Here is a 115,343-nt window from a genome sequence, read left to right on the forward strand (position 1 = left end):
CGGGCGAATCTCCACGGCTTTCTTGAGCAGCCGTTCGGCCTTTTCGGCATCGCCGAAGCTGACCGGCCAGCCCGGCACCCTGGCGTAGAGCGTACCCAGGGTGACATAGGCCGAGCCGTCATCGCCCCGGGGATCGAGCTCGATCGCCCTCTCCAGCGCCGCGCGCGCCTGCTTGGCCAGCCCCAGGGCACCCAGCCCGCCCTTGGCACGCGCCTGGGAGGCCAGGATGATGCCTTGCCAGGTCAGCACCCGGGCATCGTCGGCCTGACTCGTCGCCAGTCGATCGGCATCGCCGGCCAATTGCGCGAAGGCCTTTTCCTGCGCGTCTCCTTGCATCTGGTAGTTGATCTGCGCCCAGCGCTTGATCAGCGGATAGACCGGATCGGGCTGCGCCATGGCGAACCCCGCGACTCCCAGGCTCCCCAACAACATGGCGGCCAGCATGGCCGCTCCCAGCAGACGTTTACACAGCATCGTTCGACTCCTCGGCAGATCCGCCAGCGGCGGAGATACGAGCCGACCGGCTCGTGGTGCATCCTACTGCCAGCACCATAACGAACGTTTGTATGATTCTCCATGCAGTCTTCGTCGAATCCGTTACAGCTTGGCCTTCATCGCCGGGTTGCGTAGGCTGACCGGATTACCGCAACCGCCATGACGACCGATGCCATGAAAGGCCGCAACATGACGCGCTGGCGCGATCCCGCCAAGGACCCGCGCCAGGAAGCCAAGAGCAATCTGATCACCCCGGAGGGTCACGCCCGTCTCAGCGGCATCCTCGACCATCTGTCGCGGATGCGCCGCCCCGAGATCTCGGCCAAGGTCGGCGAAGCCGCCGCGCTGGGCGATCGCAGCGAGAGCGCCGACTACACCTACAACAAGAAGGAGCTCAACCGGGTCATCGCGCGCATCCGCTACCTGGGTAAACGACTCGACGAGCTGCAGGTGGTCGACCGCCTGCCGGCGGATACCGGACGCGTGTATTTCGGGGCGTTCGTGACCCTGGAAGACGAGGACGGCGACGAGCTGGCGATCCGCATCGTCGGCCACGACGAGACCGATACCGCCAAGCGCTGGATCAGCGTCGACGCGCCGCTGGCCCGCGCCCTGCTCGGCAAGGCACTCGACGACGAGGCCACCGTCGCCGCGCCGGGCGGCGAGACGCGCTACATCATCACCGCCATCGACTATCGCGATCCCGGCGCCAGCCGCTAGCCATCATCGGCGAATTGCCCGATACACGCGAAAGCGCCGGTCGTCAGCGAGAATCGAGAAGCGCCCGAAAGCCGCCTCGAGGCGATCGGGATAGGGCAGAAAGGCATTGGCCACCAGCAGCAGGCTGCCGCCGCGCTCGAGCCGCTCGGGGGCCTCGGCGATCAGCCGGGCCGCCGGGCCGTAGTCGATCGCCCGCTCCTGATGAAACGGCGGATTGCTGACGATCGCGGAAAAACGCCCATCATCGGCCAGCCCGTCGTAGACATCACTCTGAACCACCGTGCCCTGAAGCGCATTGGCGGCCAGCGTGCGTCGGGTCGCCTCCACGGCGAAGGCACTGACGTCGAGCGCGGTGACCGCGGCGCCGCGTTGCGCCAGGCTCGCGGCGATGACGCCGTCGCCGCAGCCGACATCGAGCACTCGCTCGCCGTGGCGGCCGAGTTCATGAGGCAGATGCTCGAGCAGCAGCCGGGTGCCGTCGTCGAGCTTGCCATGGCCGAACACGCCGGGGTGGCTGGCCAGCGTGAGCCCGGCCGCTTCGAAGCGTTGCCACAGCGCATCGGGATCCAGCGCGAGCGGCCCGACGCGCGTCTCGAACAGCGTGCAACGGCGCGCACTGTCGAGCTTGCGACAGCCCAGGCCCAGCGCTGCCAGCACCTTGAGCACCCGCTTGATGCCGCCCTGATTCTCGCCCACGATCTGCAGCGGGGTCCCCGCGGGCAACCCGCGACACAGCGCCAGCAGCCACCATTCGCCCAGCGCGTGGGCCTTGGGCCAGAACAGCACGGCACCCGGCGGGGTAGCGATTTCGGGCTCGAGCGAGTCATACGCGGTCAGGCCAACCGCCCGCCACTGCCGAACCAGTGTGAGATCGGCGCTCCACAACGGCCCCGGCGCCTGCGCCGTCAACCAGGGATCTGACGGCGGCGCGACCCACAGCCAGCCGCGGTAGTCGTTGAATTGACGACAGGCGTCGGCTTGGCGCTCGATCAATTGGCAGACCGGGGTCGTCGCGCTCATTTCCCATCTCCAGGGGGGGCGGGTTTGCGCAGGTGATAGAGCAGGTAGCGCCCCAGCCGCCAGTGCGGCTCGACGTCGCAATAGCGGCGTTCGAGTTCGAACAGCCGGGCCAGCGTCGCGGCGTCCGGCTCACGCTCGCGCAGGTAATCGTGAAAGACCCGGATGCCGGCGACGTGCTCGACGACCAGGCCCGCTTCGGCGAGCCAGCCGCTGATCTCGGCATGCGTCAACGGCGAGATCGGCGTCAAGCGCTGGCGCTGACCGGTGCCGGCGAGCCGATCGTCCAGCGCCTTCTGCAGGTTGCCCTTGACGACGTTGGAAAAGCGCAGCGCATCGCGATTGAAGACCATCAGCGAGAGCTGCCCGCCCGGCGCCAGCAGCCGGGAGAGCGTCGCCAGCGCCTGGCGCGGCTCGGCGAGCCATTCCAGCACCGCGTGACAGACGATCAACGGCCAGGGACCGGGCACGGCTTCGTCCAGCGCCTGCAGCGGCAACTGTCGGAATTCGATCGGCAGCCCGCCATGCGCGTCACGCGCCCGTTCGAGCATTTCGCCGGAGGGTTCGGCCAGCGTCACCGGATGGCCGCGCCGCGCCAGCCAGGCGCTCATCTGGCCCAGCCCGCCGCCGACATCCAGTGCCGGCTGGCCGCACAGCGTCAGGGTGCGCGGCAACAGCTCGTCGAGCAGCGCCAGGCGCAGCTCGCCGCGCGGCTTGCCATACAGGCTATCGGCGAACTTGTCGGTCAGGCCATCGAATATGCGGTCGCGCGCGCTCACCGTTTGCCTCTCGTCGGGGAAAGCCGCCAGTCTAGCCTCGCCATTCGCGCGGCTCTACCCGGCGTTTGAAATCATCCTCAAGTATTCGCAGCCACGGCCGATAACCCATCGATTGCCAGAGGATCGCCGGCTGCACAGGAGTACCCACCTTGGGCCCATTGCCTCCCCTGCTGGAACCCGTTGTCAAAGTGCTGGAACTGCCCGGCATCGCCATTTCGATCATCGATGGCGAGGCTGCCGGCTTCCCGGTGCTGTACGTCAATGCCGGCTTCGAGCAGCTCACCGGCCATTCCCGCCAGGAGGTACCCGTTCCGGCGTGCCGCGTTTTCGTGGCCTGCGACAACGAGACTGACATCGAGGCCTGGCTGAGCGAGGTGTTGACCAGCCGCACACCGACCCCCCATACGCTGGCGCTGTGTCGCCGCGACGGCAGCCAGTTCTGGAACGAACTGACCCTGTCGGTGACCGAGACTGCCGCCCGGCATCGCTACGTGATCGCCACCCACCGCGACGTCACCGATCAGCGCCGCCAGGGGCTCGCCAAGGCGGTCTTCGACAGCACCCATGACGGCATCATCATCACCGACGCCGAGCGGACGATCGTCGACACCAATCCGGCCTTCACCGTACTGACCGGCTACGAGCGCGCCGAGGTGATCGGCGAGAAGCCGCACATGCTGTCGTCCGGCAAGCACGACGCCACCTTCTATCAATCGCTGTTCGCCGCGGTGGACAAGCACGGCTTCTGGTCGGGCGATATCTGGAACACCCGCAAGGATGGCAGCCAGTTGATCGAGAATTCGACCATCTCGGCGGTGCGCAACGACGCCGGCGAGCTGATCAACTACGTCGGCGTGTTCCGCGACATCACCCAGCAGCGGCTCAACCAGGCGCGCCTCGAGCGCATGGCGATCTACGATCCGCTGACCGGGCTCTACAATCGCGAGCATTTCACCGTGATGCTCGAAAACCACCTGGCCGGCCTGCAATACGTCGAAAGCGGCCTGGCGGTGCTGTTCATGGATCTCGACGACTTCAAGCCGATCAACGACAGCTACGGCCATGCCGCCGGCGACGAGCTGCTGGTCGAGGTCAGCCGGCGGCTCAAGCGGCTGATGCGCAGCACCGACATCGTCGCGCGGTTCGGCGGCGACGAGTTCGTCATCGCGCTGGGCGGCATGGGCAACAGCGACAAGGCGTCCAAGGTCGGGCAAAAGATCATCGACGATCTGACCCAGCCATTACTGCTCGCCAACGGCAAGCAGGTCAACGTCTCGGTCTCGATCGGCCTGGCCTTCACCAGCGACTACCGGCAAAGCCCGCCGACCCTGATCGACAGTGCCGACCATGCCATGTACGAAGCCAAGCTCGGCGGCAAGAATCGCATCGCCAAGGCCCAGCGCTTCATCGAGTCGCGCAGCCAGGACGCCTTCCAGCGGATCCGCGAGGCCTTCGAGAACGGCGAGCTCGAACTCTACTACCAGCCGATCATCGACCTGGCGAGCAACCAGACGCACAGTTTCGAGGCGCTGGCACGCTGGCGCCACCCGCAGAAGGGGCTGCTCGGGCCGCAGCATTTCATCACCGTGATCATGCACTCCTCGCTGAGCCTGCCGTTCGGCCAGTGGCTGGTGCGCGAGGCCGGCCACATGGCCAAACGATTTCAGGATGCCGGTCACGCCACCCCGGTCAGCATCAACCTGTCGCAGGATCAGATCGAGACCGGCAGCTTTCTGCGTGCCATCGTCGAGACTCGCGATGCGCTCAAGCTGACGGTGCCTTACCTGACCATCGAGGTGCTGGAGTCGAGCCACTTCCACGACCTGGACCTGGCCTGCAGCCAGCTGCTCGAGGCGCGCTTGCTGGGAACCTCGATCGCCCTCGACGACTTCGGCGCCGGCATTTCCTCGATCACCTACGCCAATCACCTGCCGATCGATACGCTCAAGATCGATCGCAGCGCGATCAAGAATATCGACTCCCGCGAGGATCAGCGTCAGTTCGTCGGCGGCATCATCGACATGGCCCACGCCATGCAGCGCCAGGTACTGGCCGAGGGCGTGGAACGCGACCAGCAGCTGGAAAAGCTGCGCGAGCTGGGCTGCGATTTGGCACAGGGCTTCCTGTTCGGCGAGCCGATGCCGGTGACAGCATTGATCGAACGTTACCTCAGCGCGGACGCACGCCCCGCCTATCCGCTGAAAGCGGCTGCCGCCTCCGAGCGGCCCGCCTGAACGCGGCAACTCGCTCCATGCACAGAGGTTTATCTCGTGCGGTCAGGCGCTTATAATGCGCCACGTTCGGCGCACCTGACTACCGCCCAGCCAGGCCCCGCAAGCAACGCCCCTATAGCTCAGCTGGATAGAGCATCCCCCTCCTAAGGGGAAGGTCTCAGGTTCGAATCCTGATGGGGGCGCCAAGCCGCGCCGTTTCCCGCCTCCTCTCTCAAGCGCCGCGTGGCAGATCCAATTCAATCAGGGCTCGATTACCGTGACTGCGAATTCGTCTTTGCTGCAGTCGCCGCTGATGGCCAGCGTCATGTGCCCGTTGATTAAAAGGTTCATCGCATTTTGCCGGCAAATGCGGCACAGGTCATCGCGAACCAGTTCCCTCCCACCGGCGTCCCCATGCTCCAGTGGTCCATCCAGGCTGGTTTGCGTGGGAGAGAGTTTATTCCCAATAGCGGGGCCTTAACGTTTCACGCTGATCCGCGAAGAACCTAAAAAAGGAGATCGCGCTCATCAAGTTTGATGCCGGTCAATGCCTGTCGGCGCGCTACAGCCATACTCATGGTGGCAACCGGCCACGTTTCGGGCCGCCAACGGGAGTACCAGACCAATGAAAGCGCTTGTCTACGAAGGAGTGGGGCAACGAAGCTGGAAGGACAAGTCCCGTCCCGACATCGAAAAACCTACGGATGCCATCGTACGGCTGACCCATACCACCATCTGCGGAACCGACCTGCATATATTGAAAGGCGATGTCCCGGCGGTTGAAGCCGGCCGTACCCTGGGTCACGAGGGAATAGGCGTCATCGAGGAGGTGGGCGATAGCGTCAGCAGTCTCAAGCCGGGCGATCAGGTGCTTATCTCCTGCATCACCTCCTGTGGCCACTGCGACTATTGCAAGCAGGGCATGTACGCCCACTGCCGCGACGGCGGCTGGATCCTCGGCCACAAGATAGACGGCACCCAGGCCGAGTTCGTGCGCATCCCGCATGCCGACAACAGCCTTTACCGCTTGCCACCGGGGCTCGACCCGGCCGCCGCGCTGATGCTGAGCGATATCCTGCCCACCGGTCACGAGATCGGCGCGCTCAACGGCGAGGTCAAGCTCGGCGATACCATCGCCATCGTCGGTGCCGGCCCCATCGGCCTGGCCGCGCTGCTGACGTCGCGCTTCTATTCGCCGGCGCGCATCATCATGGTCGACCCCGACGAGAACCGGCTGGCCGTGGCCCGCCAGTTAGGGGCCACCGATACGGTCAGCGCCGACCCTGTAGATACGATCATGACGCTCACCGAGGGCGAAGGCGTCGATGTGGCCATGGAAGCGGTGGGCATTCCCGAGTCGTTCGATACCTGCCAGCGCATCCTGCGCCCTGGCGGAAAGCTCGCCAACATCGGCGTGCATGGCCGCAGCGTCGAGCTCCGCCTCGAGGAGCTGTGGATCAAGAACGTCACGGTCAGAACGGGACTGGTCAACACCAATACCATTGCTGTGCTGATGCGTTTTCTCGAAGCCGGCGGCATCGACGCGCAGAGCCTGATCACGCACCGCTTTGCCTTGAACGAGATCGAGCAGGCCTATGACGTGTTCTCGCGTGCCGCTTCGGAGAAGGCGATCAAGGTGTTATTGACCGCCTGATAGCGATTCGGCCTAACCCGGGCTGTTAGGCCGTTTGCATTTCCTTCGCCAATCCGCAAGGGCCTGAAGGGACCGCTACCCGCCCTGTTCTGGCGGCGAGATGAACGCATCGCGGTGAAAGGCAATGGCGTTATCGACTTCCTTGAGCCCGATCACCCCCGGCACCGGTGGCTCGAAACCCGCCAGGACCTTGAGCACGCTTCTGGCCCCTTGCGCCAGGGAAGTCAGGTTGTACCCGCCCTCCAGCACGAAGACCAGGTGGCCCTCGCAGTGACGCCGGGCCAGTTCCTGAAGGATGCCGGTCATGGCACCAAATCCTTCGTAGGAAACGCTGAGCGACAGATCGTTCCAGTGCGGATCGAATCCCGCCGAGACGAGAATCAGGTCGGGCTGGAACCAATCGGCGGCAGGCAAGAGGATGTCGTTGAAGGCCTTGATGTAAGCGGTGTCACCGGCGCCGGCTGGCATCGGCACGTTAACCGTCGCGCCCTCCCCCAGCCCGCCACCGATGTCTTCCAGATTGCCCGATCCCGGGAAGAAGGGAGCGGCCCGGTGAATGTCGAAAAACAGCACACTGGGATCGGCCCAGAATATCTCCTGGGTTCCATTGCCATGATGGGCATCCCAGTCGACGATCAATACCCGCGAGCAGCCGAGCGCGGCCCTGGCATGTGCAGCGGCTACCGCGACGTTGTTGAACAGACAGAAGCCCCGGGCGCGAACCGACTCGGCATGATGCCCGGGTGGGCGAATCAGGGCAAAAGCCGACTCCGCGCGTCCCGCCATGACCGCTTCCACGGCCGCCACGGCGGTACCGGCGGCCACTTCCGCCGCTTCGATACTGCCGGGCGAGACCGCGGTCGTATCGACATCGAGCCAGGCCTTCTTGCCACGCAGCTGATAAATGGATTCCAGATAGCCGGTCGTATGCACCCGGCTGAGCTGCTCGTGGGTGGCCTGGGCGCCCGACTCATAGCGCACGCCGGCGACCGGGTCATGCTCGAGCAGTTCAAGGATTGCGGTCAGCCGACCGGGATGTTCGGGATACTTCCAGGCCACTCCCAGCCCTTCCAGAATCTCCCGCAGGCGCTTGTCCATGCGCTGGGAAAGAAAGGCCCCATGGCCGTCAGGCTGGTGCGCCAGTACCCGGTCGTCATAAAAAGCCAGAACACTATTCCTATCAGCCACGTTGCCCCCTCGGTCTGCAGCTTGCCGGGTAACTTCGCGTTCCACCGAAGCCACCGTTTGTACGCCTCAGGCGGCACGGCTCACAGTTGCAGTCATGATAGCCATTATCCAGCGCCCTTCGACATTTAGCCTGCAGTCGACAAATATCGCCAGCGACTATCCTGAGCAGACTTCCAGGCCGTTCTCGATAAGCGCAGAATTATTAATTATGGTCAAAGTCATGCCTGGCAACGCGCGTTAAAAAAACAGCGGTGGCTTGTTTACCTGAAGGGAGCGGCAGCTGGCCGGGCCGTGAACCATCGCCCTTTGGGCCGGGCCGTCCCGGCCCCTCTAGCATGGAGCGATTTCGTGGAATTCAAGGATTATTACCAGACGCTGGGTGTCGACAAGACCGCGACCATCCCCGACATCAAGAAGGCCTACCGCAAGCTGGCGCGCAAGTATCACCCCGACATCAGCAAGGAGCCCGACGCCGCGCTGCGCATGCAGGAAATCAACGAAGCCAAGGCGGTGCTGACGGATCCCGAAAAGAGAGCGGCCTACGACCAGCTTGGCGAACGCTACAGTACGGGGCAGGAGTTCCGCCCGCCCCCCGACTGGGACGCCGGTTTCGAATTCTCGGGCAGCGGCTTCGATGAAGCCGACCTGGGCGAGTTCAGCGATTTCTTCGCCAACCTGTTCGGCCACGCCGGGCGGGGCCGTGGAACCCGCAGCCAACGGGGTTACCAGATGCGTGGCGAGGATCGGCACGCCAGAATTTTCGTCGACCTGAACGATAGCTACCACGGCGCGACGCGAACCGTGACACTGCATGTACCACAGACCGATCCGCAGGGGCATGTCTCGCTGCAGCAGCACACTCTCAATGTGCGTATTCCCAAAGGCATCAAGGAAGGCCAGCATATCCGCCTCGCCGGTCAGGGACATCCCGGCGTCGGCGGCGGAGCACCGGGCGACCTTTACCTGGAAATCCACTTTACGCCGAACCCCGATTACCGGGTGGAAGGCAAGGATGTCTTCGCGACGCTTCGGGTTGCACCCTGGGAGGCGGCCCTCGGCATCGCCATCGATGTCCCCACACCGGCCGGCCAGGTCCACCTGAAGGTCCCCAAGGGCTCGCAGGGAGGGCGCAAGCTACGCCTGAAGGGGCGTGGCATTCCGGATTCAGAGCCCGGCGATCTGTATTTCGTCCTCGAAGTGGTACTCCCGCCGGCCAATACCGACAAGGCACGCCAGCTCTACGAGAACATGGCGCGTGACATGCCGTTCAATCCGCGTCAGACGAGGTGACCCATGGCCGAACACAACGCAATCAAAGGTGTGGTTCTCGACGAGGCCAGCCTGACACTGGAAGAGTTCGCGCACGCCTGCGCCGTCGAACGTCAATGGGTGGTGGAACGGGTCGAGAGCGGCATGCTCGGTGACGGCACGCGCTATGTCGCCCAGTGGCGCTTCAGCAGTCGCGACCTGACCCGGGCCCGGCGCCTGCGCCAGATGGAGGCCGACTTCGATGCCGTGCCGGAGCTGGCCGCCCTGGTGGCCGACCTGTTTGAAGAGGTGGATCGCCTGAGAGGTCGCCTCCGGGCCGCCGGATTGAAACCCGAGTGAGAGCCGGAACGGGCTGGCTAACGGAACATCCGCTGATCACAATGCAGACAGACGGGATTGCCAGTCACTCGCTAGCGGAAAACACATGAACAGCCGAACGAGCCTTACTCCCGGCGCGACTCTCTCATGAGCGTTGAAACATCGCCGTCATCACCTGCGCTTACCTGCTGGCGGCCTTCGTCAAAGGGGCGACCGGGCTGGGGTTCTCGACATCCGCGTTGCCGATCCTGACTCTCGGGCTGGGCCTCAAGTCCGCCATGCCGCTGGTCATCATCCCCTCGCTGATCAGCAACGCCCTCGTCATGGTTCAGGCCGGGCACTTTCGGGAAACCGCCCGGCGCTTCTGGCCGATGTTCGTCGCCACCGTCCCCGGCGTACTGCTCGGCCTGGCCGTGCTCGACCTCATCGACAGCCTAGTCGCCGGAGCCATTCTGGGGGTGGTGCTGATCGGCTATGGCACTTTTACGCTGTTTCGTCCGTCGCGACCCCTGTGTATCAACCTGAATCCATACACCGGCTCAGTGAGTTAAGCTCACTATCAGAGCCCGAGGTTCAGGAGCCCGTATCATGCCTAAACCGCCAACCGAGCTGCCCGACCATCAGGTCACGCCGAATCCCAAGCTCGAGAAGCGCACACGTCGTCAGTTCTCGACCGAGTACAAGCTGCGCATCCTGGCGGAAGCCGATGCCTGCCGGCATGGCGAACTCGGCGAGCTGTTGCGCCGCGAAAAGCTGTACAGCAGCCAGCTGACCACCTGGCGCCAAGAGCTTGCCGAGAACGGCGTGGAGAAGCTCCACAAGACCGCCCCGGGGCCGACCCCGAGCAAGACCCCGGAGCAGAAGCGCATCGAGGCACTGGAGCGTGAGAACGCCCGTCTTCAGCAGAGGCTCTCGACCGCCGAAGATTGCCTGTCGCTCCAAAAAAAGCGTTATCGATGCTCGATCGCATGAACACTGGGAGCGAACCATGATCACGGTGCTCGACGAGCGCCCGGCGCAGCTCCCGCTGGCCATGGCCTGTCGAGCCTTGGGCATCAACCGCAGCACAGTGTACGCCTGGCGAAAACGCCGCCATGCGCCGTCTACCGGGGCCTCTACGTCGCGCCGGCACTGTCCGCAACCCAGAGCGCTATCGGCCGAGGAGCGCGCGCAGCTGCTTGAGATCGCGCACAGCGAGCCCTACCGGGATCAGCCGGTCATGGCCGTCAGGCTGGTGCGCCAGTACCCGGTCGTCATAAAAAGCCAGAACACTATTCCTATCAGCCACGTTGCCCCCTCGGTCTGCAGCTTGCCGGGTAACTTCGCGTTCCACCGAAGCCACCGTTTGTACGCCTCAGGCGGCACGGCTCACAGTTGCAGTCATGATAGCCATTATCCAGCGCCCTTCGACATTTAGCCTGCAGTCGACAAATATCGCCAGCGACTATCCTGAGCAGACTTCCAGGCCGTTCTCGATAAGCGCAGAATTATTAATTATGGTCAAAGTCATGCCTGGCAACGCGCCGGGTGAGTAATGACAACCCGTTCAGCGAAAGCCAGTTCAAGACCAGCAAGTACCAGCCCGACTATCCCGGGCGCTTCGAGAGCATCGTCCATGCCCGGCAGTGGTACCGCGCCTATGTCGACTGGTACAACCTGCAGCACCCTCACAGCGGGCGGGCTGGCTTCACCCCGGAGCAGGTCTTCACCGGCCGATATCGCGAGATTGCGGAGGTCCGTCAGCGAGCGCTCGATGACAGCTTCGAGGCGCACCCCGAGCGATTCCTACGCGGACGCCCCAAGGTGGCGATGCCACCGGCCAGTGTCTCGATCAATCCGGTACAGCCCGATGACGACGACCCGGCCCCCTACAGCGTGGTGAACTTCCCGACACTGGCGGCGGCAAGCGGCAGCGCGACGAAATCGACACTAATTTTTAACGATCTGTCCGAATCAGGTTGACAGGTTCCACGACCGATCCCGCCCAGCCTCGCTCGCACGCTTGCGCCGCTTGCCGGCTTTGTCACCGGCGTGATCAATGGCATGACCGGCTCGCAGGTGATGCCGGTGCTGCCCTTCTTGCTCGCGCTGCGACTCGACCCCCGGCGCTTCATCCAGACGATCAACATCTCCTTCAGCCTGTCGAGCATCGTGATGGCGCTGGGCCTGTCGACGCTCGGGCTGATGACCCTGGAGACGCTCTGGATATCCCTGGCCGGGTTGATACCGGTTTACCTGGGGACCCGGATCGGCGGCTTGGTGCGTCAGCGCATGAACGCGGAGACCTTTCGCACGGTGATTCTGCTGATGCTGATCGTCTTCGGCGTGGTGCTGGTTGGAAAGTCCACCCTGCTATAGCGCCCATTGCCCGGCAAGAGGCAAGGGCGACGCGCGGAAATTGCTTACTTCGTTTATCTCACCAGATCCATCAGCTTGTCATAGGAATTCACCACATCGTACTTCACTGTCGCCGTGGCAATCGTGTCGAAGAATTCCGTGGCGCACTTGATCTTGGCCTGCTCGATTTCGCGCAGCTCCAGCGATGACATGCTGCCCTTGGTCTCGGCCACGAAGTAGACATGCTTGACGTCATTTTCGCTGAAGGCGATGGCCCAGTCAGGGTTGTAGTTGCCCACTGGCGTCGGGATGAAGAAGCTTTTCGGCAGCTTGGCGTAGACCACCACCTCCTTGCCAGTGTCGAGCTCTTCGACGAAGTCCCGCTCGATCCTGGAATCGGTCACCACGTAGTCGAAGACGTGGCGGTTGGCCTTGTAGGCTCGATCCAGCTGGTTCTCCGACTTCTCGAGAGTGAAGATTTCCCGACTGTGCTGCTCGTTGAGCGGGTCATAGCTGATGTGCTCGACCACCATGCTGGCCTTCTGCTCGTTGATCAGCCTGGCGGCCTGGGCCATGAAGTCCTCGGGGTTCATCTGGTACTGCTTGAAGGTCTTCGGCTGAACCTTGGAGAGAATCGTCGCCACGGTGCGCCGCGTCAGCTGCGTGGCCTCGGCCAAGCGGCCGATCAGGTCGTACTGGACTGCCGAATGCAGCGTTCCGTTATACTTGACACGCTCGCTCTCGTTGACGGTGAAGGCCTGCCCGCTGGTCAGGTCCTGGTAGCTGGCTTCCGCCTTCTGGCTGCCGCGCTCTACATGATACTCCAGACGTTTTACTTTGAGCTTCAGGTCCAGATAGCCCACGCACTTCTCAATCAGCTCGTCAGAGTCGAAGCTGACGGAGTAGGCCGCCTTGCGGTTGATGCGCTCCCAGAGCTGCTGAAATTCTTTCTTGTGGAAGTTGTCATTGAGCGGGTTCAACTTTGCCTTGCGGCCATCCTCGATGTGCGGCAACTGGGCGTTGCTGAAGACGCTGTCGATCAGCTGGAAGATCTGCTTTGCATGAGGCTGCAGCGGCTCCGGCAGCTCGGCCAAGGTGGCGTTCTCCTTAGCCTGGTGGTAGGCCTCGGTGATGTGGTCTGCGCTATCCGTATAGTCGTGCTTGAGTAAGTAACGATAGATCTCCTTGGCCATGGCCGGCGTGACCTCGATCTCGCCGTCATTCGACACGAGCAGCTTGCCGGTAAAGTAGGCCTCATCGGCGACCCGTGGGCGTTCAGAGAGCTCGTTGCTGATGTCGCGCTGCAAGGCGCTGACGAAGTCCTTGTAGCTCTCGCTGGCGACCACCGTCAGCTCATTGATGTCGTGCGCCGTCAGCGGATCGTCCATGCGCTCCCCCAACTGGTTGACCGCCAGACGCAGGCCACGTCCGACCTCCTGACGCCGGGAGATGGAGTTATCGCTGTGCTTCAGCGTGCAGATGACGAACACGTTGGGATTGTCCCAGCCCTCCCGCAGTGCGGAGTGGGAGAAGATGAAGCGCGTGGGCTCCTCGAAGGAGAGCAGGCGTTCCTTGTCCTTCAGGATCAAATCGTAGGCATCGACATCGTCCGTCTCGGTGGAACGCGCCTTGGTTCTGGGGTCGACGAGGCGCTTGGACTTCTTGTCGATGGAGAAGTAGCCGTTGTGGGTGCTTGATGCGCTGATGCCCTTCAGGTAGCGATTGTACGCGCTATCCTCCAGAGTCAGCACCTGATTGAGCTGGCGGTTGTACTCCTCCTCGAAGATCCGGGCGTACTCACCCAGCACTTCACCGCCCTCATCGTACTGGCGATACTTGGCCACCTCATCGATGAAGAACAGCGTGAGCACCTTGACGCCTTGGGAGAACAGCCGTTGCTCCTTCTTGAAGTGCGCCTTGACCGCCTCGCGGATCTGGATCTGGCGCAGCGCCTTCTCGGTGACGTCGACGGTCACCTCTCCGGCGGTGAGCTCGACGCCGTTGGTGAAGCTGAGCTGGTCTACGCGAGCGTCAATATCCGAGACGACGAACCCCTTGTACTGATCCAGCCCACCCGATAGCTCATGTAAGTTGTCGCCCTTGCCCAGCTTGCGGCGTTTGCGCTTCACGCCGCTGGCCGACTTTTCCTCGTACTCGACCCATGCGACAGGGGGCTTGTTCTTGGCCGTCTCGATGTTCTCCAGATAGAGGTAGGCATCGGTGCCAGTGAGGCCCTTGGTGGTGACGCCATGCACCGAGATCTTCTTCACCAGCTTCTGGTTGTAGGCGTCCAGGGCGTCCAGGCGGTGGATCTTGTTGTAGGTCGTTTTATGGGTGGCCGAGTAGCGCACGATGAACAGGGGGCTGAACTCGCTCAGTGAGCCGAGCGTCTTGCCCCCTTCCATCTTCTGCGGCTCATCGAGGAACAGGATCGGCCGGTTGGCCTTGATGACATCAATGGGGCGCCGCGACTGAAAATCGTCCAGTTCATCGTAGATGCGGCGGTTATCGGCGCCACGGGAGTTGAAGGCCTGCACGTTGATGACCATCACGCTGATGCCGGCATCCGAGGAGAAGCTCTCCAGGTTGTGCAGCTGCTTCGAGTTGTATATGAAGAAGCGCGCCTTCTCCCCGTAGCTTTCCAGGAAGTGGTCGGCGGTGATCTGCAGCGATTTGTACACCCCCTCGCGAATGGCGATGCTCGGCACCACCACGATGAACTTGCTCCAGCCGTAGCGCTGCTTCAGCTCGAACATGCTCTTCAGGTAGACGTAGGTCTTGCCGGTGCCGGTCTCCATCTCCACGTCCAGGTTGTAGGGGCAGCCGGTCTTGTCGTCCTTCTTCAGGCCGTCGGAGAGCGGCAGGTTCTGGCGGCGCTGCACGGTCCGGATGTTGTTCAGCAGCTCAAGCTCCGTCAGCTCCAGCGCGGCGTTCTTGAAACCGGCATCGTCGGGGTCTGGCAAGGCGTACATGTCACGCTGCATCGGCTGCGCCAGGGGGGCGGTCTCGCCCGGATCGATGCGATAGTGGATACCGCTGCTGAAGGGCTGGCCAGTAAAGCAATCCGCCAGCGCCTCGACGGCCCTTGTCTGGTATTGCTGAGTCTTGAACTTGAGCTTCATGACGTTTCACCCTCCCCGCCTTGCTCCGTATCACCATCCTTGAGAATGCGGTCAAAATCGCTCTCGAATAGACGATCCTGCAAGATGCGAAACTTTTCGAATTCGCTTTCCGCAAACGCCTTGGCGAGCTTGGCGGTTACCTTCCCGCTATCCTGCAACACCTCACGATCATCGAATTCCAGGAACATATCCAAACGCTTCGCCCAATCCTCCATCGTCATGGGGATGTTGCGGCGAGCGCGCTCCTCGGCAAGATCCAGGTAGGCATTGACGATTCGCCCCAGCGACTCCAACTCCTGCTGCGTCAGGTAGTTCTTGGCAATCGCCACATCCGTCTTGACCACCTTGCCAGCCGGCGCGTTACCCCATGAGGTAAGGCCCATGTGCGGCTTGTCGCTATCTGCCCTGGCCTGGATTAGCTCGGCAGCGGTATGGCCGTGGATGGCAAAATGGAGCTTGTTCTGAACCTTGGCAAAAAAGGCCTTGGTCGTAGGCGCTGCGGGGTTGTAATCCACACTGGTGGTGTAGATATCGGTGATCTTCTGATAAAAGCGCCGTTCACTGAGCCGAATCTCTCGAATCTCGGCCAGCAGATGCTCGAAGTAGTCTTCCCCCAGGAAGCTGCCGTTTTCCATCCGCTGCTTGTCAATGACATAGCCCCTGACAGCAAACTGCTTGAGCACCTGGGTTGCCCACTGCCGGAACTGTGTGGCGCGGATCGAGTTGACCCGGTAACCGACCGAAATAATGGCATCCAGATTGTAGTGCTCCAGCGTGCGAGTGACCTCACGCGGCCCTTCCTGCTGAACCGTTCGGAATTTCCTAACGGTTGCCTCCTGGGTGAGCTCCTCCTCACGATAAATATTCTTGAGGTGCTCATTGATCGTCGGCTTGGTGACCCCGAAAAGCTCGGCGATGAGTTTCTGCGAGAGCCAGATAGTGCCATTCTCGTAGCGGGCCTCTATGCTTTGCTCCCCACTCTGCCCGGTGAAGATGAGGAACTCCGCTGTGCTGTTGCGAATCAACCGGCCACCTTGTGGATGCTTATCCTGGGTCATAGCACCTTCACCTCAGTATTGGGCGACTTCTGGGCGAAGATCTGCTCGACGTTGATCTTGACGCTGTCGCTGGTAAAGCCGGCATCGCGGAACACCACGCGCAGCGGCTCGTACTCGGCGAGCTGCTTGACGAATGCCTCGTCGATATCCAGATCGAAGCAGGCGGCCAGCGCCATATGCTTCTCGGCCCCGTCGACGAAGAAGACAGTTTTTCCGTCAATGTCCTGGCGGGAGATGGGAAGCGACAAGTCTACCCCCCAGTCCAGCAAGATCTGGAAGAGCAGGTCTTCTGAACTCCGGCCCTCGCGGATATTATCAACATTTTCAGACAACAGGTCTTGAGAGAGCACGTCAGGTCTGTAATAGACATCTTCAAGATTAGAGCTGTCGACTTTTAATACACGAAAGCCGACATCAAGGGGACTTCCATGCAGACCAGTTTCATTCTGGATTTCATTTCCAGCACGGCGGATACGCTCTTTACCAATGTCTGCTATCGTAGCCATTCCTAGATTTTGAGCAGCTTTTCCATGTGGCTTTGTATTATCAATGGGCTCAGGCATTTGAATCATGATAAATGGACCAGGGCTCATTGAAGCTAGACGAGCGTGCGCTGTTGAGCAAGAGCCAGCGAAAAAATCGAGACATAAGTCGTCAGGTTGCAGGCCTGCAACCTGAAACATTCTGTCTATTAGCTTCAGTGGCTTTGCTGTGTCAAAGGGAGCGACTCCATTGAACAACCCTTTTAGCTCACTTGCCGCAGAGCGGGTATTCCCAACATCTTCGCTAAACCAAATTGTCTCTGGTGCTCGGCCAGATTGATCTTCCAAGTAAATCTTTCTAATTATCCGCGACTCATCAGTTGAGAAAACGATCTCACCATCTTGAATCTTTTTCTTGATTGTTGCTTTTTTCCACCGCCAGCCATTTTCTGGCGGATCTATAGTCTTTTCTGATGGAGTGACAATAGGGAAAATTAAGTTTGGTCGATAAAGGGCATTCCTTACATCCCCGGCGCGCCATGGGCCCCTTGGATCGTCATCAGGGTTGGAGTAATTCTTATTATCTTTTTCGGTGCGCTCTAAAGGTTGCACAACATACTCATCTGACCTGCTATAACATAAAATATGATTGTGGTGGACTGAGAACAGTTGCGTATATCCTTTTGGTTGCACGCTATGCTGCCAAACAATGTTTGCTACTAAATTGTTTTCACCAAACACCTCATCGCAAATATGCCGCAAGCTCGACGACTCACAATCATCGATACTGATAAAAATCACGCCATCTGGTCTAAGGAGGTTTCGAGCCAACCTGATGCGAGAATGCATCATTGTTAGCCAATCAGAATGAAAACGGCCATTGGTCTCTGTGTTCGCAGTTAACCGGCATCCAAAATCGTCATTCTGACTAGAGCGACTCAAATATTCAGCAGCACCTTCTGAGAAATCATCATCATATATAAAATCGTTGCCGGTGTTGTATGGAGGATCAATATATATCATCTTGACCTTCCCAAGATAGGTCTCCTGAAGAAGCTTTAGGGCCTCAAGATTATCCCCTTCGATGAAAAGGTTCTTAGTGGTGTCGAAATCCACACTCTCTTCCCGACTGGGGCGAAGCGTCTTGGCAATCGGCGAATTGGCCGCCAGCAGGGCTTCCCGCTTGCCGGGCCAGTTGAGGTGATAGCGTTCCTGTGGCCCTTCGACGATATGATCGGAGAGCTCCTGGCGCAGCTGGTCGAAGTCGATGGCTTGCTTCACCCGCCCCTGCTCATCCCGCGCTTCGGTGACGCAGCTAGGGAACAGCTCGGCCAGCTTGGCGATGTTGGCCTCGGTGAGGTTGGGGGAGTGCATCTTCAGCTTGTCCATCATGTCGCGTGTCTCCAGACTCCTGCGGTCGTATTCAGATGTCATAGGCAGCAATTTTCTCGCGTATCGAGCGCAGTTCGGCGTTGATCTCGACCTTACGGTTGAACTGTTTCTCGCGGTACAGGCGCTTCTCAAGGGTGGCGGCATCCTTCTTGAGGGCTTCCAGGGCCCTCAGGCGTTCCAGCTGATCCGGCAAGGCTTCGCCTTGACGTGCCGGTTCAGGAAGCAGGCTGCGCAGCAGCTGCTGGTAGAGCTGCTTCAGGTCGATGGCCGTGGGCAGCGGCTGCCGGGGCGTCTCGACTGGCAGCCAGTCGCTGCTGGCGTAGTGGTCATCATGCACCCATTTGCTGGGGTCGGCCTGGCTGGGCCGCTTGTAGGCGGCGGTGACACGGATGCCGTGGGTGCCGTATAGCTCGAACAGGATCGGAAAGGGAATGGCGCGGTCGATGGCCCGCAGCACGTCTCGGTGCAGGTCATCGCCCTTGAGGGTGATCACGAAGACCTGCAGTTCCGGCACCTCTTGGGTACCTGGCAGGTTGAGCGTGCTATGAGCCAGCTTGGCATGCCAGGTGATCTGGGCGACGTCGTCCCGCAGGTGCTCCCTGAGCTTGGCGGTGGCTCGCACATGCGCCAGGATGCGCTGCTTGGCGACCACACGGCCGAGCAACGTCTTGGCAGGGTACTGGTAGAGCGGTGCCGTCATGCTTCTTTCTCGCTTTCCCCGCTGGCCGCATGGCGCTCCGTGCTCGTGTCTATGTTTATGGCCGAGCCCGCCTCACGAATGACGATGAAGGTGATCAGCTCGAAGTCGTCGAGACCTGCGATGGTATCGACCAGCGCCGTGGTTTCGCCGCCGCTGAACAGGCTGTCGATGTCCTTGTCTTCCTTCACCTCGATCATCGAGCGGATGGCTTCATCCAGTAGCGCCGAATAGGCGTGCATCTCCCTGCCGTCCTGGGTTTCCTCGTTGAAGGGGCGATAGACGGCTTCGACGGGATCGCTCACCCCCTTGCATGCAGTGCGTGCCAGGTCGAGCAGGCGCTTGACCTCGGTGTAGTCGCTGATCACCTCGCCGGTGTGGCTGATGTAGACCAGGTAGAAGGGGTGCAGGCGGTTCTGCTGCTGTAGGCCGCTTCCTTGGTGACCTACCCGCTGATTGAGATTGCGCAGGGTGAAGATGGCCCCAGGCTGCAGGCCTTTCTCTGGGCGAGCCGGCACGACGGTATGCAGCCCGTTGGGAATATGGCTCAGGTCGCCGTTCTCCTTCATGTAGCCCAGCAGGTCCATGCGAAACTCGTTCAGGCCCAGGTCAGTGATCGACACGCCGGACTTGAGGTCCTCCATCTCCACCACTTCATCCTGCAGGCGACGCAGCTGCTCGCGACGGTAGGCGACGTCGTTGGATTGGGCGTTGAGCACGTTGTCGTCCCCGGTGGCGGTGACGTCGGCGATCACCATGCGGTTCTCGACGCGCTCCTTGAGGTTGATGTACTCGTCCAGGCTGATGTCCGGCCAGTAGTTGACCAGCTGGATGCTGGCGTTGGGCGAGCCGATGCGGTCGATGCGCCCGAAGCGCTGGATGATGCGCACCGGGTTCCAGTGGATGTCGTAGTTGATCAGAGTGTCGCAGTCCTGCAGGTTCTGGCCTTCCGAGATGCAGTCGGTCCCGATCAGGATGTCCAGCTCGCGGGGTTCATTGGGGTACACCACGGCCTTGCTCTTGGCCTGCGGGGCGAACAGCGTCAGCAGGCCCTGGAAGTCGTAGTGCTGGCGACTATTGGGCATGGCCCCAATCGTCGATTTCGGGGCGTCGCTGCCGGTAACCAGGCCGGTGTGCACACCCTGGCTCTCCAGCAATACAGGCGCCAGATTGTCGTAGAGGTACTTGGCGGTATCCGCGAAGGCGGTGAAGATCAGCACCTTGCGGTTGCCCGGATTAATCGGCGAGGCCAGCTTGCTGGCGATCTGGGTCTTGAGGTGCTGCAGCTTGGCATCGTCGGCCGGGGTGACCTTGGCCATTTCCTCCAGCAGCAGCTCGACCCACACCAGGTCGGTGCTCAGGTCATGCTCCCAGGACGGCAGATCCATGTCCTCCAGGCTGATCTGGATCTTCTTGCCCACCGTGGTATCGCCCGGCATGGGGATGCTGTCGTCATCGGGGTCGGCGTCTTCGAAGGACGCGGTGATGTCCGCGAAGCTCTCCGAACGGCCGGTCTGTTTGAAGGCCGCAATCTTATCCAGAATGATCTGGTAGCTATTCTGCAACCCCTCCAGGGTCAGGCGAAACGCCGCCACCGAGCTCTCCAGGCGCTTGAGCAGGTTGGTCGTCATCAGGGCCTGCAGGCTCTTCTCTCGGTCCACCTGCTTGAAGCTACCGCCTCCACTGGACACTTCGGTGTCGTACATCTCCTCGTACTTCTTGAGGCGGCTGGGCAAGATGTAGCTGATCGGGGCGTAGACGGAGAGCTTGAGCTGGGAGAGCTGCTGGAAGATCTCGTTGAAGCCGATCACGCCGGGTCGGTGAGTGAGCGGGCAGTGAAACGAGAGCGGCCTGCGGCGCTCCGGGAAGCTGCCGATATCGCTGGTGTCGTAGAAGGTTTCGATATGCCGGCGTGAGCGGGCGATGGTGACGCTGTCCAACAGCTCGAAGAAGTCGAAATCCAGCGCCTGCAGGATGGCGCCCGTGGTGCGCTTCCCCGGCGGGAGCGCCGACCACTCGTTGAAGGTGGCCTGAGCGCGGCGGAAGATGCCCTCGATATCCTTGGCACCGCTCAGGTGGCGAGTCAGGTTCTCGGCCTCGCCTTCATAGGCCAAGGCCAGCTGGTTCTTCAGATCAGTGAAGCGGTTGTTGACCGGAGTGGCCGAGAGCATAAGCACCTTGGTCTTCACCCCGGCACGGATGACCTGATTCATCAGTTTCTGGTAGCGCGTCTCGCGATCCTTGTAGACGTCGTTGTTGCGAAAGTTGTGCGACTCGTCGATCACCACCAGATCGTAGTTGCCCCAGTTGACGCGATCCAGCGGCATGCCGAAGGATTCCCCGCGGGTGCGCTGCAGGTCGGTATGACAGAGCACATCGTAATTCAGGCGGTCCTGGGCCAGCACGTTGGTGGTCAGGTTGCGGTTGTAGGTCAGCCAGTTGTCGGCGAGCTTCTTGGGGCACAGCACCAACACGGAGCGGTTGCGCAGCTCGTAGTACTTGATGACCGCCAAGGCGGTGAAGGTCTTCCCGAGCCCCACGCTGTCGGCCAGGATGCAGCCGTTGTAGGTCTCCAGCTTGTTGATAACACCAGTGGCCGCGTCGCGCTGGAAGTTGAACAGCTTCTGCCAGATGACGCTGTCCTGGTAGCCGGTGCGGTCGTTGGGCAGCACGTCCTCGCTTAAGTCTTCCAGGAACTCATGGAAGATGTGGTAGAGCATCAGGAAGTAGATCCGCTCCGGTGGGTTTTCCCGGTAGACCGAAGCGATATGCTCGCGCAGCCGTTCGGTGACGTCCCCGAGCTTCTCCTCGTCCTGCCACAGCTGATCGAAGAGAGCCATGAACTGAGACGTGTGGGCTGGCTCGCTGAAGCGAGTGACGAAGTTGGAGACCGCGTTGCCCTGCTGGTAACCCAGATCCATCGCCGTGAAGCCCTGCAGCGGCATATAGACCGTATCGCCGCCTGGGGCCGCGACGCCGGCAAAGGGCTGCATGGCGGCCTGGCCCCGGTTGGAGCGGAAGCGGGCCTTGCGACGCATCCAATCGGCGCATTCGCGGGCGATGGCCCGCTGGGTCAGCTTGTTCTTGAGCTGAATCTCGAATTCGCTGCCGTGGACACTGCGCTCACGCTCCGCCTTGGGGATGTGGAACTCGCGGTGCTCCTTGCGAAACTTGTCGCTCGCCTGGTCCGGCACGAAGGTGGGTGAGGTGAAGATGAACTCGATCGACTCCAGCGCCTCCAATTCATCCTTGAGCGCCTCGTAGGCGTAGATCGAAAAGCAGGAGGCAGCAACCTTGAGTCGCGCACCGGGCCGCAGGGTGTCCTTCAAGTCGTCGCCGAGCAGCTGACTGACGTTGTCGATGATCTCCATGGCACGGCTCCCCTGCGGTTCCCTGGCCGCCTGTGGGCGGTCTCGTCATTGTGGTTGAGCACAAGACTCAAGCTTATATCAAGGGCTTAGCATCATGAAACGCAGCGGTTCATTTCTTCTCGCCCGATGCGGATATCCTGAAACCAGCTTAAATGGCTCGAGCATATAACTGCACATAACTTATAAAAAGTTAAGTTTATATTCTTTCATACTTTGCTTCTGGCACGATGAGCCAGAATACTCGACGATGGGAGCTATTTCAGGCCACGCTGGCCCGGGCGATGAGCAAGGATTGGAGCGCGCATGAACGAAGATCAGCAGCCTACCAGCGAGAGTGAAGCGGACGGTCGCAATCCCACTACGGTCGTGGGGATCGGCGCCTCGGCCGGCGGTCTCGCGGCGCTCAAGCGGTTCTTCTCGAACGTCACCGAGCAATCGGGACTGGCCTATGTCGTCGTCATGCATCTGTCTCCCGAGCACAAGAGCCATCTGGCCGATCTGCTGCAACCGCACTCGAAGCTGCCCGTTCAGCAGGTCACGGAGACCGTGCCCCTGCTGGCGGATCACGTCTACGTGATCCCGCCGGGGCGCAACCTCAATACCGTCGACACCCACCTGCGGCTCTCGCAACTCGAGGACAAGCGCCGCGAGCGAGCGCCCATCGATCACTTCTTCCGCACGCTCGCCAATACCTTCGATGGCGATTCCGTGGGGGTGATTCTCACCGGCACGGGCTCGGACGGCACGCTGGGCATCAAGGAGATCAAGGCGCACGGCGGCCTGACAGTGGTTCAGGACCCCCGCGAGGCGGAGTTCGACGGCATGCCGCAGAGCGCGCTCTCCACCCGGCTCGTCGATCGGGTCCTGCCCTTGGACCAGATCGCCGGGGAGATCATCCGTTATGCCAGGACGCAGCCGCGAATCGTGCTACCCAAGGGGGGCGAAGACCCGGACGAAGCCCAGCGCGCCATCCAGCAGAAGATTTTCGCCCAGGTCCGCGCACGCTGCGGGCGTGACTTCACTCGCTACAAGCGCTCCACGGTGATGCGCCGTATCCAGCGGCGCATGCAGCTTCACCACATCGAGGATCTCGGCCAATACCTCGACATGCTGCGCGAACAGCCCGAGGAAACCCGCGCACTGGCCGACGAATTCCTGATCACCGTGACCAACTTCTTTCGCGATCGAGAGGTCTTCGAAGCGCTGGAGAAGGATGTCATTCCGCAGCTGTTCGCCGACAAGGGCCACGAGGATCAGATCCGCATCTGGTCGGTGGGGTGCGCGACCGGCGAGGAGGCCTATTCACTGGCCATGCTGTTGCTGGAGGCGGCATCGCGCCACGCAAGCCCGCCACAGCTGCAGGTCTTTGCCTCCGACCTGCACGATCATTCTTTGAAGACCGCGCGCGATGGGTTGTATTCGGGAGATATCGAGATCGATGTCTCCGCCGAACGCATTCGCCGCTTTTTCGTCAAGGAGAACGGTGGATTCCGGATTCGTCGGGAGGTGCGCGAGCTGGTGGTCTTCGCCCCGCACAACCTGCTCGGCGACCCGCCGTTTTCCAGACTCGACCTGATCGCCTGCCGCAATGTGCTGATCTACCTGCAGCGTGACGTTCAGCAGGATGTGATCGAGGTCTTTCACTATGCGTTGAACCCCGACAGCTACCTCGTGCTGGGCACCTCGGAGACCGCCGATCGCTCCGACCTGTTTCACGTCGAGAACAAGCAGTTGTGCTTGTACCGCAAGCGCAACGTACCCACCCATGGCCTTCACCTGCCGGTGTTTCCGCTGGCCCAGAGCCGAAGACGGCCCCAGGACGAGGAACCAGCGGAAGCGAATCCACGCGCGCTGCAAACCTACGGTGCGCTGCACCAGAGGATGGTCGAGCGCTATGCGCCGCCGAGCATCCTGATCAATGCCGATCACAAGGTGGTGCATTTCTCCGAGCATGCCGGGCGCTTTCTGGTGCACCCCGGCGGGGAACCGACCTCGAACGTCTTCAAACTGCTGCGCGATGAGCTGCGCCTAGACCTGCGCGCCGCCCTGGTAGCCGCCGACAAGGAGAGCCAGGCGGTTCGCTCGAAGCCGATTGCGGTGCGTCTGGAGGGCGAGCAACGCAACGTCATCATGCACGTGCGCCCCGCCGAGTCACGCGAAGACCAGGGCCTGATTTTGGTGATCTTCGAGGAACGCACGGACAACCATGCGACGCCCGCGCGTACCTTCGACGCCCAGAGCGAAGCCTCCTCGCGGGAACTCGAGGCGGAGCTGGATCTCAACGAGCAGCGTCTGCAAGCGGTGATCGAGGAATACGAGACCGGGCAGGAGGAGATGAAGGCGGCCAACGAAGAGCTGCAGTCGGCCAACGAGGAACTGCGCTCGACGATGGAAGAGCTCGAGACTTCCAAGGAGGAGCTTCAGTCGATGAACGAGGAGCTCGCCACGGTCAATCAGGAAAACCGCCACAAGGTCGAGGAACTCAGCCAGCTTTCCAGCGATCTGCAGAACCTGCTGACGGCCACCGACATCGCCACGATCTTCCTCGACCGCGAGCTGCGCATCCTGCGCTTCACGCCCCAGGTCGGCGCGCTGTTCAACATTCGCATGGCCGATCGCGGCCGGCCGCTGTCGGACCTGACCCATCGCCTGGGCTACGACGGCCTGACCGCCGACGCCCAATCGGTACTCGACCAGCTCACCCCGGTCGAGTAGGAGGTAAGGGACCACGAGGATCATTGGTACCTGACCCGGGTGCGGCCCTACCGCAACGTCGACGACCGCATCGATGGGGTGGTGATCACCTTCATCGACATCACCGATCGCAAGCGCTTCGAGGAAAATCTGCGCGCCAGCGAAGAGCGCTTTCGCGTGCTCGTCGATACCTCGGCACAGATCATCTGGACCACCGATGCCGAGGGCGCCGCGGTCGAGGACTCGCCCTCCTGGCGAAGCTACACGGGCCAGACCTACGAGCAGTTGAAAGGCTGGGGCTGGGCCCAGGCCATCGAACCCGGCGACCGCGATCAGGCACAGGCGACATGGCGGCAAGCCGTCGAGACCGTCGCACCGCTGCATAACGAGTTCCGCCTTTATCATGCCCCCAGCCGGGAGTATCGCTGGACCGAGGTCAGGGCAGGCGCCCTGTGCGCAGCCGACGGGACGATTCGCGGCTGGGTCGGCATGATGAGCGATACCAACGAGCAGAAGCTCGCCGAGCAGGCGCTCAAGGATATCAACGAGACCCTCGAGGCGCGTGTCCAGGAACGCACGCAGCAGGTTCGCGACCTGGCATCGAGACTGACCATGGCCGAGCAGGAGGAGCGTCGGCGGGTTTCCCAGGTGCTTCATGACGACCTGCAGCAGCTGCTCTATGGCCTGCAGATGAGACTGCGCATGGCTCAGGACAAGCTCAAGACGCAGGACAATGGGGACTTGCAAGAACTCCTCGCCGGCACGCAGGCGTGGGTGGTCCAGGCCATTGAAACGACCCGCCAGGTGACCGTGGATCTCAGCCCGCCCATTCTCAAGAGGGAAGGCCTCGTCGACGCCCTGGGGTGGCTGAAACGGCAGATGAAGCAACTGCACGGCCTCGATGTGGAGGTGTCTGCTCTTCAGCCACCGGACATCCTCGACGAAGACATGCGCGTGCTGCTTTTCCAGGTCGTCAGGGAACTGCTCTTCAATGTGAAGAAGCACGCCAACGTGGACCAGGCGCGGGTCGAACTCGACCAGACGAACGCGCAGGTAGTCATTCGCGTCAGCGACTCGGGAGACGGTTTCGATCTCGCGGTCATGGAGGCGCAGCAGGACGAGCATCCCGGGTTCGGGCTGTTCAGCATCCGCGAGCGGCTACGCCTGCTCGGCGGTCACATGGAGATCGATGCGGCACCCGGCACGGGTACTTCTATACTGGTGACAGTACCGCTGAAGCGTGAAGCGGAAAAGGAGACTTCGCAGGCGGCCTCTCAATAGCCTTGCGAGAAATAGCCTTGCGAGATATTTCGGTAATGTCGCCATGGATTTCAAGGGATTGAACGATGGGTAAAGAGAACGCGGCACGCATCTTCGTCGTCGAAGATCATGTGCTCATGCAGAAAATGCTCAATGAGTTCATTTCGCAGGAAGCGGACCTGGAGGTCTGCGCCACTGCCGACTCCGGCGAGGCGGCCCTGGAGAATCTCGCCCAGGCCTCGCCGGATCTCATGCTGATCGACCTGTCGTTGCCCGGGGTCAGCGGGCTCGACCTCATCAGTTCGGTGAAGGCTCTCTATCCCCAACTGCCCTGCGCCATCCTGTCCGGCCATGGCGAGCGGCACTATGCCGAGCAGGCCATGGCCGCCGGCGCCCAAGGCTATGTCTTGAAGGGCGACCCCGGCGAGCTGCCTAGCGCCATTCGCCAGATGATGCAGGGCGAGCGCTATATCAGCAAAGCCCTGCAGTATTGAGCCGTTGAGTCGTCTCGGCGGTGACTCGAGAGAGGGTCTCGAGAGGGTCTCGAGAGAGTCCCGAGAGAGTCCCGAGAAAAAACTGCCGACAGCAGGCTGCCGGCAGTGCACGGACTTGCTTCGAGCTTCACCAAGCCTGTTGGCAAGATCAAGAGTCGCGAATTTGTTGCGACTTAAGAGTTGCGACCGCCACCATTGCTGTTCTTGCCGCCCTTGTGGCCAGCTTCAGAGGCTTTTTCCGGATCGTTGGCAACATTGCCATCGGCGGGAGGGATTTAGCACTCCGCTTTAACCTTGAACATCAGCAATCAGCTTCACCGAGCTGAAATGAGCGGTTGATCCGGGTCAGGCTCGCCGCTTTCAGGTATCGGTTACCACGATACAGTTCCGGCCCTGCTCCTTGGCGAGATAACTCGCCTGGTCGGCGCGGCGCATGGGGTGATCGCTGTCGCTATCATCGTCCTGCAGGTCGGTCACGCCCAGGCTGAGCGTCACGCTGTAGCGCTTGCCCGCATGCTCGACGCTCAGGGCCTCCACCGCCCGGCGCAGCGCTTCGGCCGTCTGGCGCGCCTGTTCCAGGCCGCAACCCGGCATCAACACCGCGAACTCATCGCCGCCATAGCGGGCCAGGAAATCGCTCTTGCGCACCTTGGTGCCGATGGCGTCGGCGATCATCTTGAGCATCTCGTCGCCCAGCGCATGACCGCCCTCGTCGTTGATCGGCTTGAAATGGTCCAGATCGAACAGGATCAGCGCCGCGACGACGCGCCCCTTGAGCCAATCGGCCAGCGCCTCGTCGAGTCGGCGTTCGAAGCCGCGCCGGTTGAGCAGCCCGGTGAGCGGGTCGTGCTCGGCTTCCCAGCGTTGCAGCGCGGCGACCTGCTGGTGCTCGGTGATGTCCTTGAGGGTGCCGACGAAGCCCAGCGGCGCCCCGGACTCCATGCGCACCAGCGTGGCGTGGGATTCGACCCAGATCACCTCGCCGTTGGCCTTGAGGTAGCGATACTGGCGCTGGAAGTCGCGCCCCGAACTCAAGCTCGAGCGCCACAGATCGGCGACATCGTCGCGGTCGTCGGGGTGGGCGCGCTCGGCATGCCCACGCGAGCGGAACTGCTCCAGACTGTACCCGGTCATTTCCACCATTGCCGGATTGACGTAGCGAATCTCGCCATCGAGGCCGTAGACGAACATGCCCACCGGCGACGACGCCAGCACGGCGTCGAGGAAGGCCTGGCGATCGTGCAGCCGACTCTCAGCGTCGCGGCGACTTTGCGCCACGCGATTGAAGGTATCGGCGACCCGCTGAATCTCGAGTGCGCGGGTATCGACGGCGACGAAGTCCCGATGCCCCTCGCCGACGGCCTCGATCTGGCGCTCCAGGCTTTGCAGCGGCCTCAAGGCCTGATTGAGCAGCCACCACAGCAACGCCAGCATGACCAGTACCGTGACGCCCCCGACCAGCCACAGGTGCCGCACGAACCACTCGAGTGGCGCATAAGCCTGGTCACGCGGCAAAAAGACGCCGACCACCCAGTTGGCCAGCCACACTTGTTCATAGGCCTGCAAGGCGATGTCGCCGTTGGCGGTAGGCCCCAGCGCGGTGCCCTCCCAGCCGGACAGCGCCAGGTCGAGCCACGGATTCTGCTCGGCCGAGGGGGCCGACTTGAAAATCCAGCTGCTGTTCGGATGGACCAATATCCGGCCAGAAGCCGTAGCAATGATAGCGTAGCCTTCATCTCCAATCCGGATACGCCTTAATCTATCGAACAGACTGCCGTTAAGGATATTTACTACGCCGCCTACCATGCCGATAAACTCGCCTCCACCATCGCGCAGGGGTACGGCAAGCATGACCACCGGTGACTGAGTCACCCGGTTGATGAAAGGTTCACTGACGTAGGGCCTGCCCACTTGGCGTTGAAACTGAAAATACGTACGATCGGAGACATCAACGCCGTACATTTTCGGTTGATAGGGCGACCCGCTGACGATTCGCCCCTGGGCATTGATAACGACCAACGTATCAACCATGCCCAACAAAACGTTCTGTTCCAGCTTGGCGTTCAGATAGGCGGGGTTGTCGACCATCGACGGATCGAGCGTTCTGCCAAGGCGCTGCAAGGCATCCAGGCGCAAGGACAGATCGTTTTCGACCCGCTCGGCGATAAGCGTCGCTTCGTACTTCAGGTGATTGTCGTTGACTTCACGAATCTGGCGCTGGCCGGTGAACCAGGTCGACACCAGCAAGGCAAACACGATCGCGATCCAGCCCAGCGCCAATCCGAGCAGCAATCGCTTGTGCATCGACTTGATCCCGGCACCGAACAGTTGCAGCACGCGCTTCACCGGTTCACGTTTCCAGCTTTTCAAGCTCGGCCCTCGTCCAGGAATCAACTCATGTACTGCAGAGTGCCAGACTTGGCTATCGCAGGCATAGCTAACGCGATTTATCGGCTTACCTCATGCGTGCCGCGATCAAGGCGTCGAACCGGCTTGAGCCCGGCGGCTTTGGCTCGCCACGGCCCGGCAACGCGACAGCACTGAGCGGCGACTCCTCGCGGTCGCCGTCTTTGCATCGAGCCTGTATCAGCCGAGCGGCGTTCGAGCGCGGGCCTCACGCCTGCGCTTGATCTCGTAGATCACCGCCAGCGCCACGGTAATCACGATCAGGATCAAGCCCAGCGCGTTGACCGCCGGGGTCAGACCGGTACGCACCTTGGAGGCAATATACACGGTCAGGGTGGTGTCGTAACCGACCACGAACAGCGAGGTGTTGTAGTTCTCGAAGGATTGCAGGAAGGCGATCACCGCCGCCGACAGGATTGCCGGCCGGAGAAACGGCAGCAATACCCGACGAAACGCCTGCCAGGGCGAAGCGCCCAGGTCCAGGGCGGCACGTTCCAGGGTTCGGTCGAAGCGCTGCAGGCGGGCCATGACCATCAGCATCACATAGGCCGAGATGAAGGTGGTCTGACCCAGCACCGTGAGCAGCGTACCGCCGGCAACGTCGAACTGGCGCCAGAAGATCAGCGTCGAGATGCCGATGATCACCCCGGGCGTGAGCAGCGGCGACAGGATCAGGCCATAGACGAACGGCTTGCCACGGCTTTCCACGGTGGTCAGGAACAACGCGCAGGCCACCCCGATCGGTACCGCCAGGCACAGCACGCCGGCGGCCACCAGCAGGCTGTTGCCCAGTGCCGCCCACATGCCGTCATCGGCGGCCAGTTCGGCGAACCACTTGAGCGTCGCCCCTCGCCAGGGCGTGATGGTCGGAAAGCGGCTGTCGTTGAAGGTCGCCGTGCCCATGATCACCAGCGGCAGGAACAGGTAGATGAAGAACGCGCCGATATACAGGCGCAGCCCCCAGTTCAAAAAACGTTGCGCACTCATCCCACGACTCTCTTATTTCGCAATGTCCGCCAGCCCCACCTTGAACAGACGCATCACCAGCGACATGAAGCCGATGCACAGCACCAGCAGCAGGAAGGCATAGGCCGCGCCCTGGTTCCAGTCGCCGCCTTCGAAGAACCAGTTGTAGATGATCTGCGTGAACCAGCGGCTGCCCGGCGAGCCCAACAGCGCCGGCACCGCGTAGCTGCCCGCGGCCAGCATGAAGGTCATGATGCAGCCGGTGGCGATGCCCGGCTTGGCATGCGGGATGACGATCCGCCAATGAGTTCGAACGGTACCGGCGCCCAGGTCGTGCGCGGCACGCACCTGGTTGCCGTCGAGGCTCTCGATGGCGTTGTACAGCGGGAAGATCATGAACAGGATATAGGCGTAGACCATGCCCACCAGCACGCCGGCATCGCCGTTGAGAAAGCGCACCGGCCGCTCGATCAGCCCCAGCGTCAACAGCACCTCGTTGAGCGGGCCGCGAAACGCCAGGATGATGAACCACGAGAACGTGCGCAGGATCTCGTTGATCCAGAACGGGATGATCAGCAGCAACAGACACAGCGCCGCCTGTCCCGGGGTGGCGATCTTGGCCAGATAATAGGCGATCGGGTAGCTGACCAGCAGCGTCAGCACGGTCACCAGTACGCTCGACCACAGCGTCTTGAAGAAGATCGCCAGGTGGATCCGGTTGTCGAACAGCGTGGCGTAGTTGGTCAGGCTCCAGTGATCCCGGGGCCCGCCCACCTCGTCCGGCAGCAGGTTGGGACGCAGCGAATAGTCGATCATCTGCAGTTGCGGCAGCACCACCATGGCGATCAGCCAGATGCACAGCAGGCCGACGATAGCCATGGCCACCGGGCCGCCGAAGCGCGCCTTAAGCTGACGCAGCATGGGCGCTCTCCCGTGGCTGTCCGGACACCACCTCGCCGGTCTCGGCGTCGAGTCGCGGCGAATCGTCGTCGGCCAGCACGATCGCCTGCTGCGGGTCGTAGCCGAAGCGTCCGCGCGCGCCGGGGGCCAGCGATTGCCGGGAGCCATCGCCCTGGCCCAGCAGGATGCGCAGCCGTTCGCCGGTCGCGCTGAGTCGCGCCTCGAGCATGCGCCAGGCGCCTTCGAAGTTGACCGACTCCACCTCGGCCTCCAGCGTGGCCGGTGCGTCTGCCGCCGCCATCTCGTCGAGCAGCACGAGCTGCTCGGGGCGCACGTACAGCGCCGCGCGCTGGCCGACGGCCAACCCGGCCTGCCCGCCGGCGCGCCCGGCCAGCCGCCCGAGGCCCGCCACCTCCAGGGTGATCAGCGTCTCGCCGACGTCGACGACCGTTCCCGCCAGGCGGTTGTTCTCGCCCACGAAAGCCGCCACGAAGCCGGTCTCCGGGCGGTGGTAGAGCGTCTCGGGGTCGGCTACCTGCTGGATGCGCCCGGCCGACATCACCGCCACCCGGTCCGACATGGCCAACGCCTCGCCCTGGTCGTGGGTGATATAGATGAAAGTGATGCCGGTCTTGCGCTGGATCGCCTTGAGCTCGTTGCGCATGTGCTGGCGCAGTTTCAGGTCGAGCGCCGAGAGCGGTTCGTCGAGCAACAGCACGCGCGGTTCCACCGCCAACGCCCGGGCGATCGCCACGCGCTGCTTCTGGCCGCCCGACAGCGCCGCGATCGGCTTGTCGCCGCTGCCGGTGAGCGCCACGAGTTCGAGCAGTTCGTCCGAGCGCTGACGCCGCGCCGTACGCCCGACACCGCGCACCTCGAGCCCGAACTCGATGTTCTGATAGACGCTCATCAGCGGGAACAGCGCCAGGTTCTGGAAGATCATCGCCGTCGGCCGCTGATTGACCGGCACGCCGACCATCGGCTCGCCGCCGATATACACCTGCCCTTCGCTTGGCGACAAGAAGCCGCTGACGATATTCAGCAGGGTCGTCTTGCCGCACCCCGAAGGGCCGAGAAAGCTGAAGAATTCGCCGGACTCGATGGTCAGACGCGTCGGCTCGATGGCCGTGAAATCGCCGAAGCGCATGACTATCCGCTCCAGCGTGACGCTACCGTCCATAGACGCTCTTCTTGTCGATTATTGTCGATACCCGAGGCCGCCGAAGGGCCGCCTGCACGAGCGAACCGGCCGAGGCTTGACCGACCGGTTCGTTGGATTGCCTGCCGGCGCGAATCAGGCCGAGAGGTAGCGGTCCTGATACTCGTTGCGCAGCGCGACGTACCACGGCTCCTGAATCGGCCACCACCACAGGTTGGCAAGATCCTGCTTGGAGTAGGAAGCCTCGAAGAACTGGCGCGAGGCCTCGGGGAGCAGCTTCTCGGCGCCCTTCGCCGTGGAATTGTAGCCCGTCGATTCGACGAACATCGCTCCGGCTTCGGGGGTGTAGTACCAGTTGATCAATTCGTACACCGCGTCGACGTTCTGGGCGTTGCTGGGAATCACGAAGCCTTCCATCCACGCCAGGGCGCCCTCCTTCGGCGCTCGGTAGGCGATATCCATGCCCTCGTTCTGCAACCGGAAGGCGGTGCTGTCCCAGGTCTGGCCGATCACCGCGCCATTGGTGCGAAACGCCGCCTGGGCCTCGTTCTCGGTCGACCAGAACTGGGCGATCATGCCCTTGTGCTTGACCGCCTCGGCGAGAATCACCTCGAAATTGGCGCGCATCGCCTCTTCGCTTTGATACGACTCGAGCAGCGGGCGCGGCAACTTGCCCTGGCTCTGCAGCCACAGGCCGATGCCCACCAGCGCGGAGTGGCTACGCACCGTGACGCCCTGGCCGTTGTCGGGATTCCACAGGTCGCCGTAGCTCAGGTTGTCCGGATCGACGGCCGCATAGCGACGGTCGAAGGCGATCGCTTCGGTGCCCCAGTCGCTGGGTGCGAAGTAGCGCTTGCCATCGACCACGCCGCCGACCTCCGAGCCCTCCAGCGCGCTGTCCAGGCAGCCCTGCCACTGAATGCGCGACTCATCGAGCGGCTGGACGAGATTGTAGTCGAGATAACCCGGCACGCGATCGACGGTGGGCATGATCACGTCGAAGCCGCTGCCGTCGGTGGCGCGCAGCGAGTTCATCAACTCATCGTTGGTGCCATAGGGCGTGAAGGTGGCATTAATGCCGCTCTTCTCGCGGAAGTCGGCGAGCATTTCATCGCTGAAATAGCCGGCCCAGGCATAGATCCGCAGGGTCTGCTCCTGCGCCAGCGCCTTGTTGATGTAGAAACCGGGGAACGAAGCGGCGGCCCCCGCGGCCAGTGAGCCCTGCAGGAAGCGACGACGACTGATCGACATGAACCTTCATCTCCTGATGTGTTTTTGCTTCTTGTGTTCTGGCTAGGTTTCGTCTGAAAAGTCGACGAGCGATGGCCAGGCAAGGCAAAAATTGGCGAAAAGACGGAGTTTACGGGTTGTAAATGAGTACTTTGAGCCAATTTTAACGCCGCATGGTCGAGCGCAGGCACTTTTCGGACAAAGCCTAGGCGAGATGATGCCGCTGCCGGGTGACGCCCACATGACACATGAGTGACAGCCCGAACACATAGATAATAGCAGCCGTCGCCGAAGCGGGAGGAGCGTCATTCAACGCTGGCGATCACTGTGTGATGAATCGCCCGGCGGCGCTCGGCAACGCCCCGCATCGGCGGGGCGTTGGGGAAGCGTCAAACGGCAAAAGCCGGACTCGCACGATAACCGCGGCCCATGGCGGCCGGTTCAGCCGCCGACACCGGCGACCACCACGCAATCCATACCTTGCTGTTGCAGATCGCGGCAGCTCTGCCGGGCCTGGCTTTCCTTGAGATCGATGACCCGGGCTCGAAACAGCGGCTGGCCATTCTCGGTCGGGGTCACCGAGACGCTCGGCGTGGCCCCGGCGGCATCCACGTAACCGGCCGCGCGGCTGGCCAGCGCCCGCGCCTGGCGGGAATCGCTGAAGGCGCCGACCTGCACGGCCCAGCCGACGACTCCCGCATCCTGCTTGTCGAGCCCGGCGATCAACTGACCGATCGGATCCTCCCCAACCGGCTGAGCCGGATGGCGAATCACCGCGGGCTCGTTGTCGAAGATCGCCGTCTTGGCGACCCAGTCGCCACGGTCCATCAGCGCGGCCCGGGCGAAGCCGCGATCGAGCAGGTCGATGACGTGATCGTCGCGGGAGCGGGCCGTGAAGCCGCCCATCACCACCGAGACGATACGCCGCCCGTCGCGCACCGCCGAGGTGGCGATATTGAAGCCCGACGCGCTGATGAAGCCCGTCTTGAGGCCATCCGCCCCCGGATAACGGGTCAGTACGCGATTGTGGCCGCGGTAGAGCTTGCCCCGATAGGAAAAGCGGGTGCTGGCGAAATAATCGTAGTAGCCGGGAAAGTCCTGCATCAGATGCAGCGCCAGCCGGGCCATGTCACGGGCGGTGGTGACCTGAACGTCGTCCGGCAGTCCCGATGCGTTGCGAAAGGTCGTATCGCGCATGCCCAGCGCACGCGCCTTGTCGGTCATCTGGCGGGCGAAGGCCGGCTCGCTGCCGGCGAGCCCCTCGGCGACGACGGCGGCGACGTCGTTGGCCGAGCGTACAATCAAGGCAAGGATCGCCGTTTCCACCGGGATCCGCTCGCCGGGCTCGAGCCAAAGCTTGGTCGGCGGCTGAGCGGCGGCATGTGCCGACACCGGCAGGCTATCAGCGAGACTCAGGCCGCCACGTTCGATCGCTTCGAACAGCAGGTAGAGCGTCATCATCTTGGTCAACGACGCCGGGTAACGCGGTTTGTCGGCCCGATCGGCGTAGAGTATTTCGCCACTGGCAACGTCGACGACGATACCGGCATAGCGCGGGTTGCTTCCGGCCGCCGACGGCGAACTCCAGCCGGCAACGACAATACACGCGGCAACCAATACGGTTAGCGTGCCACGCCGCCAGGCGGCGCCAGGAAAGATGGATGGCATGGTCTCTCGTTCCCTGCTGCTATTATTGTGTCTGGTGTCGTGGCGTGTCACTCGAAACCGCTTGCGTCTAGGAGTCTGTCGGGCTTGGCCGATCGTCACGAGAAGCACGGGTTTCGAGTCAAATTTATCGATCAATTGAGGCGAATAGCGCGCTATTTAACGAAATGGATCGATGAAATTGGCCGAAAGGCCGGGATTCGCAGTAGGTCAGTGTCAAGTCCGACGGGCTCCTAGACCGATTATCGGCCAGCACCTCCTTCTTTGCAGCCCCTTCGAGAAATTTTTCCGGATGGGGCGGCTAAAGTCATTCGCGGCTCGGCCGATATTTTCCTTGCCAAGCGCTGTCCCGGCATTGCGGTGTTATAGCAGATATGAAGCCGCTCGCCGGCATGGATACCGGCGAGCGCGCTTTGCCTGATGCGGCCACCTCCACCAGACGCCTCTGCTATAACTGTAAATAGATCAATACGGCATGAGGCAAGACCATGCAGGAGCTCGAGGCGTCCGAGCGATCCGTCGAACATCTGTGCGCGATCTCGGTCGACCACCTACAGATAGGCATGTACGTCAGCGATCTCGACCGTCCCTGGATCGAGACGCCGTTTCTCATCGAGGGTCTGCGTCTGACCGAAGCCGACGAGCTGGAGCGCCTGCGTCAGTTGTGCCAGCGCGTCTACGTCGATCCCCAGCGCTCGACCCCGGAAGTCCAGGCGCTGCTGCGCGAGCGGGCGATGCCCCTGGAACGTCCCGGGGCTGCTGTCGATCCGAGATATCGGGTGTATCGCGTGCACCCCATCGAACGCCCCGCCGAAGAGGAGCTGCGCCGCGTCAGCCCGGCCTTCACCGAGGCACGCGAGATGTTCCGGCGAATGATGCACGACGAGCAGACTTGGCATCGCAACATCCCCCAGGTCAAGGACACCGTGGGACGCTTCGCCGAATCGGTGCTGGCCAATCCCAGCGCGCTCAGCTGGCTTTCGCGGATCAAGAACGAGAACGAATATACCGCCGAGCACTGCCTCAACGTCGGGGTGATGGCGATGATCTTCGGCCGCCATCTCGGTTATGACCGCAAGCAGATCGAGGAACTCGGCCTGGCCGGCATGCTGCACGATGTCGGCAAGATGAAGCTCAACCGCGCGATCCTCGACAAGCCGGGCAAGCTGACCGCCGCCGAATTCGCGCATATTCGCACCCATGCCCTGCAGGGCTATCAGATGCTGGTCGACGACCCGGGAATACCGCTCGCCGTCAAGAACACCAGTCGCGACCATCATGAGCGCCTCGACGGTACCGGCTACCCCTACGGCAAGCGCAGCGAGGAAATCGGCCTGATCGCGCGAATCATCGCGATCGTCGACACCTATGACGCGATCACCAGCGATCGCCCCTACAGCAAGGCCCGGCCGCCTTCAGAGGCGCTGCGCATACTCTACAAGGCACGCGGCGACCATTATGACGACGCCCTGGTGATTCGCTTCATCGAATGCATCGGTATCTACCCGCCCGGCTCGATCGTCGAGCTGAGCAACGGCATGGTCGGCATGGTGCTCTCGGTCAATCCCGACAACCGCCTGCATCCACGAGTGCTGGTAACCCTCGACGAGAACAAGCAGAGCATCACCGAAACGGTCATCGATCTTGCCAGCGACAACAACCAGGGCGACGAGGCCCTGGAGATCCAGGCGGTGTTGCCGCCGGGGTCATACAATCTGAGCATGGAGAAGATGCTCCTGCACATCGTCTGAGCACCGAAAGGGGTTGCACTAGCCAACCAAAAACGGAGCGCGACTGAGTCGCGCCCCGCTCCATTTCAAGCGCCTTCGATTGCCGTTCAGCCAAGGGATCAGTCGAGAATCACCAGACGATTGGGCAACTCATTGCGCGTATGGGTCGCCGGCACGTGCTGCTTGAGATGCTCGCCGCAAGCGTCGATACAACCCAGGAAGCCTTTCAGCGTCTGCCCGGCCTTCACGTCACGGGTGAACGTCGTCACGATCGACTCCCAGGTGTCGTCGCTCAGGCGACTGGAGATGCCCCGATCGACCAGGATCTCCACGTAGCGTTCGGCCTCCGACACGAAGATCAGCATGCCCGTTCCGCCGTGGGTGTGGTGCAGTTTCTGCTCGAGGAATTGCCGCCGGGCCAGGTTGGCGGCCCGCCAGTGGCGCACCGAACGTGGAATCAGCCGAGTGGTGATGCGTGGCAGGCGAAAGATCAGCCCCAGCGCGACGAAACTTGCCCATTGCACCAACAGCAGCTGATAGGCGTTCAGCCAACCGGGGAAGTAATTGATCGCGCCGGGAATCACGAGGGCGAGAATGCCGGCCCACAACAAGGGGATATAGGCGTAGTCGTCCGCCCGGGAAGCGAGCACGGTGACCAGTTCGGCGTCGGTCTCGCGCTCGACCCGATTGATTGCCTCGGCCACCTGCTGCTGCTCGCTTTCGCTCAATAATGCCATGGACTGCCTGCTCCGAATCCTGAGGTGACGCATCGCGCGCCGATAAACACGGCCGGTCTTACCAGCCACCGGAGGCGCCGCCGCCGCCGAAGCCGCCACCGCCGCCGCCGAAGCCGCCGCCGCCGCCGCCCGAGCCGCCATGGCCCAGAGCGCCACCCAGCAATGCCCCGGCCAGCAGCCCCGAGCGCCCGCGCCGGCGGCCGCCACGACCGCCGCCCCCACCACTGCGCACCAGCGCCATGACGATCACCAGCATGATGAAGAAGAAGATCGAAGCGGGCCCACGGGGATCGTCGCTACGCGCGCCATCGGCCGAGCTGGAGGCCAACGGGTCGCCGCCCAGCACCTGAATCATCGCCTCGACGCCCTGGGTGATGCCGCCGGCGTAATCACCTTCACGAAAGGCCGGGGTGATGACCCGATTGATGATCGCCGAGGATTGCGCATCGGTCAGCCGGCCTTCCAGCCCATAACCGACCTCGATGCGCACTTTCCGCGCGTTGGGCGCGACGATCAGCAGCGCGCCGTTGTCCTCGTCGACCTGGCCGATTCCCCATTGGCGTCCCAGTTGGTAGCCGTACTCCTCGATCGAGCGTCCCTGCAGGTCGCTGATCGTGGCCACCACCAGCTGTTCGGTGGTCGCTTCCTCATGGGCCTTGAGCTTTTCACTCAGCTGCGTTTCGAGCGAGTCGTCCAGCAGTTCGGCCTGGTCCACCACCCTGCCGGTCAGCTCGGGGAATTCGAGCTGCTGCTGGGCCTGGGCGCCCAGCGCCGGGGTCAGCAGCAACGCAAACAGCGCTACGCGTAGGCAGTTGATCATCAAAACTCCACTTGTGGGGCCTGGTCGGCATTGTCGCTGGTCGCTTCGAAGTTCTCGCGCAGCGGCATGTCGCTGTAGAGCAGGCTTCGCCACAGGCGCCCCGGGAAGGTGCGAATCTCGGTGTTGTAGCGCTCGACCGCCTGAATGAAATCGCGACGCGCCACGGCGATGCGATTCTCGGTGCCTTCCAGCTGAGACTGCAGGGCCAGGAAATTCTGGTTGGACTTGAGTTCGGGATAGCGCTCGGAAACCGCCATCAGCCGGCTCAGGGCGCCGCTCAGCTGCTTCTGGGCCTGCTGGAACTGCTGCAATTTCTGCGGATCATCCAGCGACGAGGCATCGATCTGGATGGAGGTCGCCTTGGAGCGCGCCTCGACCACCGCGGTCAGCGTCTCCTGCTCCTGGGCGGCGAAGCCCTTGACCGTCTCGACCAGGTTGGGCACCAGATCGGCGCGGCGCTGGTACTGGTTCTCGACCTGCGACCAGGCTGACTTGACCTGCTCGTCGTAGGTGGGAATGTTGTTGATGCCGCAGCCCGACAGCAGCGTCGCCACGACCATCAGCAGGGCCAACTGCCAGACGTGCCGGCCGGGAAGTAAGGTCTGTCTCGTTAGCATGGGGGCCTTCGTTCCTGTATTGCGACTTGACTGAATCGTTGCGGCGTCGAATCGCCCAAGGTACAGGGCGACTAGCCGCGAGGGAAGCCGGCGGCGCCCTCATAGGCCCATAAAAGAGAAGGAGGCAACCCTGGGTCGCCTCCTTACTGCGGTCACGCTGCCGGCTTATCGCTCAAAAAAAGCCCAGCGGATTGGTGTCGTAGCTGACCAGCAGGTTCTTGGTCTGCTGATAGTGCTCGAGCGCCATCTTGTGGGTCTCGCGACCGACGCCGGACTTCTTGTAGCCGCCGAAGGCGGCATGCGCCGGGTACTGGTGATAGCAGTTGGTCCACACGCGCCCGGCCTGGATGCCGCGGCCCATGCGGAAGGCGACGTTCATGTCGCGGGTCCAGACCCCGGCGCCGAGGCCGAACTCGGTATCGTTGGCGATCGCCAGCGCTTCCGCCTCGTCCTTGAAGGTGGTCACCGCCACCACCGGGCCGAAGATCTCCTCCTGGAACACGCGCATGCTGTTGTTGCCCTTGAGCAGCGTCGGCTGGATGTAATAGCCCTTGTCGTAGGCCGGATCGAAGCTCTCCTTGCCGCCGCCGGTGAGGAACTCCGCACCCTCTTCGCGGGCCACGTCCATGTAGGACATGATCTTGTCGAACTGCTCCTGACTGGCCTGGGCGCCGACCTGCACCTCGGTGTCCAGCGGATTGCCGCGCTTGATCGCCCGGGTGCGCTCCATCACCTTGGCCATGAAGCTTTCGTACATCTCCTCCTGGATCAGCGCCCGCGACGGGCAGGTGCAGACTTCGCCCTGATTGAAGAATGCCAGCACCAGCCCCTCGACCGCCTTGTCGATGAACGCCGGCTCGGCGTTCATGATGTCGGCGAAATAGACATTGGGCGACTTGCCGCCCAGTTCCACCGTCGAGGGGATGATGTTGTCGGCGGCGCACTTGAGAATGTGCGCACCGACCGGGGTCGAGCCGGTGAAGGCGATCTTGGCGATGCGCTTGCTGGTGGCCAGCGCCTGGCCGGCCTCCTCGCCAAGCCCGTTGACGATGTTGATCACCCCCGCCGGCAGCAGATCGCCGACCAGCTCCATCAGCTTGAGGATCGACGCCGGGGTCTGTTCGGCGGGTTTCAACACCACGCAGTTGCCCGCCGCCAGCGCCGGCGCCAGCTTCCAGGTGGCCATCAGGATCGGAAAGTTCCAGGGGATGATCTGCCCCACCACACCCAGCGGCTCATGGAAGTGATAGGACACGGTGTTGGCGTCGATATCCGCCGCGGTGCCTTCCTGAGCGCGAATGCAACCGGCAAAGTAGCGGAAATGATCGACCGCCAGCGGAATGTCGGCATTGAGCGTCTCGCGCACCGCCTTGCCGTTGTCCCAGCTCTCGGCGACGGCGAGCATTTCCAGATTCTGTTCAATGCGATCGGCGATCTTCAAAAGGATATTGCTGCGCTCGGCAGCCGAGGTCTTGCCCCAGGCCGGCGCCGCCTGGTGCGCGGCATCCAGCGCCCGATCGATGTCCTCGGCGCTCGAACGCGGGATCTCGCAGAACACCGCCCCGGTGATCGGCGTGACGTTGTCGAAGTACTGCCCTTTGACCGGGGCGACGAACTCGCCGCCGATGTAATTGCCATAGCGCTTCTCGAAGCTGACGACGCTGCCGTCGCTCCCGGGGTTGGCGTAAATCATGGCGCGTGCTCCTTGTTGTCATCATGGCTTTTGACGATTGACCCTATTAGAGCGTAGCGAAAACCGTGCGTTCTCCCAGCGTCCGGGCATGCCGAGAGACAGCTTCTTTGGTCGTAGACGCCGGTTCGCAAGGGCAACTGGCCGGACATGAAAGCCGCCCGCTCCAGTGTGCGCAGGTAGCTCGGCGGGTAGGCGTTGCGAAAGCGTACCGAGCGTTCGGTAATGGACGACAACAGATCCAAGGTGCCGTATTCGGCGGTTTCGTCAGCCGGCGTCAAGCAACTTGCTGTCGCCCAGACAGGCAGCCATCAGGCAATAAATAGCCCTGGCTTTCCTGCAGTAATCTGCACTCCGCGTGTTTCTGCTCAGCAAAGGTCAGCAATAGCCCAGTGAGTTCGGGCAGGCAATTGCCATGGTATATATGGTATAACTGCCGATAGAAAAGTGTCGATTGATGTTCGCGAAGCAAGCCATCCGCCAGAACCGCGCCAGCCATCGCATCGCCGATCACGAAGAAATGACGTTTTTCCTGATCGCCCTCGGAGTGGCTTGGCGGGATTGCCGCTGGCAGGTCGCCGGTCGCTTGCAGATGCCCGGCCATCTGCATAAGTGCTTGAATGCGCTCTTCGCTCTCGTTGGAAAACGCCTCGAAAAGACGACTCAACGCCAGGCTGTAAGGCAAAAAACGTAGAGACAGCATACGATAGCGGTTCAGCGACTGGTGTTCATGTGAACAGGCTAACGTCAATGTTGCCTGCTGGGGCTGCGCAGTGGTCGGCGTGGTTGCTTGTTGCGCCATGGTCCTGTCTCCCTTATGACACGACTCGAACTGATTCAACGCAATAAACAGCCTCCCGTTACTATTTATTGGCGTCTTGTAAAAGAAGGGGCCAGGCGGTGAATTCAATTCCCGATTGCTCGATAATCTCGACAGTCACCGGATCATCTCACAGTATTCGTATCGTCCCTGATACCCTGCCCCTTGTTTCGAACTCTAGTCCGAGTTTGAGAATCTGCAGGAAACCCATGTTAAACAATCACGTAATATTTTGTTGATTTTTTAAATGAAAATGTCTCGTTTCGAGTCCTGGAAAACGTCACCGACCGAGCCGCTGACACCCCGATGGCCTGCTGCAGGCCTCAACCGGCCACGCCGACGGCAACCTCCTCGCTACCGCGCTTGAGCATCGCGTAGCTCAGCCCGGTGACCGACGAGCCGATCACAATCGCCAACAGATAGAGCAGCGCCGGCGAGATGGCGTTGGGGATCAGCAGCACGAAGACGCCGCCATGCGGCGCCATCAGCTTGGCGCCGAACAGCATCGACAGCCCGCCGGCCACCGCGCCGCCGACCATGCACGCCGGGATCACCCGCAGCGGATCCTTGGCGGCGAACGGAATCGCGCCTTCGGTAATGAAGCACAGCCCCAGCACGAACGAGGCCTTGCCGGCCTCGCGCTCGGCGACGGCGAACTTGCTGCGGGCCACGACAGTGGCGATGCCCATGCCGATCGGCGGGACCATGCCGGCGGCCATGATCGCCGCCATCGGCGCGTAAGTCTCGGCAGCCAGCAACCCCACGCCGAACGTGTAGGCGGCCTTGTTGACCGGCCCGCCCATGTCGAAGCACATCATCGCTCCGAGCAGCAAGCCCAGCAGCACGGCGTTGGCCGAGCCCATGTTCTCGAGAAAGGCGGTCAACCCGGAAAGAATCGCCGCGACCGGCTCGCCGACCACGTAGATCATCACCAGCCCGGTCACCAGGCTGGCGATCAGCGGGACGATCATGATCGGCTTGAGCGACTCGATGCTCGTCGGCAGCTTGAAGTGACGCACCACCGCCTTGGCGACGTAGCCGGCCAGAAAGCCGGCGATGATCCCGCCGAGGAACCCCGAGCCGATGTCCGCGGCCAGCCAGCCGCCGATCATCCCCGGGGCGATCCCCGGCCGGTCGGCGATCGAGTAGGCGATATAGCCGGCGAGCACCGGAATCATCAGCTTGAAGGCGCTGCCGCCGCCGATCTGCATCAGCGCCGCGGCCAGCGTGCCCTCGTTCTCGTAGGCCTTGATGCCGAACGCGAACGACAGCGCGATCAGCAGGCCGCCGGCGACCACCATCGGCAGCATGAACGACACCCCGGTGAGCAGGTGCTTGTAGACGCCCTTCTCCTTGACGCTCTTCTTGCGTTCGCCGCCCGCGCTCGAGGAAGCGTTCGTGGCGTCCTCGATCTCGGCGCCGGCCAGCGCGTCGTCGATGGTCTGCTTGGACTTCTTCAGCGCATTGCCGGTCGAGGTGCGCCAGATCGGCTTGCCGGCGAAGCGGGTCGGATCGATTTCGATGTCGCAGGCCAGGATCACCACGTCGGCCTCGCGGATCTCGTCTTCGCTCAGCGCGTCCTGGGCGCCCACCGAGCCCTGGGTCTCGACGCGAATCCGATGGCCCTGGGCGCGGCCGGCCTCGGCCAGCGACTCGGCAGCCATGAAGGTATGCGCCACGCCGGTCGGGCACGCCGTCACCGCGACGATATTCTTCGCCGATGAAGACTCAGCTACGGTCGCTTGTGAAGAACTTGGCGCATGTTCGGGCGCCCTAGAAAGCGGCGCCTGTGAAGAGCCGGGCGCATGTTCGGGCGCCTGTGAAGAACCGGGCGCGGCTTCGGGCGCCATAGAAGGCGGCGCCGTATAGGAAACCGCCTCGCGCTCGGCGCGCTCGAGAAAGCCGCGCGGGTCGGGCAACGCCTGGGAAATCGGCGCCTGAAACAGCCGCTTGCCGACGAAACGCTGCGGCTCGGGTATGTACTCGGCAGCGACGATCACCAGCTCGGCGGCATCGATCGCGGTCTGTTCCACCGGACGGGTCGGCTCCAGCTCGCCGTGCATTTCGACCGTCGAGCGCCAGCCGCGCTGCCTGGCCGTCTGCTCGAGCCGCCGGGCGGCGAGGAAGGTGGTCGCCATGCCGCTCGGGCAGGCGGTAACCAGAATCACGTTCATGCGAAGGCTCCCTGCGCGTCGCTGCCGTCATCGGCCAGCCGGCGCACGCGCGTGTGTTGTTTAAGATCGGCGAAGTCGGCGGCGGCGGGATCGCCCACGCCGACATGACGGACCGATTCGGCGGACAGTGCCGTGGCCAAGCGCAAGGCGTCCTCGGCGGGCAAGTCGGCGAGCACGCCGTGCAGCATGCCGGCGAGCAGCGTGTCGCCGGCGCCCACGGTGCTCGCCACCGCCACCGCCGGCGGCATCGCCAGCCAGGCGCCGCGCCGGCTGAACCACAAGACGCCGGCCTCGCCGGCCGAGATCAGCGCCTCGTCGATGCCCGCCCGATGCAACGCGCGTGCGGCCCGCAGCCGCGCCTCGGGGTTGTCCAGCACCTCGCCCGCCCACGCGGCCAGCTCCTGCTCGTTGGGCTTGACCGCGCGGGGGCCGGCAGCGATCGCCGCGGCCAGCGCCGGGCCGCTGGTATCGACCCACACCGGCAGGCCGTGACCGCGCAGGCGCTCGATCAGTACGGCGAGATCCTCGGGACCGATGCCCGGCGGCAGGCTGCCGGCGATCACTACCGCGTCGGGACGCCGCGCGGCATCCTCGGCGCGGGCGTCGAGCGCGGTGAGCAGCGCCGCCAGATCGCCGCCGCCGACCGCCAGGCCGGGGCCGTTGATGTCGGTGATGCGCCCGTCATGCTCGGCGAGCTTGGCGTTGATGCGCGTCTCTCCGGACACCCGGCGCAACACGTCCTCGACGCCCAGCTCGGCAAAGGCCCGCGCGAAGGGGCCGTCGTTGGCCGCGCCGAGAAAGCCCGAGACCGCGACCTGGTGACCCAGCGCCACCAGCACGCGGGCGACGTTGACACCCTTGCCGGCCGCCTCGAGGCGTGTCGAGTCGGTGCGATTGACCGCTCCCAGTGTCAACCGCGGCAGGCAAATCGCCAGGTCCAGCGCCGGGTTGAGGCTGATCGTGAGAATCCGCGCCATCACAGCACCTCCAGCGCTTCGCGCACTGCATCGCTGGTGGCCTGGGCCAGCGCGGTCGCGGCGTGGCGGCGTGCGCCGTCGAGGGTCAGCTCGCGCAGCCGCGCCTTGACCATCGGCACCTGGCGCAGCGACACCGACAGCTCGTCGACGCCCAGCCCGACCAGCACCGGCACCGCCTGCGGGTCGGAGGCCAGCTCGCCGCACACGCCGACCCACTTGCCCTTGGCATGGGCGGCCTCGACGGTCATCTGGATCAGTCGCAGCACCGCCGGGTGCAGGCCGTCGGACTGCGCGGACAGCGCCGCATGGCCGCGGTCGATCGCCAGGGTGTACTGGGTCAGATCGTTGGTGCCGATCGAGAAGAAGTCGACCTCCTCGGCCAGGCTCGGCGCCAGCAGCGCGCTGGAGGGGATCTCGATCATTACCCCGAGCTGCACGTCGGGGGCCTTGATCTCGGCCTGCAGGCGCTCGACGATCGCCTTGGCGGCGCGGAACTCGGCGACATCCTTGACCATCGGCAGCATGATTCGCAACGGCCGCTCGCCGGCCGCGCTGAGCAGCGCGCGCAGTTGGGTCTCGAGGATCTCGGGGCGGGTCAGCGCCAGGCGGATGCCGCGCAGGCCGAGAAACGGGTTGTCCTCCTGGGGCAGCGGCCAGTACGGCAGCGGCTTGTCGCCGCCGACGTCCAGGGTGCGCGCCACCAGCGGGCGGCCGTCCAGCGCGTCGAAGGCCTCGCGGTACTCGCCGATCTGGGTGTCCAGGTCCGGCGCCTCGGCGTGAGCCATGAACACGAACTCGGTGCGCAGCAGGCCGACGCCCTCGGCGCCGTAATCGACGGCGTCCACCGCGTGGGCGGTGTTGCCCAGGTTGGCGGCGACCTCGACGCGGTGGCCATCCCGGGTGCGGCCAGGCTCAAAGCGTGCGGCATAGGCCTCGCGCTCGCGCCCCTCGCGCTCCTTCATGTGCAGCTCGGCGCGGGCGCGACGCTGTGTCGAGGGCGCGGGAATGATCCGCCCGCGCTCGCCGTCGAGGATCAGCTCGCTGCCGTTGTAAAGCGTCATCACCCGTTCGCCGGCGCCGACCACCGCGGCGATGCCCAGCGCCCGGGCGAGGATCGCGCTGTGCGAGGTCGCCCCGCCGCGCGCGGTCACGAGTCCGCGGACCTTGACGGTGTCGAGCCGCGCCACGTCGGAGGGGCCGACGTCTTCCATCACCAGGATGTAGGGCGTGTCCGGCGGCGCGGGCATCTCGACGCCGCACAGCAGGCCCAGCACCCGCCGGCCGACATCGCGCAGATCGGCGGCGCGCTCGGCGAGCAATCGGTCGGCAAGCATTTCCTGGGCACGCGCCGCGGTGTCCACGCCGCGCCACCAGGCGGCCTCGGCGGACCAGCCGTCGTCGATGCCCTCGTGGGCGGCCTCGCGCAGCTCGGGATCCTCGAGCATCTCTTCGTGGATCGACAGGATCTCGGCAACCTCGCCGCCCTGGGCGCGGCGGATCAACGCCTCGAGCTGTTCGGCGGCTTCGCCCCGGGCCCGCGCCAGACGCGCCTTCTGGGCCTGCGGGTCGCCGCCGCGCGCAGCGTCGAGATCCCGCGCGCGCTCAGGATAGTCGAAGCACGGCAGACGCATCACGAACACCGGCGCCACCGCCAGCCCCGGCGACGCCGGTACCGCCGGGTGCGGCGTATCGTCTGGCAAGGGCAGCGGCGCAGTTGCGCTGCTGGTTGTGGTCGCCGGCTCGACGTCGACGTCACGGCGCTCGTCGAAAGCCACGACCTGCTCGCCGAGCCCCTCGCGCACCGCCTCGGCCATCGCCTGCACGGCCTGCGCCGCTCCCGTGCCTTCGGCGGAAAACACCAGCGTCTGGCCGCGCCGGGCGCCCAGCCCGATGACCTTGGTCAGGCTCGCCGCCGAAACCGCCTCGGCGCCGCCCTCGAGCAGCCGGACCTTGATGGGCAGGCCCTGATCGCGGGCCACCTGAACCAACTGTTTGGCCGGACGGGCGTGCAGGCCATGGGCGTTGAGCACCCGAACGCGCATGGTTTCGGCCGCCGCGCGCTCGCCGGCCAGGCGCGCCAGCACGCTCGGCGCGTCGGCATCGGCCAGCGTCTCGCCATCGCCAGCATCGAGCAGTTCAGCGAGCCGTTCGAGCAGGCCGCGATGGGCGTCACCCTGGGCGGCCAGGCAAAACACGCCGTTGACCGCACCCTTGGGGCCGACGAACGCCGACTCGGGGGTCGCCAGCGACAGCGCCGGGGTTGCCACGCCGAGCGTGGCACTGGCCAGCCACAGCCCCTGGCCCAGCGAGACCGGCTCCTGGGCGGCGATCGCGGCGACGAAGTCGGCGTTCACGCAATCGGCCTGGCGCAGCCGCGCGGCACCGGCCAGCGCCAGTTCGAAACGATCCCTGGCGGGGAAGCCCAGACACAGCGTATCGGCGTCGAGGCGTGCGATCACCGGCGCCCTGGACAGCTCGGCGATCACCTCGGCGGCGCTATCGGCCTCGGCAAGACGTTCGGCGACGCCTTCGCGGTCGAGTACATGGGTCAACGCGCGCAGGATGTCGAGGTGCTCGTCGCTCTGCGCGGCGATGCTCACCAGCACGTGCACGCGATGGCCGTCGTGCCAGTCGACGCCGTCGGGGAACTGCAGCACGCGCACCCCGGTGGCCAGCACCTGGTCGCGGCTTTCGGGCGTGCCGTGAGGGATGGCGATGCCGTTGCCCAGATAGGTCGACGACTGCGCCTCGCGTGCGTGCAGGCCGTTGCGGTATTCGGGCGTGGCGCGCCCGGCATCGACCAGCGCCGCGGCGGCCTGGTCCAGGGCATCGCGCCAGTCGGCGGCCCGGCAGCCGAGCAGTACGTCCTGCTGGGTGAGCGTCAGCATGCAAAAGGCTCCTCGCGATGTGGGTAGCGACAGGCCAGCTATGCGGGTGCTTATTGCCGCTAGCTGAATCGTGTCACTTTGGAGACAATGCTATGCTGAAACGATCCACTGGGTTTATCAAGCGACTCGTTCTACGACCTTCGCAGGGGATATGCTCGCCGCCGCGCCCGTTCTTCGCATATCAGCGTGAAAGAGAAGGAAAGCGGCATATGAAAAGACTTCTGTGCAAATCGTTCTGATACCAAGACCCCAACGCAAGCACACACCGCGGTAATGGATATTCGGCTAGGAGGTCTCAGAAAGAATCTCTACGATGGGACACGTCGGCACATCCTCTCCGCTGCATTGCGCCGCCATCTCTTTCAAGGCGCGTTGCATGCGATGCAGATCATTTATCTTGCGCTGGATCTCATCGGCATGCCTGAGTGCGAGCTCCTGTACCTGGGCGCAGGTGTAATGCCCGCCATCAACCAGTCGTAGCAGATCCTGCACTTCTTCGAGGGTGAATCCCAGTTCGCGGCTTCGGCGGATAAACGTCAGCCGCGTGAGGTGGCGCTCTTCATAGCTGCGAAAGCCGTTATCGCTTCGGGGCGGATCCGGCAGAAGCCCGATTCGCTCATAGTAGCGAATGGTCTCGATGTTGCAGCCGGTCCGCTTGGCCAGCTCCCCTCGACGTAATGGCATGGTCTATTTTCCCTGTTGATCCTGTATCAACTACAGGGGGTACTGTAGCGACAAATGTCCCTATGGCAAAGAGGTTCACGATGGCAACCAGCAAAGACCAGACGCTTGATCGAGGCGAGCAAGCCACACCGAGCCGATCAGGGCGCAAGGGGCTTTTGGCAGGTGGTGGCGCCATTGGCGCGGTACTCGCTTCCGCCTGCTGCATTCTGCCGCTGGTGCTGTTCTCACTGGGCATCGGGGGTGCCTGGATGAGTAATCTCACGATGCTTAAACCCTACCAGCCGCTCTTTATCGCCTTCACCTTGGTGATGCTCGGCATCGGCTTCTACACCGTCTACCGCAAGCCCAGCAACACCTGTCGGGCCGACGCCTGCAGCACGGATGGCTATTGTGGCACGCCGCTGGCCGAGCGGGTGATCAAGATCGCGCTATGGAGTGCGACACTGCTCATCGTGGTGGTGCTTGCCTGGCCGTATATCGTTCCACTCCTCCTGGGCTAATTAACTTTCTAACTTTCGGGAGTCTTTCATCATGAAAATTCGTACCTTGGCTGGCACGCTTGTCTTGTCCGTGGCAAGTATCGGGACGGCCTTCGCCGCTCAGCAGACCATCACCCTGGCGGTTGACAACATGACCTGTTCGAGTTGCCGCTATATCGTCAAGAAGGCGCTCTTGAAAGTGCCCGGCGTGGAAACCGCCACGGTTTCCTACGCGGAAAAAAGCGCCACGGTAACCTTCGAAGATACCGAGGCAAGCGTGGCGGATTTGACCGCCGCCACCACCAATTCGGGCTATCCGTCGCGCCTGGCCGCCGAGAACACTGAACAAGCCCAGTAACCGACTGGTCCTCATTCAACGAGGGCTGCGGGTGCTGTGCGAAAGGTTACCGAGGAGTGTCTATGCAAACCACGATCACAATTACCGGCATGACCTGCACGCGTTGCGCCGACTCGATCCAGGCAGCGCTCGATGCGCTGCCCGGGGTCGAGGCTGAGGTCTCTTATGACCAGGGCCGCGCGGTGATAACGCGCCCGGGCGAGGTGGGTACCGAGCGTCTGCTCGAGACGATCCGTGCCAAGGGCTATGGCGCCGAGTTGACGCAGGCCACAGCGCCAACCGACAACGCACGGGACAGTGACCATGGCCTGCATATCGCCGTGATCGGCAGCGGAGGGGCCGCCATGGCGGCGGCGCTGAAAAGCGTCGAGCGGGGCGCCCGTGTCACGCTGATCGAACAGGGCACCATCGGGGGCACCTGCGTCAACATCGGCTGTGTGCCTTCCAAGATCATGATCCGTGCCGCGCATGTTGCTCACCATCGCCGCGAAAGCCCGTTCGATGACGGCATCACGGCGACGGCGCCGAGCATTGATCGTGGCCGCTTGCTGGCCCAGCAGCAGGGGCGCGTGGAAGAGTTACGTCACGGCAAGTACGAAAGCATCCTGGAAGGCAACCCGGCCATCACGGTCATTCGCGGCAGGGCCCGCTTGCGTGATGCACAGACCCTGATTGTTGACCAGGACGATGGCAGCGAGCGTGAAGTCGTCTTCGACCGTGCCTTCATCGGCACCGGCGCGCGTCCCGCCATGCCGCCGCTTTCCGGGTTGGCTGACACGCCCTACTGGACCTCGACCGACGCGCTGGCCAGCGACACCCTTCCCGAGCGTCTGGCGGTGATCGGGGCATCGGTAGTCGCGGTGGAACTGGCCCAGGCCTTCGCGCGGCTGGGCAGCCAAGTGACGATCCTGGCGCGTAGCCGCCTGTTCTCCCGCGAGGACCCGGCCATCGGCGAGGCCCTGGAAGCCGCTTTCCAGGCCGAAGGCATCGAAGTATTACGCGGCGTCCAGATCAGCCAGGTGGTGCATGGTGACGGTCAGTTCGTGCTTACGACGGACACGGGGGACATCAAGGCCGACAAACTGCTGGTCGCGACGGGCCGCACGCCCAATATCGAAACGCTGAACCTCGAGGCTATCGGCGTGGAGACGGCTCGCGGAGCGATTCTGGTCGATGACTCGCTGCGTACCACCCTGCCCACTATCTATGCCGCTGGGGATTGCACCGACCAGCCGCAGTTCGTCTACGTCGCGGCTGCCGGCGGCAGCCGCGCCGCCATCAACATGACGGGAGGCGAGGCGCGCCTGGACCTGAGTGCCATGCCGGCGGTGGTCTTCACCGACCCGCAGATTGCTACCGTCGGTCTGTCCGAGGCCGAGGCCCAGGCTCAGGGATTCACAACCGACAGCCGGACCCTGACCCTGGATAACGTGCCCCGTGCGTTGGTCAACTTCGAGACCGGCGGCTTCATCAAGATCGTCGCCGAGCGCGACAGCGGGCGGCTGCTCGGGGTTCAGGCCGTGACCGGCGAAGCCGGCGAACTCATCCAGACGGCGGTCATGGCCCTGCGTGCCCGGATGACGGTGCAGGACATTGCCGATGAACTGTTCCCCTACCTGACCATGGTCGAAGGACTCAAGCTCTGTGCCCAGACCTTCACCAAGGACGTCAAACAACTGTCCTGCTGCGCGGGGTGACCAGCCACGATGCGAAGGGGCCGATGCGCTTGGCCACTACAACATGATCTCGGACGCAACCAATGCGCTGTGGCGTGACCGCGCTGTCTCGGTCGAGGAGGCCGGGTTTCCGACACGGTTCTGGAACTGCACCCGGCCTCCTGATCAGGCAGGTGTAGCGAGCCAGGCAAGGCCTGGCCCTGTCATCAAGGCCGCCGGGGCGGTCCTGGGCAGGCTGACTTTTTCAGTTACAGACATAAACAACCGCCACCTTGTCCCAGTGACAACTACAGGCCTACGTTGACGTCAGCAAGGTCAGGAGTGTCAGCAACACCGCCGCTAAGCGAAGGAGTAAACAAGATGGCAGCATCCTACGATCTCGTCGCCATCGGTACCGGCACCGCCGCTAAAATAGTCGTCATGCGTGCCCAAGCCGCCAACTGGCGTGTGGCGATCATCGACTCCCGCCCCTTTGGGGGTACCTGTGCCCTGGTCGGCGGGGGCTATATTGCCGCAGAGTTCTCTCATCTGGCTGCCCGGGCCGGCGCCCAGGTCACCGTCCTGCAGCACGGCGAGCGGATGCTCAAGCCCTTCGATCCGGACCTGGTCGATTGGCTCATGGAATCCTTCCGTGATCAAGGTATCGATGTGCGCACCCAGACCACCGTGGACGCCATCGAAAAGACGGCCTCTGGCTATAACGTTCGCACCTCCTCGAATGGCGAGACCGGCACGGTTGAAGCAGACCTGGTGGTCCATGCGGCCGGCAGAATACCGGCGCTCGAGGCCCTCAACCTGGAGGCGGCCGGTGTCGAGACCGAGAAAGGGCAACTATCGCTCAACGAGCATTTGCAAAGTACCTCGAATCCCGCCGTCTATGCCGCAGGCGATGCCGCCCAGGTGGGGCCACCGCTGACGCCGGTATCGAGTCATGATGCCAAGGTGGTCGCCGCCAACCTGATCGACGGCAAACGCACAATGCCGAATTACAAAGGGGTACCGAGTGTCGCCTTCACCATCCCACCCATCGCCTCGGCCGGCCTCAACGAAGCGCAGGCCCACGCGCAAGGGCTGAAATTCCGCGTCTCGAGTCAACATGCCCCCGACTGGTTTACTGCCCGCCAGGCCGCCGAGCCGGTCTACGGGTTCAAGGTACTGATCGAAGAAGCGACGGAAAAGGTACTGGGCGCTCATCTCGTCGGCCCCAACGTGGATGAAGTCATCAATGTTTTCGCGCTGGCCATCCGGCATGGGCTCACCACCACGGATCTGAAGACCACGATGTTTGCCTACCCGACAGGAGCCTCGGACATAGGCTCGATGCTCTAGGATTTGTCCGAAAACTACCTGCGCTCGGCCATGGACGCCCATGGCTGAAGTCCTTGATACCGAGGGTTTTGTCGGGGCATGGATAAATTCTTATTCCCGGACAAGCCTTCAGTCTATCATCCGACCACGGATACGTAGGCGATCCATGTGCCTATGCCGATCAGGACAAGGCCACCAACGATCTCCGCCCGCTTACCAACCAGCGAGCCTATAGCCCGCCCAAGCATGATACCGATCGTGACCATCAGTGTTGTCGCCAAGCCGATTATTGCAGCTGCAACAAGGATGTTGACGTCGGTAAAAGCCAAGGTAATACCAACCGCCATCGCATCGATGCTCGTGGCAATAGCCGTAAGCGCTAGAAAAGGCACAGATTTCGACCCGGCATCCTTTTTCTCGTCCTCCGGCTCCCCCCCATCCGACTTGAGTCCCTTATAAATCATGGAGAGACCGAGCATGCTCAACAGAGCAAAGGCGACCCAATGATCCCAGTTCGAAACCAGCCTATTGGCAGCCATCCCCAGTCCCCAGCCAATCACAGGAGTGATCGCTTCGACCGTTCCGAAAATAATGCCAATACGCAGCGCTTCAACCAGGTGAGTTCGCCCGAGCGAAACGCCTCTGCCTATCGACGCAGCGAAGGCATCGGTCGACATTGCAAACGCCAAACCTACTAGAGAAAGAAAATTCATAAGCTCACTGCTGGTTAAGCGGCTTTACCTGTCCCGCAAGGCAGGCTGAATCCGGCTATCGGCAAGGAGAGGAAAACCATAGGCTTCATGCCAGGAATTTGCAATAAGCTATTGAAAATAAAGAATAAAAAATACCATGGTTAAGCAACCGAGTCGGCGTTAATCAGATTAAGGGGGGTTGATTGTTAGAATCCTGGTTGCATTACGCCAAGTTCGGCGGCGCGATGATGCCATCGGTTACGTGAGGATCGTGCTGCTGGTCGACGCGAGATCAAGCACAGCCGCTGGCCACGCTGTACCCTCAATAGCCAGCTCAAGGCGCTGTGGCATGCACCCAGTGAAGCCGCGTTTACCGGCAAAATACGATGAACCTAAAATGAATCTGGCGTTGTGCGCGTCTATGCCACGACCCTCGCCCGGGTTATCAACCATCGACAGGACGACCAATGACTCTCGCTGAAATAGCCCGGCTCGCCGGGGTGTCGCGCACCACCGCCAGCTACGTGATCAACGGCAAGGCCGAGGAGCGCCGCATCAGCCGCGAAACGGTCGAGCGGGTGATGGCGATGGTCGAGCGTCACCAGTACCGGGTCGATGCCCAGGCCGCCGCATTGCGCCGCGGTCAGAGCCGCACCCTGGGGCTGATCATCCCCGACCTGGAGAACGCCAGTTACGCGCGACTCGCCAAGCGTCTCGAGCGCGGCGCCCGCGATCAGGGCTACCAACTGCTGATCGCCGGCTCCGACGACGATGCCGACACCGAGCGCGACCTGGCCTTGGCGCTGCGCGCGCAGCGCTGTCAGGCGCTGATCGTGGCGAGTAGTTTGGCCTCCGACGACCCTTTCTATCGCGAGCTGATGGCTGGCGGCCTACCGGTGATCGCCGTGGATCGCGCCCTCGACCCGTCGCACTTCGTGTGCATCTTGAGCCACAACGCGACCGCGGCCGAAGCGCTGACCCGCTCGCTGCTCGACGAGCGGGTACGGCACATCGTGCTGTTCGATGCCGTCGAAGCGCTGTCGATCACTCGCGAACGGCGTCAGGGCTTCCAGCGCGCCCTGGCGGGACACCCCTGCGAGGCATCCATCCGTACCGGTGAACGTTACGACCGGGCCGACGGCGCGCGACTGATGCAGCGGCTCATCGACGAGGACGGGCTGCCCGACGCCCTGGTCACCGCTTCCTATACTCTGCTCGACGGCGCACTCGACGTGCTGCTCGCCAATGGCGGCCTGTCGGCATCGCTGCGCCTGGCCACCTTCGGCGACGACCGGCTGCTCGACTTCCTGCCGCAACCGGTCAACTCGTTGCCGCAGGACCATGCGCGGATCGTCGAGCTGACGCTGGCCCGGGCGATCGCCGCGACACGCGGCGACTATAAGCCCGGCGCCGAGATGGTCGAGCGTACGCTGCGCTATCGGCGTGCCTGACAGTCTGTCGGGTACGCTTCGCTGGCCAGATCGGCGACCGACGGCCACGCTATAGGCATGGCAACCACACTGGTTAGCGGAGGCAGCATGACCGACCTTCCCTTTCGTGACGAGCGTACCGAACTCCCCCTGCGCGACCGCCATGATGCCGGGGACCGGCTCGCCGCGCGCCTCCGGCGGCAGAGCTATCGCCACCCGCTGATCATCGGTCTGCCGCGTGGCGGCGTTCCGGTGGCGGCGCGGATCGCACAAGCCTTGAAGGCGCCACTCGAGGTGCTGATCGTGCGCAAGCTGGGGGTGCCGGGGCATGAGGAATTCGCCATGGGCGCGCTGGCCAGTGGCGACGTCAGCGTGCTCGACGAAGCGCTGATCGAGCGCCTGGCGATCGACGCTCGCGCCCTGCAGCGCGTCGTCGATCGCGAGCGCGACGAACTCGAGCGCCGCGAAGCGCGCTATCGCGGCGAGCGGCCGTTTCCGTCACTCGCCGGGCGCGACGTGGTGCTGGTCGACGACGGCATCGCCACCGGCTCGACGATGCGCGCGGCACTTCGCGCGGTACGCAAGCTGGGTGCCGAGCGCTGCATTCTGGCGGTCCCGGTGGCACCCGCCGACTCCCTCGCCTCGCTGAGCCGCGAGGCCGATGACGTCGTCTGCCTGGCCACGCCGGAGAATTTCAGCGCGGTCGGTCAATGGTATTGGCGCTTCGAGCAAACCGACGACGAGGAAGTGCGGGCCTGCCTCGCCGAACAGGCCTACCCCGAGGCGTAGCGATTGCCGGCGCACGGGCATGGCCAGTGACCGCGCGGGCCGGTAAGCTGGCATCACCACCGCCAACGATGCCACCCCTGCATGGACGACCGCCCCACGCCAGCCCCCGACACCCGCGACGCATTGCCCGAGGTGCTGGCCGGCCCATTGCTGCGCCGGCTGGAACCCTGCCGCGTGGTGCTGTGGCTGGCCACCAGCCGCAAGCTGGAACTCACCCTGACGCTCCATCCGCCCGATGGCCGACCGATCGAGGTCGGCCTCGATTCGGCGCATCGTCAGCAGCTTAGCGTGGGTCGGCACGCCGTGATCCAGCTGATCGACGTCAGCCTGGAGACCCCGCTGCCCGGCGATACGTTGATCGGTTATGACCTGCGGATAGCCGACGGGCACTCCGCCGGCACAGGCATTGCCGACTGGGCGCCGCACCTGCTCTATCCCGGTCAGCAGCGCCCGGCGTTCGTCGTCAAGTCGCGCATCGATGCACTGCTGCACGGCTCCTGCCGACGGCCGCATCACCCTGGCGAGGATGGCCTGGCGCGTGCCGATGCCTGGCTCGAGCCGCAGCATGACCGGGCCGAAGCGCGTCCCGCGCTAGTGATGCTGAGTGGCGATCAGATCTACGCCGACGATGTCGCCGGGCCGATGCTGGTGGCCATCCATGCGCTGATCGCTCGGCTGGGGCTGGTTGGCGAGACTCTCGAGGGCGCAGTGGTGGCCGACAGCGATGCACTGTACGCCGCCCCCGAGAGCTACTATCGCCGCGAGCGGCTGCTGCCCGAGTTCGAATCCAACGAGGCGTTGCGCGAGCGCTTCTTCGGCGGCGTGAAAAAGCCCATCTTCACCACCGCCAGCGCCGCCAACCATCTGATCACCTTCGCTGAAATCCTGGCCATGTACCTGCTGGTATTCTCGCCGGTGCCGTGGCGGCTGATCGCCCCCGCCACGCCGGCGCTAGGCGCCAAGGACGCCGCGCGCTACGCCGACGAGGCCGCGATCATCGACGCTTTCGCCGAGCAACTGCCGGCGGTCGCCCGGGTCATGGCCCAGTTGCCGACGTTGATGATCTTCGACGATCACGACATCACCGACGACTGGAATCTGACCGCCGCCTGGGAAGAGACCGCCTACGGCAACCCCTTCTCGCGACGCATCATCGGCAACGCGCTGCTCGCCTACCTGCTCTGCCAGGGTTGGGGCAACGACCCCGACCGCCTGGCGATGCCGCTGAGCGCGCTTACCGAGCTGTTCGAACGGGTCGCCGAGGAGCGCCTGCCGGCCGCTCGCCAGGATGCGCTGATCAGCGAACTGCTGCAGTTGGGCGACTGGGGATACACCCTGGCCAGCCAACCCAAACTGGTGGTGCTCGATACGCGCACCCGACGCTGGCGCAGCGAACGCGCGCGTCACCGGCCGTCGGGGCTGATGGACTGGGAGGCGTTGACCGACTTCCAGCAGGATCTGCTCGACGAGCCCACGGTCATCGTGGTGTCACCGGCGCCGGTGTTCGGCGTCAAGCTGATCGAGGGGGTCCAGCGGCTGTTCACGTTGTTCGGCAAGCCGCTGCTGGTGGATGCCGAGAACTGGATGGCCCATCGCGGCGCGGCGAGCGTGATTCTGAATATCTTCCGGCATACCCGCACCCCGCGGCACTACACGATCCTCTCCGGCGACGTGCATTATTCGTTCGTCTATCGGGTACGCCTGCGCGCCCGCCAGCAGGGCCCCGACATCTGGCAGATCACCAGCAGCGGCATCAAGAACAGCTTTCCCGATACCCTGCTCGACTGGTTCGATCGCCTCAACCGTTGGCTGTACGCGCCCTGGTCGCCCCTCAACTGGTTCACCAAGCGGCGCCGGATGCGCGTCCAGCCTCTGACGCCCGATCGCGCCAAGGCCGGCGAGCGGCTGTGGAACGGCGCGGGCATCGGTTATGTGCGCTTCGACGCCGAAGGCCGACCCAGCGAGATGAGCCAGTTGGGCAGCGACGGGCTCGACACGCGCTTTCGCTGATGCGTCAGGTCGTTGCGTCCAGGCGCTCCAGCGCCTCCAGCGTGTCGCCCAGCGCCGCCGCGATCGCCGTCACCCGCAGGCGGCGATCGGCGACGTCGAGGTGGATCGCGTCGCGCTCGAGCGCCGTCGCCATCGTCGTCACCCGGTTGAGTCCCAGCCCGCTCGACTCGCCCTTGAGACGATGCGCCTGCTCGGCCAGCGTCATGCCATCGCCGCTCACCGCCGCGTCGAGCTCGGCCAGGCGTTCGGGCACCTGTTGCCGGTAGAGCTGCACCAGTTCATCGACCATCTTCGAACCCAAGGCGCTTTTGATCTCGGCCAGCACCTCGGGGTCGATCAGCGCCTCGTCCAAGCTGCCGGGGTCGGTGGCGTTGATGGCTGGTTGCCACGTTTCCGGCGTTGCCGTCAGGAAGCGGTTCAGCATCCGCTCGAGCTGGCCGGGCAGTACCGGCTTGGTCAGGTAATCGTTGAGGCCCGCCGCCAGGGCGCGCTCGCGGACGCCATCGAGCACCCCGGCGGTCATCGCCACGATCGGCACTTCGGCCCGGGCGCCGCCCGCGGCGCGAATCTCGCGAGTGGCCTCGATGCCGTCCAGCTCGGGCATCTGCATGTCCATGAAGATCAGATCATAGTCGCCGGCCAGCGCCCGGGACACGGCCAGCCGACCGTTCTCGGCGACATCGATCTCGAGGCCGAAGCGCTCGAGCAGCGCGATCGCCACCCGCCGGTTGACGGCATTGTCCTCGGCGATTAGCACCCGGCCATGGAACGGCGTCTCGCCGAGCGGCGGGAAGGGAAGCCGCGACGGCGCCTGCACGGCCAGCGTCTCGGCACGCGGCAGCGGTACTTCGAACCAGAAACGGCTGCCCTGATTGGGCTGACTGACGAAGCCGATGGTGCCTCCCATGGCGTTGACCAGGCGCTTGCAGATCGCCAGGCCCAGCCCGGTGCCGCCGTAGTGCCGCGCCGTGGAGACGTCGCCCTGGCGGAATGGCTCGAACAGCGTCGACTGACGCGATTCGGCAATGCCGCATCCGCTATCGCTGACCGTGAAGCGCACCCGCCCCGCCCCGCCGGGCGCTGCCGACAACACGACCTCGCCACGCGTGGTGAACTTGAGCGCATTGGACACCAGATTGAGCAGTACCTGGCGCAGCCGACCGGGGTCGCCCATCAACTGGGCGGGAACGCCCGGCTCGATGCGCCATTCAAGCTTCACCGGCAGGCCCTCCACGCGCGGCGCGAGCAACTGCACGACGCTGCCGATGCAGCGTTCGAGATCGAAGGCTTCGATTTCAAGTTCGAGCCGCCCGGCCTCGATCTTGGAGAAATCGAGAATGTCGTTGATCAGGCTGAGCAGAATCTCGGCGCTCTCGTGGATGGTCAGCGCATAATGCCGCGACTGAGCGTCGCGCTGACGCTCCATCAATAGCGCGCTCATGCCGATCACGCCGTTGAGCGGGGTGCGTATCTCGTGACTGACCACCGCCAGGAAGTCCGACTTCGCGCGACTCGCCGATTCGGCGCGGTGCGCGGTGACTTCGAGTTCGCGGCTGAGCACCTCCAGGGTGCGCCGAGAGGCGTCGTTGGCACGCGCCTCCTGAAACAACAAGCGCACCACGATGACGGTCGCCAGGCTCATCAGCATGATCAGCGCCAGTAGCGCCGTATACAGCTGGAACATGGTCTCCCGAGCCGCGGTCTTGGTCCGGGCAAAGTGCTCGTTGATCGCCATCACCAGTCGCTGAGTGCTATCGCCGAGCGCCTGGAAACCCGCCTGCAAGCGCTCGACGGCGGCGGCATCGAGGCCAGCGAGACGCCGCATGTCGTCGTCGAGTGCCTCGATCTGATCGAGAACCGGCTCGACAAGCCCTTGCACCCTGGGAATCGAGCGAATCAGCTCGGCGATCTGACCATCGCGCAGCAGATAGGAGCGGCTGTACAACAGGTCGAAACTCAATTGCAGCTCGTCGAGCTCCGGGGGTGAGCCGTACTCGCTGCGCAATAGCTGGTTGCGCAGCTCGATGGTTTCGCGGTCGAGCTTGTAGGCGACCCAGGCGGCATCGCTGCCGATCGTCGGCACCAGGCTGCCCTGGCCCCGGAAGATCAGGCTGACGACCACCAGCGCAGCAACGAAAAAGAACACCGCCGCCGCCGTGGCCCACTTGAGCCGTAATGGATAGCGCACGCTACTGCCCTCGACTCGACGGGTACATGCCGTTCATCGAATCTCGATGCTGGCGACCTGCCAAACGCTGCGAAAGCGGATCTTCTCGGTTTGTAGCTCGGGTTGCTGGTCGAACGGATAGAGAATGAAGAGCGGCCCGAAGTCACGCACCGTCAGGCGCTTTGCGTCGCGCATCATCGCCAGAATGACATCGTATTTGATGAAATCGCTGACCGGGATCTCGGCGACGAAGTCGTTGAGCGCCTTGACGATCAACGAGTCGCCTTGCGCCCCGACCGCCTCGAGCAGGTCGCGCCCCAGCGGCCCCGAGAATTGCGAGACGCCCTCGGTCCAGGGGGTTCGCGTCGCCACGGTATGCATGCCCAGTGCCTTGAGCATCGCGGCGTCGAAGACCGCGGCGTCACCGACATTGGTATGGCTGAGCTTGCCGGTCACGCTGAGGATCACCCGCCCCTCGGGAACCGGCAACGGCGTATCCGCCCAGAGCGATGTCGGCACCACCATCAGCAGCTTGAACAGTGTCAGGGACAGGAAATGGCGCATGGTTGAACCTCTCATCGAAGCGCGTGCTTCACTTATGAGGGCTTGCCACGTCCTGTTTGCTTGCCCGATTCAACATTCAGACCTACTAACGTACCACCATCACGGAAATGCCAGCGTGACGAACGACATGCTCGGCATTCGGTCCCAGTATCCAGTCGGCCAGCTTGCGCCTGTTATGCGAGGCCATGACGATCAAATCGCCGCCGACCGAGCGCACCGACTCGATGATGCCTTCGTAGGGCGAGCCATCGGCGATGACGCAGCGGGCCTGCACGTCGTCAGGGACGTGTTCGGCGACGAAGCGATGCTGGGCATCGGCGAGCGCCTGGCGCGCCTTGTCGCTGAAATCGGCCGGGAAGAAGCTGCCGACCAGCGGCATGTGGTAATCGGGCAACACGGTCACGACATGCAACGTGGCGCCGAAGGTGCGGCACAGCGCCAGCGCCGTGGGCAGGGCGCGCTCCCATGAAGCCGGCTCGTTCATGTCGACGGGCAAAACGATCTTCTGATACATGCGACGATCCTCCTTGGCCGGCTAGGCAGCCGATACGGCATTGGTCGATGACGCGCCTCGGCGACGCCTCTGCAAGAGCACGATGAGGATGAAGATCGCCAGCGCCGGCACCCATATCCATTCCTTGGCCAGGCGCCCGTCTTCCGGCACCTGGACCGAGACGATCTGCTGGTCGAAGTCGAAGCCAAGCTCCTTGGCCGGGCTGCCGAACGTCGTCATGTCGACCAGCGTCTCGCCGTCCTGCTGCATCAGCATCAGGCCCAGGTTGTCCATCCGCTCGCTCGGAGTCGCGCCCGGCTGATACGGCACGCGAACGAAGAAGCTGACCGGGTCGCCGTAGTCGTTAAGCCCGGCCACTTCGACACGCAGACTCCCACCCTCATCGAGACTGCCCAGCGCCTGCTCGAACTGCGCCGTCGGCACGTTGCGATAGGGATCGTCGAGCATGTCCATCCAGAACCCCGGGCGGAACAGCGCAAACGCCACGACCAGCAGCAGCAGACTCTCGTACCAGCGGTTCCTGACCAGCATGAAGCCCTGGGTCGCGGCCGCGAAGATCAGCATCGCCACCGTGGCGGTGACGAAGATCAACAGGCCGTGCCAGAGATCGACATTGATCAGCAACAGGTCGGTGTTGAAGATGAACAGGAACGGCAGGGCTGCGGTGCGCAAGCTGTAGTAGAAGGCCTGGAAGCCGGTGCGTATCGGATCGCCGCCCGACACCGCCGCCGCTGCGAACGAAGCCAGTCCCACCGGCGGCGTGACGTCGGCCATGATCCCGAAATAGAACACGAACAGGTGCACCGCGATCAGCGGCACCAGCAGCCCGTTCTGCTGCCCCAGGGTAACGATGACCGGAGCCAGCAAGGCCGACACCACGATGTAGTTGGCGGTGGTCGGCAGGCCCATGCCGAGAATCAGGCTGAGCACCGCTGTCAGCAGCAGCATCAGGAACAGGTTGCCCATCGACAGGGTCTCGACGAGTTCCGCGAGCACCAGGCCGACCCCGGTCTGCGAGACCGCACCGACGATGATTCCGGCCGCCGCGGTGGCGATACCGATGCCGATCATGTTACGCGCGCCGTTGACCAGGCCCTCCCAGAGATCCTGGAACCCGGCGCGAATGTCAGCCGCCATGTCGCTGCGCCCACGGAAGATCGCGATCAGCGGTCGCTGGGTGACGATGATGATTATCATCAGCACGGTTGCCCAGAAAGCCGACAGTCCCGGCGACAGGCGTTCGACCATCAGACACCAGACCAGCACGATCACCGGCAGGATGTAATGCAGGCCGACCATCAATGTGGGCCGGGTCTGGGGTAGCACGATCGCTTCGTTGGGGTCGTCCTCCTCGAGCTCGGGATAACGCGCGCTGACCTTGAGCAACGCCACGTAGACGACCATCAGCACGACCGCCACCACCCACGGCGTGGCTTCGCCGAGCACCGGCTTCAGCCAGCCCAGGCCATAATAGACAATGAATGACAGGGCCATTAGCCCGATCAGTCCGGTCAGGAAACCGATCACCTTATTGAGCAACGGCTTGACCGGGTTGTTGCTCTTCAAGCCCTGCATGCCGGCCTTGAGCGCTTCCAGATGGACGATGTAGATCAGTGCGATGTAGGAGATCAGGGCCGGCAGGAAGGCATGCTTGATGACCTCGACGTAGGAGATGCCCACGTACTCGACCATCAGGAAGGCAGCGGCTCCCATCACCGGCGGCATGATCTGTCCATTGACCGACGAAGCCACCTCGACGGCGCCGGCCTTCTCGGCGGAAAAGCCCACGCGCTTCATCATCGGTATGGTAAAGGTGCCGGTCGTCACCACGTTGGCGATCGACGAGCCGGAGATCAGCCCGGTCATGCCCGAAGCGACCACGGCCGCCTTGGCCGGCCCGCCACGGTAGTGACCGAGCATCGAAAACGCCAGCTTGATGAAATAGTTACCGGCACCGGCCTTGTCGAGCAGGGCGCCAAACAGCACGAACAGGAACACGAAACTGGTCGACACGCCCAGCGCGATGCCGAACACACCCTGGGTGGTGATCCACTGATGGTTGGCCAGTCCTTCAAGACTGACGCCCTGATGCGCCAGCATGGCCGGCATGTAGGGGCCAGCCAGCGAGTAGACGAGAAACACGATGGCCACGATCATCAGCGGCGGGCCCAATGCACGCCGCGTTGCCTCGAGCAGCAACACGATCCCTGTCACGGCGACGATCACGTCCTGCAGGATCGGTGCACCGGGGCGTTGGGCGAGCTGTTCGTAGAATACATACAGATAGGCCGCGGTAGCTGCCGCGACCAGCGCCAGTACCCAGTCGATCGCCGGCACCCGATCCCGCGGCGAGCGCTTGAACGCCGGATAGGCCATGTAGGCCAGAAACATGGCAAAGGCCAGATGAATCGACCGCGACTCGGTGGCACTGAACACACCAAAGCCCACCAGGAACGGCAATGGCGAGGCGATCCACAGCTGAAACAGGGACCAGGCAGCCGCCGTGCCCAGCATAATACGATTGGGTGTCCCGGCCAGCTTGCGCGATCCGGTATCGCTGGAGGCAACCAGATCGTCCAGCTCGTTCGAACTGGCCGCAGGCTTGTTTCTTTCAGCCATGTAGAGTGCCCTGTCATTCGAGAGAGGCCAGCCAGCGGCGCAACACGCCCTGGCTGACACTGGCTACAGTGTAGGCCGCCGCAAGGGCGCGGCGGCCCGCAACAATCAACGATGCGCGACCCCCTCTCGGGTGGCCGCGCATCAGCTCATCGCAGGAGGTCTCGAGGATTTATTCGATCCAGCCCTGTTCCTTGTAGTAACGCGCTGCGCCTTCATGCAAAGGTGCGGTCAGCCCCTTGCTGATCATCTCTTCGGGCTTGAGGTTGGCAAATGCCGGATGCAGCTTCTTGAAGCGATCGAAGTTCTCGAATACCGACTTGACGGTCTGATAGACGGTGTCGGCGTCGGTGTCGGCGTCGGTCACCACGGTCGCCATCACGCCGAAGGTCTTGACGTCGTCGGGGTTGCCCTTGTACAGGCCGCCGGGAATCGTGACCGTTGAGTAGTACGGGTACTTCTCGACCAGCGAATCGACCGCCTCACCGTCGAGCGGCACCAGGTTGGCATCCACGGTGGTGGTGGCTTCCTGGATGGAGCCGTTGGGATGGCCGACCACGTAGACCATGGCGTCGATGTTGTTATCGGCCAACGCGGAAGCCTGCTCGGCGGCGGTCAGCTCGGAAGCCAGCGAATAGACGCTGTTGTCCCAGCCCTTGGCGTCCATCAGCACTTCCATGGTGGCGCGCTGGCCGGAGCCCGGGTTGCCGATATTGACGCGCTTGCCCTTGAGGTCATCCAGCTCGTCGATGTTGGCGTCGGCGCGGGCCAACAAGGTCAGCGGCTCGCCATGCATCGAGAATACCGAACGCAGATCCTTGAACGGTTTCTCGAAGTTACCTTCGCCGTTGTAGGCGCGATAGGCGACGTCCGACTGGGCGACGCCCATGTCCAGCTCGCCGGACTTGATGCCGTTGATGTTGGCCACTGAACCGCCGGTCGAGGGCGCGTTGCACTTGATGTTGGCCTCTTCGACCCGGTTGACCATGCGGCAGACCGACTGGCCAACGACGTAATAAACGCCGGTCTGGCCGCCGGTGCCGATGGTGAGGAAGTTCTGCTGGGCCTGAGCCGGTGCAGCGAGTGTGGCAGCACCGAGGATGGCGCCGGAAGCCATAGCGGCGGAAAGTAACTGGCGTTTCATGCAAGACACCTCATTTGGGTTGTTGTCACGTGTTCGGTCCCTGGCCAATTCATCTCGACATGGCTCATCGGACGATACCGGGCATGCTGGCAGGCGAACCGATCCTGCGCATTCGCCAAGCGCATCGACGATGACGACCGCCTGGCTGAAATAATCGTTGCCCTGTCAAGATACGCACGGTTACACAGGGCTGCAAAAGCGATCAGCGCTCGCCGGAGCACTCGGCGACACGGGTACTGCGGCTGCGGCACGCCAATCTTACCCAAAGCGACCCGCGGACGACAGCCCTTTTACTGACTAAGTCGTTGAAAACGGAGTACCTTCGGTGGGCTACAAAGCCAACGACCATGCTGCAGGCGTGAAATGCCGCGACGCCCCATCGAAACAATCAGCGCCGGGCTCACAGATTGTAGCCCAGCACCCCCGGCAGCCACAGGGCGATCTCGGGGAATAGCGCCACCGCCAGCAGCGCCGCGGCCATCGCGATGACGAACACCAGCGCCCAGCCCAGGGTCTGCTCGAGACGAATGCCGGCCACCTCGGTGGTCACCATCAGATTGACCGCTACCGGCGGGGTGAACTGGCCAATGGCGATGTTCATCGCCAGCAGGATACCGAACCACACCGGATTCCACTCGAAATGCTGCATCACCGGAATCAGGATCGGCATCAGGATCAGATAGATCGAGATCGCATCGAGCAGCATGCCGGCGAGCAGCACCGCGAGCATGATCAGCGCGAGCAGCACCGCACCGTTGTCGGACAGCGCAATCAGCCACTCGGCGAGATTCCGGAAAGTACCCAGCATGGTGCCCGCCCAGGCGAAGATGCCGGCCAGCGCGATGATCAGCAGCACCACCCCGGAGATCGTCGCCGCCTCGCCGAACAGCCGCCACAGCCCGCGCCAGTCGAGTTCGCGGGTAAGAAACAGCCCCACCACCACGCCATAGGCGACCGCCGCCACGGCGGCCTCGGTGGGCGTGAACAGCCCGCTGCGCAGGCCACCGAGGATCAACACCGGGGCGAACAGCGCCGGAATCGCCTGGCGAAAGCTCTCGCCCAGCGGCGGGCGCTCGACCTCGCCGGGCGTCTCCCAGCCATGCCGGCGCGACAGCCAGAATGCCGGCACCAGCAACGCCAGGCCGGCGAGCACGCCGGGGAACAGCCCGGCGGCGAACAGCGCGCGCAGGTCGACCCCGGGCACCACGATGGAATACAGGATCAGCGCCACCGACGGCGGGATCAGGATCGCCGTCGATGCCGAGGCGGCGATCAGTGTCGCCGAGAACGGTTTTGGGTAACCCGCGCGGGTCATGCTCGGCAGCATCACCATCGCCACCGCGGCGGCGTCCGCCGGCCCCGAGCCGCTCATCCCGCCCATGATCAGGCACACCAGCACCGCGACCAGCGCCAGCCCGCCATGCCGCGCACCGATCAGCGCCTGGGCGAAGCGCACCAGCCGCGCCGCGACCCCGGCGCGCTCGAAGACCAGCCCGGCGAGAATGAACAGCGGTATCGCGATCAGCGGGTACTTGGCGATGCTGTTGTAGGTGTTGGTGCCCAGCGTCGCCAGCATCGCCGGCGAGAGGCCGGTGACGATTCCCACCGCGCCGGCCAGGCCCAGCGAGAACGCCACCGGCACGCCGGCCAGCAGCAACAGCAGGAAGCTGGCGATCATCAAAAGATCAGCACTCATCGTCGAGCCCACCGCGCAGGCGATCGCGAATCTGCTGGACGAGCCGCACCAGCATCGCCAGCGCCAGCAGCGGCAGCCAGACCAGGTACCACCACAGCGGCACGCCGAGCCCCGGGGACAGCGACTGCCAGTGGTATTCCTGCCAGGCCAGTTGCGCCCCGTAACCCACGATCAGGCCCAGCACGACCAGCCCCGCCAGGCCCTGAAACAGGATCAACGCCCGCCGCGGCCCCGGCGGCAGCGCGCGCTCGACCAGAGTGATGCGGATATGCCCGCTGCGCCGCACGACCACCGCCGCGCCGGCAAAGGTCACCACCACCAGCAGGAAAACCGAGAACTCCTCGGTGAAGGCGAACGAGGCGTCGGTCACGTAGCGCACCACCACGTTGGCCAGGCTGATCAGCGCGATGATCATCAGCCCGAGGCTCGCCAGCAGGCGCTCGAGCCGTGCATCCGGTTGCGGTTTCATGAAAGACCTCGTGACGAAGCCGGCCAGGACGCTGGCCGGCAAGCCGACAACCCCAGGATCAGCGGTTAGCGACCGCCTCGCGCGCCGCCGCGACGATTTTCTCGCCGATCTGCGGGGTCCATTCGTCATACACGCTCCGGGTCGCCTCGGCGAATGCCTGACGCTGTGCATCGCTGAGCTCGACCACCTCGACACCGCGCGACTGGATGTCGGCCAGGCGCTGGTCGCGCTGCCCACGCGACAACTCGATCTCCCACGCGCCGGCATCGACCGCCGCCTGACGCAGCAGTTCGCGGTCCTCTGCGGGCAGTTGCTGCCAGACGGTGCGATTGACGGCGAAGATCAGCGGATCGTTCATGTAATGCCAGAGCGTCAGGTATTTCTGGCCGACCTGGTCGATACGCGCCACGTCGAATACCGACAGCGGGTTCTCCTGACCGTCGACGGCGCCGGTGGTCAGCGCCGGCTTGGCATCGGCCCAGCTCATCTGGGTGGGATTGGCGCCCAGCGCGGTGAAGGTGTCCTGGAACAGCGGCGAGCCGACCACGCGAATCTTCAGTCCCTCGAGGTCGTCGGGCGAATCGATCGCCAGCTTGGAGTTGGAGAGCTCGCGAAAGCCGTTCTCGCCCCAGGCCAGCGGCTTGACGCCGCGCGACGCGATCGCCGCGAAGATCTGCTCGCCGGCCTGGCCGCCGGTGATCGCGTCGACCGCGGCGTAGTCCGGCATCAGAAACGGCAGCGAGAACAGGTTGAGCTCGGGCACCTGCGGCGACCAGTTGATGGTCGAGCCCACCGCCATGTCGATCAGCCCCTGGCGCATCGCCGAGAACTCGCGGGTCTGGTCGCCGTTGACCAGTTGCGAGTTGGGATAGACGCGCAGAGTGATGCGTCCCTGGGAGCGCTGCTCGACCAGTTCGGCCCATTTCTCGGCCGCCTGGCCCCAGGGAAAGGCGTCCGAGAGGACCGTCGAGACCGAGTATTCGCGGGCCTGGGCGGTCAGCGCGGTGCACAGTAAAACGGCCCCTGCCAAGACGGCAGAAAGACCGGTGAAGCGGCGTGTGATCATGATCCGAATCCTTGCATGCGCCAGCCGGCGGACCCGGTCTGACTGATTTTATTGGCTATTATGGGAAGCTGAGCGGCTTCCTGAGCATGCAGGTCCATTGGGGTGGGGACCCGCCGCGACCGGCTCGTGGCCGTTCGCCAGCAGCACCCGGCACCGGGTGGGTACCGGGTTGATATCGAACATCAGCCATTGTAAAGCGCGCACGCCCGAAAGAAACCCTCGCTCGTCATGGCAGGTCGACCCGATCGCCGACTTCAATGCCCCGCGCGACGAAATAGCCGTCGTTGACCTCCAGGGCCGCGCGAAAGGGCACTCCCGCAGGATAGGTGGGGCAGTCGCTGGCCCGCTCGCCGGAACACGGCACCATGCGCTTGATGGCGCGAATCTCGCCCTCGCTGCCGAGAAAGGCGATCGCCAGCGGAATCAGCGTATTGCGCATCCAGAACGCCCCCTGGGGCGATTGCTCGCGGGGGTAGACGAACAGCATTCCGGCGTCGGCCGGCAGCGTCTCGCGGCTCATCAGGCCACGCGCTCGCTCATCCGGCTCGCGGGCAATCTCGACCTCGAGTTCATAACGGCGTTCGCCGCTATCGATGATCAGCCGTGCGCGCTCCAGCCCGCTGCCATTCTGCTCGGCGAGGGCCGTCGTTGCCAGGCTAGCCAGCGGGACAATCAGTGCCATGGCCAACCACTGTCTTATCGTTCCGGCCACCCCGGCCGCGCCGGCTCCCGCTTGTCGCCGATTACCCATTGCCGCCTCCGTTCAGTCATCCTTGCGATGGTCGCCACGCGCCTCGCCGCCACCCCACCCGTTCTTTATACTCGGGGCTCGCCCTTACGTCAGGCCTGCCACCCATACTCAGGGACACCTCGTGCCACTACGCGATCTAGCGCTCGGTCTCACCGTCATCGTCATCTGGGCGCTCAATATCATCGTCATCAAGCTCGGCGTCGCCGACATGCCGCCGCTGCTGCTGATGACGCTGCGCTTCATGCTGGTCGCGGTGCTGATCGTGCCCTTCACCCGCATCACTCGCCGCCAGCTCCCCTGGTTGCTGCTGCTCTCGGTGACCTTCGGCGGGCTGCATTTCCCGCTGTTGTTTCTGGGGCTGCGCGAGGCCGAGGCCGGCACCGGCGCGCTGCTGGTGCAGATGGGCACGCCCTTCGCCACCCTGCTCGCCGCGGCCTTCCTCAAGGAGCGCCTCGATGCGCGACGCTCGATCGGCCTGGCGCTATCGTTCGCCGGTGTGGCGATCCTCGCCGGCGGGCCGTCGCTGCCCGATGCCCTGCCCACCACCCTGCTGCTGGGCAGCGCGCTATTCTGGGCGATCTCCAATCTGTTGATCAAGGCGGCGGTGCACATTGCACCACTGACGCTGGCCGGCTGGATCGCGCTGTTCGCGATTCCCCAGGTGGCGCTGGAAAGCTGGCTGTTCGAGAACGACCAGCTGGCGGCGCTGGCGGCCGCCGGGGCGAGCGGCTGGGGCGCGGTCTTCTACACCGCGGTGATGTCGTCGATCGTCGCCTACGGGCTGTGGTACCGGCTGCTGCAGAAGCACCCGGTCAGCCGCGTCGTGCCGCTGTCGCTGCTGATGCCAGTGTTCGCGGTGATCCTCGGCGTCTGGCTGCTCGACGATTCGCTGGGCGTCAACAAGCTGGCCGGCGGCACGCTGGTTATCGCCGGGCTGGCGGTGATCAATCTGCGGTTGAGCAAGTTCCTGCCCTGGCTCGGAAAACGCTCGCGCCAGCCCGAGAACGCCCGCCCCGGCAGATAACACTGCCCACCGCTATCGCGAATGAATTAGCTTATATGGACCCGTCCCGTTGTGCAAGCCAGCCGCGACGAGACATGAGGTGAGACTGCACGCTTATATCCGGCCTCTTCATGGCACCTGCTGCGGCACCGGGCCCTGATGGAATGCGCGCTCTCTGGCCTCTTATCTCCCACGCGGCCTCAATGGGCCTAGCGAATTATCAGTGTGCCAGAGAGCCGGTCTTGCCGATCATGTCATCGAGGCAACTTGCCCGCGCAACCTCGGGAAAACTCCTTGCTGTATCCGCTTCCGCTTCTTGCCTTCTCGTCTGGCCTTCCGGCCCTCAGATCGCCTGGCCCTGAGGCTGGTAAGGCCGGCCATGCGCCAGCACGGACCAGCAGATCCGGGCCAGCTTGTTGGCCAGCGCCACGATCGCCTTGCGTTGGCCCACGCGCGCCGCCAGCTCACAGACCCAACGGGCCAGCCGGTCGGGGGTCGCCTGGCGCTGGAACTGGCGTAAGGCCGCCCGGGCCCCATGCACCAACTGGCGTCGCACCTCGCCGTTGCCCCGCTTGGTAATGCCCTTCAACCGCGCCTTGCCGCCACTGGAGAACTGCCGCGGTACCAGACCGATCGAGGCGCTGAACTGGCGGCCGTTGGGGAAACGCCGGGGATCGCCCAGGTGGCTCAGCAACAGCGTGGCGTTGATCGGGCCAATACCGGGCACGCTCATCAGCCGTTCGGCCTCCGCCGAGGCCTTGGCCAGCCCCATCAACTGTTTGTCATAGCCCTTGAGCCGCTCGTCCACCTCACGCCATTGGGCGATCAGGTCGTCCAGCAGGGCGCACAGGGCGCTACCCAGCCGCTCTCGGTGGCGGTCGATCAGCTCTCGGGCGACGCCCTGGCGAAGCACCGCGTGGCCCTGAGCCACCACGAGCCCGAACTCGCCCATCAGCCCGCGCAGCTCATTGCCGATCGCCGTGCGCTCGCGAACCAGGCGCGTGCGTACCCGATGCACGGCCTGAAGCGCCTGTTGTGCCTCGGTCTTGATGGCTACGTGGGGCGTGGCGGGGCGCGCCGCCGCCTCGGCGATCCCCGCGGCATCGCGGGCGTCGTTCTTGTGGCCCTGGACGAAGGGCTTCACGGCCTGGGGCGGCAACAGGCGCGCGTCATGCCCCATCGCGCGGATCTCGCGCGCCCAGTAATGGGCCGAACCACAGGCTTCCATCGCAACCTGGCACGGCGGCATCTGGCTCAGTGTCAGGCGCAGTTGCTGCCGGCTCACCGACTTGCCGAAGATTTTACGGCCGTGTGCATCGATGGCGTGCAGTTGGAAGACATGCTTGGCGAGATCGATACCCACAATGCTAATGTTGTTCATGGATGAACCCTCCTCTCGGGATGCCGTGGGTGCCCCGTGCACCGATAGATGGCGTTACACACTCATCTTGGCACACGGGGGGACGGGTCCATCCCATTTCCCACCAAACCCGGGAGGCCCATTGGGCTTGGGCATTTCCTGATAGGGGTCGGGAAGGCTTCGCCTCCCCGCCCTCCGAACCGTGCGTGCGGTTCTCCCGCACACGGCTCTCCAGTCGATGGTTTCAACATCGTGATTGGCTCGCTTGCTGCCAGGCTTCGGCTAGGGTGAAAAGCCCGGCAGCGGCGAAGAACCTATTGGGCCAACGTCGCGTGTCTGTTCCGGTGTTGCCACGCCCAGGGCGTTTCTCCTGCTTGCGCAGGATGGCGCGAAGCCGTCGGCGGATGAAGCCATCCAACGGCCGGAACGTTGTCCGATAGGCGTGTCGGAAGTAGCCGAACCAGCCTCTTAGCAGAGGATTGAGTGAGGCGATGATCTGCCGCAGACTCTTGCCTTCCGTCCGCCGCGTCTTGCTTCTCACCTTGTCCTTGAAGGCTCTGAGACTCTTCCTACGTACCCAGCGCTTTCCCGCCTCGAAGCGGTAGCCCAGGAAGTCGAAGCCCTCGCCGCGTTGTCGACAGTCACCGATATGGGGCTTGTCGGGGTGCAGGGTCAGGCCATTCGTCATCACCCAGTCCTGCACGTGGGCCAGGGCCTGCCGGGCCTCCTGCTCGCTGTAACAGAGGATGACAAAGTCGTCGGCATACCGCACCATGCGATAGCCGCGCTGGGTCATCTCCTGGTCCAGCGGGTGCAGGTAGAGATTCGCCAGCAAGGGGCTGATGATCGCTCCTTGCGGCGCTCCCGCGGTGGGGCTCCAGCAGTTCATCTCGCTAACGATGTCCTGCGTCAGCCAGGCACGCAGCAGTGACAACAACCGACCATCGCTGAGCCGTTCCTCAACACGGCTCATGAGGCGGTCATGCGGGATGCTGTCGAAGTAACCCTGCAGGTCGGCGTCGACCCCCCAGGTCATGCCGGCCTTGAGGCCATCATCGACGGCCCGCAAGGCGTCCTTGCAGCCTCTTCCTGGTCGGAAGCCATAGCTCATCGGCAGGAACTCGTGCTCGAGAATCGGTTCGATGACACGCTTGAGCGCCGCCTGAACGATGCGGTCCTTGACGGTAGGGATACCCAACGGGCGTGTCTTGCCGTCGCTTTAGCCGCCACCCCAGCGCGACGGGTGCGTTTCAGGCTTCGCTGTCTCCCAGCAAGCTCGCCACCTGACCCGGCCGAATCGAGTTCGTCATCCTACGGACCGCCAGTTCGCCTCCGGTTGCTCTCCACCCCGCCTCGCGGCGACGCAGTTACCTTCGACTACGGGGCCATGGCTTACCCCGACTCGGACTTCCACCGAGTTGTGTGCACGCCTTCACGGGCGCACTGGGAGGGAACCTTGTTCCCGATAAAGGTAGAGGCGCATCCGGTTGACCCACCGGCCCATCGGGGTATCTTGGAGCCGATCAGCGGAGCGGTCCACCACGCCGCGACCACGAATTCGCGATGCCGACCGCGCGGCATCCCATCAAGGAGCGACAAGCGATGCACTGGAAGACCCGTGGCGCCATCGGGGCGCTGGCACTGACCCTCGCCGCCTGCAGCCAGACGCCCACCGGGCGTTCGCAGCTGACGTTGTTCTCCGATGAAGAGCTCGATCGGATGGGCGAGCAAAGCTTCGCCCAGTATCAACAGCAACTGCCCACGGTCGGTGGCCAGACGGCCGACTACGTGCAGTGCGTGGCCCAGTCCGTCACCCAGGCCGCGAGTAGCGGCGAAAACTGGGAGGTCAAGATCTTCAAGGACGATTCGGCCAACGCCTTCGCCCTGCCCGGCGGATATATCGGCGTCAACACCGGGCTGCTCAAGGTCGCCGAGAACCAGGACCAGCTGGCCACCGTGCTCGGCCACGAGGTCGCCCACGTACTCGCCCAGCACGCCAACGAGCGGGTCTCGACTCAGGCGGCAACCCAGACCGGACTGTCGGTACTGCAGTCGGCCGCCGGCCTCGACAGCCAGGGTGGCCAGCAGCTGATGGGGCTACTCGGCATGGGCGCCGAATACGGCATCATCAAGCCCTTCTCGCGCACCCAGGAGAGCGAAGCCGACGTGCTGGGGCTCGAGCTCATGGCTCAGGCCGGTTTCGATCCGCGGGCAAGCATCAATCTCTGGCAGAACATGTCGGCCAACAGCCAGGGCCAGCCCCCAGTGTGGATGTCGACCCATCCCAGCGACGGCCAGCGCATCGAGGGCCTGCAGGCGCAGATGGACCAGGCGCTTGCCGCCTACCAGCAGGCCCGGGCCAACGGCCGCACGCCGAATTGCCAGCGTCCGAGCTGAGCCGCCCGGCAGCGGCGTGCTTCACAGCGAGCGGCGCAATCGCTCACGCACCGCCGCGGTGTCCGGACGGACGCCCCGCCATAGATAGAACGATTCCGCCGCCTGTTCGATCAGCATGCCCAGGCCGTCGACGGTGCGCGCACCACGTTCGGCGGCCCAGCGCAGGAACACCGTCGGCGCGGCGCCGTACATCATGTCGTAGGCCAGCCCGCCATCCGCGAACAGCGCATCGGGCAGCGGCGGTAGATCACCGGCCAGGCTGGCGCTGGTGCCGTTGATCACCAGATCGAAGGGCCCCGCGATCTCGTCGAAGCCGCCGCCGGCAGTCTCGCCCAGGTCGGCGAAGTCCGCAGCCAGCTTGCGGGCCTTGCCGGCGGTGCGGTTGGCGATCACCAGCCGTGCAGGGCCGGTTTCCAGCAAGGGCTCGAGCACGCCACGTACCGCGCCGCCGGCCCCCAGCACCAGAATGCGTGCCCCTTTGAGCGGCGCAGCGTGGGCGGCCAGGTCGCTGACCAGCCCCACGCCGTCGGTGGTGTCGCCATGGAGCTTGCCGGCGTCGTCGAGCAGCAGCGTATTGACCGCCCCGGCGCGTCGGGCGCGCGCGCTCAGCGTCTCGGCCAGACGCCAGGCGGCCGCCTTGAACGGCACGGTGACGTTGGCGCCGCGGCCGGCGGCGGCGGCAAACTCGCGCCAGGCATCGGCAAAGCCGTCGATTGGCGCCTCGATGGCCTGGTAACTCAGCGTCTCGCCAGTCTGCTCGGCGAAGGCGGCATGGATCTGCGGCGACTTGGAGTGGCCGATCGGGTGGCCGAACACGCAGTAGCGATCGCTCATGCCGCGCCCTCCTCTTCCCCCAGCCAGTCGCGGGCGATTAGATAGTCACTGTACAGCCGCGCCTCGGCGCTGCCGGGCTCCGGCCTCCAGCCGTAGTGCCATTCGACCACCGGCGGCATCGACATCAGGATCGACTCGGTGCGTCCGCCGCTTTGCAGCCCGAACAGCGTGCCGCGATCCCAGACCAGGTTGAATTCCACGTAGCGCCCGCGCCTATAGAGCTGGAAAGCCCGCTCGCGCTCGCCGCAGGCGTCGTCGCGGCGACGCCGCACGATCGGCAGGTAGGCGTCGAGGAAGCTGTCGCCCACCGCGCGCTGGAAGCCGAAACAGGTCTCGAAATCCCAGGCGTTGAGATCGTCGAAGAACAGCCCGCCGACGCCACGGGTCTCGTCGCGGTGCTTGAGATAGAAGTATTCGTCGCACCAGCGCTTGAAACGCGGGTAGACCTCGTCGCCGAACGGCACGCAAGCGTCGCGGGCCACGCGATGCCAGTGCAGCACATCGTCGTGCACCGGATAGAACGGCGTCAGGTCGTAGCCGCCGCCGAACCACCAGACCGGCTCCTCGCCGGGCTTCTCGGCGATGAAGAAGCGCACGTTGCCGTGGCTGGTGGGCACGTGGGGGTTGCGTGGGTGCAGCACCCAGGAAACACCGACGGCGTGGAAGCTGCGACCGGCGAGTTCGGGGCGCGCGGCGCTTGCCGAAGGCGGCAGCATGGCGCCATGCACGTGGGAGAAATTGATCCCGCCCTTCTCGAACACGGCGCCGTTTTCGATCACCCGCGAACGGCCGCCGCCGCCCTCGGCGCGCTCCCAGGCGTCTTCCCGGAAAGCCGCCCCGCCGTCCTCGCTGGCCAGCGCCTGGCACAGCGTATCCTGCAGGTCGAGCAGATAGCGCTTGACGGTATCGAGATGAGGGTGGGACACGCGGATCTCCTTGGGCTTTGTCTGGAAACTGGCGGCGTTCACTCGCGCAACCACTCGCCGCTGCACAGGTCGCGGATGCGGCTGGGGCGGGGACGACCGCCCAGCGGGCCGTCGACAATCGTCACCGCATCGCCGAAGTAGTCCCGCACGGTAGCCGCGTCGCGGGCCGGAGGCTCGCCGGCGCGATTGGCCGAGGTCGATACCAGCGGCCCGCCGAAGGCCTCGCACAGCGCGATCACCCCGGGATGGTCGCTGACCCGCACGGCGACGCGGTCATGATCGCCGCGCAGCAGCGCCAGCGAGCGACCGTTGTCGGGGACCAGCCAGGTCAGCGGGCCCGGCCAGCTGTCGGCCAGACGCTGGCGCAGCGATAGCTCGAGCCCGGCCAGCCAGGGCTCGAGCTGGGCCATGGAGGCGGCGACCAGGATCAGCCCCTTGGCGGGGTCGCGTTGCTTGAGCGCAAGCAGTCGGGCGAGCGCGGTCGGGTCGTCGGGATCGCAACCCAGCCCCCACACCGCCTCGGTGGGATAGGCGATCAATCCGCCTTCGCGCAGCTGGGCGACGGCGGTTTGCAGGGTAGCGGTTGAGTACATCCGGCGGGACTCCCTTCAACGAGCTTCGAGCTTTGGCGAGCTCCGACACGCGGTAATGACGCGGCCAAGTCTAGCATGCAGCGCCGCGCCCCGGCAGCCGTGGCGCTTGGTCTGGATCAGCAGCGCACCCAGCCACCCGGCGCCTGGGCTACCCGACCCTCGAGCTCGAGTTCGAGCAAGCGCTGCTGGCAGAAGCCGAAGTCCCTGCCCGAGAGTTCGATCAGTAGATCGAGCGGCGTCGGCGAGCCGCTGAGCAGGTCGAGCAGCGCATCGCCGCTCGGTGCCGCCGGATTCGCCGGATGCGTGGCCAGCGTCGACGAATCGCCTGTCGCGACCCAATGGCCGAGCTCGAGCAGGATGTCGGCAAGCTCGCTGACCAGCGTCGCGCCCTGCTTGAGCAGCGCCAGGCAGCCCTGGGCCTGCGGATTGTTGAGCGAGCCGGGCAGCGCGAACACTTCACGGTTCTGCTCGGCGGCCAGCCGCGCGCTGATCAGCGAGCCGCTCTTCTCGGCCGCCTCGATGACCAGCACGCCCAGCGACAAGCCGGTGATCAGCCGGTTGCGGCGCGGGAAGAACGCCGGATTGGCGCGCGTCCCCGGCGCGTACTCGCTGAGCAGCAGCCCGCCCTCGCCGCGCATGCGCCGATAGAGCTCGGCGTGGCGCGCCGGGTAGGTGACATCGATGCCGCAGCCCAGCACACCGATACTGCGCCCCCGCGCATCGAGCGCAGCCTGATGGGCGCGCCCGTCGATGCCCAGCGCCATGCCGCTGGTCACGCACAGCCCCGCCGCGGCCAGTTCGCCGGCGAAGCGCGCGGCGTTGCCGAGCCCCTCGCGGGTCGGTCGCCGCGTGCCGACGATCGCCAGCCCGGGTGCCTCGAATGCGGCGAGATCGCCGATCGCCCACAGCAGCGGCGGCGGGTCGGGAAGCTCGTCGAGCAGCGCCGGCCAGGCGTCATGGCCGGGATAGAGCAGGTGATGATCGGTCGCCGTGGCCTGCCAGTCCTGGGCACGCGCGATGAGCGCCGACAGCGGACTGCGCGCCGGATGATCGAGCCACAGCCGCAGGGCGTCGCGCCCCGGCGCCGGCAGCATCGCCAGCCAGCCTTGCGGCCAGTCCGGTGCCTGGCGTTGCAGTTCGGCCAACCGCCGTGGCCCGATTCCCGGCAGGTGGGCCAGCGCCAGGGCGATTTCCGGGGTGGCCGTCACGGCCGCCGCGCCGAGCCGGCGAGCAGATCGTCGCTACGCGGCGCATGGACCCGGTCGCCGACTGCCAAGCTGCGCGTGGCGTGCATCACCAGCGCATAGCTGACCCGGTCGTAGAGTCGGAACACCATCAGCCAGCCGGCGTCCTCGCCGGGCAGTTGCACGGGTTCGCCGGTCTGCGGGTCGCTGAGCGTCTCGCCCTGCTGTTCGACGGCCAGCACCGCGCCGCGACTCAGACCGTCGCGCTGGCCCAGGTCGAGCGCCACCACGTCCAGCCGGCCGATGAACTGCACGCCGCCCGGCACCGCCAGGATCCGACCCTCAAGCGGCTGTTCCGGCGCGTGAGGCTGGAAGGCCGGCGTCACCGGCAGCGACTCCTGGGTCAGCAGCCGGTCGCCCTGGCGAATTTCCTGGCGCGAGGCGGTGACCCGCAACAGCGCAACGTCGCCATCGCGGCGCACTAGCCGGGCCTCGCCCAGGGTTTCCAGCTCGAGGCCCAGGAACTCGCCACTGTCGGGGTCGAGGTAACGCTCACCGCGACGATAGATGCCGAAGCGCTCGCCAGGCGGCAGTTCGCCGCGCACGTAGATGCGATCGCCGGCGCCGCTGACGATTCGCCGGTCGTCGCCGGCGATCACATAGGCGGCATTGTCGAACTCGCCCGGGCCGACGATGCGGTTGGCGTCGAGAAAGCGCTGCACGCTTTCCAGCGGCAGCGGCGGAATCGCCTCGCGCCGTGGCACCTCGCGAACCTGGGGCGAGAGCCGCACGACACCACCCTGGCCGGGCTCCAACCCCAGCCGCGGCTGGCCATTTTCCCGGTAGAGATAGATCACGTCGCCGGGGTAGATCCAGTGCGGGTCGTCGATCTGCGGGTTGCCGTCCCACACCTCGGGCCATTGCCAGGGGTGATCGAGAAAGCGTCCGGCGATGTCCCACAGGGTATCGCCCCGGGTCACGGTATAACGGCTCGGCGCATCGTCACGCAGCGTGGCGGCCGCAGCGGGCTCGAACGGCAATAGCCCCCCGAGGGCGATACCCAGGGCCAGGGCCCCGAGCGCCAGCCAGCGCCGGCAGCCGCCGGCAGTTTGTTCACTCATCCCCTGCGCCTCGTTATATTGTGTCTCATGCGTGTCCAAGCATTATCGTCAATGCCGCGCATAGCCTTGAACTATCATGGCGATATTCCGGGCATGGTTTCGTTCCATGCTACCGCGTCCTACAATACGGTACATATCCCTGCTTAACCCGAAACGGTATTTTCAACGCCATGGCCAAGCTAGAGATCCTCGAATACCCCGACGACCGCCTGCGCACCAAGGCCGCACCGGTTGTCGCTGTCGACGACGAGGTGCGCACCCTGGTCGACGACATGCTCGAAACCATGTACGACGCCCACGGCATCGGCCTGGCGGCCACTCAGGTCGACCAGCACCGTCGCATCATCGTCATGGATGTCAGCGACGACCAGTCCCAGCCACGGGTACTGATCAACCCCGAGTACGCGCCGCTCGACGACGAGCGCGAGCCGATGCAGGAGGGCTGCCTGTCGATCCCCGAGTTCTACGCCGAGGTCCCGCGCGCGTTGCGTGTACATCTCAAGGCGCTGGATCGCGACGGCACGCCTTATGAACTCGACGCCGACGGGCTGCTGGCGCACTGTATTCAGCACGAGTGCGATCACCTCGAGGGACGGCTGTTCGTCGATTACCTGTCGCCGCTCAAGCGCGACCGGATCATGAAGAAGATGCAGAAGCGCCACAAGCAGATGGCCTGACGTCATCGACTGTCAATAGCATCTTTACAGCGCCGAGAGCCCCGAGGCCCTCGGCGTTTTTCGTTCGCGGGGCGATCCGCTACCATGGCGGCGTTCCCCGTCAGCAAGGCCCTTTCGATGACCCGACCGTTGCGCGTGATCTTCGCCGGCACCCCCGACTTCGCCGCGCACAGCCTGCAAGCGCTGCTCGCCAGTCAGCATCAACTGCTCGCCGTGTATACCCAGCCCGACCGCCCCGCCGGTCGCGGCCGCAAGCTCACGCCCAGCGCGGTCAAGGCGCTGGCCCAGCAGCACCCATTGCCGGTCCATCAGCCGCAGAGCCTCAAGGATCCCGAGGCCCAGCGCGAGCTCGCCGCCTACTCGGCGGATGTCATGGTGGTAGTCGCCTACGGCCTGCTGCTGCCCCAGGCGGTGCTCGACGCCCCGCGGCTGGGCTGTCTCAACGTCCACGCTTCGCTGCTGCCACGCTGGCGCGGCGCGGCGCCGATCCAGCGCGCCATCGAGGCCGGCGACGCGCTGACCGGCGTGACCATCATGCAGATGGATGCGGGGCTGGATACCGGCGACATGCTGCTGACCCGCGAGACGGCGATCGACGCCACCACCACCGGCGGCGCGCTGCATGACCGGCTGGCCGCGCTGGGCGGCGAGGCGATCGTCAGCGCGCTCGATGCGCTGGCCGGGCCGGGACTGACCGCCACACCGCAACCCAGCGCCGGAGTGACCTACGCCGCCAAGCTGTCCAAGCCCGAGGCGGCGCTCGACTTCACTCGCCCGGCGGTGGAACTTGCCGCCAAGATTCGCGCCTTCAACCCCTGGCCGGTGGCCTGGACGATGCTCGACGACGCCCCGCTGCGGCTGTGGTTCGCCGAACCCGAGACCGGCGAGCAGGTCGCCACCGCCCCCCCGGGCACCCTGCTCGAGTCCGATGGCGAGGCGTTGCGCATCGCCTGCGGCGCCGAGAGCCGCAGCGTGCTGCGCGCGACCCGCGCCCAGTTGCCGGGTGGCAAGCCGCTTGACGTGCGCGAGCTGCTCAACGCCCGCGGCGAGCGTTTCACGCCCGGCAAGCGGCTGACCCGGGAGGGGGCGACATCATGAGTCAGCCCGACGTTCGCGCCACCGCCGCGCGCCTGCTGGTCCCGGTACTCGACGGCCAGGGCTCGCTCGGCCATCTCGACGGCGGGCTTGCCGCGGCGGGCATCGCCAACCGTGACCGCGGCTTCGCCAAGGCGCTGTGCTACGGCGTGTGCCGCGCCCTGCCGCGTCTCGAGGCGCTGTCCGGCGAGCTGTTGCGCCAACCCTTCAAGCGACGCGATCTGGATGTTCAGGCGCTACTATTGATAGGGCTCTACCAGTTGCTCTACATGCGGGTGCCGCCGCACGCCGCGGTCGGCGAAACCAGCGGCGCCGCGCGCGCGCTGAGCAAGGAGTGGGCGACCCGCGTGCTCAACGGCTGCCTGCGGCGCTTCCAGCGCGAGAGCCAGACGCTCCAGGCCAGGGTCGACCGCGATCCGAGCGTGGCGCTTTTGCACCCGCCGTGGCTGCTCAAGAGCCTGCGCCAGGCCTGGCCCGACGACTGGCAGGCGATCGCCGAGGCCAACAACCGGCCGGGGCCGATGACATTGCGCGTCAACTGTCGCCGCAGCTCGCGCGAGGCGTATCAGGCGCGGCTCGCCGAGGCCGGCTTGGCGGCCCGCGCCGCGCCGTATGCCGCCCAGGCGCTGACCCTCGACGAGGCCTGCGACGTCCAGACGCTGCCCGGCTTCGAGACGGGCGAGGTCAGCGTCCAGGACGAGGCCGCCCAGCTCACCGCCGAGCTGCTCGCTCCCGCGCTCGAGACCCGGCCCGGGGCGCGGGTGCTCGACGCCTGCGCGGCGCCGGGCGGCAAGAGCGCACACTTGCTCGAAACCTTCGCTATCGCGCTCACCGCGCTCGACAGCGATGCCCAGCGGCTGTCGCGCGTCGAGGCCACCCTCGCCCGACTGGGCCTGTCGGCGACGCTGACCCACGCCGACGCCGGCGAGCTGGCCTGGTGGGACGGCCAGGCGTTCGATGCGATCCTGCTCGACGCGCCCTGCTCGGGCAGCGGGGTGATCCGCCGCCATCCCGACATCAAGCGCCTGCGCCGGCCCAGCGACATCCGTGCGCTGGCCGGCCAACAGGCGCGTCTGCTCGACGCCTTGTGGAGGACGCTGACGCCGGGCGGCACGCTGCTCTACGCCACCTGCTCGGTGCTGCCCGAGGAAAACAGCCAACAGATCGCCGCCTTCCTGGCGCGCACCGCCGATGCCCGGGCGACGCCGATCGACGCCGACTGGGGCCGCCCGGCCGGGGCCGGGCGCCAGCTGTTGCCCCAGGCCGGTGGCCATGACGGCTTCTTCTACGCCCGGCTGGTCAAGGAGTCGACAGGCCCCGGTGGCTAGCTTCTATACTGGATGATGGGTCCGTGAACGCTTCGGCGTGCCCCGGGTCCTCACCCATTCCGGCATTTGGAGTTGCCCATGTCCACCCACGTCTACAAGCACATCGAGCTCACCGGCTCCTCGCCCAAGGGAATCGAGGACGCCGTGGAGCAGGCCATCGCCCGGGCCAACGAGAGCCTGCACGACATGCGCTGGTTCGAGGTCACCGATACCCGGGGCCACATCGAGCATGGCCGAATCATGCATTGGCAGGTCACCGTCAAGGTCGGCTTCACGCTCACAGAGCCCGAGTGACGCGCCTGTGAGGCTCATGTGAAAGCTCACTTGAAAGCTCACTTGAAAGCTCACTTGAAAGCTCATTTTAAAAGGTTCTTCGCAGATCAGCGTGAAACGTCAAGGCCTCGCTATTGGGAATAAATTGCCTCCCACGCGACCCGGCCTGGATGGCCATTTGGAGCATGGGGCCGGGGATTTTTGTGGGAGGGAACTTGTTCCCGATTGGCGCCGCAGGCGCCCGGCATGGCCGGGAAGGTACAGTGCCCGCCGCCATCGCGAATGAATTCGCTCCCACAAGGACAAGCTAACCGGCAGGGGGCTGTGGGAGGGAGCTGGTTCGCGATGATCCGTGCCGCATTTCCCGGCAAAATGCGATGAACCTTTTAAAATAACGGGGTCCGGTCCACCGGGCCCTGTCCCCGCCCCGCTCGACTGGTTTATGCTTGCTCGCGTTTGAGAGCGCCCCGGTTGAACGCTCTTCCCAATCCCCGACCTTGCGCACGCGGACCCGACAACGATGAAAATTATCATTCTGGGCGCCGGCCAGGTGGGCGGCACGCTGGCCGAACACCTCGCCCACGAGGAAAACGACATCACGGTGGTCGATACCAGCACCGAGCGGCTGCGCGAGTTGCACAATCGTCTGGACATCCGCACCGTGACCGGACCCGCCTCCTATCCGATGGTGCTGCGCCAGGCCGGCGGCGAAGATGCCGACATGCTGATCGCGGTGACCAATTCCGACGAAGTCAACATGGTCGCCTGTCAGGTCGCGCACACGCTGTTCCGCACCCCGACCAAGATCGCCCGGGTGCGTGCCGCCGCCTACCTGACCCGCAAGGGCTTGTTCGCCAATGACGCGGTGCCGGTCGACGTGCTGATCAGCCCCGAGCAGGTGGTCACCGATCACATCCGCCGGTTGATCGTCTACCCGGGCGCGCTGCAGGTGCTCGAGTTCGCCGGCGGCCAGGTCCAGCTGGTGGCGGTCAAGGCCTATTACGGCGGGCCGCTGGTCGGCCAGGAACTGGGCTTCCTGCGCCGCCACATGCCCAACGTCGACACCCGCGTGGCGGCGATCTACCGTCGCAACCGGGCGATCATCCCGCGCGGCGACACGGTCATCGAGGCCGACGACGAGGTGTTCTTCATCGCCGCGCGCAAGGACATCCGTGCGGTGATGAGCGAACTGCGCAAGGTCGAGCGCGACTTCCGCCGGGTGCTGATCGCCGGCGGCGGCAACATCGGCCAGCGCCTCGCCGAACACCTCGAGCACAGTCATCAGGTCAAGATCATCGAGCACGACCTGGAGCGCTGCACGATGCTCTCCGAGCGCCTCGACCGCACCGTGGTGCTGCACGGCAGTGCGACCAGCAAGCGGCTGCTGATCGAGGAGAACATCGAGGACTGCGACATCTTCTGCGCGCTGACCAACGACGACGAGGTCAACATCATGTCGTCGATGCTGGCCAAGCGGCTGGGCGCCAAGAAGGTGCTGACGCTGATCAACAACGCCGCCTACGTCGACCTGGTCCAGGGCGGCGAGATCGATATCGCCATCTCGCCCCAGCAGGCGACCATCGGCGGCCTGCTGACCCACGTGCGGCGCGGCGACATCGTCAACGTCCATTCGCTGCGCCGCGGCGCCGCCGAGGCGATCGAGGCGATCGCCCACGGCGACTCGCGCTCGTCCAAGGTGGTCGGCCGGGCGATCGCCGAGATCGACCTGCCCGCGGGCACCACCATCGGCGCGGTGGTGCGCGGCAAGGACGTGCTGATCGCCCATGACGACGTGGTCGTCGAGTCCGGCGATCACGTCATCCTGTTCGTGATCGACAAGCGACGTATCCGCGACGTGGAGCGGCTGTTCCAGGTCGGCCTGACCTTCTTCTGAGCGTTTCTTCGAACCACGGACACTCGCCAGTGACGATGCCCCATTCGACAAGGAACATGCGCTCTTGAGCCCCCGCGTCACCCTGCGCATCCTGGGCTTGCTGCTGATGCTGTTCAGCCTGACCCTGCTGCCGCCGATCCTGATCTCGTGGCTGTTCGTCGACGGCGTGTGGGAAGCCTTCGCCGTCGCCCTGGCGATCACCGCGGCCACCGGCGCGCTGCTCTACGTGCCCAACCGCAATGCACGCAAGGAGCTGCGCACCCGCGACGGCTTCGTGATCACGGTGATGTTCTGGAGCGTGCTGGGGCTGTTCGGGTCGCTGCCGCTGATGCTCGCCAGCGACCCGGCGCTGTCGTGGACCGACGCCGTGTTCGAATCGTTCTCGGGGCTGACCACCACCGGCGCCACGGTAATCACCGGCATCGACCTGCTGCCCGACTCGATCCGCTACTACCGCCAGCAACTGCAGTGGCTGGGCGGGATGGGTATCGTGGTGCTGGCGGTGGCGATCCTGCCGACACTGGGCATCGGCGGCATGCAGCTCTATCGCACCGAGATCCCCGGCCCGCTCAAGGATTCCAAGCTCACCCCGCGCATCACCGAGACCGCCAAGGCGCTGTGGTACATCTACGCGGCGCTGACGCTGGCCTGCTTTCTCGCCTACTGGGCGGCCGGCATGAACTGGTTCGACGCCCTCGGCCACAGCTTCTCGACCGTCGCCATCGGCGGTTTCTCGACCTACGACGCCAGCATCGGCTACTTCGACAGCGTGGCCATCGAACTGATCGCCGTGTTCTTCATGATCGTGTCGTCGATCAGCTTCGGCCTGCATTTTGCCGTGTGGCGCGAGAAGCGCATCCGGCACTACCTGGCGGACCCCGAGTTCCGCTTCTTCGTCGGCTTTCTGCTGCTGCTCAGCCTGATCAGCATCGCCACCCTGCTGATCACCCGGACCCACGACGGCCTCACCGCGCTGCGTCACGGGCTGTTCGAAGCGGTATCGATCGCCACCACCGCCGGCTTCGGCGTCGCCGACTTCTCGGCCTGGCCCGGCGCGCTGCCGTTTCTGCTGTTCGTCGCCGCCTTCGTCGGCGCCTGCTCGGGGTCCGCCGGCGGTGGCATCAAGGTGGTGCGCATCCTGCTGATCCTCAAGCAGGGCATGCGCGAGGTGCTGCGGCTGATCCACCCCAACGCGGTGATCTCGATCAAGGTCGGCAAGGCGCGGATTACCGACAACGTGGCCCAGGCGGTCTGGGGCTTCTTCTCGGTCTACGTGATGCTGTTCCTGCTGATGCTGATCGGCCTGCTCGCCACCGGGCTCGACCAGGTCACCGCCTGGTCGGCGGTGGGCGCGGCGCTCAACAACCTGGGGCCGGGGCTCGGCGAGGTCGCCAACGATTACGGCGATATTCCCGCGCTGGCCAAATGGATCCTGGTGGCGGCGATGGTGCTCGGCCGACTGGAAATCTTCACCGTGCTGGTGCTGTTCACGCCGGCCTTCTGGCGCCGCTAGGCGACACCGGAAAATTCGCGGCACTCACCCGGCCACTCGTTGGTTTGGCCTGGCTCGCCGCGATGTGGATAATCGAGCTTCTGCCTTACAGCCAGCGAGCCCCCATGACCGATACGCAGGACATTGCCCCCCCGGATACCGCCAGCGGCCCACGCGAGGTGGTCGTCAGCGGCGATACCCGCTACACCCTGCTGGGCACCGCGCACGTCTCGCGGGCCAGTGCCGACGAGGTGCGCGAGCTGGTCGAGTCCGGCGACTTCGATGCGGTGGCCATCGAACTGTGCGAATCGCGCCACCAGAGCCTGACCCAGCCCAACACCCTCGCCGACCAGGATCTGTTCCAGGTGTTCCGCCAGGGCAAGGCCGGCATGGTGGCCGCCAGCCTGGCGCTGGGCGCCTTCCAGCAGCGCGTCGCCGAACAGTCGGGCATCGAGCCCGGCGCCGAGATGCGCGAAGCGGTCAAGGCCTGCCGGCGCGCCGAACTGCCGCTGCTGCTGATCGACCGTGACATCGGCGTGACCCTCAAGCGCATCTACGCCAACGTGCCCTGGTGGCAACGCGCCAGCCTGATCAGCGGGCTCGCCGCCAGCCTGGTCTCGCGCCAGAAGATCTCCAGCGAGGATATCGAGCGGCTCAAGCAGGGCGACGTGCTGGAATCGACCTTCGCCGAGTTCGCCCAGCAGTCCGAAGCGCTGTACACCCCGCTGATCGCCGAGCGCGACCGCTACATGGCGCTACGCCTGGCCGAGGACAATACCCCGGCGCGCTACCGCGAAGTGCTGGTGGTGGTCGGCGCCGGTCACCTCAAGGGCCTGGCCGAGCATCTCAGGGCACCGCTGCCCGCCGAGCCGGCCAGCGAACGCGCCGCGCTCGATACCGTCAAGCCGCGGGCGCGCTGGTGGAAGGCGATTCCCTGGCTGATTACCGCACTGGTGCTGATCGGCTTCGCAATCGGCTTCTCCCGCGATACCCAGCTCGGCTGGCAGTTGATCGGCGAATGGTTCCTGATCAACGGGGTGCTTTCGGCACTGGGCGCGACGATCGCCCTGGCCCACCCTCTGACGGTGCTGGCGACCTTCTTCGCCGCCCCGCTGACCTCGCTCAACCCGACCATCGGCGCGGGCTTCGTCGCCGCCGGCGTCGAACTGGCGATGCGCCGACCCAAGGTGCGCGACTTCTCGCGGCTGCGCCACGACGTCGCCTCGCTCAAGGGCTGGTGGCGCAACCGGGTGTCGCGCACGCTGCTGGTGTTCCTGCTCGCCACCGTGGGCTCGGCGGCTGGCACCTGGATCGCCGGGCTGCGCATCGCCGGCCAGTTACTGGGCTAGCGCGCGGCTCAGCCGCCGTGACACTTCTTGTACTTCTTGCCGCTGCCGCATGGGCAGGGATCGTTGCGACCCAACGTCTTCAAGGCATTGCGCACCGGCGTCTGCGGACCGTGGTTGCAGTGCGGGCCATGCACGTGGCCGGCACTGCCCGATGCGGGACCAGCGTCATGAGTGTGTCGGCAATCGGGGCCATGAACGTGAGGGGATTGGGGCATCGGCGGATCCTCGTAACGGGCGCATGACGGACAAGACGCGCATTATCGCCGTCGTCGCGGCGAAAGAGAATCCCCGGCAGGCCGTTCAGCGCATATGCTCGCGCCTTTCCAGCAACCGTTTCATCGCCGCGGTCGGGGCCTCGAGCTTGCCGTGTCGGCGGCTGGCCGCGTAGCTGTCGTTGAAGGCATCGAAGTAGTCGTCGAGAGTCGCCGCCGCCTCACCGTCGCCGGTCTGGTGGAGCAGTTCGGCGGCGACCTCGGCGGTACACAGATGCTCACTCGGGGCCGGTTTGCGCAGCCGGTAGCGGGTGGTGCGTTCGCTGTGCAGCGGCAATACCGGCAACGCGGCCAGGTACGCGCTGCGGCGGAACATGCGCCGCGCCTGACGCCAGGTGCCATCGAGCAGGATCAGCACCGGAATGCGGCCATCGCGCTTGGCGGCGCGCACGGCGTCGGGGCCGACCACCCGCTCGGCGTAGTCCGGCTGATCATCGGGAAACACCACGAAGGGCGCGAACCGAGGATCGTCGAGACGCGCCAGCAGGGTCGGGTCGGGCGCCGTGCGACACCAGGTGAAGACCTCGGTGGTATCCAGGATATCGCCGATCAGGCGCCCGGTGTTGGTCGGCTTGTAATGCTCGTAGGGGTGCGTCAGCAGCCACACGCGGGTCTCGCTGGTGGTGGCCACCTTGTAGGGACACAGGCAATTGAGGCTGGGCAGTCGGCACGCCTCGCAGCGCGTCACGAAGCTGCCCCGGGCGTTGAACGGCTTGCGACGCGGAGTATCGCCCGAGGCGTCTTCGCCACGCTGGGCGCCCCGCTCACGACAAGGTTCGCTATCACAATCGGCCATAGGCTCGTACGCACCGGGCTTGGACCCTGACTCGGTGACCCAAGCAGGACGCTGAATGAAGACGCTAGATGAAAGAGCCGGGTAGTTTAGCATGCGCGGCCTGGGTACCCGTCAAGCGATCCGCCGGCGGTTATCGGGGCAACGACAGTCTGCGCGCTTTATTGCGGCTCATGCTGGCTAGCGCTCAGACAAGCACTGTCGTAGGGCCAACCAGTCGACCGTACTTCACTAACATGCCAGACTGCCATCTTGGACCCTCACTACTAGTAGAATACCGCTGAATGAAGCTAAAGCGCCTGATACTGGAGAACTTTCGCGCCAAGCCATCTCTGTCGATGACGCTGGGGCCGCGCCTGACGCTGCTAATGGGCGCCAATGGTAGTGGCAAGACCACCTTGCTGGACGGTATCGCCATTGGGCTCGGTGAAATCCTCACCTATCTGCCCGGTGTGTCGGGCATGACCTTCAAGAAGCGGGGCGATATTCATCAGCGGGGTAACCACTTGGCGCCCTATACACGGATTACCCTGGAAACCTTTCAAAGGCTTTCCTGGGACCGACTCCAGCGGCGCGACAATAGCAAGAAGACAGCCGGTGAGATCCCTCCGGGACAGGGAGTAAAAGCGCTCAAGCAACATCTCGACATTACCGTGATAGATCCTTGGGCAGCCGGAGAGCCCTTCGAACTGCCGGTGTTTGCCTATTACGGCGTTAGCCGCGCCTTGCTGGATCTACCCCTCAGTCGCAAGGGATTTCCCAAGTCCCACGAACGTTTCGATGCCTTGGCCAATGCGCTGAACGCCGATACGCGTTTCAAGTCGGCCTTCGTCTGGTTCTACAACAAAGAAAACGAGGAGCATCGGCTGCAAAGGCAGCACAAGAGCTTCGACGTAACGCTGCCGGAGCTGGATGCGGTACGCCGTGCCATCACGCAGTTATTTCCCGACCTCTCCGAGCCGCATATCGAACTCAATCCGCTGCGCTTCGCAGTGAAGCAGCAGGGCGAATGGCTGAATATCGCTCAGCTCAGCGATGGCTATCAGACCCTGCTGGGGCTGGTCATCGACCTCAGTTCGCGAATGGCCATGGCCAACCCACATCTAGATGATCCACTGGCGGCTGAAGCGGTGGTGATGATCGACGAAGTCGATCTACACCTACATCCCGAGTGGCAACGGCGTGTAGTGGGAGACCTGCTAGTCACCTTTCCCAATACCCAGTTCATCATCACCACCCACAGCCCCTTTATCGTCGAGGCGCTCAACAATCATCTCAAGCGCAGCCAGCTCGATGGCCTCGAGATCACCCATGAAGCCATCCAGGCACTATTGCCGCTATCGCCGAAAGAGGTGGCCGCCTATCTCATCACGCCGGACGAGGCCCAGTCGCTGATGGCGGCCGACCTGGGGCTGCTCGATGACAAGCTGCTCAGCCACTTCAATGCCATCAATCGCCTCTATGACGAGATGCGGGATATCGAGTGGGAGCATCGCGAGGCATGAATCTGGGCAAGTATCAGGACTGCGTGTGTCGGAGGATGGGCAACACCCAGGCGTTGTGCCGCGGGGAACTGACGTTAGGTGAGCAAGGCAAGCGGATTCGCCTGACCCCCAAGGCAGGGGAGCAGGCCGTCGCAGTGGTGCTGGATGGCTGTGTCTTGCGCGATAATCAGCCGAAGTGCGACGGACTCTTCCTCTGGCAGGGCAATCAAAGTAATGCCGCCGTGCTCGTCGAACTCAAGGGCGCCGGTGATATCCCGCACGCTTTCGAACAGCTTGCCTACGTGAAGCGGCAGCGGCCGGAATATCGGGCATTGGTGAAATCCCTGCGTGCAGAAGCTGGCGCTGGCCGACGCGTGTTGGAAAAGGCCGTGGTGATCACCAACGGCATGCTCTCCAAGCCGGATCAGGAGCGGCTGGAAGATCATTATGGCATCCGTGTGATGGCCGTCCTGCATTGTGAAGCCAGCTCGCCAATTCCTGAGTTGCGAGACCATCTCTGACCGCACCGCGAGAGATTACATTAGTCACCAAGGTAGGCATCGACGCAAGGAGAAACACTCGATGGCCGACCTACCTCCACTGAAAGTATACTACGACGGCATCTGCCCCATTTGCCGACAAGATCGCGCCCGCTACGAAAGCTGGCTGGGCAGGCGAGTCCGACCGGCAGGTGACAGCAAACGCTGCGCGACAAGGGCGTGGGCGCGCAGGCAGCGCTGCTCTCCCTACACGTGGAAGAAGAGGACGGGCGCACCGGGAGGAAATCGACGCCTTGTGCTCCGACCTGACTTTGATCCTTGAACGGGCCTCTGAAACAATCAGATTCGTTTACACGTAGACAGCCTTACTTAACAAACGAGCTCTCATCCTATGCGAGTCTTGCTTTACAGCGATCTGGACGCGGCATCGATTCCCGGTTTCCAGAAGTTACGCTCCGCCCTTGAAGCGGACAATTTTCGACAGGCCGATGTACGCAAGATCGGTGACAACCTTTATCGAGCACGCCTCAACAAACGTGATCGCGTACTGTTCTCGCTTTACCGGCATGCCCACGAAACCTGCTGCCTGATACTCGAATACCTGCGCAATCACGCCTATGAACGCTCGCGCTTTCTGGCCGGCGACGCCGTGATCGATGAAGACAAGATCCCCCGCTTGCAGGCCCCCGAAGAGGCAGAAGCCGCCCCCCTGAGCTACCTTCATCCGACTCGCGAGCGCTTCCATCTGCTCGACAAGATCCTGACCTTCGACGACGAGCAGGAAGCTATCTTCGCTTCGCCCTCACCGCTGGTCATCATCGGCTCGGCAGGCAGTGGCAAGACCGCGTTGATTCTCGAGAAGCTCAAGCAAGCCATCGGTGATGTGCTCTATGTCAGCCTTTCGTCCTATCTCGTGACCAGCGCTCGGGAGCTCTATTACGCCCACGGTTATGACAACCCCGATCAGTCGGTGGATTTCCTGTCGTTCCAGGAATTACTGGAAACCATCCAGGTGCCTCAAGGTCGGCAGGTCGAGAATCGGGATTTTCAGGACTGGTTCCAGCGCCATCGCCAAGGCAGTGGTCTGAGTGATTCACATAAACTTTACGAAGAGATCCGCGGCGTGATCACCGGAGCGACGACCGCGAGCGGTTGGCGTTCCCGGGAGGAATACCTGGAGCTCGGTGTCAAGCAATCGATCTTCCCGGAAGCCGAGCGCCCCCGGGTCTACGATCTTTTCGAACGCTACCTGGCGTTTCTCGGTGAGCAAGGGCTCTATGATCCCAACCTGGTTGCTCATGATCATCTCGCTCTCGTGCAACCCGGCTACGACTTCGTGGTGATCGACGAGGTGCAGGACATCACCAACGTTCAGCTCTACCTGATTCTAAAGAGCTTGCGGGAGCCCGGACAGTTCCTGCTCAGCGGCGACGCCAACCAGATCGTCCACCCCAACTTCTTCTCCTGGGCCAGCGTCAAGTCGCTGTTCTTTCATGAGCACGACCTGACCCGTCACGGCGAAGTCGTGCGTATCCTGCATGCCAATTACCGCAATGCGCCACTGGTCACTGCACTGGCCAACCGCATCCTCAAGATCAAGCATGCACGGTTCGGCTCGGTGGATCGCGAGAGTAACTATCTGATACATAGCGCTGTCGAGCAGTCGGGGCAGGTCCAACTCCTGGAGAACCGGGAAACGCTCAAGCGCGAACTCGACAACCGCACCGCACGGTCAACGCGTTTCGCAGTAATAGTGCTGCATCCGGCACAGAAGGAGGAAGCCCGGCGCTGGTTCCGCACCCCGCTGGTCTTCTCGATCCAGGAAGCCAAGGGTCTCGAATACGACAGCGCCATCCTTTACAACGTGATCAGCGAGGATGCAGACATGTTCCAGGCGATCACCCAGGGCGTAGCCCCCGAGGACCTGGAGCGCGAGGAACTCGATTACCGCCGTGGCAAGGACAAACACGATAAATCACTGGAGATCTATAAGTTCTTCATCAACGCTCTGTATGTGGCGGTAACCCGGGCGGTGCGCAATGTCTACCTGGTGGAGACGCAGCTCGACCATCCGCTATTGCAACTGCTGAATGTTGCAAGCCTGGAAGGTGAACTCCAGTTGCAACAGGACGATTCATCTCTCGAGGACTGGCAACACGAGGCCAGACGGCTCGAGCTCCAGGGCAAGGACGAGCAGGCCCAGGCGATCCGTGAGCAGATACTGGATGAACAACCGGTGCCCTGGACGGTACTGGATCGTGCGGGCTTCGAGGAATTGCGCCACCAAGCCCTCGTCGAGGGGGGCAAGAAGCAGCGTCTCGAAGTCTTCGAATACGCTCTGCTTCATCATCATCGCCCGACCCTTAACGCCTTAGCCGAGGCCGGCTTCAAGCCGGCCCTCAATGATAAAGCCAAGGCGGCGCATCAGCTCCACCGCAATCACTTCATGAGCTACGAGATGAGCCACCCTACGGCCGTGCTCAGGGATACGCAGCGCTACGGGGTGGATCATCGTATTCGCTTCGGCCTCACGCCCTTGATGATCGCAGCGCGATTGGGCAACAGTGCCCTGGTGGCGCAGTTGATCGAACGAGGAGCCAATCCGACGCTGACCACCAACAATGGTTTCACCGCCCTGCATTTCGCCCTGGAACAAGCGATGCTCGACGATACCTTTGCACGTCAACGCTTCCCCGCCCTCTACCCTCTGCTGGCCCCGGCTAGCCTCAACGTGCAAGTCGATGGCCGTCTGGTGAAGCTCGATCGTCGACTGATGGAAACCTTCCTTCTCGAACTGCTGCAAGCCATGTTCTATCGCCATCTCGGCCCGGTCCTGGCATGGAACCACGGCTACACAGCCCAGGATATTGAAGGTTGGGTCTCTCGACTTCCCGATAGTGTCTTGCCTGCGCGCCGCAAGCGCCGAGCCTATCTCTCCAGCGTTCTGGCCAAGAACGAAATCCAGCGCGAGGATCGTTACAATCGCAAACTGTTCCTGCGCCTGCGGCGCGGACACTACGTGCTCAACCCGGCCCTGAAGCTTCGCGATGGTGCAAGCTGGATCGGCTTGCATGAACGCTTCTTGCTGGAGGATCTGGGGATCCGTCGGTCCGCGGAACGGCTGTCCTCTCAAGAAATACGCCTGTTCGACGCTGACTTTCTGCGCCGCCAGGATCAGTATCAGCAAGATACACTGAAGACCCAGCGAGGTACCCTGCTCAGTCTGGGAGCCGGTAGCCAGGGCGGCCAATAACCGAGGACAGGGGCAACATTGGAAAAGCCGCCTTGCATCGCCACTTCAACGATCGCAATCGAGTTCGCTGAGTGGTTTATCGGCGCTAGCGCCTTGCCAGCAGCCGCTGCATCGGCGCGGTCGGAGCCTCGAGCTTGCCGTGCCGGCGGCTGGCCGCGTAGCTGTCGTTGAAGGCGTCGAAGTAGTCGTCGAGGGTCGCCGCCGCCTTGCCGTCGCCGGTCTGGTGAAGCAGCTCGGCGGCGACCTCGGCGGTACACAAATGCGCACTCGAGGCCGGCTTGCGCAGCCGGTAGCGGGTCGCGCGCTCGCTGTGCAACGGCAATACCGGCAAGCGCTCGAGATAGGCGCTCTTGCGAAAGATTCGCCGCGCCTGGCGCCAGGTGCCGTCGAGCAGAATCAGCACCGGAATGCGCCCCTCGCGCTTGGCGGCGCGCACGGCGTCGGGGCTGACCACGCGCGCGGCGTAGTCCGGCTGGTCGTCGGGGAACACCACGAAGGGCGCGAACCGCGGGTCTGCAAGGCGCGCCAGCAGGGTCGGGTCGGGCGCCGTGCGATACCAGGTGAAGACTTCGGTGGTGTCCAGAATATCGCCGATCAGCCGCCCGGTGTTGGTCGGCTTGTAATGCTCGTAGGGGTGTGCCAACAGCCACACGCGGGTCTCGCTGGCGGCGGCCACCTTGTAGGGGCACAGGCAGTTGAGGCTGGGCAGCCGACACGCCTCGCAGCGCGTCACGAAGCTGCCCCGGGCGTTGAACGGCTTGCGCCGCGGAGCATCGCCCGAGACGTCTTCGCCGCGCTGGGCGCCCCGCTGACGACAAGGCTCGCTATCACGATCGACCATAGGCTCGTACGCACCGGGCTTGGACCCTGACTCGGTGACCCAAGCAGGACGCTGAATGAAGACGCTAGATGAAAGAGCCGGGCAGTCTAGCATGCCCGGCCCCGATTCCCCTCAAGCGATCCGTCACGTGCTAACGGCGGATCGCCGGTCGCTCAGCGCGGGGCCAGCGCCGGCTCGGCCTCGTCGCCAACCGGGCGGCGCTTCCAGTAGCCCGCCAGCAGCGAGCCGGAAACGTTGTGCCAGACCGAGAACAGCGCCCCGGGAAGCGCCGCGGTGGCGGTGAAGAACTGGTTGGCCAGCGTCACCGCCAGGCCGGAGTTCTGCAGGCCGACCTCGAAGGCGATGGTGCGCGCGGTGCGCTTGTCGAAGCGCAGCGCCCGGGCCAGCGCATAGCCGCCGCCCAGGCCGATGGCGTTGTGCAGGACCACCGCCAGCGCGACGATCGGACCCAGCGTGGCCAGCCTGCCGGCGTTGAGGGCAACGACGATGGCAATGATCAGCACGATGGCCGCCATCGCCAGCGTCGCCAGCGCCGGCTCGACGCGCTGGATGTGGCTACCGAGCAGATGATGGATCACCACCCCCAGCACGATCGGCGCGACCACCAGCTGGGCGATGCTCATCAGCATTCCGGCCACCGGCACGTCGACGCTCTGTCCGACCAGCAGCAGTGTCAGCAACGGCGTGGCGAACACCGAGATCAGCGTCGAGACCATGGTCATCGAGACCGACAGCGCCACGTGGCCACCAGCCAGCCAGGTCATGACGTTGGACGAGGTGCCGCCGGCGGTGGCACCCACCAGCACCATGCCGGTGGTCAACTCCGGCGATAGCCCCAGCATCAGCGAGACCAGCAGCGCCGCCATCGGCATGATCAGGAACTGCAGCACCACGCCCACGGCGATCGGCTTGGGCGACTTGACCACCCGGGCGAAGTCGTCCCTGGAGAGCGTCAGCCCCATGGCGAACATGATGATGACCAGCAGCGTCTTGATGTAGCCGGCCAGGCCGCTGAACAGCTCGGGCAGCAAGGCGGCGACGACCGCGAGCAGCACGGCCCACACGGGGAACAGACGGTTGATGCGTTCGAAGATCGACATGACGTGTCCTAGGCGTTGAAAGGTCCGGATGGACGACGGCCGCTAGCAGCCTGTCGGACTTAACGCTGATCTGCTGCGAAACCCGGGCTTTCGGCCAATTTCATTCGCTCTGATTCGTTAAATAGCGCGCTATTCGCCTCATCAGATCGATCAACTTGTCTCGAAATCCGCTTTTCTCGCTACGATCGGTCAAATCCGACAGACTGCTAGGCGGGCTGACCCGCGCGGCTCTGGTTGGGCAACGCCACGGCGTTGCGGGCGCTGCTTAGCCGGCTATCATGCCGCAACGCCCAGGCGGCGGAAAGTCGACCTTGGCACGATCATCGATCACTCGGGGGGCGTCAGCCGCCCCTGATTCAGCCAGTGGTCGGCCTGGCGCGGCACGCCTGTCGAGGGTGACAGGGCGGGGCCGGGGCGGCGACAATGCCCGTCCCTGTTGCAGCTACTTCGAGTGCCCTGATGAGTCCAGCGACGACGTTCGACGACCGTCTGCCGATCGTCTACCAGGACGATACCCTGGTCGCGATGCACAATCCCTCAAGCCTGCTGGTCCACTGCGGTGGTGACGCTTGCGCTGCCCCCCATGCCTGCGAGGCGCTGTCATGAGCGACGATTACGCCTTTCGCTTCGGCGGCATTCGCCGCCTCTATGGCGCCCGGGCGGCGTCGCGTTTCCAGCGCGCCCACGTGGTGGTGGTGGGCCTCGGCGGCGTGGGCAGCTGGGCGGCGGAGGCGCTGGCCCGCTCAGGGGTAGGCCGGCTGACGCTGATCGATCTCGACGACGTCTGCGTGTCCAACGTCAACCGTCAGCTGCACGCCCTGGACGGCAGCATCGGCCGGCCCAAGGTCGAGGTGCTCGCCGAGCGCTTTCGGGCGATCAACCCGGCGCTCGAGGTGATCGCCGACAACGCCTTCGTCACCCCCGGCAATCTCGAAGCGCGCATTCCCGAGGACGCCGATCACGTCATCGATGCCATCGACAGCGTCCTCGCCAAGGCGGCGCTGATCGCCTGGTGCAAGCGCCGCAAGCTGGGCCTGACGGTGACCGGCGCCGCCGGCGGCCAGACCGACCCGGCGCGGATTCGCACCGCCGACCTGAGTCGCACCGAACATGATCCGCTGCTCGCCAAGGTGCGTGCCCGGCTGCGCCGGGATTTCGGCTTCTCGCGCAATCCCAAGCGCCGCTTCGGCGTCGAATGCGTCTATTCTGACGAACAGCTGATCTATCCGGATGGCGACGGCGAGGTCTGCCTGCAGAAACCCGGGCTCGGCGAGGCGACCCGGCTCGACTGCGCCAGCGGCTTCGGCGCGGCGAGCTTCGTCACCGGCAGCTTCGGCTTCGTCGCCGCCTCGCGGACCCTGGCCCGCCTGGCCGAGCGCGCCCGCCGTGAAGCCGCTACCGCCACTCGCGAGGAGTCCTTTGATGCATCATGAAGCATCCCGCCCGGTACCGGGCATCTATCGCCACTACAAGGGCCAGAGCTACGAGGTGCTGGGTCTGGCCCATCACAGCGAGAGCACGGAACCGATGGTGGTGTACCGCGCGCTGTACGGCAGCTATGGACTCTGGGTGCGGCCACTGGCGATGTTCGTCGAGACCGTCGAGGTCGCCGGCGAGCCGGTCGCGCGCTTCGCCCTCGTCGCGGCCTTCCCGTGATGTAGCATGCCCTGGCGTGCCGGCGATGGTATACTGCGTCGCTTGTTTTAACGGTCGCCGGGCCCGCCTCGCAGACGCGCCGGGCGAACCGCGCGACAGCAATCTAAGCGGAGGCAGCATGAGCGCACTGGTAGGCGTCATCATGGGATCGAAATCGGACTGGTCGACGCTGAGTCACACCGCCGAGACCCTCGAGCGACTGGGCATCGAACACGAGATCCAGGTGATTTCCGCGCACCGCACGCCGGATCTGCTGTTCGACTACGCCGCTGGCGCCGCCGAGCGCGGCCTCGAAGTGATCATCGCCGGGGCCGGCGGCGCCGCTCATCTGCCGGGCATGGCCGCCGCCAAGACGGTACTGCCGGTACTCGGCGTGCCGGTCCAGTCGAGCATGCTCAGCGGCGTCGACTCGCTGCTGTCGATCGTCCAGATGCCCGCCGGCATTCCCACCGGCACGCTGGCGATCGGCCGCGCCGGGGCGATCAACGCCGCGCTGCTGGCGGCGGCGATGCTCGGCAACAAGTATCCCGAGATCCGCGCCGCCCTCGAAGACTACCGGGCCGAACAGACCCGCGCCGTGCTCGACGCGCCGGACCCGCGGCCGTCCTTGTCAGGGGAGAATTGATCGATGCGTATCGGAATCGTCGGTGGCGGCCAATTGGGCCGCATGCTCGCCGAAGCCGGCGCCGGCTTCGACGCTCGCTTCACCTTCCTCGACCCGGGCGACGCGCCCTGTGCGGCACTGCACGGTCGCCACTTGCACGCCGCCTGGGACGACGCCGAGGCGCTCACCGCGCTGGTCGACTCAAGCGATGCGCTGACCTTCGAATTCGAGAACGTCGACCCGGCGGTGGTCGCCCGCCTCGCCGAGCAGCGCCCCGCCTACCCGCCCGCCCAGGCGCTGGCCATCGCACGTGACCGCTGGGCCGAAAAGACCCTGTTTGGCGAGCTTGAGATCCCGGTGGCGCCGGTGGCGCGCATCGACAGCCAGGCCGAGCTGGACGACGCGATCGCCGAGATCGGCCTGCCCGCGGTACTCAAGACCCGCACCCTGGGTTACGACGGCAAGGGCCAGAAGGTGCTGCGCGAGCGCGCCGACGTCAGCGGTGCCTTCGCCGAACTGGGCGAGGTGCCGCTGGTCCTGGAAGGCTTCGTCGACTTCGATCACGAGGTCTCGCTGATCGCGGTGCGCGACCCTGTCGGCGAGACGCGAGTCTGGTCGCTGGTCAGAAACGAGCATCGCCAGGGCATGCTGCACTGCTCTATTGCGCTGGCCGATCATCCGCTGCAGCGCGTGGCCGCGGACTATGCCGGGCGGGTGCTCAAGCGGCTCGATTACGTTGGCGTGATGGCCTTCGAATTCTTCGTTGCCGGCGACGACCTGCTGGCCAACGAGATCGCCCCGCGGGTTCACAACTCCGGGCACTGGACCATCGAGGGCGCCACCACCAGCCAGTTCGAGAATCACCTGAGGGCGATCGCCGGGCTGCCGCTGGGCGCCACCGAGCGGCTGACGCCGTGCGCCATGCTCAACGTGATCGGCGCCCTGCCGGAACGCGAAGCGGTACTCGCGGTACCGGGAACGCGCTGGCACGACTACGGCAAGGCGCCGCGCCCGGGCCGCAAGCTCGGCCACATCACCATACTCGCCCCCGACGAGGCCAAGCTCGACGAGCGTATCGAAGCCGTCGAGGCGCTGCTGGTCAACGACCTGGGCTGACCCGGCGCAGACGAGCGCCGCCCCCAGAGCCGTCCCTCGGAGGCTGTGTGAAAAAGCCTCCGAGGCCGGGCGTTGGTGCACCTGGACCAATCACGACAATCAGCTGCCTTCGCGGGTATTGATGCGCCGATTGACCACACCGGGGGCGCGGCGGTAGCGATCGGCTTCGGCGAGTTCGTCGGCCTCGAAGACGTCGGCGCCGACCGGGGTATCGCCATGACGGCGATAGAGCGCGGTGAGCATCGCCTTGCGGTCGGAGCGCAACTCCTTGATCAGCACGAATATCATGCCATAGATAATGAAGGTGAATGGCAGCGCCGAGAGCACCGAGGCCGACTGCAGCCCCTTCAACCCGCCGGCGATCAGCAACGTCAGACAGATGGCGGCGATCAATAGTCCCCAGGCGATGCGCTTGTAGAGCGGCGGGTTGATCGAACCGCCATCGGTCATCTGGGCGACAATGTAGGTCGCCGAGTCGGCGGAGGTCACCAGGAAGATGAAGATCAGCAGCAGGGCGACCAGCGACAGCGCCTCGGTGAACGGCATCAGCTCGAACATCTTGAACAGCGCCGAAGTGATGTTCTGGTCGGTGGCGGCGGCCAGGCCGACGTCGCCGGTCAACTCCATGTTGAGCGCCGCACCGCCGAACACCCCGATCCACAGGGTGGCCAGCAACGGCGGCATGATCAGCACGCCGAACACGTATTCCTTGATGGTGCGGCCCCGCGAGATACGGGCGACGAAGGTGCCCACGAACGGTGACCAGGCGATGACCCAGGCCCAGTAGAAGATGGTCCACTCATTGGCCCAGGTGCTGTTGTCATATGGCGAGGTGCGCAGGCTCATGACGATGAAGTTCTGCAGATAATCGCCGATCCCCAGGGTGATCGTCTTGAGGATCGCCAATGTCGGCCCGGCGATCAATACGTACAACATCAGCGCAAAGCACAGCACCAGGTTGATGTTTGATAGACGCTTGATGCCCTTGTCCAGACCGCCCCAGGCCGACGCCATGTAGCAGACGAACATCGCGCCCATGATCGCGAACTTCCAGAAGGCGTTTTCCTCGACGCCGAACACCGCCTTGAGACCGCCATTGATCTGCAATACGGCCAGCCCGATCGAGGTCGCCACGCCCATGATGGTCGCCACCACGGCGAAGATATCCAGTGCCGGCGTCCACTTGCGCAATTTCGGGCGCTTGGCGGTAACCGATGACAGCACCGACGAGACCAGGCCGGCCTGGCCCTTGCGGAACTGGAAGTAGGCAATGATCAGGCCGACGATCGAGAACGCCGCCCACTGATGGATGCCCCAGTTGAAGAAGCTGTACTGGATGGCATAACGCGCCGACGCGACCGACTCGGGTTCGACATCGCCGAACGGCGGACGTAGATAATGGGTCATCGGCTCGGCCATGCCATAGAACACCAGGCCGACACCGAAGCCGGCCGCCAGCAACATGGCGACCCACGAAAAGAAGCTGTAGCTCGGCGTGCTGTCCTGGGGCCCGAGGCGAATCTTGCCGTACTTGCTCAACGCCAGGCAGACCAGGAACAGCACGAAGCCGAACACCGAAAACAGATAGAACCAACCGAAGTAACGTCCGATCGTCTTCAGGGCCGCGTCGGCCACCGCGCCGAACTGGCTGGGGAAGGCGGCGCCCACCGCCACCAGGGCGATGATGATCGAGGCGGAAATGGTGAAGACGCGTTGCCGTCCAGAGTTGGCCATTGAGGATTTCCTTTTCCTTGGAGTCGCGTTAGCGCCAGCTTGCCATTACTCTTCCCGCTATAGCAATCAACCGGCGCGTTCGTTCACAGGCCGAGATGCGCCACGCCAGCGGGCTCCGCCATGTCCTTACCCTCGTTCACTTCACTGGCTTCCGCCACCGCCTGGCTCGAACGCCTGTCGACGTCGCGCCACGCCATGGCGCTGCTGTTCCTTGCCTCGATTCTCGAAACCCTGATCGTGCCGATTCCCATCGAACTGATCCTGATCCCGTGGATGATCAGCCAGCCCAGCGCCAAGTGGCGCCTGGCTGCGGTAGCGCTGGCCGGCAACCTGACTGCCGCGTTGATCGGCTACGGGCTGGGCGGCCTGGCCATGGCGCAATGGGGGGATACGCTGATCTCGCTGTTCGGCGGGCAGCAGGCCTACAGCAACTTCGAGAGCCGCTTCGACGCCAACGGCTTTCAGGCGATCCTCGCCGTGGGCATTGTGCCGATACCCTTCCAGATCGCCATGCTGGTGGCCGGCGCCAGCCACTACCCTTTGCCGCTGTTCCTGCTGGCCGCGCTGATCGCCCGCGGCATCCGCTACTTCGGCCTGGCGTTGTTGGTGGCCTTGGTCGGCAATAGCGCCACACGACTCTGGCGGCGACACTCCAAGCCGGTTGGCGCGGTGGCACTGCTGGCATTCGCCGTCTGGGCGTATTTCCTGTTCGTTTCATGAGCGCAGCCGACCGAGTTTCGCCACGCTGGGCGTATGCCGCTTGAGTTCGTGGCAGCGCGCCCCCACAAGAGGATTATTAAGACGCTAACGAGAGCGTCGCATCCACTTTGAGGACACCATGCCCCGACTTGCCAACACCCCGCTTTCCGTGCTCGACCTGGCGCCGATCCGCCAGGGCGGCAGCATCGCCGAGACCTTCGCCGACAGCACCGCGCTGGCCCGCCAGGTCGACGAACTCGGCTTCAACCGCTACTGGCTGGCCGAGCATCACAACATCGACGGCATCGCCAGTGCGGCAACCTCGGTGCTGATCGGCCACATCGCCGGCGCCACCCGGCGCATCCGCGTGGGCAGCGGCGGAATCATGCTGCCCAACCATCCGCCACTGGTGATCGCCGAGCAGTTCGGCACCCTGGAAACGCTCTACCCCGGGCGCATCGACCTGGGCCTGGGGCGCGCGCCGGGCTCCGACGGCGCGACCATGGCGGCGATGCGCCGCAACCCGCGCGCCGGGGTCAGCGACTTTCCCGAGCGGCTCGACGAGCTGCGCCGCTACCTGGGCGATGCCCTGCCCGACCAGCGCGTGCGCGCGGTGCCCGGCCAGGGCACCCACGTGCCGATCTGGCTGCTCGGCTCGAGCGGCTACAGCGCCCAGCTCGCCGCGCGGCTCGGCCTGCCGTTCGCCTTCGCCGCGCAGTTCGCGCCGGGCTACCTGTTCGAGGCGCTGCGCCTGTATCGCGAGCAGTTCCGGCCGTCCGCGGTGCTCGATGCGCCCTATGCGATGGTCGGCATGCCGCTGATCGCCGCCGACAACGACGCCCACGCCGATTATCTTGCCACCACCGCGCAGCAGAAGTTCCTCAACCTGATTCGCGGGCGCAGCACCCGCGCCCAGCCGCCGGTGGAAAGCCTCGACTGGACGCCCCACGAGCAGGCCGCGGTCGCCCAGCATCTGGGCGCGGCGGTGGTCGGCGGGCCGGAGAGTGTGCGCGCGGGGCTCGAGCGCTTCATCGAGCAGACCGGCGCCGACGAGCTGATGCTGGTCACCGACGTCTTTGATGCCGCCGATCGCCGGCGCTCGTTCGAGCTCGTCGCCGATATCTGGCACGACTGAGTCGCGCCGCCTGCACGCATGACCGGCTGATGGCAAAAAGCCGGTTTGCGCCGGATTTCTCATGGCCGGAAGCGACCGGGTTCAGCCGCGCAGACGCTCGGCGAGCAGCTTCTCGAGCTTGCCCTGATCGTCGGCGAAGCGCCGGATGCCCTCGGCCAGCTTGTCGTTGGCCATGGCGTCCTGGTTGTGGCCCCAGCGGAATTCCGGCTCGGTCAGCGCCGGCAACCGTTCGGTGGCATCGCCGACATCGGTGATCTTGCGCTCGACCTCGCCCTCGCTGGCGGCCAGCTCCTCGAGCAGCGCCGGCGAGATGGTCAGACGGTTGCAGCCGGCCAACGCCAGGATCTGCCCGGTGGTGCGAAAGCTCGCGCCCATCACCACGGTGTCGTAGCCGAAGTCGCTGGCATAGCGGCAGACGCCCTGCACGAACTGCACGCCGGGGTCCTGCTCCGGAGCATAATCCTGACCGGTTTCCTTCTTGAACCAGTCGGTGACCCGGCCGACGAACGGCGAGACCAGGTGCACGCCGGCATCGAAGCAGGCGCGCGCCTGGGCGTCACTGAACAGCAGCGTCAGGTTGCACTGGATGCCCTCGCGCTCGAGGGTCTCGGCGGCGCGGATGCCTTCCCAGGTCGACGCCAGCTTGATCAGGATGCGCTCGCGGCCCACGCCGTGGCGTTCGTAGAGCTCGATCAGCTGGTGGGCCTTCTCGATGCTCGCCTGGCGATCGAACGACAGCCGCGCCGGGACCTCGGTGGACACGCGCCCCGGCACCAGCTCGGCGATCTCGCGGCCGATCGCTACCGACAACCGATCCACCGCCTGCTCGACCTGCGCGGCGGGATCGCCGACCTCGCGCTTGACGGCGTCGAGGGTCTCGTCGATCAGCGCCTGATGACCGGGCAGATCGAACGCCTTGAGGATCAGCGACGGGTTGGTGGTGGCGTCGTGGGGCTGATAACGACGAATGGCTTCCAGGTCGCCGGTGTCGGCGACGACCAGAGAGAGCTTCTTGAGAGCGTCGAGTTGACTCATGGGATCATCCTTCTGTCGATCAATGGGCTCGGCGCCGGCCTCAGGCCGGCACGTCGTAGCGTTCGGCCAGCGCCTGACGATAGCCGAGGTAGCGTTCATCATAACGCGTCGCGGCCTCGCTGCGGGGCCGGGCACGGGTGTCGGCATCGAGACTCACCAGCCGCTGGCAGAGCGTGGCCAGCGATTCGCCGCCGCCGCGCTGCCGGGCGTCGCACCACGCCGCCTGGATCGCCGCGCCCAGCGCCGCGGCCTCGGTGAGCCGCGGGCAGACCACCTCGACGCCCAGCACGTCGGCGACGATCTGCCGCCACACCGGACTCTTGGCGCCGCCGCCCACCAGCCGGATCTCGCTGACCCGGTCGGCCAACGGACCCAGCAGCTCGAGGCCGTAGCGCATGCCATAGGTCGCCCCTTCGACCACCGCCCGGCACAGGTTGTCGGCGCTGGTGTTGACACTGGTCAGGCCGACGAAGCTGGCGCTGGCGTGGGGCAGCGGCGGCACTCGCTCGCCGTTGAAGAACGGCAGCACCATCACCCCCTCGGCACCGACCGGCGCGGCGGCGACGCGTTCGCCGAAGGTCGCCACGTCGAAGCCGAACAGCTCGCGTACCCGAGTGGTCGCCGAGGTCACGTTCATGGTACACACCAGCGGCAGCCAGCCGCCGCTGCTGGCGCAGAAATTGGCGACCATGCCCTGGGCGTCGATCACCGGCTCCTCGGCGTAGGCGCAAACCGTGCCCGAGGTTCCGAGGCTCATGGTCACCAGCCCCGGGGCGATGTTGCCGGTGCCGATCGCCGCCATCATGTTGTCGCCGCCGCCGCTGGCGACCAGCACGTCATCGCTCAGGCCCAGCTCGCGGGCCACCTCGGCGCGCACCCGGCCGACCGGCTCCGACGAGTCGATCAGCCGCGGCAGCATCGTATTCGGATCGAGTTCCGGGGCGACGACCTTGAACGCCTCATGATGCCACGCGCGCCGGCGGGTATCGAAATAGCCGGTGCCCGAGGCGTCGCCGCACTCGGTGACCCGCTCGCCGGTCAGCCAGAAATTGAGATAGTCGTGGGGCAGCAGCAGGCTGTCGATGCGCCGGTAGGCCTCGGGGTGGGTATCGCGCAGCCAGGCCACCTTGGACGCGGTATAGCCGGTCTGCAGCAACAGGCCAAGCTTGTCGAGACAGCCCTGGCGGCCGCCCAGCGCCTCGATCAGGTGCTCGTTGTGCAGCGCGGTCTCGGTGTCGCACCACAGCTTGGCCGGGTAGACCGGCTCGCCCCGGGCGTCCAGCGCGACCATGCCGTGCTGCTGGCCGGAGACGCCGATGGCGCGGATCGCGCGGGCGTCGATGCCCGCCTCGGCCAGCGCGTCGGCGAACGCGCCGCGCAGCGCGGCCAGCCAGTCGTCGACCGACTGCTCGCGGCGCCCGCCGTCGCCCTCGATCAGCTGGTGCGCCCGGCTGCCCTCGCCGAGGATCGTCCCACGCTCGGCGTCGACGATCACCACCTTGGTGCTCTGGGTGCCGCAATCCACGCCTAGATACATGCCTTGCTCCCCTTTCAATCCTTTCAATCCTTTCAATCCTTTCAATCCTTTCAATCCTTTCAACCCTGGCAACCCTGGCAATCCCGACGCCGCCGGCGCCAACCAGTACCAGGGTAGCCGCCGCGGCTGGCGATGAACATCAGCGCGAGCCCACCAGCGACTCGACGGTGGCCCGCGCGCCATCCCGATGCAGCCGCTCGAGGGCATCGAGATAGGCCGCGCAGAAGCGTTCGTCGTCGGCCAGTTCGCCGAACAATTGACGATTGCCGATGAACCCGCGCGGGTTTTGGCGGTTGTCGGCGGCCAACGTCATCAGTTCGTCCTTCAATCGGTCGACCACCTCGATCGGCTCGCCCTGTTCGTCTTGGCCCTCGGCGTAGCGCGCCCAGCTCGCCACCACCGCCGCGCTGCGCTTGATCTCGCCGCCACGCTCGAGCTGCTCGCGAATCACCGGCAGCAGCCACTTGGGGATGCGATCCGAGCTTTCGGCGCACAGCCGCGCCAGGGTATCGCGGATCTCGGGGTTGGCGAAGCGCGCAATCAGCGTGCGCTTGTAGTCGTCGAGATCGACCCCCGGCACCGGCGACAGCGTCGGCGTGGCCTCGAGGTTCATGTAATCGAGCAGCAAGTCGACGAACAGCGGGTCCTGGCAGACCTCGTGGGCGTAGCGATAGCCCGCCAGGTAGCCGAAATAGCTCAGCGCCTGGTGGCTGGCGTTGAGCAGCCGCAGCTTCATCAGTTCGTAGGGGATCACGTCGTCGACCATCTGCACCCCGACCTTCTCGAAGGACGGCCGGCCGAGCGGGAAATGATCCTCGAGCACCCATTGGCTGAACGGCTCGCAGACCACCGGCCAGCGGTCCTCGACGCCGAAGCGCTCAGCGAGCGCCGCGATGTCGGCCGGCGCGGTCACCGGGGTGATGCGATCGACCATGGCGTTGGGGAAGCTGACCTCGGCCTCGACCCAGGCGCCCAGCTCGCCGTCCAGCGCCCGGGCGTGGGCGGTGAACATGCGCCGGGCGACGTCGCCGTTGCCCTGGATATTGTCGCAGGACATCACGGTGAACGGCGCGATGCCTCGCACGCGACGCCGCTTGAGCGCGGCGACCACCAGCCCGAAGGTAGTGCGCGGCGCGTCGGGCTCGGCAAGATCGTGAGCGACGTCGGGGTTGGCCAGGTCGTAGTCGCCGGTGACGTGGTGAAAGTTGTAGCCGCCCTCGGTGACGGTCAGCGAGACGATTCGCGTCGCCGGGTCGGCCATGCGCTCGATCACCGCCTCGCGCTCTTCGGGGGCGTAGAGATAGTCGACGAGCGAGCCGATCACCCGCGGCTCGTAACGCCCGTCGGGGTGCTTGACCACCAGCGTGTAGAGATGATCCTGAGCGGCCAAGACGTCGCGCATGCGCCGGTCGCCGGGCATCACGCCGACGCCGACGATCCCCCAGTCGAGCGCCTCGCCGCGGTTCATCAGCTCGTCGAGATACATCGCTTGGTGGGCACGATGGAAGCCGCCCACGCCGATGTGGACGATGCCCGGAGTGACTCGCGAACGGTCGTAGCGCGGCGTGGCGACGGCGGCGTCGAATCCGGCCAGGGTGGCGTTGGTCAGTTCAGTCATCTAGGGACTCTCCTGGGGGGCCGAGTTGGGGCCGAGCGGGTGTCGCAGCTCGGCGTGAAAGTGCCAGCGCCAGGTCGGCGCCACCGAGCGGTCGTTGACCAGCCGTGCGTTGAGCATGTCCTTGTCGTGGGTGCGCGCGTGCGCGACGGCCGCGTCCTCGCCCATGCCCCGCCAGCGAGCGAGCAGCCGCTCGACCAGCACGGCATCGGGCACTTCGATGAACAGCGTCAGGTCGAACAGTGCGTGCAGTTCGCGCCAGGGCGCGACGTCGAGCAGCAGGTAATTGCCCTCGACGAGCACCAGGCGGTGCTCGGGCAGGATCAACCGGCCGCCGGCGCGCGCCAGGTCGAGCGGACGATCGAACACCGGCACCGCGACGGTGCGATCGGCGCGACGGATGCGTTCCAGATCGTGCTTGAGCCCGTCGCAGTCGAAGGTCTCGGGGGCGCCCTTGATCGCTAGCCGGCCCTGCGGCGCGAGCACCGCGTTGTCGAAGTGATAGCCGTCCATCGGCACGATGGCGGCACATCCTGGCCGACGGACGTTGAGTTCACGGCACAGCCAGCCTGAGAGGAAGGATTTACCGGCCGCCGGCGGACCCGCCAGGGCGACGATGAAGCGTTGGCGTTGTTGATCAGCCGCCGCGAGCAACCGTGTCGTCATCTCGTGGATATTCGGAGTCATTATTGTTCCCGCATGGTCAAAAAATCGCCGAGCGGACTCGGCGCCCCCGAATGAACCGCAAGGCGCACGGCGCGCAGGAGCCCGAGCATATGGGGTATATGTGAGGGACTCCGAGCACCACGCAACCCAGCGATTCGCCCGCGCAGGCATTTTTTCAGCTCATCCAGTTGCCGCCGTCGACGTTGAGCGTCTGCGCCACCACGTAGTCGCTGTCGCCGGAGGCCAGGAACACCGCGGCGCCGACATGATCCTCGGGGCGGCCCATGCGACCGTAGGGCACCGCCTCGCCGACCAGGCGTTTCTTCTCGCCGGCCGGGCGCCCCTCGTAGCGGGCGAACAGCGCATCGACCTCCTCCCACATCGGCGTGTCCACCACCCCGGGGGCGATGCCGTTGACGTTGATGCCATGCTCGATCAGCGCCAGACCGCAGGACTGGGTGAGGCTGATCACCGCCGCCTTGGAGGCGCAGTACATGCTGACCAGCGGCTCGCCGCGGCGCCCGGCCTGGGAGGCCATGTTGATGATCTTGCCGCCGACGCCACGCTCGACCATGCGTGCCGCCACCGCCTGCAGGGTGAAGAAGGTGCCCTTGACGTTGACGGCGAACTGCCGCTCGTAGCTGGCCTCGCTGACTTCGAGCAGCGGGGCCATGTCGAACACCGCGGCGTTGTTGACGAGGATGTCGATGATCCCGAAGCGCGCCTCGACGGCGTCGATCATCGCCTGGCGCGAGGCGGCGTCGGCGACGTCGAGGCGTACCGCGATCACCGGCGCGTCGCGCGAGTCGGCCTGGATCTCGGCCACCGCCTGCTCGGCGGCGGCGCTGTCGATGTCGGCGATCGCCACGCGGGCGCCCTCGTCCAGGTAGCGTTTGACGATCGCCAGGCCGATACCGCGCGCGCCGCCGGTCACCACTGCCGTTCGCTTGTCGAGTTTCATCGCTGTGGTTCCTTGTCCGAGTGAAGTCATGATGAAGCGCCAGCCCCGGGCAGCCGGTCACGCCAGCGACGGCCTTCAGCAACGGCGCGCCGCTCGCCACGCCAGCGCATAACCAGCGCACCGAGTTCCGCCATGCGCTCGAGCACCTGCCAGACGCCCGCCTCGCGCAGCCGGGCGTCGTGACCGGGTTCGATATGGCTGGCGCCGGTGAAGCCGATCACCGTCATGCCCGCGGCCCGCGCCGCGTTGGCCCCGGAGACGCTGTCCTCGACCGCCAGGCAGGCCTCGGGTACGACCCCGAGGCTTTCCGCCGCCAGCAGATAGATATCCGGTGCCGGCTTGGGCCGGGCCACCTGCTCGGCGGTGAACAGCGGCGCCTCGCCCAGTTGGGCATCCAGCCCGGTGCTGGCCAGCGAGGCGACGACCCGCCGCCGGCTGCTGTTGGGAAAGGTCGAGTGCCTCGATCGCCGCCGCCACGCCGACCATCGCCTCGAGTTCGGCGGCCAGGCGCGCCTCGATCGCCGCGTCGATGCGCTCCAGCGCGTCATCGGGCAACGCATGGGCGCTACGCGCGGCGAGATGATCGAGAATCGCCTGGGTGGTCATGCCCAGCGCGCGACGCAGCTCATCGTCGGCATGCAGGTCGGGCAGCCAAGCCGCCAGCCGCTCGCGCAGCACCTGCTCGGCGATCGCTTCGCTGTCGACCAGCACCCCGTCGCAATCGAAGATCAGCAACTCCATGGGCGACTCCATCACTGGCCGCCCGAGCCGGACTGCGCGCGATTTTCCTTGCGATCGATGTCGACCAGCGGATGGCGATGCAGATGGCTCAGCGCCGCGCCATCGGCGCTGAAGAGATGCGCGCAGGCCGGGTCGAAGGTGAAGCGGACCTCGTCGTGCACGCGATGGGCGACGTCGCCGTCGGCGACCAGGATCCATTCGCGCTCGCCGTGCTCGAGATACAGCGAGGTGACCCCGCCGAGGCGCTCGATGACCACGATCTTGCCGGCCAGCGGCCCCTGGTCGTCGAGGGTCAGGTGTTCGGGGCGGATGCCCAGGGTCAGGGTGTCGCCGGGGCGACAGTCGCCGCCGTCGACCGGCACCCGGCACTCGCCGCCGCCGGGCAGGCGCACCGCGACGCCCTCGGCGTTGGCGTCGAGCACCTCGACGTCGGTGAAGTTCATCTTCGGCGAGCCGATGAAGCCGGCCACGAAGCGGTTGCGCGGGTGGTGGTAGAGTTCCATCGGCGAGCCGATCTGCTCGACCACCCCGCCCTGCAGCACGACGATCTTGTCGGCCATGGTCATGGCCTCGATCTGGTCGTGGGTGACGTAGATCATCGTCGCGTCGAGCTCGTCGTGGAGCCGCGCCAGCTCGATGCGCATCTGCACGCGCAGCGCCGCGTCAAGATTCGACAATGGCTCGTCGAACAGGAAGATGCTGGGGTTGCGCACGATCGCCCGGCCGATCGCCACACGCTGGCGCTGGCCGCCGGACAGCGCGCGGGGCTTGCGGTCGAGCAGGTTCTCGAGCTGCAGGATGCGCGCGGCGGCGAGCACCTTCTCGCGGCGCTCGGCCTTTTTCACCTTGGCCAAACGCAGGCTGAAGCCCATGTTGTCCTCGACGCTCATGTGCGGGTAGAGCGCGTAGCTCTGGAAGACCATCGCCAGGCCGCGATCGGCGGGGCCGACGTCGTTGATGCGCACACCGTCGATGGAGATATCGCCGCGGGTGGTGCTCTCGAGCCCGGCGATCATCCGCATCAGGGTCGACTTGCCGCAGCCGGAGGGACCGACGAAGACCACGAACTCCCGATCCTTGACCTCCAGATCGATCCCCTTGATGACCTGGGTGTCACCGAAGTCCTTGACGATGTTGTCGAGTTGTAGCGTTGCCATGGCGGGTTCCTTATTTGACGGCGCCGAAGGTGAGGCCACGAACCATCTGTTTTTGGGTCATCCAGCCGAAGATCAGGATCGGCGCGATGGCCAGCGTCGAGGCGGCGGACAGCTTGGCCCAGAACAGCCCTTCGGGACTCGAGAAGGAGGCGATGAAGGCAGTCAGCGGAGCAGCGTCGGAGGTGGTCAGGTTGAGACTCCAGAACGCCTCGTTCCAGCTCAGGATCACCGACAGCAGCCCGGTGGAGGCGATCCCCGGCAGGGTCAGCGGCAGCAGCAGATAGAGCACTTCCTGCAGCGTGCCGGCGCCGTCCATGCGCCCCGCCTCGAGGATGTCCTTGGGAATGTCCTTGAAGAAGGTGTAGAGCATCCACACCACGATCGGCAGGTTCATCAGCATGTAGACGAGGGTCAGCCCGAGCTGCGAATCGAGCAGGCCCATGTCGCGAAACAGCAGGTACACCGGCATCAGCACGCCGACCGGCGGCAGCATCTTGGTGGACAGCATCCACAACAGCGTGCCCCGGGTACGCTTGGTCGGCAGGAAGGCCATGGAGTAGGCCGCCGGAATCGCCACGATCAGCGCCAACAGGGTCGAGCCGAACGAGATCACGATGCTGTTCAGGGCGAACTTCAAGTAGTCGGCACGTGCCATGACTTCGTGATAGCCCGCCAGGGTCGGCTCGAAGACTAGCGTCGGCGGCGCGATGGCCTGAACCTCGGTCTTGAAGCCGGTCAGCACCATCCAGAAGATCGGGAAGAACACGATCAGCGCGATGCCCCAGGCGAGCAGCGTGAGCAGCAGTTTCTTGGTCATCGAAGGGTTCATGCAGTGCTCCTCGCCTCAGGTCTCGAGGTTCTTGGCCACGGTGCGGACCAGGAAGATCGCCACTATATTGGCGAGAATGATCGCGATGACCCCGCCGGCCGAGGCGCCGCCCACGTCGAAATCCAGCAACGCACGGATATAGATGAAATAGGCCAGGTTGGTCGAGGCCAGCCCCGGACCGCCCGAGGTGGTGACGAATATCTCGGCGAACACGGTCAGCAGGAAGATCATCTCGATCATGATCACCACGCTGATCGCCCGCTTGAGGTGCGGCAGGGTGATGAACCAGAAGATCGCCAGCGGGCCCGCGCCGTCCATGCGCGCCGCCTCGACCTGGTCATCGTCGAGCGACTGGATGGCGGTAAGCAGGATCAACAGCGCGAACGGCATCCACTGCCAGGCGACGATGACGATGATCGAGGTCAGCGGCATCGCCGAGAACCAGTCGATCACCGGCAGGCCGAGCAGCTTGCTCAGCCAGGCGAACACTCCATAGACTGGGTGCATCATCATGTTCTGCCAGATCAGTGCACTGACCGTGGGCATGACGAAGAACGGCGCGATGACCAGCAGCCGGGCGATGCCGCGGCCGAAGAATTCCTGCTGGAAGAGCACCGCCAGCAACGTGCCGCCGATCACGCTGATCGCCAGCACCCAGCCGACCAGCAACAGGGTATTGCCCATCGCCGTCCACAGCGCCGGATCGTTCACCAGGTAATAGTAATTTTCCCAGCCGGCAAATCCCGAAATGCTGGGCATCATCAGATTGTAACGCTGGAACGAGAACCACACGGTCATCGCCAGCGGCACCAGCATCCACAACAACAACACGGTAACCGCCGGGCCCTGCAGAAACAGGTTGCGGAAGCCCCCGACGGTTCGTCCGGACGTTCTTTCGCGCATGGGGATACCCATTCAGCGGTGAGGGGTCGGTAAAAGCGGCCGGGTCATGGTGACCCGACCGAAGCGGGACGCGCGTTACTGGTAGTAGCCGGCCTGGCGCATGGTACGTTCGGCGGCGCGCTGGGCGGCACTCAAGGCCTGATCGACGCTGCGCTGCTCGGCGAGGGCGGCGGCGATCATCTGCCCTACCTGGGTACCGATGGCCTGGAATTCGGGAATGCCGACATTCTGCACCCCGGTGTAGGGGACCGGCTTGGCACTCGGATCGTTGGGATCTGCCGTCTGAATGGCGTTGAGCACGAAGTCGGCGAACGGCGCGGCTTGCTGGTACTCGGGATTCTCGTAGGTGGACTGACGCGTTCCCGGCGGCACATTGGTCCAGCCTTCAGTTTGCCCTACCAGATTCACGTACTCCTCGGACGTCGCCCAGGTGATGAAGGTCTTGGCGGCCTGCTTGGCGTCGGAAGAAGACGGAACGGCCAGCGACCAGGCCCACAGCCAGTTCGCCCCCTTGGGGGTCTCGGCGATCGGCGCCGGAGCAAAGCCCACCGTGTCGGCCACCTGGGACTGCTCGGCATCGTACAGCTTGCCGGCCGCTGACGTGGCATCGACCCACATGCCGCACTTGCCACCGGCGAACAGCGCCAGGTTCTCGTTGAAACCGTTGGAGGTCGCCCCCGGCGGGCCATACTGGTTCATCAGCTCGACGTAGAAGCTGATCGCCGCGTTCCAGGCCGGCGAATCGATCGTCGGTTGCCAGTTTTCATCGAACCAACGACCGCCGTAGGTATTCACCAGCGTCGACAGGAAGGCCATGTTCTCGCCCCAGCCCGGCTTGCCGCGCAGGCAGATGCCGTAGACGCCATTGGCGGGATCGTTGAGCTGGCCCGCCCACTTTTCGACCTGCTGCCAGGTCGGCTGCTCGGGCATGGTGATACCGGCTTGCTCGAACAGGTCCTTGCGATAATAGAGCATTGAGCTCTCGCCGTAGAACGGCAAGGCGTAGAGGGTATCCTTATAACTCAACGCGTCGCGAATCGGCTTGAGCAGGTCGTCCTTGGCGTAGGACTCGGGCAGATCGTCGAGCGGCGTCAGCCATCCGCGTTCGGCCCAGATGGGGACTTCGTAGGTACCGATGGTCATCACATCATACTGGCCGCCCTGGGTCGCGATGTCGGTGGTCATGCGCTGGCGCAGGACGTTTTCCTCGAGCACCACCCAGTCCAGAGTGATATCCGGATAGGCCTTTTCGAATTCGTCGGTCAGGCCCTGCATGATGATCATGTCGTTGTTGTTCACCGTGGCCACGGTGATGGTCTCGGCGTGGGCCGAGACGGAAGCGAGAGCGATGGCCCCCGCGAGCGGAATCTTGTGCTGTAACCGCATGGCATGCCCCTTGGCGGAGAGTGTTGGGTTCTTGTTGATCAATCTACTCAACAGCAATACAAATGATCATTTAGCGCTTTGAAAAAAGCAAATCCCCGCCTGTTATACTTTGGACTAACCCCCTTCCCTATCAATGATATAGCGCGCCGCCTGCTCGTCGGTGACCAGCCCCTTGAGCCAGCCGCCGCGCAGCGCGGCGAGGATCGCCGGCCCCTTGTCGCGCCCGCCGGCGAGCCCCACCAGGGTCTGGGTGGCGAGCCGCCGCAGCGCCAGGCTGGTGATGCGCTGGGTGATCGGGCACTCGATCAGCTCGCCGCGGGCGTTGAACGGCCAGCCCAGCAGCTCGCCCACTGCGCCGGCACCAAGCAGTTCGTTGAGCTCGTCCTCGCTGATGAAGTGATCCTGGAACAGCGTGGCCTGGGGGTCGATGCGGCCGATGCCGATGAACCCCGCCTCGGACTCCATCGCCACGTCGCTGACCGCGCGCACCAATGGCTGGGCGAGCAGTGTATGCTTTTCCTCCACCGAGCCGGCGACCACCGGGGCCGGCAGCAAAAAGCGCTCGGCACCGGTCTTGTCGGCCAGCACCATCACCCCGTCGTAGCGGTTGGCCGAGCCGTCGCGGGCGATGTTGCCGACCAGCGAGACGAAACGATGCTGGGGGCGTTCGAGGCGGCTCAACGCCTCGACGGTGGCGCGCACCGCGCGGCCGGTGCCCAGCGACAAGGTCAGCGGCTCGGCTCGATTGACGTAGCGCAGCAGCCGCTCGGCGCCCGCCTGGGCGATGAAGTGCGAGGTCGTGTCGCGGAGGTCGCGACTGTCGGGATCGGAGGGCACCACGTCGCAGAAACTCAGCCCGAAGCGCGACACCAGCGCATCCGCCATCGCCATGCAACTGGCCAGCGGATGGTCGATATGCACCTTGACCAGCCCTTCCTGGCGGGCCAGGGCCAGCAGGCGCTGAACGCCGGGGCGCGACACGCCCAGCTGGCTGGCGATCTCGTCCTGGGTACGCCCGCCGACATACGAGAGCCAGGCCGCACGGGCGGCCTGGTCGAGCTTGAGCTGATACTTGTCCACGCCATTGGCCTCCGGTAACGATGCGCCGAATCATCGCAGCCCGAACACGGCGGTACAATAATGCAATCGCGCGCGAGCGGTGCGGCAATTAACCGCCCGGACGCGCCACACCGGGCAACCAGACATGCGCGGCGAGCCCGCCCAGCGGCGAATCGTCGAGGCTCAGCGTGCCGCCGTAGAGGGTCATCAGATCCTCGACGATCGCCAGCCCCAATCCCGAGCCGGAACGCCGCTCGTCGAGCCGCGCACCACGCGCCAGCGCCGCCTCGCGTTGCTCGGCGCTCATTCCCGGGCCGTCGTCCTCGATGCTCAGCCGCACCCCACCGACCTCGCCGGCCACGCGCAGGCTGACCCGCCGCCCGGCCCAGCGCAGCGCATTGTCGAGCAGGTTGCCGACCAGTTCCTGCAAATCCTGAGGGTCCATGCGTACCGCAAGGCTCGCATCGATGTCGCGCTCGAGCGCGATGCCACGCCGCCCGGCCAGCCGCGCCAGACCGTCGACCACCGGCGCGATCGCCTCGCCCAGGTGTACCCGCCCGGCCAGCGTCGCGCCCCCCGCGGCCGAGGCCCGCGCCAGGTGGTGGCGTACCGCCTGATCGATGCGCCCCAGCTCGTCGCGCACCTGCCGCCGCTCGCCCTCGGGCAGCCGGTCGGACAGCGCCTGCAGCACGCTGACCGGGGTCTTCAGCGCGTGGGCGAGATTGCCGGCGGCGCTGCGTCCGCGCTCGATCAGCCGCCGGTCGCGCTCGAGCACTTCGTTCATCGCCGTGGCCAATTCGCTCAGCTCGCCGGGCAGGCGGGTATCCAGGCGCTGCTCCTGGCCGGCTTCGATCCGCGTGAGATTGGCATGCAGCCGGCGCAGCGGCGCCAACCCCCAGCGGATCTGCACCGCCAGGCCACCCAACAGCAGCACGCCAAGGGTCAGCAGCGACAACCCCAGCAGCCATTCGAAACGCGCCACCTCGGCGTCGAGATCTTCCTGCGAGGCGGCGACACTGACGTGCAGACGCTGAGGATGCCCGGCCAGCTGCACGTCGCGCTCGATGACCCGCAACGGTTCGCCGCGTGGCCCGCTGATGTTGCGCAGGGTGACGCCGTCGGCCATCGACACCGGCAGGCGTTGGTCCCACAACGAACGCGAGACCAGCGAAGTACCATCATCGTCGCGGATCTGCCAGTACCAGCCTGAAAACACCCGCTCGAAGCGCGCATCGCCCAGCGTGCGCGAGATCTGCAGGCGCTGTTCGGTGGGGTTGTAGTCGAGAGCGGCGAGCACCACCTGGAGCAGCGAGCGCAGCCGCTGATCGAACGAGGCGGTCACCGCTTCGCGGAAGTTGTAGGCCAGTCCGGCGCCCGCCAACGGCAGTATCACCAGCACCAGCGCCAGCGAGGCCGCCAGCAGGCGTCGGCTCAGCGACCAGCCGGCGGGCCGCGTGGCCAGCGCCCGCAGCCACGCCCTGGCTTGCCGCCATGGGCGTGTCCTGGCAGCGCCATTCAAGGCGCGTCGGCCTCCACCGCCAGCACCCGGTAGCCCTGGCCGCGCAGGGTCTCGATGCGTTCGCTGCCGAGCTTGCGGCGCAGCCGGCTGATCTGCACGTCGATGACGTTGGAGTCGGGCTCGTGGTCGCGATCGTAGACGTGCTCGGCGAGTTCGCTGCGGCTGACGATGCGCGGCGCGGCATGCATCAGATAGGCGAGCAGGCGCGACTCCTGGGCGGTCAGCGTCACCGGGCGACCGGCCAGGGTGACGCTGGCGGTGTGGGTGTCGAAAGCCAGCTCGCCGAGCCTCAGCAGCGGGTGGGCGTGACCATGGCTGCGCCGCACCAGTGCCCGCAGGCGAAACAGCACCTCGGCAGTCTCGAACGGCTTGGTGACGTAGTCGTCGGCGCCGGCCGAGAAACCGGCGGCCTTGTCCGACCAGCGCTCGCGGGCGGTGAGCACCAGCACCGGCAGGTCGATGGCATCGTCACGCCACTGTGCCAGCCAGCGCGTGCCATCGCCATCGGGCAGGCCCAGGTCGAGCACCACCGCGTCGTAGCGTTCGGTGCGCACCAGGAAATCGGCCTCGCCACCATGGCCGACGCTTTCGACCAGCACCCCGGCGTCGCGCAGCGACTCGCCGAGCGCCGCGGCCAGGGCCTGATCGTCCTCCACCAGCAATACTTTCATGACAATACGCTCATGGTCGCTTCATCGCCTCGACATTGACGCCTTCGATATTCAGCAACTCGCCACTGGCGGCGTCGAATTCGAACGCTACCAGTTGCCCCTGGGGGCCGATCATCTCGATATCGTAGCGGGTCGCGTCGTCGTCGCGTTCGAGATCCACCTTGAGAACCTGACCGTCGTAACGTGCCTGCAGCCAGTCGAGCACGCTGGGCAGCGACACCAGACGCCCCTGACGGACTTCGTCGCGCAGGTCGCGCCAGTCGTCATCGGCGGCCGGCACGGCCAACGGCCACCCCAGCAGCGCCGCCAGCAGCAGCGTTCGACAGCCAATCATCCAGACATGGGCAATAGTCATCTTATCAGCTTGCCGAAAACGCCATGAACGGGCCATGAACGCCAGCCGATCGACCCATGTCGGCAATGAATGCACCATGAACGATATTTTCAGGCCACGGCAAGGTCGCGCGGCGTAAAACGGACCCTGGCATCACACGGCAATCGCCGCAAGGGAGACACGACATGAGAACACTGCGTATGCTGATGGTACCCGTGGCCTTTTCCGGTGGCCTGTCGAGCCTGGCGCTGGCCGACGACGGCAGCGTGACCTTCGCCGAACTGGATTCACTGCTCGCCTCGGCCGGTCAGCACGACGTCACCGCTTATGAAGAAATCGCCGTCAAGGACGGCGGGCGCATCGAGATGCAAGGCTGGCGCGACGACGGCTGGCAGCTCGATGTCGAGTCGCTGCAGCGCGACGGCTCGCTGACTCGTGAAGCGCAGCAGCGCAGCGACATTCCCA

99 protein-coding genes, 1 tRNA gene and 3 pseudogenes (2 of these 103 cut by a window edge) are annotated in these 115,343 nt (G+C 64.7%); 41 read left to right on the forward strand and 62 right to left on the reverse strand.

What is annotated here, in order from left to right; all coding sequences use genetic code 11:
• On the reverse strand, positions 1-474 hold the 5' portion of the coding sequence (locus tag HALZIN_RS0112205) for a TRAP transporter TatT component family protein (RefSeq protein WP_051907504.1). It extends 186 nt beyond the left edge of the window; only the first 474 of its 660 coding nucleotides appear in the window; the start codon lies at positions 472-474; its stop codon lies beyond the left edge, outside the window.
• A 195-nt stretch (positions 475-669) separates the two neighbouring features.
• Here HALZIN_RS0112205 and greB point away from each other — a divergent pair, with 195 nt between their 5' ends.
• Positions 670-1,215: a transcription elongation factor GreB gene (greB, locus tag HALZIN_RS0112210; protein WP_084173704.1), complete on the forward strand. Its 546-nt coding sequence runs from the start codon at positions 670-672 to the stop codon at positions 1,213-1,215.
• A gap of 3 nt (positions 1,216-1,218) precedes the next feature.
• Here greB and HALZIN_RS0112215 read toward each other — a convergent pair whose 3' ends face one another.
• Positions 1,219-2,235 carry a class I SAM-dependent methyltransferase gene (locus HALZIN_RS0112215; RefSeq protein ID WP_031384491.1) on the reverse strand — a complete coding sequence of 339 codons (1,017 nt, stop codon included), beginning with the start codon at positions 2,233-2,235 and terminating at the stop codon, positions 1,219-1,221.
• Positions 2,232-3,011, reverse strand: a complete 780-nt coding sequence (locus tag HALZIN_RS0112220) for a methyltransferase domain-containing protein (protein ID WP_031384492.1) — start codon at positions 3,009-3,011, stop codon at positions 2,232-2,234. Before HALZIN_RS0112220 ends, HALZIN_RS0112215 begins: the two co-directional genes overlap by 4 nt.
• Before the next feature lie 149 nt (positions 3,012-3,160).
• On the opposite strand from HALZIN_RS0112220, the gene HALZIN_RS0112225 reads away from it, so the two are divergent.
• The 3 genes from HALZIN_RS0112225 to HALZIN_RS0112235 all read left to right on the forward strand — a co-directional run bounded on the left by HALZIN_RS0112225 (position 3,161) and on the right by HALZIN_RS0112235 (position 6,878).
• The gene (locus HALZIN_RS0112225) at positions 3,161-5,245 is read left to right on the forward strand and encodes a putative bifunctional diguanylate cyclase/phosphodiesterase (protein WP_084173562.1); all 2,085 of its coding nucleotides are present in this window, start codon (positions 3,161-3,163) and stop codon (positions 5,243-5,245) included.
• A gap of 108 nt (positions 5,246-5,353) precedes the next feature.
• Positions 5,354-5,430, forward strand: a tRNA-Arg gene (locus HALZIN_RS0112230).
• A 419-nt stretch (positions 5,431-5,849) separates the two neighbouring features.
• Positions 5,850-6,878 (forward strand): zinc-dependent alcohol dehydrogenase family protein, encoded by a 1,029-nt coding sequence (locus tag HALZIN_RS0112235; protein ID WP_031384494.1) that lies wholly within the window; start codon positions 5,850-5,852, stop codon positions 6,876-6,878.
• A gap of 75 nt (positions 6,879-6,953) precedes the next feature.
• On the opposite strand, the gene HALZIN_RS0112240 is transcribed toward HALZIN_RS0112235, so the two are convergent.
• Entirely contained in the window at positions 6,954-8,066 is a 1,113-nt protein-coding gene (locus HALZIN_RS0112240; RefSeq protein ID WP_031384495.1) for a histone deacetylase family protein, read from the reverse strand.
• 348 nt (positions 8,067-8,414) lie between these two features.
• On the opposite strand from HALZIN_RS0112240, the gene HALZIN_RS0112245 reads away from it, so the two are divergent.
• The 7 genes from HALZIN_RS0112245 to HALZIN_RS0112275 all read left to right on the forward strand — a co-directional run bounded on the left by HALZIN_RS0112245 (position 8,415) and on the right by HALZIN_RS0112275 (position 12,011).
• On the forward strand, positions 8,415-9,356 hold the full coding sequence (locus tag HALZIN_RS0112245; protein ID WP_031384496.1) for a DnaJ C-terminal domain-containing protein: 942 nt from the start codon (positions 8,415-8,417) through the stop codon (positions 9,354-9,356).
• Between the two features lie 3 nt (positions 9,357-9,359).
• Positions 9,360-9,674, forward strand: coding sequence for a chaperone modulator CbpM (locus HALZIN_RS0112250; RefSeq protein WP_031384497.1), 315 nt, complete (start codon positions 9,360-9,362; stop codon positions 9,672-9,674).
• 197 nt (positions 9,675-9,871) lie between these two features.
• The gene (locus HALZIN_RS16900) at positions 9,872-10,204 is read left to right on the forward strand and encodes a TSUP family transporter (RefSeq protein ID WP_475464101.1); all 333 of its coding nucleotides are present in this window, start codon (positions 9,872-9,874) and stop codon (positions 10,202-10,204) included.
• A 37-nt stretch (positions 10,205-10,241) separates the two neighbouring features.
• Positions 10,242-10,625 (forward strand): transposase, encoded by a 384-nt coding sequence (locus HALZIN_RS16905; RefSeq protein ID WP_084173366.1) that lies wholly within the window; start codon positions 10,242-10,244, stop codon positions 10,623-10,625.
• Between the two features lie 16 nt (positions 10,626-10,641).
• Positions 10,642-11,070 (forward strand): helix-turn-helix domain-containing protein, encoded by a 429-nt coding sequence (locus tag HALZIN_RS0112265; protein WP_031384498.1) that lies wholly within the window; start codon positions 10,642-10,644, stop codon positions 11,068-11,070.
• Positions 11,071-11,180: 110 nt separating this feature from the next.
• Positions 11,181-11,615, forward strand: coding sequence for an integrase core domain-containing protein (locus HALZIN_RS18440; RefSeq protein ID WP_422723637.1), 435 nt, complete (start codon positions 11,181-11,183; stop codon positions 11,613-11,615).
• Between the two features lie 15 nt (positions 11,616-11,630).
• On the forward strand, positions 11,631-12,011 hold the full coding sequence (locus HALZIN_RS0112275; protein ID WP_084173568.1) for a sulfite exporter TauE/SafE family protein: 381 nt from the start codon (positions 11,631-11,633) through the stop codon (positions 12,009-12,011).
• 53 nt (positions 12,012-12,064) lie between these two features.
• Here HALZIN_RS0112275 and HALZIN_RS0112280 read toward each other — a convergent pair whose 3' ends face one another.
• Genes HALZIN_RS0112280 through HALZIN_RS0112300 form a run of 5 tightly spaced genes read right to left on the reverse strand, consistent with a single transcriptional unit; the run spans position 12,065 to position 22,112 of the window.
• Positions 12,065-15,112 carry a type III restriction-modification system endonuclease gene (locus tag HALZIN_RS0112280; protein ID WP_031384501.1) on the reverse strand — a complete coding sequence of 1,016 codons (3,048 nt, stop codon included), beginning with the start codon at positions 15,110-15,112 and terminating at the stop codon, positions 12,065-12,067.
• Positions 15,109-16,170: a virulence RhuM family protein gene (locus HALZIN_RS0112285; RefSeq protein ID WP_031384502.1), complete on the reverse strand. Its 1,062-nt coding sequence runs from the start codon at positions 16,168-16,170 to the stop codon at positions 15,109-15,111. The genes HALZIN_RS0112280 and HALZIN_RS0112285 overlap by 4 nt, the downstream gene beginning before the upstream one ends.
• Positions 16,167-18,044: a site-specific DNA-methyltransferase gene (locus HALZIN_RS0112290; protein ID WP_236254990.1), complete on the reverse strand. Its 1,878-nt coding sequence runs from the start codon at positions 18,042-18,044 to the stop codon at positions 16,167-16,169. Before HALZIN_RS0112290 ends, HALZIN_RS0112285 begins: the two co-directional genes overlap by 4 nt.
• A gap of 31 nt (positions 18,045-18,075) precedes the next feature.
• Complete coding sequence (locus HALZIN_RS0112295) at positions 18,076-18,744, reverse strand: DUF4391 domain-containing protein (protein ID WP_031384504.1); 669 nt, start codon at positions 18,742-18,744, stop codon at positions 18,076-18,078.
• Complete coding sequence (locus HALZIN_RS0112300) at positions 18,741-22,112, reverse strand: helicase-related protein (RefSeq protein WP_084173570.1); 3,372 nt, start codon at positions 22,110-22,112, stop codon at positions 18,741-18,743. Before HALZIN_RS0112300 ends, HALZIN_RS0112295 begins: the two co-directional genes overlap by 4 nt.
• Before the next feature lie 303 nt (positions 22,113-22,415).
• Between HALZIN_RS0112300 and HALZIN_RS16910 the strand changes: the two are divergent.
• Positions 22,416-26,087, forward strand: a pseudogene (locus HALZIN_RS16910) (chemotaxis protein CheB).
• A gap of 65 nt (positions 26,088-26,152) precedes the next feature.
• Entirely contained in the window at positions 26,153-26,560 is a 408-nt protein-coding gene (locus HALZIN_RS0112310; RefSeq protein WP_051907508.1) for a response regulator, read from the forward strand.
• Positions 26,561-26,733: 173 nt separating this feature from the next.
• On the opposite strand, the gene HALZIN_RS17585 is transcribed toward HALZIN_RS0112310, so the two are convergent.
• The 7 genes from HALZIN_RS17585 to HALZIN_RS0112340 form a co-directional block, all read right to left on the reverse strand.
• On the reverse strand, positions 26,734-26,835 hold the full coding sequence (locus tag HALZIN_RS17585; RefSeq protein WP_084173706.1) for a KGG domain-containing protein: 102 nt from the start codon (positions 26,833-26,835) through the stop codon (positions 26,734-26,736).
• Positions 26,836-26,920: 85 nt separating this feature from the next.
• Positions 26,921-28,930, reverse strand: coding sequence for a sensor domain-containing diguanylate cyclase (locus HALZIN_RS0112315; RefSeq protein ID WP_051907509.1), 2,010 nt, complete (start codon positions 28,928-28,930; stop codon positions 26,921-26,923).
• A gap of 216 nt (positions 28,931-29,146) precedes the next feature.
• On the reverse strand, positions 29,147-29,953 hold the full coding sequence (locus HALZIN_RS0112320) for an ABC transporter permease (RefSeq protein WP_031384508.1): 807 nt from the start codon (positions 29,951-29,953) through the stop codon (positions 29,147-29,149).
• Positions 29,954-29,965: 12 nt separating this feature from the next.
• Positions 29,966-30,853 (reverse strand): ABC transporter permease, encoded by an 888-nt coding sequence (locus HALZIN_RS0112325; protein ID WP_031384509.1) that lies wholly within the window; start codon positions 30,851-30,853, stop codon positions 29,966-29,968.
• Positions 30,837-32,012 carry an ABC transporter ATP-binding protein gene (locus HALZIN_RS0112330; protein WP_035575352.1) on the reverse strand — a complete coding sequence of 392 codons (1,176 nt, stop codon included), beginning with the start codon at positions 32,010-32,012 and terminating at the stop codon, positions 30,837-30,839. The genes HALZIN_RS0112325 and HALZIN_RS0112330 overlap by 17 nt, the downstream gene beginning before the upstream one ends.
• 114 nt (positions 32,013-32,126) lie before the next feature.
• Positions 32,127-33,242, reverse strand: coding sequence for an extracellular solute-binding protein (locus HALZIN_RS0112335; protein WP_031384511.1), 1,116 nt, complete (start codon positions 33,240-33,242; stop codon positions 32,127-32,129).
• A gap of 420 nt (positions 33,243-33,662) precedes the next feature.
• On the reverse strand, positions 33,663-34,889 hold the full coding sequence (locus HALZIN_RS0112340; protein WP_084173572.1) for a D-alanyl-D-alanine carboxypeptidase: 1,227 nt from the start codon (positions 34,887-34,889) through the stop codon (positions 33,663-33,665).
• 485 nt (positions 34,890-35,374) lie between these two features.
• On the opposite strand from HALZIN_RS0112340, the gene HALZIN_RS0112345 reads away from it, so the two are divergent.
• Positions 35,375-36,637, forward strand: a complete 1,263-nt coding sequence (locus HALZIN_RS0112345) for a cyclic di-GMP phosphodiesterase (RefSeq protein ID WP_035575353.1) — start codon at positions 35,375-35,377, stop codon at positions 36,635-36,637.
• Positions 36,638-36,735: 98 nt separating this feature from the next.
• Here HALZIN_RS0112345 and HALZIN_RS0112350 read toward each other — a convergent pair whose 3' ends face one another.
• From HALZIN_RS0112350 to HALZIN_RS0112390, 9 genes are all read right to left on the reverse strand, one after another.
• Positions 36,736-37,353 (reverse strand): TPM domain-containing protein, encoded by a 618-nt coding sequence (locus HALZIN_RS0112350; protein WP_031384514.1) that lies wholly within the window; start codon positions 37,351-37,353, stop codon positions 36,736-36,738.
• Positions 37,354-37,411: 58 nt separating this feature from the next.
• The gene (locus HALZIN_RS0112355) at positions 37,412-38,173 is read right to left on the reverse strand and encodes a TPM domain-containing protein (protein WP_031384515.1); all 762 of its coding nucleotides are present in this window, start codon (positions 38,171-38,173) and stop codon (positions 37,412-37,414) included.
• Positions 38,173-38,790, reverse strand: a complete 618-nt coding sequence (locus HALZIN_RS0112360; RefSeq protein WP_031384516.1) for a LemA family protein — start codon at positions 38,788-38,790, stop codon at positions 38,173-38,175. Before HALZIN_RS0112360 ends, HALZIN_RS0112355 begins: the two co-directional genes overlap by 1 nt.
• Before the next feature lie 172 nt (positions 38,791-38,962).
• Positions 38,963-40,483 (reverse strand): acetaldehyde dehydrogenase ExaC, encoded by a 1,521-nt coding sequence (gene exaC / locus HALZIN_RS0112365; RefSeq protein ID WP_031384517.1) that lies wholly within the window; start codon positions 40,481-40,483, stop codon positions 38,963-38,965.
• Between the two features lie 274 nt (positions 40,484-40,757).
• Positions 40,758-41,282, reverse strand: a complete 525-nt coding sequence (locus tag HALZIN_RS0112370) for a hypothetical protein (RefSeq protein ID WP_031384518.1) — start codon at positions 41,280-41,282, stop codon at positions 40,758-40,760.
• A 341-nt stretch (positions 41,283-41,623) separates the two neighbouring features.
• Positions 41,624-43,474 (reverse strand): PTS fructose-like transporter subunit IIB, encoded by a 1,851-nt coding sequence (locus HALZIN_RS0112375; RefSeq protein WP_031384519.1) that lies wholly within the window; start codon positions 43,472-43,474, stop codon positions 41,624-41,626.
• A complete protein-coding gene (pfkB, locus tag HALZIN_RS0112380; protein ID WP_031384520.1) occupies positions 43,471-44,451 on the reverse strand; it encodes a 1-phosphofructokinase in 981 nt (326 codons plus the stop codon). Before pfkB ends, HALZIN_RS0112375 begins: the two co-directional genes overlap by 4 nt.
• Entirely contained in the window at positions 44,451-47,339 is a 2,889-nt protein-coding gene (gene ptsP / locus HALZIN_RS0112385) for a phosphoenolpyruvate--protein phosphotransferase (protein WP_031384521.1), read from the reverse strand. Before ptsP ends, pfkB begins: the two co-directional genes overlap by 1 nt.
• 285 nt (positions 47,340-47,624) lie before the next feature.
• Positions 47,625-48,023, reverse strand: a complete 399-nt coding sequence (locus tag HALZIN_RS0112390; RefSeq protein WP_031384522.1) for a MerR family transcriptional regulator — start codon at positions 48,021-48,023, stop codon at positions 47,625-47,627.
• Between the two features lie 80 nt (positions 48,024-48,103).
• Here HALZIN_RS0112390 and HALZIN_RS0112395 point away from each other — a divergent pair, with 80 nt between their 5' ends.
• The 4 genes from HALZIN_RS0112395 (at position 48,104) to HALZIN_RS0112410 (ending at position 51,865) form a co-directional block, all read left to right on the forward strand.
• Positions 48,104-48,523 (forward strand): mercuric transporter MerT family protein, encoded by a 420-nt coding sequence (locus HALZIN_RS0112395; RefSeq protein ID WP_031384523.1) that lies wholly within the window; start codon positions 48,104-48,106, stop codon positions 48,521-48,523.
• Positions 48,524-48,554: 31 nt separating this feature from the next.
• The gene (locus HALZIN_RS0112400) at positions 48,555-48,860 is read left to right on the forward strand and encodes a cation transporter (RefSeq protein ID WP_031384524.1); all 306 of its coding nucleotides are present in this window, start codon (positions 48,555-48,557) and stop codon (positions 48,858-48,860) included.
• A 62-nt stretch (positions 48,861-48,922) separates the two neighbouring features.
• Positions 48,923-50,557 carry a mercury(II) reductase gene (gene merA / locus HALZIN_RS0112405; protein WP_031384525.1) on the forward strand — a complete coding sequence of 545 codons (1,635 nt, stop codon included), beginning with the start codon at positions 48,923-48,925 and terminating at the stop codon, positions 50,555-50,557.
• A 339-nt stretch (positions 50,558-50,896) separates the two neighbouring features.
• Positions 50,897-51,865 carry a dihydrolipoyl dehydrogenase family protein gene (locus HALZIN_RS0112410; protein ID WP_031384526.1) on the forward strand — a complete coding sequence of 323 codons (969 nt, stop codon included), beginning with the start codon at positions 50,897-50,899 and terminating at the stop codon, positions 51,863-51,865.
• A gap of 116 nt (positions 51,866-51,981) precedes the next feature.
• Here the strand turns inward: HALZIN_RS0112410 and HALZIN_RS0112415 are convergent, their stop codons facing one another.
• On the reverse strand, positions 51,982-52,557 hold the full coding sequence (locus tag HALZIN_RS0112415; RefSeq protein ID WP_031384527.1) for a manganese efflux pump MntP: 576 nt from the start codon (positions 52,555-52,557) through the stop codon (positions 51,982-51,984).
• 446 nt (positions 52,558-53,003) lie between these two features.
• Between HALZIN_RS0112415 and cra the strand changes: the two genes are divergently transcribed.
• From cra to HALZIN_RS0112435, 3 genes are all read left to right on the forward strand, one after another.
• Entirely contained in the window at positions 53,004-53,987 is a 984-nt protein-coding gene (gene cra, locus HALZIN_RS0112425) for a catabolite repressor/activator (protein WP_031384529.1), read from the forward strand.
• Positions 53,988-54,074: 87 nt separating this feature from the next.
• On the forward strand, positions 54,075-54,755 hold the full coding sequence (locus tag HALZIN_RS0112430) for a phosphoribosyltransferase (RefSeq protein ID WP_051907510.1): 681 nt from the start codon (positions 54,075-54,077) through the stop codon (positions 54,753-54,755).
• Between the two features lie 81 nt (positions 54,756-54,836).
• Positions 54,837-56,765 (forward strand): alkaline phosphatase D family protein, encoded by a 1,929-nt coding sequence (locus HALZIN_RS0112435; protein ID WP_031384531.1) that lies wholly within the window; start codon positions 54,837-54,839, stop codon positions 56,763-56,765.
• Positions 56,766-56,769: 4 nt separating this feature from the next.
• Here the strand turns inward: HALZIN_RS0112435 and HALZIN_RS0112440 are convergent, their stop codons facing one another.
• The 9 genes from HALZIN_RS0112440 to HALZIN_RS0112480 form a co-directional block, all read right to left on the reverse strand.
• Entirely contained in the window at positions 56,770-58,953 is a 2,184-nt protein-coding gene (locus HALZIN_RS0112440) for an ATP-binding protein (RefSeq protein WP_031384532.1), read from the reverse strand.
• Positions 58,954-58,986: 33 nt separating this feature from the next.
• Entirely contained in the window at positions 58,987-59,496 is a 510-nt protein-coding gene (locus HALZIN_RS0112445) for a putative pterin-binding protein (RefSeq protein WP_031384533.1), read from the reverse strand.
• 85 nt (positions 59,497-59,581) lie between these two features.
• Positions 59,582-60,010 (reverse strand): universal stress protein, encoded by a 429-nt coding sequence (locus tag HALZIN_RS0112450; protein ID WP_031384534.1) that lies wholly within the window; start codon positions 60,008-60,010, stop codon positions 59,582-59,584.
• A gap of 21 nt (positions 60,011-60,031) precedes the next feature.
• A complete protein-coding gene (locus HALZIN_RS0112455; RefSeq protein WP_031384535.1) occupies positions 60,032-62,629 on the reverse strand; it encodes a TRAP transporter permease in 2,598 nt (865 codons plus the stop codon).
• A gap of 169 nt (positions 62,630-62,798) precedes the next feature.
• Positions 62,799-63,770 carry a TAXI family TRAP transporter solute-binding subunit gene (locus HALZIN_RS0112460; protein ID WP_031384536.1) on the reverse strand — a complete coding sequence of 324 codons (972 nt, stop codon included), beginning with the start codon at positions 63,768-63,770 and terminating at the stop codon, positions 62,799-62,801.
• A 400-nt stretch (positions 63,771-64,170) separates the two neighbouring features.
• Positions 64,171-65,466, reverse strand: a complete 1,296-nt coding sequence (locus HALZIN_RS0112465; RefSeq protein ID WP_031384537.1) for a TRAP transporter large permease — start codon at positions 65,464-65,466, stop codon at positions 64,171-64,173.
• Positions 65,456-65,935: a TRAP transporter small permease gene (locus HALZIN_RS0112470; RefSeq protein ID WP_031384538.1), complete on the reverse strand. Its 480-nt coding sequence runs from the start codon at positions 65,933-65,935 to the stop codon at positions 65,456-65,458. The genes HALZIN_RS0112465 and HALZIN_RS0112470 overlap by 11 nt, the downstream gene beginning before the upstream one ends.
• Positions 65,936-65,993: 58 nt before the next feature.
• A complete protein-coding gene (locus tag HALZIN_RS0112475) occupies positions 65,994-67,001 on the reverse strand; it encodes a DctP family TRAP transporter solute-binding subunit (RefSeq protein ID WP_031384539.1) in 1,008 nt (335 codons plus the stop codon).
• 226 nt (positions 67,002-67,227) lie between these two features.
• Positions 67,228-67,683 carry a DUF192 domain-containing protein gene (locus HALZIN_RS0112480; protein WP_031384540.1) on the reverse strand — a complete coding sequence of 152 codons (456 nt, stop codon included), beginning with the start codon at positions 67,681-67,683 and terminating at the stop codon, positions 67,228-67,230.
• Between the two features lie 190 nt (positions 67,684-67,873).
• On the opposite strand from HALZIN_RS0112480, the gene HALZIN_RS0112485 reads away from it, so the two are divergent.
• The gene (locus tag HALZIN_RS0112485) at positions 67,874-68,776 is read left to right on the forward strand and encodes a DMT family transporter (protein WP_051907512.1); all 903 of its coding nucleotides are present in this window, start codon (positions 67,874-67,876) and stop codon (positions 68,774-68,776) included.
• A 322-nt stretch (positions 68,777-69,098) separates the two neighbouring features.
• On the opposite strand, the gene HALZIN_RS0112490 is transcribed toward HALZIN_RS0112485, so the two are convergent.
• Entirely contained in the window at positions 69,099-70,136 is a 1,038-nt protein-coding gene (locus HALZIN_RS0112490; RefSeq protein ID WP_031384542.1) for an IS110 family RNA-guided transposase, read from the reverse strand.
• A gap of 223 nt (positions 70,137-70,359) precedes the next feature.
• Positions 70,360-71,319, reverse strand: a pseudogene (gene ltrA / locus HALZIN_RS0112495) (group II intron reverse transcriptase/maturase); the annotation flags it as partial.
• A gap of 398 nt (positions 71,320-71,717) precedes the next feature.
• On the opposite strand from ltrA, the gene HALZIN_RS0112500 reads away from it, so the two are divergent.
• Positions 71,718-72,512 (forward strand): M48 family metallopeptidase, encoded by a 795-nt coding sequence (locus HALZIN_RS0112500; RefSeq protein WP_031384544.1) that lies wholly within the window; start codon positions 71,718-71,720, stop codon positions 72,510-72,512.
• Positions 72,513-72,533: 21 nt separating this feature from the next.
• Here HALZIN_RS0112500 and aroE read toward each other — a convergent pair whose 3' ends face one another.
• From aroE to HALZIN_RS0112525, 5 genes are all read right to left on the reverse strand, one after another.
• Entirely contained in the window at positions 72,534-73,346 is an 813-nt protein-coding gene (gene aroE / locus HALZIN_RS0112505) for a shikimate dehydrogenase (RefSeq protein WP_031384545.1), read from the reverse strand.
• A complete protein-coding gene (gene hemF, locus HALZIN_RS0112510) occupies positions 73,343-74,272 on the reverse strand; it encodes an oxygen-dependent coproporphyrinogen oxidase (protein WP_031384546.1) in 930 nt (309 codons plus the stop codon). Before hemF ends, aroE begins: the two co-directional genes overlap by 4 nt.
• 38 nt (positions 74,273-74,310) lie before the next feature.
• Entirely contained in the window at positions 74,311-74,865 is a 555-nt protein-coding gene (gene tsaC / locus HALZIN_RS0112515; RefSeq protein ID WP_031384547.1) for an L-threonylcarbamoyladenylate synthase type 1 TsaC, read from the reverse strand.
• A 116-nt stretch (positions 74,866-74,981) separates the two neighbouring features.
• Entirely contained in the window at positions 74,982-76,073 is a 1,092-nt protein-coding gene (gene dprA, locus HALZIN_RS0112520) for a DNA-processing protein DprA (RefSeq protein WP_031384548.1), read from the reverse strand.
• On the reverse strand, positions 76,070-77,170 hold the full coding sequence (locus tag HALZIN_RS0112525; protein WP_051907513.1) for a LysM peptidoglycan-binding domain-containing protein: 1,101 nt from the start codon (positions 77,168-77,170) through the stop codon (positions 76,070-76,072). The genes dprA and HALZIN_RS0112525 overlap by 4 nt, the downstream gene beginning before the upstream one ends.
• 170 nt (positions 77,171-77,340) lie before the next feature.
• On the opposite strand from HALZIN_RS0112525, the gene def reads away from it, so the two are divergent.
• The 7 genes from def to HALZIN_RS0112560 all read left to right on the forward strand — a co-directional run bounded on the left by def (position 77,341) and on the right by HALZIN_RS0112560 (position 85,278).
• Entirely contained in the window at positions 77,341-77,847 is a 507-nt protein-coding gene (def, locus tag HALZIN_RS0112530; protein ID WP_031384550.1) for a peptide deformylase, read from the forward strand.
• A 117-nt stretch (positions 77,848-77,964) separates the two neighbouring features.
• Positions 77,965-78,945, forward strand: a complete 981-nt coding sequence (gene fmt / locus HALZIN_RS0112535; protein WP_031384551.1) for a methionyl-tRNA formyltransferase — start codon at positions 77,965-77,967, stop codon at positions 78,943-78,945.
• Complete coding sequence (rsmB, locus tag HALZIN_RS0112540; RefSeq protein ID WP_031384552.1) at positions 78,942-80,270, forward strand: 16S rRNA (cytosine(967)-C(5))-methyltransferase RsmB; 1,329 nt, start codon at positions 78,942-78,944, stop codon at positions 80,268-80,270. The genes fmt and rsmB overlap by 4 nt, the downstream gene beginning before the upstream one ends.
• Before the next feature lie 78 nt (positions 80,271-80,348).
• Positions 80,349-80,564: a dodecin gene (locus HALZIN_RS0112545; RefSeq protein WP_031384553.1), complete on the forward strand. Its 216-nt coding sequence runs from the start codon at positions 80,349-80,351 to the stop codon at positions 80,562-80,564.
• Between the two features lie 499 nt (positions 80,565-81,063).
• Positions 81,064-82,437 carry a Trk system potassium transporter TrkA gene (gene trkA / locus HALZIN_RS0112550; RefSeq protein ID WP_031384554.1) on the forward strand — a complete coding sequence of 458 codons (1,374 nt, stop codon included), beginning with the start codon at positions 81,064-81,066 and terminating at the stop codon, positions 82,435-82,437.
• Positions 82,438-82,501: 64 nt separating this feature from the next.
• A complete protein-coding gene (locus HALZIN_RS0112555; RefSeq protein ID WP_031384555.1) occupies positions 82,502-83,950 on the forward strand; it encodes a TrkH family potassium uptake protein in 1,449 nt (482 codons plus the stop codon).
• A 104-nt stretch (positions 83,951-84,054) separates the two neighbouring features.
• Complete coding sequence (locus HALZIN_RS0112560) at positions 84,055-85,278, forward strand: TraB/GumN family protein (RefSeq protein ID WP_031384556.1); 1,224 nt, start codon at positions 84,055-84,057, stop codon at positions 85,276-85,278.
• Positions 85,279-85,286: 8 nt separating this feature from the next.
• Here HALZIN_RS0112560 and HALZIN_RS17590 read toward each other — a convergent pair whose 3' ends face one another.
• Together HALZIN_RS17590 and HALZIN_RS0112565 are read right to left on the reverse strand one after the other, a co-directional pair.
• Positions 85,287-85,493 carry an SEC-C metal-binding domain-containing protein gene (locus HALZIN_RS17590; RefSeq protein ID WP_035575356.1) on the reverse strand — a complete coding sequence of 69 codons (207 nt, stop codon included), beginning with the start codon at positions 85,491-85,493 and terminating at the stop codon, positions 85,287-85,289.
• 85 nt (positions 85,494-85,578) lie between these two features.
• Positions 85,579-86,346, reverse strand: a complete 768-nt coding sequence (locus HALZIN_RS0112565) for a tRNA-uridine aminocarboxypropyltransferase (RefSeq protein WP_035575357.1) — start codon at positions 86,344-86,346, stop codon at positions 85,579-85,581.
• Positions 86,347-86,627: 281 nt separating this feature from the next.
• Here HALZIN_RS0112565 and HALZIN_RS0112570 point away from each other — a divergent pair, with 281 nt between their 5' ends.
• The 3 genes from HALZIN_RS0112570 (at position 86,628) to HALZIN_RS0112580 (ending at position 91,580) form a co-directional block, all read left to right on the forward strand.
• On the forward strand, positions 86,628-87,848 hold the full coding sequence (locus HALZIN_RS0112570) for an AAA family ATPase (protein WP_031384558.1): 1,221 nt from the start codon (positions 86,628-86,630) through the stop codon (positions 87,846-87,848).
• Positions 87,845-88,348, forward strand: a complete 504-nt coding sequence (locus HALZIN_RS17595; protein WP_084173579.1) for a hypothetical protein — start codon at positions 87,845-87,847, stop codon at positions 88,346-88,348. The genes HALZIN_RS0112570 and HALZIN_RS17595 overlap by 4 nt, the downstream gene beginning before the upstream one ends.
• A gap of 370 nt (positions 88,349-88,718) precedes the next feature.
• The gene (locus HALZIN_RS0112580) at positions 88,719-91,580 is read left to right on the forward strand and encodes an ankyrin repeat domain-containing protein (protein WP_035575358.1); all 2,862 of its coding nucleotides are present in this window, start codon (positions 88,719-88,721) and stop codon (positions 91,578-91,580) included.
• Between the two features lie 85 nt (positions 91,581-91,665).
• Here the strand turns inward: HALZIN_RS0112580 and HALZIN_RS0112585 are convergent, their stop codons facing one another.
• Together HALZIN_RS0112585 and HALZIN_RS0112590 are read right to left on the reverse strand one after the other, a co-directional pair.
• Positions 91,666-92,421, reverse strand: coding sequence for a tRNA-uridine aminocarboxypropyltransferase (locus tag HALZIN_RS0112585; protein ID WP_051907514.1), 756 nt, complete (start codon positions 92,419-92,421; stop codon positions 91,666-91,668).
• A 152-nt stretch (positions 92,422-92,573) separates the two neighbouring features.
• Positions 92,574-93,521, reverse strand: coding sequence for a bile acid:sodium symporter family protein (locus tag HALZIN_RS0112590; protein WP_031384562.1), 948 nt, complete (start codon positions 93,519-93,521; stop codon positions 92,574-92,576).
• A 459-nt stretch (positions 93,522-93,980) separates the two neighbouring features.
• Between HALZIN_RS0112590 and HALZIN_RS18085 the strand changes: the two genes are divergently transcribed.
• The 5 genes from HALZIN_RS18085 to HALZIN_RS0112615 all read left to right on the forward strand — a co-directional run bounded on the left by HALZIN_RS18085 (position 93,981) and on the right by HALZIN_RS0112615 (position 96,897).
• Positions 93,981-94,127 carry a hypothetical protein gene (locus HALZIN_RS18085; protein ID WP_160171098.1) on the forward strand — a complete coding sequence of 49 codons (147 nt, stop codon included), beginning with the start codon at positions 93,981-93,983 and terminating at the stop codon, positions 94,125-94,127.
• Entirely contained in the window at positions 94,124-94,954 is an 831-nt protein-coding gene (gene tcdA / locus HALZIN_RS0112600; RefSeq protein ID WP_031384563.1) for a tRNA cyclic N6-threonylcarbamoyladenosine(37) synthase TcdA, read from the forward strand. The genes HALZIN_RS18085 and tcdA overlap by 4 nt, the downstream gene beginning before the upstream one ends.
• The gene (locus HALZIN_RS0112605; protein WP_031384564.1) at positions 94,944-95,177 is read left to right on the forward strand and encodes a DUF1653 domain-containing protein; all 234 of its coding nucleotides are present in this window, start codon (positions 94,944-94,946) and stop codon (positions 95,175-95,177) included. Before tcdA ends, HALZIN_RS0112605 begins: the two co-directional genes overlap by 11 nt.
• A 118-nt stretch (positions 95,178-95,295) precedes the next feature.
• Entirely contained in the window at positions 95,296-95,802 is a 507-nt protein-coding gene (gene purE, locus HALZIN_RS0112610; RefSeq protein ID WP_031384565.1) for a 5-(carboxyamino)imidazole ribonucleotide mutase, read from the forward strand.
• Positions 95,803-95,805: 3 nt separating this feature from the next.
• Positions 95,806-96,897, forward strand: coding sequence for a 5-(carboxyamino)imidazole ribonucleotide synthase (locus HALZIN_RS0112615; protein ID WP_031384566.1), 1,092 nt, complete (start codon positions 95,806-95,808; stop codon positions 96,895-96,897).
• A gap of 99 nt (positions 96,898-96,996) precedes the next feature.
• On the opposite strand, the gene HALZIN_RS0112620 is transcribed toward HALZIN_RS0112615, so the two are convergent.
• Positions 96,997-98,631 (reverse strand): BCCT family transporter, encoded by a 1,635-nt coding sequence (locus tag HALZIN_RS0112620; RefSeq protein ID WP_031384567.1) that lies wholly within the window; start codon positions 98,629-98,631, stop codon positions 96,997-96,999.
• Between the two features lie 120 nt (positions 98,632-98,751).
• On the opposite strand from HALZIN_RS0112620, the gene HALZIN_RS0112625 reads away from it, so the two are divergent.
• Both HALZIN_RS0112625 and HALZIN_RS0112630 read left to right on the forward strand, forming a co-directional pair.
• Entirely contained in the window at positions 98,752-99,351 is a 600-nt protein-coding gene (locus tag HALZIN_RS0112625) for a YqaA family protein (RefSeq protein ID WP_031384568.1), read from the forward strand.
• 118 nt (positions 99,352-99,469) lie between these two features.
• Positions 99,470-100,465: an LLM class flavin-dependent oxidoreductase gene (locus tag HALZIN_RS0112630; protein ID WP_031384569.1), complete on the forward strand. Its 996-nt coding sequence runs from the start codon at positions 99,470-99,472 to the stop codon at positions 100,463-100,465.
• Positions 100,466-100,546: 81 nt separating this feature from the next.
• On the opposite strand, the gene tal is transcribed toward HALZIN_RS0112630, so the two are convergent.
• The 15 genes and pseudogenes from tal to HALZIN_RS0112700 form a co-directional block, all read right to left on the reverse strand.
• Positions 100,547-101,500 (reverse strand): transaldolase, encoded by a 954-nt coding sequence (gene tal, locus HALZIN_RS0112635; protein ID WP_031384570.1) that lies wholly within the window; start codon positions 101,498-101,500, stop codon positions 100,547-100,549.
• Positions 101,501-101,540: 40 nt separating this feature from the next.
• A complete protein-coding gene (gene xylB, locus HALZIN_RS0112640; protein WP_031384571.1) occupies positions 101,541-103,037 on the reverse strand; it encodes a xylulokinase in 1,497 nt (498 codons plus the stop codon).
• Positions 103,038-103,176: 139 nt separating this feature from the next.
• Positions 103,177-104,655, reverse strand: coding sequence for a mannitol dehydrogenase family protein (locus HALZIN_RS0112645; protein ID WP_031384572.1), 1,479 nt, complete (start codon positions 104,653-104,655; stop codon positions 103,177-103,179).
• Positions 104,656-105,339: a nucleoside triphosphate hydrolase gene (locus HALZIN_RS0112650; protein ID WP_051907515.1), complete on the reverse strand. Its 684-nt coding sequence runs from the start codon at positions 105,337-105,339 to the stop codon at positions 104,656-104,658. It abuts the gene before it with no gap.
• Between the two features lie 154 nt (positions 105,340-105,493).
• A complete protein-coding gene (locus tag HALZIN_RS0112655) occupies positions 105,494-106,279 on the reverse strand; it encodes an L-iditol 2-dehydrogenase (protein ID WP_031384574.1) in 786 nt (261 codons plus the stop codon).
• A 26-nt stretch (positions 106,280-106,305) separates the two neighbouring features.
• Positions 106,306-106,839 (reverse strand): HAD-IA family hydrolase, encoded by a 534-nt coding sequence (locus HALZIN_RS16920; RefSeq protein WP_328286633.1) that lies wholly within the window; start codon positions 106,837-106,839, stop codon positions 106,306-106,308.
• Positions 106,790-107,032, reverse strand: a pseudogene (locus HALZIN_RS18745) (HAD hydrolase-like protein); the annotation flags it as partial. The pseudogene HALZIN_RS18745 and the gene HALZIN_RS16920, both read right to left, overlap by 50 nt.
• Positions 107,032-108,177, reverse strand: coding sequence for an ABC transporter ATP-binding protein (locus HALZIN_RS0112665; protein WP_031384575.1), 1,146 nt, complete (start codon positions 108,175-108,177; stop codon positions 107,032-107,034). The pseudogene HALZIN_RS18745 and the gene HALZIN_RS0112665, both read right to left, overlap by 1 nt.
• Before the next feature lie 10 nt (positions 108,178-108,187).
• Positions 108,188-109,006, reverse strand: coding sequence for a carbohydrate ABC transporter permease (locus HALZIN_RS0112670; RefSeq protein WP_031384576.1), 819 nt, complete (start codon positions 109,004-109,006; stop codon positions 108,188-108,190).
• Between the two features lie 15 nt (positions 109,007-109,021).
• Positions 109,022-109,909 carry a carbohydrate ABC transporter permease gene (locus HALZIN_RS0112675; RefSeq protein WP_031384577.1) on the reverse strand — a complete coding sequence of 296 codons (888 nt, stop codon included), beginning with the start codon at positions 109,907-109,909 and terminating at the stop codon, positions 109,022-109,024.
• A 75-nt stretch (positions 109,910-109,984) separates the two neighbouring features.
• Complete coding sequence (locus tag HALZIN_RS0112680) at positions 109,985-111,295, reverse strand: ABC transporter substrate-binding protein (RefSeq protein WP_031384578.1); 1,311 nt, start codon at positions 111,293-111,295, stop codon at positions 109,985-109,987.
• 114 nt (positions 111,296-111,409) lie between these two features.
• Positions 111,410-112,375, reverse strand: coding sequence for a sugar-binding transcriptional regulator (locus HALZIN_RS0112685; RefSeq protein ID WP_031384579.1), 966 nt, complete (start codon positions 112,373-112,375; stop codon positions 111,410-111,412).
• 88 nt (positions 112,376-112,463) lie between these two features.
• Positions 112,464-113,873, reverse strand: a complete 1,410-nt coding sequence (locus tag HALZIN_RS0112690) for a sensor histidine kinase (protein ID WP_328286634.1) — start codon at positions 113,871-113,873, stop codon at positions 112,464-112,466.
• Positions 113,870-114,544 carry a response regulator transcription factor gene (locus HALZIN_RS0112695; protein ID WP_031384581.1) on the reverse strand — a complete coding sequence of 225 codons (675 nt, stop codon included), beginning with the start codon at positions 114,542-114,544 and terminating at the stop codon, positions 113,870-113,872. The genes HALZIN_RS0112690 and HALZIN_RS0112695 overlap by 4 nt, the downstream gene beginning before the upstream one ends.
• Before the next feature lie 10 nt (positions 114,545-114,554).
• Entirely contained in the window at positions 114,555-114,899 is a 345-nt protein-coding gene (locus HALZIN_RS0112700; protein WP_031384582.1) for a PepSY domain-containing protein, read from the reverse strand.
• Between the two features lie 164 nt (positions 114,900-115,063).
• On the opposite strand from HALZIN_RS0112700, the gene HALZIN_RS0112705 reads away from it, so the two are divergent.
• A protein-coding gene (locus tag HALZIN_RS0112705; RefSeq protein WP_150113115.1) for a hypothetical protein crosses the window boundary here: on the forward strand, positions 115,064-115,343 show its 5' portion. 194 nt of this gene lie beyond the right edge of the window; only the first 280 of its 474 coding nucleotides appear in the window; its start codon is at positions 115,064-115,066; its stop codon lies off the right edge, out of view.

Source organism: Halomonas zincidurans B6 (assembly GCF_000731955.1).
Classification (GTDB): domain Bacteria; phylum Pseudomonadota; class Gammaproteobacteria; order Pseudomonadales; family Halomonadaceae; genus Modicisalibacter; species Modicisalibacter zincidurans.

Coding starts and splice junctions, on each gene's coding strand:
- trkA (WP_031384554.1), top strand. CDS start 81,064: ATGAAAATTATCATTCTGGGCGCCGGCCAGGTGGGCGGCACGCTGGCC.
- HALZIN_RS0112450 (WP_031384534.1), bottom strand. CDS start 60,010: ATGTATCAGAAGATCGTTTTGCCCGTCGACATGAACGAGCCGGCTTCA.
- rsmB (WP_031384552.1), top strand. CDS start 78,942: ATGAGTCAGCCCGACGTTCGCGCCACCGCCGCGCGCCTGCTGGTCCCG.
- HALZIN_RS0112410 (WP_031384526.1), top strand. CDS start 50,897: ATGGCAGCATCCTACGATCTCGTCGCCATCGGTACCGGCACCGCCGCT.
- HALZIN_RS0112480 (WP_031384540.1), bottom strand. CDS start 67,683: ATGGCACTGATTGTCCCGCTGGCTAGCCTGGCAACGACGGCCCTCGCC.
- HALZIN_RS0112325 (WP_031384509.1), bottom strand. CDS start 30,853: ATGCTGCGTCAGCTTAAGGCGCGCTTCGGCGGCCCGGTGGCCATGGCT.
- tcdA (WP_031384563.1), top strand. CDS start 94,124: ATGAGCGACGATTACGCCTTTCGCTTCGGCGGCATTCGCCGCCTCTAT.
- HALZIN_RS0112435 (WP_031384531.1), top strand. CDS start 54,837: ATGGACGACCGCCCCACGCCAGCCCCCGACACCCGCGACGCATTGCCC.
- tsaC (WP_031384547.1), bottom strand. CDS start 74,865: ATGTACTCAACCGCTACCCTGCAAACCGCCGTCGCCCAGCTGCGCGAA.
- HALZIN_RS0112615 (WP_031384566.1), top strand. CDS start 95,806: ATGCGTATCGGAATCGTCGGTGGCGGCCAATTGGGCCGCATGCTCGCC.
- HALZIN_RS0112415 (WP_031384527.1), bottom strand. CDS start 52,557: ATGAATTTTCTTTCTCTAGTAGGTTTGGCGTTTGCAATGTCGACCGAT.
- HALZIN_RS0112590 (WP_031384562.1), bottom strand. CDS start 93,521: ATGTCGATCTTCGAACGCATCAACCGTCTGTTCCCCGTGTGGGCCGTG.
- HALZIN_RS0112355 (WP_031384515.1), bottom strand. CDS start 38,173: ATGATCAACTGCCTACGCGTAGCGCTGTTTGCGTTGCTGCTGACCCCG.
- HALZIN_RS0112470 (WP_031384538.1), bottom strand. CDS start 65,935: ATGAAACCGCAACCGGATGCACGGCTCGAGCGCCTGCTGGCGAGCCTC.
- HALZIN_RS0112295 (WP_031384504.1), bottom strand. CDS start 18,744: ATGACGGCACCGCTCTACCAGTACCCTGCCAAGACGTTGCTCGGCCGT.
- HALZIN_RS0112565 (WP_035575357.1), bottom strand. CDS start 86,346: ATGGCCGATTGTGATAGCGAACCTTGTCGTGAGCGGGGCGCCCAGCGT.
- def (WP_031384550.1), top strand. CDS start 77,341: ATGGCCAAGCTAGAGATCCTCGAATACCCCGACGACCGCCTGCGCACC.
- HALZIN_RS0112680 (WP_031384578.1), bottom strand. CDS start 111,295: ATGCGGTTACAGCACAAGATTCCGCTCGCGGGGGCCATCGCTCTCGCT.
- xylB (WP_031384571.1), bottom strand. CDS start 103,037: ATGTATCTAGGCGTGGATTGCGGCACCCAGAGCACCAAGGTGGTGATC.
- HALZIN_RS0112650 (WP_051907515.1), bottom strand. CDS start 105,339: ATGACTCCGAATATCCACGAGATGACGACACGGTTGCTCGCGGCGGCT.
- HALZIN_RS0112645 (WP_031384572.1), bottom strand. CDS start 104,655: ATGACTGAACTGACCAACGCCACCCTGGCCGGATTCGACGCCGCCGTC.
- HALZIN_RS0112665 (WP_031384575.1), bottom strand. CDS start 108,177: ATGGCAACGCTACAACTCGACAACATCGTCAAGGACTTCGGTGACACC.
- HALZIN_RS0112625 (WP_031384568.1), top strand. CDS start 98,752: ATGTCCTTACCCTCGTTCACTTCACTGGCTTCCGCCACCGCCTGGCTC.
- HALZIN_RS0112235 (WP_031384494.1), top strand. CDS start 5,850: ATGAAAGCGCTTGTCTACGAAGGAGTGGGGCAACGAAGCTGGAAGGAC.
- HALZIN_RS0112695 (WP_031384581.1), bottom strand. CDS start 114,544: ATGAAAGTATTGCTGGTGGAGGACGATCAGGCCCTGGCCGCGGCGCTC.
- HALZIN_RS0112360 (WP_031384516.1), bottom strand. CDS start 38,790: ATGCTAACGAGACAGACCTTACTTCCCGGCCGGCACGTCTGGCAGTTG.
- HALZIN_RS17590 (WP_035575356.1), bottom strand. CDS start 85,493: ATGCCCCAATCCCCTCACGTTCATGGCCCCGATTGCCGACACACTCAT.
- HALZIN_RS0112395 (WP_031384523.1), top strand. CDS start 48,104: ATGGCAACCAGCAAAGACCAGACGCTTGATCGAGGCGAGCAAGCCACA.
- HALZIN_RS0112375 (WP_031384519.1), bottom strand. CDS start 43,474: ATGAACGTGATTCTGGTTACCGCCTGCCCGAGCGGCATGGCGACCACC.
- HALZIN_RS18085 (WP_160171098.1), top strand. CDS start 93,981: ATGAGTCCAGCGACGACGTTCGACGACCGTCTGCCGATCGTCTACCAG.
- HALZIN_RS0112430 (WP_051907510.1), top strand. CDS start 54,075: ATGACCGACCTTCCCTTTCGTGACGAGCGTACCGAACTCCCCCTGCGC.
- HALZIN_RS0112455 (WP_031384535.1), bottom strand. CDS start 62,629: ATGGCTGAAAGAAACAAGCCTGCGGCCAGTTCGAACGAGCTGGACGAT.
- HALZIN_RS0112340 (WP_084173572.1), bottom strand. CDS start 34,889: ATGCCATCCATCTTTCCTGGCGCCGCCTGGCGGCGTGGCACGCTAACC.
- HALZIN_RS0112350 (WP_031384514.1), bottom strand. CDS start 37,353: ATGGCATTATTGAGCGAAAGCGAGCAGCAGCAGGTGGCCGAGGCAATC.
- HALZIN_RS0112320 (WP_031384508.1), bottom strand. CDS start 29,953: ATGAGTGCGCAACGTTTTTTGAACTGGGGGCTGCGCCTGTATATCGGC.
- HALZIN_RS0112370 (WP_031384518.1), bottom strand. CDS start 41,282: ATGGCGCAACAAGCAACCACGCCGACCACTGCGCAGCCCCAGCAGGCA.
- HALZIN_RS0112630 (WP_031384569.1), top strand. CDS start 99,470: ATGCCCCGACTTGCCAACACCCCGCTTTCCGTGCTCGACCTGGCGCCG.
- pfkB (WP_031384520.1), bottom strand. CDS start 44,451: ATGGCGCGGATTCTCACGATCAGCCTCAACCCGGCGCTGGACCTGGCG.
- HALZIN_RS0112525 (WP_051907513.1), bottom strand. CDS start 77,170: ATGAGTGAACAAACTGCCGGCGGCTGCCGGCGCTGGCTGGCGCTCGGG.
- HALZIN_RS0112285 (WP_031384502.1), bottom strand. CDS start 16,170: ATGACCCAGGATAAGCATCCACAAGGTGGCCGGTTGATTCGCAACAGC.
- HALZIN_RS0112620 (WP_031384567.1), bottom strand. CDS start 98,631: ATGGCCAACTCTGGACGGCAACGCGTCTTCACCATTTCCGCCTCGATC.
- HALZIN_RS0112655 (WP_031384574.1), bottom strand. CDS start 106,279: ATGAAACTCGACAAGCGAACGGCAGTGGTGACCGGCGGCGCGCGCGGT.
- fmt (WP_031384551.1), top strand. CDS start 77,965: ATGACCCGACCGTTGCGCGTGATCTTCGCCGGCACCCCCGACTTCGCC.
- HALZIN_RS0112605 (WP_031384564.1), top strand. CDS start 94,944: ATGCATCATGAAGCATCCCGCCCGGTACCGGGCATCTATCGCCACTAC.
- HALZIN_RS0112580 (WP_035575358.1), top strand. CDS start 88,719: ATGCGAGTCTTGCTTTACAGCGATCTGGACGCGGCATCGATTCCCGGT.
- HALZIN_RS0112345 (WP_035575353.1), top strand. CDS start 35,375: ATGCAGGAGCTCGAGGCGTCCGAGCGATCCGTCGAACATCTGTGCGCG.
- HALZIN_RS0112250 (WP_031384497.1), top strand. CDS start 9,360: ATGGCCGAACACAACGCAATCAAAGGTGTGGTTCTCGACGAGGCCAGC.
- HALZIN_RS17595 (WP_084173579.1), top strand. CDS start 87,845: ATGAATCTGGGCAAGTATCAGGACTGCGTGTGTCGGAGGATGGGCAAC.
- HALZIN_RS0112490 (WP_031384542.1), bottom strand. CDS start 70,136: ATGAACAACATTAGCATTGTGGGTATCGATCTCGCCAAGCATGTCTTC.
- exaC (WP_031384517.1), bottom strand. CDS start 40,483: ATGATTTACGCCAACCCCGGGAGCGACGGCAGCGTCGTCAGCTTCGAG.
- ptsP (WP_031384521.1), bottom strand. CDS start 47,339: ATGCTGACGCTCACCCAGCAGGACGTACTGCTCGGCTGCCGGGCCGCC.
- HALZIN_RS0112500 (WP_031384544.1), top strand. CDS start 71,718: ATGCACTGGAAGACCCGTGGCGCCATCGGGGCGCTGGCACTGACCCTC.
- HALZIN_RS0112675 (WP_031384577.1), bottom strand. CDS start 109,909: ATGCGCGAAAGAACGTCCGGACGAACCGTCGGGGGCTTCCGCAACCTG.
- cra (WP_031384529.1), top strand. CDS start 53,004: ATGACTCTCGCTGAAATAGCCCGGCTCGCCGGGGTGTCGCGCACCACC.
- HALZIN_RS0112475 (WP_031384539.1), bottom strand. CDS start 67,001: ATGATCACACGCCGCTTCACCGGTCTTTCTGCCGTCTTGGCAGGGGCC.
- aroE (WP_031384545.1), bottom strand. CDS start 73,346: ATGAGCGATCGCTACTGCGTGTTCGGCCACCCGATCGGCCACTCCAAG.
- HALZIN_RS16905 (WP_084173366.1), top strand. CDS start 10,242: ATGCCTAAACCGCCAACCGAGCTGCCCGACCATCAGGTCACGCCGAAT.
- HALZIN_RS0112560 (WP_031384556.1), top strand. CDS start 84,055: ATGACCGATACGCAGGACATTGCCCCCCCGGATACCGCCAGCGGCCCA.
- HALZIN_RS0112310 (WP_051907508.1), top strand. CDS start 26,153: ATGGGTAAAGAGAACGCGGCACGCATCTTCGTCGTCGAAGATCATGTG.
- HALZIN_RS0112545 (WP_031384553.1), top strand. CDS start 80,349: ATGTCCACCCACGTCTACAAGCACATCGAGCTCACCGGCTCCTCGCCC.
- HALZIN_RS0112460 (WP_031384536.1), bottom strand. CDS start 63,770: ATGAAACGCCAGTTACTTTCCGCCGCTATGGCTTCCGGCGCCATCCTC.
- tal (WP_031384570.1), bottom strand. CDS start 101,500: ATGAGTCAACTCGACGCTCTCAAGAAGCTCTCTCTGGTCGTCGCCGAC.
- merA (WP_031384525.1), top strand. CDS start 48,923: ATGCAAACCACGATCACAATTACCGGCATGACCTGCACGCGTTGCGCC.
- HALZIN_RS0112280 (WP_031384501.1), bottom strand. CDS start 15,112: ATGAAGCTCAAGTTCAAGACTCAGCAATACCAGACAAGGGCCGTCGAG.
- HALZIN_RS0112300 (WP_084173570.1), bottom strand. CDS start 22,112: ATGGAGATCATCGACAACGTCAGTCAGCTGCTCGGCGACGACTTGAAG.
- greB (WP_084173704.1), top strand. CDS start 670: ATGAAAGGCCGCAACATGACGCGCTGGCGCGATCCCGCCAAGGACCCG.
- HALZIN_RS16920 (WP_328286633.1), bottom strand. CDS start 106,839: ATGCGTTGCCCGATGACGCGCTGGAGCGCATCGACGCGGCGATCGAGG.
- HALZIN_RS0112330 (WP_035575352.1), bottom strand. CDS start 32,012: ATGGACGGTAGCGTCACGCTGGAGCGGATAGTCATGCGCTTCGGCGAT.
- HALZIN_RS0112390 (WP_031384522.1), bottom strand. CDS start 48,023: ATGCCATTACGTCGAGGGGAGCTGGCCAAGCGGACCGGCTGCAACATC.
- HALZIN_RS0112215 (WP_031384491.1), bottom strand. CDS start 2,235: ATGAGCGCGACGACCCCGGTCTGCCAATTGATCGAGCGCCAAGCCGAC.
- HALZIN_RS0112335 (WP_031384511.1), bottom strand. CDS start 33,242: ATGTCGATCAGTCGTCGTCGCTTCCTGCAGGGCTCACTGGCCGCGGGG.
- HALZIN_RS0112465 (WP_031384537.1), bottom strand. CDS start 65,466: ATGAGTGCTGATCTTTTGATGATCGCCAGCTTCCTGCTGTTGCTGCTG.
- HALZIN_RS0112570 (WP_031384558.1), top strand. CDS start 86,628: ATGAAGCTAAAGCGCCTGATACTGGAGAACTTTCGCGCCAAGCCATCT.
- HALZIN_RS0112445 (WP_031384533.1), bottom strand. CDS start 59,496: ATGCGCCATTTCCTGTCCCTGACACTGTTCAAGCTGCTGATGGTGGTG.
- HALZIN_RS0112670 (WP_031384576.1), bottom strand. CDS start 109,006: ATGAACCCTTCGATGACCAAGAAACTGCTGCTCACGCTGCTCGCCTGG.
- HALZIN_RS0112290 (WP_236254990.1), bottom strand. CDS start 18,044: ATGATGGACAAGCTGAAGATGCACTCCCCCAACCTCACCGAGGCCAAC.
- HALZIN_RS0112400 (WP_031384524.1), top strand. CDS start 48,555: ATGAAAATTCGTACCTTGGCTGGCACGCTTGTCTTGTCCGTGGCAAGT.
- HALZIN_RS0112265 (WP_031384498.1), top strand. CDS start 10,642: ATGATCACGGTGCTCGACGAGCGCCCGGCGCAGCTCCCGCTGGCCATG.
- HALZIN_RS0112700 (WP_031384582.1), bottom strand. CDS start 114,899: ATGACTATTGCCCATGTCTGGATGATTGGCTGTCGAACGCTGCTGCTG.
- purE (WP_031384565.1), top strand. CDS start 95,296: ATGAGCGCACTGGTAGGCGTCATCATGGGATCGAAATCGGACTGGTCG.
- HALZIN_RS0112585 (WP_051907514.1), bottom strand. CDS start 92,421: ATGGTCGATCGTGATAGCGAGCCTTGTCGTCAGCGGGGCGCCCAGCGC.